Origin of the sequence: Streptomyces sp. TRM70350 (assembly GCF_019219825.1) — a bacterium.
GTDB lineage: Bacteria > Actinomycetota > Actinomycetes > Streptomycetales > Streptomycetaceae > Streptomyces.
On sequence record NZ_JAHUXH010000019.1, the window covers coordinates 1 to 115343 of the forward strand.

The window sequence follows — 115343 nt, forward strand, 5'->3', positions numbered from 1 at the left end:
CGCGTGCCGAAGCCGAGCTTCTGGACCTTCCGGACGGCGTTCCCGTCCTCAGTGTCCTGGTCGTGGCATGCGACGCTTCCGGGCAGGCGCTGCAAGTCTCTGACGTGCTGCTGCCTGCCGACCGGCAGGAACTCGAAGACACCTACCGCCTGAACTGAGCCTGATCCGCGGCCAGTTCCTCTCAATCGACGCCCGGTTCCACTTGACAAGTCAACCTGGCATCCCTAGCTTCGAACTTGCTAAGTCAACTTGTCAGGGGGTAGGTTGATCGACTCAGAAGGAGAAATCTGTGCGTGTGATCCGCGTTGACGCCTCGACCGCCACGATCCTGCTCACCGAAGCGCCGGCACCGAAGGTGCGCGACCGGCAGACCGCCGCTTTTGTCGGGGTAACGGCCGCCGCGAGGCATTCGTCTCAGCGTTTGTGCAGCTCAGCGTCGGCGAGTCCGATGCTATTCAGTGCAACAGGTGTTGCGCTATCACCGGTGAGGGTGAAGCGGCGACGAGCCGGTGGCGAGGGGGGTTCGGCCTGGGTCTCCTATCTCTGACCCACGGTGCGAAGCGTCCAGGCCCGGTACGCGTCTAAACTGCCGGTTCCCAGAGCAGAGAGGACGACCTGTCAGATGGCAGCGCCGGACGATACGACATCCCGTTCTCCGAGTGGTGGTCCTCAGCCTTCCGACCTGCCGCCGGAAGGCAGTGATGGGGGAAGACCCCTGCGTCGGCGCATCGCTGACAGATGGAACGGCCTCGGGCCCGCTGGCAAAGCGGGTGTGATCGTGATCGGCGGCGTGGCCGCTGCGGTGGTCGGAGGCTTCTTCGCCTTTTCCAACACCCGCGCGACCGCGGCCGCCGTGGTCGACGAGGAGGACACAGACCCACCCACCCGCTTCTGGACCAACCATGCAGGCGGCTACTACGTGTGCAGTCACATGGGGTGCAGCAAGAAGGTAAACCCGACCATCATCGGTCACGACTGCTGCGGCCGGTGCTCACGCGGCTCGGACTGTCTGAGAGCCGCACAACGCGATTACGACGGCCCCGGCGGCTTTGCTCACACCTACTTCGAGGTGCTCCTGCGCCCCGGCGTCTGCGACGTCTGCGGCGAACGGCCCGAAGCACACCCGTGGGTGTTCGACTTCCTCACCGGCCAGCGTCGCTAGGGCGCGTATCGAGTCGTGGTCAATGGGTGGTCCGGGTGAGATCTTTGATCCAGATCATCGAGACCGGCGAGGTAGCTGTCCGGGGTCTGGTCGTATCGGGTGGCGATGCCTCGCCAGGCCTTGAGCTTGTTGATCAGTCACTCAACGGTGTTCCTCGCACCCGTCGGCGGAGAACGTCGCCGCAGTGAAGAGGACCCTGCCGCCAGAGAACGCAGCATCGTTGAGGGCGACCATGCCCGCCGGAGAACGTCGTCACGACCTCTTAGTGAAGAAGACCCCGGGCCGCTGTCTGAGGCTGAGGCCCGCGTGAGCTACGCGTGCATACTCCGGGACGACGTCGCCCTCAGGCCGACTCAGACATTCATGTGAACCACGAAGAACGGCAAGCTCACTCCCAAGCGGCAATCCGCATAGGAGTGACCGAAAGCCAAAGATCCGGACTGGTCGGTAAAGACGCTCGCCAAGAAGCTCACGTTGAATACCTGACCAGCTGCCAGCGTGACCGTGGGTGCAATGTCTGAAGCAAAGAAGGACCCAAATCCGTTACCACTGGCTCCGGTTTGGGATGTGTGATTCCAGAGTTGAATCGTCCGCTCCCCTTGGGGGCCCAAGACCGCACCTGAGACAGGATCCTGAACTACGACTTTACATAGTCCGTACGTGTTCGCTGAGAACAGCGTCGCGTCGATGGACCACCACCATGTGTCGGACATAGGAGGCGCAATACGAGCGACTCCGTCGATCGTAGCTTTCAGGGCTACGCCCACACCCGCAGTCGCCCAACTTGCACCGCTGCCGTAGTACCCCACGACGGACGTTTCGAACGTGCCAGCATTCTTGTCCGCGATAGCTTCGCCAGCGTTGTGTACGGGATCGCGAATCTCCCAGTCATACGGCCGTCCAAAGACGTTGATTCCTTGTTTAACACCTTTGAATGCGTCCCTGACCTGAGCATCCCAGCTGCGAGTCGGGCTGACAGGGAGAGCATCCTCCTGCGCAGCACGTGCCTTCCCCCGCAGGTGTACTAGTTCTTGGGATGCGGCCTCGGCGTCAGCGTCCTGCTCCACGATCCGAAGGATCGGGGCGTACGCCCGTCGTTCGACCGCGGCGGCACGCGCGTTCGTCTCGGCGTGATCCTTCCAGGGCGCCTCAATGAGGCGGTCGATCTCTGCCTGGTGTACTGCGGTGAACGCTTCGCGGATTTCATCGGGCCGCTTCACAGTCGGACCCGATTCCTGAATTATGTGGTCCATATGAAAATTCTCACGGAACCAGCTATGTGGCGCAACTTGAGCGCCTTGGCTGGACGTTGCAGTCCGGGTACCCACGACGCTGCGGGCCCTTCCCAAGGCAGCGACTGGTGTTGAAGGCGCCCGCTTAAGAGGTCGTCTCATTTGGAGTGCTAGGGCCCCGGGGACCCGTGGGCTCGGTCCGCCGGCTGACCCGGGGCAGGGGCGACGTCGCCCTGGGCACAACAGCCACCAGTCGGTTACTTTTCTCCTGGGGGCAGAGGAACTCACGGGATGTCGCACAGTCGCGATGTCGTCACGAGCGTGCTTGGTTCAGAGCCCGAGTTAGTTCGCGGTTCGCGCCGCGGGCGGCATCGAGCTCGGCCTGGCGTTCTTCGAGCTGTCCGGTGAGTTCCACATTCGTCTGCTCCAACTGGACGATCTGGCGCTGGAGTTCTTCGATGTCCGCCGTCGCGCCGAGCCCGGATTCCTTCCAGGCTTGGTCACCAAGAAGTTCGGAGAGCCGGTCTTCGAGTTGCCGGACCCGGGCTGTGAGCCGGACGTTGCGGTCCTGCGCGTTGGCCAGGTCGGCCTGCAAGGACGCCCGAGTCACCTGGGCGCCGCTCTCCAGCCCGACGGCGGGTGCGGCTTCGGCGGCGTGGATCTGGGCCAGCAAGTCGCGGTGCCGGTAGAAGAACGTGCGGTCGACGCCGACCCGCCGTGCGACGGCTGAAACGCTGAGCGATTCGCCTTGCCTGATCGCCTCGTTGAGGGCCTTGACGACCCGTTCCCGGCGGCGGGCCGAGTCGGCCCGCCGTCCTTCGATCATCGGGGAGCTCCTGATCATGCACCTCGTAGTTCTTCGGGAGGCAGGCCGATGCGGGGCATGCCCAGCATCACGGAGCGGCTGGAGCGGACGACCTTGACAGCCTGCTTGATCTGGGCTTGTTCGTCCGGGGTCATGTCGTCGAGTTCTTCCTTGACCCTAGCGATGAGGCGCCGGACGCGGCGGATCTCTTCGTCCGAGGGCATTGCCTCCGAGCGTGCCCACTCGTCAGCGTCGAAGGTGCTGATGAGCCTTTCGCGACTTCGCAGCAGGTCGGAGAGATAGTTCTCCAGGTCGGGAAGGTAGGAGACGTCCGTGCGGAAGTGGCCGCAGCCCACGCAGCGAAAGCGCATGGGGCAGGCGTTTCCGCCCGCGGCCACGTTGCTCGGCTCGGTGCAGACTCCGTATGGCACGCTGGTCTCGCCGATGGACCGGCGGTCGCGCTCGGAGTCGAGGAGCGAGTGGACGTCCCGCCAGATCCGGTTGCCGTGTCGGTCGAACTGCATCGCGGTGACACGGTCGACGGCCTCGCGGCGTCGTTCGTCCCGAACGCGGTAATAGCGTTGAGTTGTGGTGAGTTGCCGGTGATCCATAAGCCGTTGCAGCACGTCAGGGTGGATGCCGGCGTCCGCGTGTCGCTGGGCGTATGAGTGCCGGTAGGCATAGGGAAAGATCTTGGCCTTGTCGAACGGCAGCAAACCTCGCCCCGCTGTCGTACGTCTCGTACGAGGGCTCGGTACGGCTCTACATCGTCCCGCACCTGGGCGCGAAGCGGCTCGACAAGCTGACCGTCCGGGACGTACGCGAGTGGCTCACCAAGCTGGCCGCCATCTGCCAGTGCTGCGCGCAGGGCAAGGACGCCAAGCGGCCGAAGTCACGGCAGCGCTGCTGTGCTGTCGGTGAGTGCTGTGTGGCCTACCCGTCCCGTCGCGTGGTCCAGGCGGCACGCGACGCACTGCGGGCGGCGCTCACCCACGCCGTGACCGAGGAGGAGATCAGCAAGAACGTGGCCTCCCTGGTCAAGGTCCCCAAACCTCGTCGCCGCCGTATCAAGCCCTGGTCCGTGGTCGAGGCGGGGCGCTTCCTCGCCGATTCCCTCACGCGAAGATCCGCTCTTCGCGGCCTGGGTGCTCGTGCTGTGCCTGGGACTGCGTCGTGGTGAGGTCCTCGGACTCACCTGGAAGTCAATCGACTTCGAAACGGGTGAACTGTATGTGGATCACCAGATCCAGCGAGCGGGCCGTCAGATCCTCCATCGGGAGACCAAGACGGAGGAGTCGGACGACTTCCTGCCTCTCCCTGAGTTCTGCCTCAAGGCGCTCCGTATGCGCCGGGCCCAGCAGACCGGCGATCGGAGGCGGCCGGGGAGCTCTGGCAGGACACCCGTGGCCTGATCTTCACCACCAAGTACGGGACTCCGATCGAGCCGGGCAACCTCACCCGCATGTTCGCCCTGCGGGCCCGCCGCGCCGGCCTCCGGGTCATCCCGCTGCGGAACACCCGGCACACGTGCAGCTCGCTCATGGTCGCCCTGAAGGTGCACCCGAAGGTGGCCCAGCGCATCCTCCGGCATTCGCAGATCGCCATGACGATGGAGGTCTACGCCGAGGCGAGTGAGGACGAGGTACGGGCCGCGCTCGGCAAGCTGTCGGACGCGATGGGCGGCACCCCTTCCGGCGGCTGACATCAGCCGTTGCTGTACTTCGCTGCTGTACTCCCCTAAAACGCCGAAGGCCCCGGATCACTCCGGGGCCTTCGACCTGTGCGCACTCGGCAGGATTCGAACCTGCAACCTTCTGATCCGTAGTCAGATGCTCTATCCGTTAAGCTACGAGTGCTTGTCTGTGTTCTGTTTTCCCGCCGCTCCCGTTCCTTCCGGCCCGCTCGCGGCGACAGGAAGAACATTACATGACTGCCGCCGTCATGTGAAATCCGTTAGCCGCACCCCTTGTGACCTGCGAAAACGCACCTCCAAGGGCCCTGCAACGACCGAAGCCCCGGTCCTCGGGACCAGGGCTTCGGTGAGGTGCGGAGGCGGAGGGATTTGAACCCTCGATGGGCTTTAAGGCCCAAACCGCATTAGCAGTGCGGCGCCATAGACCGGACTAGGCGACGCCTCCAACACAGCCGCTCGCGCAGGCGCGAGTGGTGCGTCCAGATGATGACACAGTCGAGCGTGCTGTCACCAATCGCCCCCCACGGTACTAGGCAGGCGGGCCGCAGGGCAAAGGGCTTCCCCGCCGGTCGGGGCGGGTGCCGGATGCCGGGGGCGCACGGGGCGCGCAACGTCCGGGGGCGTACGGCGTTAGTCAGGTCATGTTGCAGGTCATGAGTCTTACGCTGCCCCGGCTCGCCCTCGCCGCCGGCGCTTCCCTCGCCGCCCTCACCTCGCTGCCCGCCGCCCCGGCAGCTGCCGCCGCGCCCTCCCCCTCCCCCTACCCCTTCCTCGGTCAGCACCGGGGGCACCACCACAGCGACACCGATCACCTCACCGTCACCGTCCATGGGGTGAGCAGTGGTGCTGACGGGACATTCGAGGTGCGATGTCATCCGAGTGGCGGAAGTCACCCGGCCGCAGGCAGGGCGTGTCGGGCGCTGGAGAGGGAGACCCGGTGGGGGCGGGACGTCTTCGCGCCCGCGCCTCGGGACACCATGTGCACCATGCAGTACGGCGGTCCCGCCACCGCCCGCGTCACCGGCACGTGGGCCGGACGCCCCGTCGACTCCACGTTCGACCGCAGCAACGGCTGCGAGATCGCCCGCTGGGACCGGCTCGTACCATTGCTGCCGGATGCCCGCGCGTAAACCCTCGCGCCGCCTCCCGATGCAGGCCCGCTCCTGAGGCTTCGTCCGGCTCCTCCAGAGGGCCCGGCAGAGGGCCCGGCAGAGGGGGCAGCGCCGATACCGGCAGTGGCCCACACATCAGCCTTCACGCCAGTGCTCCCAGAAGCCGCGCCACGCCTTCGTACCGCTGTACCGCCGCCTCCACAAGCCATGCGCAAGTCCCACACCGCCGCTCCCAGAAACCCCCACCCCCGCCTCCCCACCACACGGCACACCACCGAAGCCGTAGCCGTAAAGGTCCGGCGCAGAGGGCGCGAACGGTGTGTGGCGGCGATGTGCGCGGGCGCGTGACGCGCATCCGCGCCGTGTCACTTCGTCGTGCGAGCTCTCTCGCATCCCGCGTCGCGAGCACAACCCCAGCCCTTAGACTCCCTCGCGTGACACGTCGCGGGCCGGTTGGCAAGATGGCCGGAGCGGTTGGCAAGGTGCGGTAACAGGAGGGAAGCGTCTCGTGAGCAGCAGGCCATCCCGAGGCGCTGCTCGCCTCGCAGCCATACTGGACGCGCTGCCCGACGCGTTGGTGCTGGTCAACGCCAATGGGACCGTCGTCAACGCGAACACCATCGCGCTGGAGGCCTTCGAGGCGCCCGGGACCGCGCTCGTGGGGCGCGGGCTGCTGGATCTGCTGCCGCAGTTCGACTCCAAGCTGATTCCGGGGTCCATGCGGCGGCCCGACCACATCGACCCGCGCGGCCGGACCAAGCCGACCCGGATGATCGCCCGGCGGACCGACGGGAGTGAGTTCCCCGTCGAGGTCACGAGTGCGAATCTCGAAAACGGGCAGCAGGCCTACGGCAGTTACGGCTACGCCAGCGACGAGCTGCTCATGCTCGTCGTGCGCGACCTCTCCGGCACCGTCGACACCGAGGCCGAGCTGGCCCGCTCGCAGCGGCAGACCGAGATGATCCTGCGCGCCGCGTCCGAGGGCGTCGTCGGCACCGACACCGACGGCCGGATCGTGCTCGTCAACCCGGCCGCCGCGCAGATCCTGGGCTACCGCGCCGGCGAACTCGGCGGCAAGGAGCTGCACACCCTCGTACTCCACTCGCGCGCCGACGGCTCCCCCTTCCCCTACGAGGAGTCCGCGCTCGCCGACACCCTGCGTTCCGGGCGCAAGCACCGGGTGCGCGGGCAGGTGCTGTGGTCCAAGGGCGGGGACAAGGTCTCCGTCGACCTCACGACCGCGCCCGTGCGGGACGGCGACCAGCTCGTCGGCGCCGTGATGACCTTCAGCGACCGACGGCCGTACGACGCCCTCGCCGAGGAGAAGGCCGCCGCCGAGCAGCGGCACGCCGAGGAACTGGAGCGGCTCTCCGAGGAGCACGCCTCCGACCTCACCGCCCTGCGCCAGCAGCACGTCACCGAGCTGGAGGAGCTGCGCGAGCGGCACGCCGAGGAGGTCGCGGCGAGCGAGGAGCGGTATGCCGCGCTCGCCGAGCGGGAGAAGGACCGGTACGAGGCCCTGGCCGGGCGGCACGAGCAGCTGTTGACGCTGCTCGGGCGCTCCCTGCGCGGACCCCTCGACGAACTGCGCCGCGATCTCTCGGCCCTCGCCGCGGACGACGCCGGGCAGCTGTGGCCCGAGGCCAACCAGGTCCTGCACCACCTCTCCGCCGGGTACTCCCGGATCACCCAGCTCATCGACAACGTCCTCGGCTACCAGCGGCTCGACGCGGGCACCGAGGAGATCACGCGGACGAAGGTGATGCTCGACGCGGTCGTCGCGGCCGGTGTCGACGGGGCCGTCGAACTCGTCGGCCCGGGGCGTGTGCAGTTCGCCGTGCACGCGCCGCCCATCGAGGCCGAGGTCGACCCGCAGCGCCTCGCCACCGCCCTCGCGCATCTCGTCGCCGATGTCGCGGGCGTCGACGCGACCGGCAACGCGCCCGCGTCGGCGGGCGGTTACCTGGACAACACGGTCGTGGTCGCGGCGGCGCAGCGCGGCGAGGTCGTACGGATCGAGGTGCGCGGGCCCTACGCCGGGGGCGACCCGGTGCACGAGCCGATCGTGCGCGGGATCGTGCGCGCCCACGGTGGCGTGCTGCAGACCCACGAAGTGCCAGGCATGAGCGGCAGTGCGTACGTCCTTGAGGTGCCGCTCGGCGGTGGGGCGGGGGCCGTTGCGGCTCCGGCCGCGCCGGAAGCCGCGCCGGAAGCCGCGCCCGAGGCCGTCGAGGAGGCCTCCGGCGGCGGGCGGCGGCGCGCGCGGCGGGGCGCCACGGACGCCTTCCTGGAGAGCGAGGTGCCGCAGGCCGAGGCCGCCGAGGCGGAGGCCGCCACTCCCACCGGGCGGCGTCGGCGCCGGGCCGCGCCCGAGGTCGCGGAGGCGACCGGTGAGGCCGGTGGGGGTACCGGGCGGCGGCGTGGGCGACCGGCCGAGGGCGCCGAGGTCGCCGTAGCGGGCGGTACGACGGACAGCGCGGCGGCGGACGGAGTCGCCGAGGGCGCTGTCGTCACGGCCGCCGAGCACGCCGCGGGGACCGCGGCGGCCGCGAACGGGCTGGGCGGGACGGTCCCGCCGCAGGGCGTGCCCGCGTCCGGTGGCGGACGGCGGGCCCGGCGTGCGGCGGGGGAACAGCATGCTCTGCCTGCGGCGTTGCCCGCGGCCGGGTCTCAGGCCCCGGCGGGTGCGGCGCCGGTGTCCCCTCCTGCGCCCGATGCGTCTGCATCGGTGGTTCCGGCCGGGGCCGGTGCCGAGGGGCAGCAGTCGACCGGGCGTCGGCGGCGGGCGCTCGCGGCGGCTCAGGAGCGGGCCGCCGCGCAGGAGGCGGGGCCTCGTACGGTGTTCGCGCTGCCGCCCGCCGAGGCGGACCGGGGGGCGGCTCAGGCGACGGCCGCCCCGCCCGCGCAGCCTCAGGGTCTGGGACCGGCGGGTGTCCAGGTGCCGGGGCAGGCTGTCCCGCAGGCCGGTCCGGCGCAGGCGCGCGTGCCGAACCAGGGCGCTCCCGGTGCCGCGCCCGCCGACGATCACGGTCGGCATGACGCCGTACCGCACGACCAGTCCGACGACCACACCCCGCCGCAGCCGCATCCGGCGAGCGCGCCGACGGGACGCCGCCGTCGGGTGGCCACCCCGCAGGCCGAGGGGAACGGGGCACCCGCGCAGGCGATTCCGGCCCAGGTGAATCCCGTACCGACGGCTCGGCCGCAGGCCCAGCCGCAGGTCCAGGCCGAGCCGCAGGTCCAGCCTCAGGTCCATGTCCAGCCTCAGCCCCAGTCGGTCCCCGGCGCCCCGGCGGCCCAGCCGCAGAACGTCCCCGCGCAGCAGCCGTCCGGGCAGGTCAGCGTGCCCCCGCAAGGCGTGGCACAGCCGGTCCCGGGCCAGCCCGCCCCCGGCCTGCCCGTCCCGCCGCAGCCACAGCCGCAGCCCGCCCAGGCCGCCGTGCCCCCACCGGCCCCGGCCCCGGGCCATCCCCTCCCCGCCGAGGCGGCCCCGGCGCACAGCACCACCCCGCCCCCGCAGCAGTGGCCCGCCAGCGCCGGTGCGGACGAGACGTCCGGCACCGGCACCCCGGTGCCTCAGCCCGGCACGGGCACCCCCGTGCCGCCGAACGCCACTGGCCCCGTACCGAACGCGCCAGGGACCCCCGTACCCCCCACTCCGGCCCCGGCCTCGGCTCCGGCTCCCGATCAGGCACCCCCCGCACCACAACCGCCCGCCCCTGGCACCCCGCTGCCGCCCGAGGCGGCGGTCGCGCCGACCAGCGCGGCCCAGGCGCGGATGGCGCAGCCGTTGCCCGCCGAGGCCGCCGGTGCCGCCCCGCCCGTGGACCCGAACTCCACGCAGGGTCGCGCGATCAGTGTCCGGACGCTGGGGCAGGGCGTGCCGTTCACGCGGCAGGCGGCGCAGGTTCAGCAGCCACCCGCCGGAGCCACACCACCACCCCACCAGCCACCCGCCGGAGCCACGCCCCCACCCCACCAGCCACCCGCCGCGACCACGCCCCCACCCCACCAGTCGTCGGCCGGAGCCACGCCTCCGCCGCATCAGTCGTCGGGCGGGGGCAGGCGCCGCAAGCTGGGTACGCCGCCGGAACCGGCCGCCGCGCGCCCGCACCCGCACCCGCAGGGCGAGCAGGCGCCCGCCGCCCAGCAGAAGCAGCCGTCGCTCGCCGGGCAGTCGCGGCTCGCCGGGCCCGCGAGTGAGGGCGCCGGACGGTCGTACGCCATAGGCGCACCGGACGAGAACGCCGCCGAGGGTCCCGAACCGCTGGACGGTCCCGGTGGGGCCGTCGAGGTCGCGGATCCGCCGCGGCCGCAGCCGATGGACGACGAGCTGCCGCCGGAGCCGCTCGACAACCCGCGTCGGCTGCTGGTGTGGCCCGCGCCGGACGTGTCGACGCAGCAGGCGCTCAGCGACCGCGGCTACCGGCCGGTGATCGTGCACTCGCGCGACGAGGTGGACGCGCAGATCGCCGCGTTCCCGGCGGCGCTGTTCGTGGACCCGCTGACCGGGCCGATCACCCGGACGGCGCTGCAGTCGCTGCGGCAGGCGGCCGTGGCGGCGGAGGTGCCGGTCATGGTGACGGCCGGGCTCGGGCAGGCGACGCGCGAGGCGGCGTACGGCGCCGATCCCGCCGTACTGCTGAAGGCGCTCGCCCCGCGGGACAGTGAGCAGCACCCGCCGCGCGTGCTGCTGATCGAGGAGCACGCGGAGATCGCGCTGGCGCTGACCGCGACGCTGGAGCGGCGCGGGATGCAGGTGGCGCGGGCGGCGAGCGACGCGGACGCGGTGACGCTGGCGGGGCAGTTCCGGCCGAACCTGGTGGTGATGGACCTGATGCAGGTGCATCGGCGCCAGGCCGGAATCGTGGACTGGCTGCGCGCGAACGGGCAGCTCAACCGCACCCCGCTCGTCGTCTACACGGCCGCCGTCGACCAGGCCGACCTGCCGCGGCTCGCCTCCGGGGAGACGGTGCTGTTCCTCGCGGAGCGGTCCACGAGTACGGAGGTACAGAGCCGGATCGTGGATCTGCTGGCCCGGATCGGGACCAACTGAGCGGGACGTGACGGTGCCGGTCAGCTGCGGCCGACGTCTTTCAGCGCGCGGACGACGGCCTGTTCGTCGCGGCCGTTCACGGCCTTTTCCAGGCTGTCGTCGGCCCTGCGGGAGAAGCGTTCGCCGCGTGCCACGTCCTGTTCGGTCAGGACCCGTCCGCACCACTCGCCCCGCCCGGCCGTGCGGTCGTCGAACGGGACGGCGGCGCCCTCCCCCAGGACGGCCCACCCGTCGGCCGTCCAGCGCACGGCGAGCAGATAGGTGTGGCCGGGCTCCAGGCGGGGTGCGTAGGCGGCGGTCCGCTTGACGCGGTCGCCGCTCGCGCGGTGGATGCGCCAGCCGGGGGCGGTCAGGTCGAAGCCCTCGTCGAGCGACCGGTCGGGACGCGGGGCGGACCAGAGGACGTCGTCCGTGCGGAAGCTGACCGTCCGGTCAGTCTGGTAGCGGTACGCGCCCTTCTTGAACTCGCGCCGGTTGGTCTCCTCCTCGCGGACCGGGGCGGCCACGACGACATGGTCGGCGTTCTCGACCCAGTCCCGCGCCGTCTGCGAGGGGTACGGATCGTCGGCCAGGCCGCAGCCCACCACGGTGTCCAGACCGCCGCTGCCGACCAGCAGGGCTCCGGCGACACCGGCGAGGGCCAGGAACAGCGCGACGGGACGGCGCGGGATGCGGCGGGCTGAATGCGTCAGGTCCATGACGTTCTAGACGATCAGTCAGCCGGTCCGGATGGCCGGGTGCCGTGCGTTGTTGATCACTTCGGCCGTGCTGTGTGACGGAACCTCAGCGCGCCGTCAGCCGCCGTGCCGCCTCCTTCACCGACGCCCGCAGCCGCTCCTGGTCGGCGCCCTCCGCGCCCACCAGGAGGCGCTTCATCTGCGGGACGACGGCCGCCCAGTTGGCCAGCGCGGTCAGCACGAAGAGCAGGTGGGAGGCCGGGATGGCGTCGGTGACGACACCCCGTTCCTGGCCGTCCCGCAGAGCGGCGACCTTGCGGGCGTAGTGCTCCCGGCGTTCGGGCTCGTCGGGCAGTTCGGCGGTGCCGTACTCCAGGCCCTCCCAGAAGAGCAGGCGGAGCACGCGGTCGGCCTGCTGCTGTTCGCCCCGCTCGGCGACACCGTCAACCGGCGCCGTCTGGTCACCGGCCTCACCCTGCTGACCACGGCCGCGCTGGCCGCCTCCGCCGCGGCGGGCGGCACGGGCACCCTCGCGGTCGCCGTGTTCGTCGCGTCCGCCGCGACCGTCATACCCCAGCTCCTCGTCCCGCTGGTCGCCGAACGCGCCCGCGCCGCACGCCGCGCCCGCCATGTCGCCGCCGTGATCTCGGGCCTGTTCGCGGGCATCGTCGCCGCGCGCGTGGTCGGCGGACTGGCCGGGCAGGCCGTCGGCTGGCGGGCGGTGTTCCTGGGCGCGTCCGCCCTGACCCTCGTCCTGGGCCTGGCCACGGCGCTGCTCCTGCCGTCGCAGCGGCGCCCGCGCACCGGCCGTCTGCTCTCCGGCATCCCCGCGCTGCCCGGTCTCGTCCGCCGCTCGCCCGGCCTGTGGCGCGCCTGCGTACGGCAGGCGGGGATGCTCGGGGCGTGGAGCGCGCTGTGGACGTCGCTGGCGCTGCCACTGACGGGGCCGTCGTACGGCCTCTCCCTCGCCACCGCCGGGCTGTTCGGCCTCTTCGGGCTGGCGGCCGGCGTGGTCGCTCCGCCGGCGGGCGGGCTGGTGGACCGTTTCGGCGCCGCACGCGTCGTACGCTCCGCCCATCTGCTGGCGGCCGTGTCCGTGCCGCTCTTCTGGCTGGGCGGCCAGGTGATGTGGGCCCTCTCCGTGGCCGCGATCGCCGTGCACGCCGCCCTGGTCGCCTCCCACGTCGCCGACCAGACCCTGGCTCTCACCACGACCTCGACCCCGGCCACCGCCAACACCGCGTACGTGGTCGCGGGCTTCGCGGGCGGCGCGGTCGCCTCCGCCCTCGCCGGGACCGCGTACGGCCACAGGGGCCGGGGTGGCGTGTGCGCGGCGGCGGGAGCGTGGCTCCTGCTGGGGCGGACGACCACGTCCGTACGGCGGTGAGGGCCGCCGCCGTACGGACGTACGCGTCGCTCAGAGCTGGGTGACGTCCAGCTCCCCCTGCGCGTACTGCCTGCGCAGCACCTTCTTGTCGAACTTGCCGACGCTCGTCTTCGGGACCGACTCGATGACCGTCCAGCGCTCCGGGAGCTGCCACTTGGCGATCCCGCCGTCGTCGGCCAGGAAGGCACGGAGGGTCTCGAAGTCGGCGCTGGCGCCGTCCTTCAGCACCACCGTGGCCAGGGGGCGCTCGCCCCACTTCTCGTCGGGCACGGCGACCACGGCGGCCTCCGCCACGTCCGGGTGGGACATCAGGGCGTTCTCCAGTTCCACCGAGGAGATCCACTCGCCGCCGGACTTGATGACGTCCTTGGCGCGGTCGGTGAGGGTGAGGTAGCCGTCGGGCGAGATCGTGCCGACGTCTCCCGTCTTCAGCCAGCCGTCCTCGCTGAACTTGTCGGCCGGTCGCAGGGGCTCGGCGTCCGTGCCGTTGTAGTAGGCGCCCGCGATCCAGGGGCCGCGGACCTCCAGCTCGCCGGCGGACTCGCCGTCCCAGGGCAGGCGCTCGCCGCCGGGACCGGTGAGGCGGGCCTCGACGCTCGCCGGGAAGCGGCCCTGGGTGAGCCGGTACGCCAGCTCCTCCTCCGTGCCGACCGCGTGGGCCGGCGGGCGGGCGACCGTGCCGAGCGGGGAGGTCTCGGTCATGCCCCAGGCGTGACAGACCCGCATGCCCAGCTCGTCGAACGCCTCCATCAGGGAGGGCGGGCAGGCCGAGCCGCCGATGGTGACCTGGGTGAGCGAGGAGACATCACGGGGCCGGGCGGCCAGCTCGGCGAGCAGGCCCTGCCAGATGGTGGGGACCGCGGCGGCGTGCGTCGGCTTCTCCCGCTCGATCATCTCGGCGAGCGGTGCGGGCTGCAGGAAGCGGTCGGGCATCAGCATGTTGACGCCGGTCATGAAGGTGGCGTGCGGCAGACCCCAGGCGTTGACGTGGAACTGGGGGACCACCACCAGGGACATGTCCTGGTCGGTCAGGCCCATCGACTGCGCCATGTTGACCTGCATGGAGTGCAGGTAGACCGAACGGTGGCTGTAGACCACGCCCTTGGGGTCGCCCGTGGTGCCGGAGGTGTAGCACATGGCGGCGGCCTGGCGTTCGTCCAGTTCCGGCCAGTCGTAGGTGGTCGGCTTGCCGGCGATCAGGTCCTCGTACTCGTGCACCTGGGCGGTGGCGTCGGCGAGGAGGGAGCGGTCGCCCGGGCCGGAGACGACGACGTGCTCGACCGTCTTCAGGTGCGGCAGCAGGGGGGCCAGCAGCGGGAGCAGGGAGCCGTTGGCGATCACCACCCGGTCGGCGGCGTGGTTGACGATCCAGGCCAGCTGCTCGGGAGGCAGGCGGAGGTTGAGGGTGTGCAGGACCGCGCCCATGGAGGGGATCGCGAAGTACGCCTCGACATGCTCGGCGTTGTTCCACATCAGGGTGCCGACCCGGTCGTCGGCCTGTACCCCGAGGTCGTCGCGCAGGGCGTGCGCCAGCTGGGCGGCGCGGGTGCCGATCTCGGCGTAGGAGCGGCGGTGCGGGTCGTCCTCGCCGGTCCAGGTGATCACCTGCGACGATCCGTGGATCGTGGACCCGTGGGCCAGGATCCTGGAGATCAGCAGCGGTACGTCCTGCATGGTGCTCAGCACGGCGTCCTCCCGGGGCGACATTGCCTACGCGGCGGTAAGGTGTGCGCTGATTCTGCGCACGTACCGCGCGGTATGTCACTAGATCCGGATGATCGATCACCGCACGTTGCCGGACACAACGGCGCGAGATCGAACAACGCCCAGCTCACGTCACCGGACCAGCCCGAGCTCGGGGTCCTCGCGGAGCTTGCCCAGCGCCCGGGACACCGCCGACTTCACCGTGCCGACCGACACGCCGAGCACCTCGGCGGTCTGGGCCTCGCTCAGGTCCTCGTAGTACCTGAGGACGACCATGGCCCGCTGCCGGGCCGGGAGTCTCATGATCGCCCGCCACATCGCGTCGTGCAGCGCCTGCCGCTCGGCCGGGTCGTCGCCGACGGGCAGCGGCTCCGGTTCGGGCAGCTCGTCGCAGGCGAACTCGTCCACCCGGCGCTTGCGCCACTGCGAGGTACGGGTGTTCAGCAGCGCGCGGCGGACATAGCCGTCCAGCGCGCGGTGGTCCTCGATGCGCTCCCAGGCGGCGTACGTCTTGGTGAGCGCGGTCTGCAGCAGGTCCTCGGCGTCGCTCGGGTTCGCGGTGAGCGACCGGGCGGTGCGCAACAGCACGGGCTGGCGGGCCCGGACGTACGACGCGAAGGACGGGTACGTGACGGTCTGCGTCCGGGGTACGGCCGCGTTCGAGGCGGTGGTGCAGACGGGTGTGGTCATGGCTCCAAGCTAGGTTCGCGGCCCCCTCCACCGGATCGCCCGCAGGTCCCGAAGAAGAGTCCCCCTCAGGGTGTAGAGGTGGGGCTGGCTGCACCTCCTGGAGGTGGACGAGGGAGGGAGTCCTACTGCGGGTGTGTCCCCTAAGGGGTGCTTGGGGGGCGGGTGGAGGGACGCTCGCCTCCCGGCCGTCGGGCGGTCAGGGGCCTCCTCAGCGGTGCGTCATCTCCCCGCCGTCAGCACCAGCCCCGACGTGGGCACGCCCGTCCCCGCCGTCACCAGCACCCGCTCCGCCCCCGGCACCTGGTTCACGGACGTGCCGCGCAGCTGTCGTACCGCCTCCGCGATCCCGTTCATGCCGTGCAGGTACGCCTCCCCGAGCTGGCCCCCGTGCGTGTTCAGCGGCAGCCGGTCCTCGGCGACGAAACGGGCCCCCTCGCCGCGCCCGCAGAACCCGTACTCCTCCAGTTGCATGACGACGAAGGGCGTGAAGTGGTCGTACAGGATCCCCACGTCGATGTCGGCCGGACCGCATCCCGCCGTCCGCCACAGCCGCCGCGCCACCACCGCCGCCTCCGGCAGCCCGGTCAGATCACCGGCGTAGAAGCTCGTCATCTGCTCCTGCGCCCGGCCCGCGCCCTGGGCGGCCGCCGCGATCACGGCCGGGGAGTGCGGCAGGTCCCGGGCGCGTTCGAGCGAGGTGACGACCAGGGCCTGGCCGCCGTCCGTCTCCTGGCAGCAGTCCAGCAGCCGCAGCGGCTCGGCGATCCAGCGGGAGGCGGCGTGGTCGGCGAGGGTGATCGGACGGCCGTGGAAGTACGCCGCCGGGTTGGCCGCGGCATACCGGCGGGCCGTGACGGCGACCGGCCCGAAGGCCTCCTCGGGGGTCAGCCCGTAGGTGTGCAGATACCGCTGGGCCGCCATCGCCACCCAGGACGCGGGCGTGAGCAGCCCGAACGGCATCACCCAGCCCAGCGCCACGCCCTCCGCCGACGGCTCCCGGTGCCGGACGCCGGAACCGAAGCGGCGGCCCGAACGTTCATTGAACGCGCGGTAGCAGACCACCACCTCCGCCGCCCCGGACGCCACCGCCAGCGCCGCCTGCTGCACGGTCGCGCACGCCGCGCCGCCGCCGTAGTGGACGCGGGAGAAGAAGGACAGCTCGCCGATGCCGCACGCCCGGGCGACGGTGATCTCCGGGCTGGTGTCCATGGTGAAGGTCACCATGCCGTCCACGTCGGCCGGCGTCAGCCCGGCGTCGTCGAGCGCCGCCCGCACGGCCTCCACGGCCAGGCGCAGTTCGCTGCGCCCGGAGTCCTTGGAGAAGTCGGTGGCGCCTATGCCCGCGATCGCCGCCTTCACGAGGTGCTCCCGGCGGGCAGCGTGAGGGTCACCGTGCCGGTGACGTGTCGGCCGATGCCGTTGTCGCCGGTCACTCGGACCACGGCCGTCGATCCGTCGATCGCCTCGACGCGGCCGGTCAGCACCATGGTGTCGCCCGGGTGGTTGGGCGCGCCGAGCCGGATGGCGACCTTGCGCAGGACGGCGGTGGGGCCGAAGTGGTCGGTGATGTAGCGGCCGACCAGGCCGTTGGTGGTCAGGATGTTCATGAAGATGTCCGGAGAGCCCTTCTGCCGGGCGAGTTCCGGGTCGTGGTGCACGTCCTGGTAGTCCCGCGAGGCGATCGCCCCGGCCACGATCAGCGTGCGGGTGATCTCGATCTCCAGCGGCGGCAGTTCGTCGCCCACGTTCACGACAGCCCTCCTCGGAACAGCCCTCCCCGGAACACGGGCAGCACCAACTCGTCGTCGTACCGCCGGAACTCCAGCCGTACCGGCATCCCGATCCGCACCTTGTCGTACGGCACCCCGACCACGTTGCTGACGATCCGCACGCCCTCCGCCAGTTCGATCAGGCCGACGGCGTAGGGAGGGCCGAAGGCCGGGAAGGGCGGATGGTGCATGACGACGTACGAATGGACCGTGCCGTCCCCGGCCGCGCGGACGGTGTCCCAGTCCAGGCCGCCGCACGCGTGGCAGCCGGGGAGCCAGGGGAAGCGCAGGGTGCGGCAGTCGGCGCAGCGCTGGATCAGCAGCTCGTGCCGCTGGACGCCCTCCCAGAAACCGGCGTTGTCGCGGTTGACGACCGGGCGGGGGCGGGCGTCGGCCGGGGCCTTCTTCCGGCGGGCGGGGGCGTACTTGAGGATGCGGAAGCGGTGGGTGCCGACGAGTTCGCCACCGGCGTGGACGCGGGTGCGGGTGGTGACGAAGTAGCCGGTGCCGAGCTTGGTGGTCTTCCGCGCCGAGACCGACTCGATCACGGTGTCGAAGGTGATCTCGTCACCGGGGCGCAGGGGGCGCAGATACTCCTGCTCGCAGTCGGTGGCGACGACCGAGGTGCAGCCGGCGTCGTCGAGGAGGCCGATGAGTTCGTCGTACGCCGGTGTCCGCGTCGTATGGCCCGCGAGTCCCCCCATGGTCCAGGCCTGGAGCATGGGGGGCGGGGCGATGGCATCGGGGCCGGTGTACGCCGGGTTGGTGTCGCCGAGGGCCTCGCACCAGTGGCGGATCATGGGCAGGTTGACGGGGTCCTTGCCGGTACCGGCGAGGGTGGCGGGGCGGCCCTCGTAAGCCTTGAGACGCGCGCCGAGGCCGTCGTCGCCTGTGCGGACCATGCCGTCCATGCCGTCCATGCCGTCCATGCCGTCCATGGCCGTCGTACCCCCTTCCCGTGGGCGATTTCTGACTGTCCGTCAGATGACGGGGGCTGTCAAGGCCGGGTACGTGCCGGTCGTCGGGGGCGTTGCGCGCGGGTCGTCGGGGCCGTTGCCCGCCAGTCGTCAGGACCGTCGCGTGCCGGTCATCAGGACCGCCGCGCGCGGGTCGCCGAGGCCATTGCCCCCAGTCGCCAGGACCGTCGCCCTCCGGCCGTAAGGACCGTCGCGTGCCGGTCATCAGGACCGTCGCGCGCGGGCCGTCAGGACCGTTGCCCGCCGGTCGCCAGGGACGTCGCGCGGGTCGTCAGGGACGTCGCGCGGGTCGTCAGGGACGTCGCGCGGGTCGTCAGGGACGTTGCCCGGCGACCGCCAGGACCGTCGCCCGCCGGTGAAAACGCCTGCGCGGCGGCGCCGAAGCACCGCCGCGCGGACTGACCTTGTTCACCCCACTGCACACTCACCCCACACACGAGTCGAGGGGACCGGCGCCGGTGCGCCGGCCCCTCGGATCACCACCAGGGATAGAAGTTGACCGCGAGGTTCCCGTTGCCTTGCTGAACGGCCGTGTACGCCGAGTCGTCGACCTGCGCGGTGTTGTTCTGGTTGGAGGCGCCGGAGCCGATCGCCTGCTGCTGGGTGGTGGACGAGTTGCCGTTGTTGTCGTCGCCGACACCGCTGCCGAGGATGCCCGCGAACGCGTTGGTGACGGAGGCGGTCGATCCGTTGTCCGCGAAGGAGCCGTTGTCCGCCGTCGCAATACCGGCGAAGAGGGCGGCTGCGAGCGGAAGGGCGGAGACCGCGGCGACAACGCGGGCGGCACGGATGCTTGCCATGTGTGGTTCCTCCAGTAGCAAATACGCCCGGCCGGATGGCCATGAGCGCGTGAAGTACGGCTATTGCCAGGGCAGTTGGCCGACCACCCCGGCGGTGTGAGCACGACGTCGCGCGATCAGAGTTGCCCACCGAATCCCCGGCGAACCACACCGGAAGGTGCGATTCGCCCTCAAGCGTGACGACAAGGCGATAAACCCCCTAGGCCACGTCGCCCCCTCGCCTCAGGGCACACAGGACGCCTCCACCCCAAGCGGCACAACAGCTGAAGCGTTCCGTCGGCCTTCCGGACAATCTCCCGACCCCGGCGCGCCGCGCACCCCCTCTTCCCTTTCTCCGAACACGCGTACGAAAATAAACCATGGCCACCATCGACCGGCAGGCCACGACGCTGGCCCTCGCACACGCCCTGTCAGCCGCCGAACGCGGCCTGGCCGTCATCCCCCTCTCCCGAACCAAGCTCCCGGCCCTCCGCTCCCCCCACCGCGCCGATCCGGCGGCCCCCGCCTGCCACGGTGAGTGCGGCCGTTTCGGACACGGGGTGTACGACGCCTCCACCGACTCCCGCCGGATCCGCGAACTCTTCGCCGCCGCCCCCTGGGCCACCGGCTACGGCATCGCCTGCGGTCTGCCCCCGCACCACCTCATCGGCATCGACCTGGACACCAAGTCGGGCACGGACTCCTCGGCCGCCCTGCGCGAACTGGCGCTGCGGCATCTGTTCACGATCCCGCCCACGGTCGTCGTACTGACCCCGTCCGGCGGCCGCCACCTGTGGCTGACCGGCCCGCCCGACGTGCCCGTCCCCAACTCGGCCGGCCGCCTCGTCCCCGGCATCGACGTCCGCGGCGCCGGGGGCTACCTCGTCGGGCCCGGTTCCCGCACCGAGCACGGCGTCTACGGCACGGCACCCGGCACGGCCCACCTGGTCCCGGCCCCCTGCCCACCGGCCCTGCTGCGCCTGCTGCTCCCGCCGCCGCGCACGCCGACCCCGCCGAACGCCGGAACCGGACACGGAGGTGGCCACGGCCAAGGCCTTGTCCAGTTCGTGCTCGCGGCGCACGAGGGCCAACGCAACACGCGGCTGTTCTGGGCAGCCTGCCGCGCCTACGAGAACGGCATCGGCCCCGCCCTCCTCGCCCCGCTGCTCGACGCGGCCCTCACCACGGGCCTGACGGAGCGCGAGGCCCGGGCCACGATCGCCTCGGCGGCGCGGTTGACGGGGCATCGGCCGTGAGGGCCGGGCAGCACCGACACGGCGATGGGGTGAAGGTCCCGGAAGACCTTCACCCCATCGCCAGGGAGAGGACGGATCACATGACGCCCTCGGCGACCGGAGCCTCCTCAGCCGGGGCCTCCTCGACCGGGGCCTCCTCGACCGGCGGCTGCTGCTGCTGCTCGGCGGGCTTTTCCTCGACCGGCGGCTGCTCCTCGGCAGGCCGCTCCTCGGCCGGGGCCTCTTCGACTGGCGGCTGCACCTGGGCCGGCTGCTCCTTGGGCTTGTTCTCCTCCGGAGCGGGCACCTCCTTCGGCTTGTTCTCCTCCTCCGGAGCGGGCACCTCCTTCGGCTTCTCCTCGCCCGGCTTGCCCTCGCCCGGCTTCCCCTCACCCGGCTTCTCACCCGGCTTCTCGCCCGGCTTCCCCTCACCCGGCTTGCCCTCGCCCGGCTTCCCCTCACCCGGCTTCCCCTCACCCGGCTTGTTCTCACCAGGCTTGCCCTCGCCAGGCTTGTTCTCACCCGGCTTGTTCTCACCCGGCTTGCCCTCGCCCGGCTTGTTCTCACCCGGCTTGTTCTCACCCGGCTTGCCCTCGCCCGGCTTGTTCTCACCAGGCTTGTTCTCACCCGGCTTGTTCTCACCCGGCTTGCCCTCGCCAGGCTTGTTCTCGCCAGGCTTCTTGTTCTGGTCCTTCTCCTCCAGCTTCTCCGCCTGCTTCTCGTCCTTGAACTGGTTGTTGTTGTTGATATTGATGTTGATAACCTTGATGTTGATTTTGTTCTGGACGAAGAAGTTGGCCTTGTTGTGGCTCTTGACGAAGTAGCGGGGCTTGCCGTGCTTGATCACGTAGTAGCAGTCGTGATCGTCGTCCCAGTAGAACTTGATGTTCTTGTACCAGCACGAATACTTCTCGTCCTTGAAGTGCTTCTTGTAGTACTTCTTGTCCCAGCAGTAGCGCTTCCCCTTACCCTTACCCTTCCCCTTGGCCTTGCCCTTCCCCTTGTCCTTCCCCTTGTGGTCCAGGGCCTTGGTCACCGTGGAGTCGGGCATCGCCGCCGCCGTCGCCGTACCGGCCGGCAGGATCACGGCCCCGCCGACGGCGACGGCCGACGCGGTAAGGGTCGCCAGGCCCAGCGCTCGCCTACTACGGACGCCGTCACGCTTACGGATGATGCGGTTCATGATTGTCTCCTCGTGAAGTGAAAGGCGCTTTTCTCACGCCCCGGTGCCTCGATCTCTTTGCGGTGTTTCCGGTGAGGCCCGCACTTCAAGTACGCCGGAATCGCGGAGCAGGGTCATGCTCCGAAGACTCGGGACTTGACGTAGGAGAAAAAGGTGCGTAAAAGAGGCCCGCGCCCCACACGGCGGCCGTGCCGCAAGGCGCGATTGGGCAGCCACGGCACCCGGACACGCGAACGGCCCCCGACCGAACACTCAGGTCAGGGGCCGTTCTCACTGCTCATCACGCGGTGGGTGTGGGATTTGAACCCACGGTGACATCGCTGCCACGACGGTTTTCAAGACCGTTCCCTTAGGCCGCTCGGGCAACCCACCTGGGCCCCGGCCCACCAGGGGCGGAGCGGATACAGCGTACCGGCCTCATGCGTTTCGCGGGGGCCGTGGTCCACCACAGGTCCAGATCTTGAAAGCGGAGACCGTTCCCGACATCCCCGGTGTCATCCCGCTGGCGCTGGTCGGCACCCTGCGCACAGTGCGCGCCTTTGCGCCGGTCCTGGGCGCCAACGGCGGCGGGCGGACCACCCGGAGTCAGCTGTCGCCCACGCGGGCGCCCAGGGTGACCTCGACGGTGTGGGTCCTGCCGTCGCGTTCGTAGGTGATCGTGACCTTGTCGCCGGGCTTGTGGGTCCAGATCTCGCCGATCAGGGTCGGGCCGCTGTCGATCACCGTGTCGTCGAGCTTGGTGATGACGTCCCCGGGCCTGAGACCGGCCTTGTCGGCGGGGCCGCCCGCCTCGACCGGGTCCGTGCCGCCCGCACCCTTGTCGGTGATCTTCGCGCCGTCGGAGGTGTCCTCCAGGGAGACGGACGCGCCGATCTTCGCGTACACCGGCTTGCCGGTCTTGATCAGCTCCTGGGCGACGTACTTCGCCTGGTTGATCGGGATGGCGAAGCCCAGGCCGATGGAGCCGGACTGGCCGGTGCCGAAGCCGCCGTTGCTGCTCGACTGGATCGCGGAGTTGATGCCGATGACATTGCCCTTGGCGTCCAGCAGCGGGCCACCGGAGTTGCCGGGGTTGATGGAGGCGTCGGTCTGCAGGGCGCTCAGGTACGACGCCTGGCTGCCGGTGCCGTCGCTGGAGGCCACCGGGCGGTCCTTGGCGCTGATGATGCCCGTCGTCACCGTGTTCGACAGGCCGAAGGGGGCGCCGATGGCGATCGTGGAGTCACCGACGGCCACCTTGTCGGAGTCGCCCAGGGTGAGCGGCTTCAGGCCCGAGGGGGCGTTCTTGAGCTTGATCACCGCCACGTCGTAGCCCTGCGCGTTGCCGACGACCTCGGCGTCGTACTTCTTGCCGTTCGGGAACGTGGCCGTCAGCCTCCCACCGTCGACCGCGTCCGCCACCACGTGGTTGTTGGTGATGATGTGGCCCTCGGTGTCGAAGACGAAACCCGTGCCCGTGCCGCCCTCGCCGCTGCTGCTCTCGGCCTCGATGGTGACCGTGCTCGGCAGCGCCTTGGCGGTCACCGCGGCGACCGTACCGGGATCGCGCTTGAGGTCGCCGCCGCTGTCGGGGGCGGAGACGGTGGTGGAACCGGTGTCCTCGTTCTTGGCCAGCGTGTAGCCGAGGCCGCCGCCCAGCCCACCCGCGACCAGCGCGGCCACCAGGACCGCGGCGAGCAGACCACCGCGCCGGCCACCGGGCTTCGGCACGGGCTGCGCGTACGAGGTTCCCCAGCCGGAGCCGTCACCCGCCCCGCCGGTGCCCTGCGCTGGGTACGCGTGCGTGGGCGGCGGCGGGGGCGACCAGCCGCCCTCGGGGGCGGTGTTCGGGGAGCCGCCCTGCGGGGCCGCCGAGGCGTACGCCGGTGCGCCGGCCGCGTGCGGCGGCTGCTCCGGTACGTCGGGAACGCCCGGAGGCGTGGCCGGCAGCGGTGTCGTCGGCGCGTCCTCGGCGGGGGCGTGTGCGGGCTGCTGCGGGGAGACTGCGGGAGTGTCCACCGGCACGGGAGGTGCAGACGGGGCCGGTGGTACCGCAGTGCCCTCGTTCTCGGTGCTCACAGCTTTACTCCTCGGTCCACTGCTGTTGGTCAGGCGCGACGCGGCTGCGCCTGTGCTCGCTTGTGATTTTTGTATGCCGTCAGCTTTTCCCACAGGACGTCAGGGCACCATAAGCGGTCGCTGTGGGTGTTCGACTCACCTTTATATGGGACCAGTCCGACTAAAGGCGCGCATTCCCACCGCCGCCGAACCGCCTCCGCTCCCACGGCTACCCCGTGCCGGTGGCACCATGACGCGGTGACCCACGCACGACAGCACCGGATCCAGGTCGTCGCCCACCGCGGCGCCTCGGAGGACGCCCCCGAGCACACCCTGGCCGCGTACCGGAAGGCGATCGAGGACGGGGCGGACGCGTTGGAGTGCGATGTCCGGCTGACGGCCGACGGGCATCTCGTGTGCGTCCACGACCGCCGCATCGACCGTACGTCCAACGGTCGCGGCGCGGTCTCCGCGCTGGAGCTGGCCGATCTCGCCGCCCTGGACTTCGGCTCCTGGAAGTACCGCGGGTCACTGCACCACCGGGACGAGGAGCCCGACTGGGTGCACCGCCCGGAGGACCCGGCGGAGACCTCCGTACTCACCCTGGAGCGGCTGCTCACCCTCGTCGCGGACGCCGGGCGGCGGGTGGAGCTGGCGATCGAGACCAAGCACCCCACGCGATGGGCCGGACAGGTGGAGGAGCGGCTGGTGGCGCTCCTGAAGCGGTTCGGGCTGGACGCCCCGCCCGCGCCGCAGGAGTCCGCGGTACGGGTGATGAGCTTCTCGGCGCGCTCCCTGCACCGGATCCGGGCAGCCTCGCCGACGCTGCCGACGGTCTATCTGATGCAGTTCGTCTCACCCCGGCTGCGCGACGGACGACTGCCCGCGGGTGTCCGGATCGCGGGCCCCTCGATCCGCATCGTGCGCAATCACCCGACGTACATCCAGCGGCTGAAGCGGGCCGGGCACCAGGTGCACGTGTGGACCGTGAACGAGCCCGCGGACGTCGATCTCTGCGTTGACCTGGGCGTCGACGCCATCATCACCAATCGCCCGCGCGCGGTGCTGGACCAGCTGGGTCGCTGACCCATGAAACGAACCTTGACCCATGAGCCCACCTGCACCATCCTCCAGTCTCGGCCACACCGTCGAAATCCAGCCACATGCCGACCGGTCCATTACAGGGAGTGCTCCGGCGCGTTCGGTCCGTGTTCGATCGTTGCGAATGCGTCGCCGGACCTGGATTGGCCGGTTTCCGGTACAGGCCAATGGGGCATCCACACCGTGGCGTGGGGCGAAGGAGGTCTCGGGGGTGGCGTTGGTGGTGGCACAGGAGGTGCCCACGTCGTCGAGCATGGCCGTACCCCATGGCCCTGCGGGCGTGGGGAAGGCGCGGCACCGGATGCGCGACCAGTTGCGCAGAGGTGGCGTGGCGGAATCGGTCATCGACGATGCCGTACTGATCCTTTCCGAACTTTTGAGCAACGCGTGCAAACACGGTCGGCCACTGGGCGACGCCCTGGCCGGGGACGGTGATGTCCGGGCCGCGTGGCGCGTGCACCCGGGCGGCAGGCTGGTCGTGGAGGTGACGGACGGCGGCGGACCGACCCGTCCGGCCCCGGCGACCCCCTCGGTCACCGCACACGGCGGCCGCGGGCTGAACATCATCACGGCGCTGGCCGACGACTGGGGCGTACGGGACGACAGCCAGGGCGAGGTCACGGTCTGGGTGGTGATCCACGGCGGAGTGCACGATTCCGGTGCGGGGCACCGGCGCGACGACTTCGCTACGCGTGTCACGGCCCCGCCGGTCTCGGCCATACCCGAGCTGGACTTCGCGGACGCGTTCGACGACCTGGACTGAGACCGGACCGCCGACCGGAACTGAGACTGTCCGCCGACCGGAACTGGGGCTGGCCGCCGACCCGTACTGAGACCGGACCGCCGACCGGAACTGAGACTGGCCGCCGACCGGAACTGGGGCTGGCCGCCGACCCGTACTGAGACCGGACCGCCGACCCGTACTGAGACCGGACGATCACGGCTGACCGCAGGTGACCGCGAAGGGCTCAAGGGTTACGTCCCTCTCCCGGGCTCGGGGCCCGCTCCGCCCAGGTTGTCCACAACGCCCCCGTCATCCACAGGTTCCCGTCCCCCCGCGCACAAACGGCTAGGCTCCCGCCGTACGAGACGAGCCGTAACCGGGAGACACCCACCATGGCCAAGAAGCGATCCCAGACGAAGGCCACGCGCCCGCAGCTCACGGATGGAGAGATCCCGGTGGTCGGCGCCCGCGAGCCCTGCCCCTGTGGCAGCGGACGCCGTTACAAGGCGTGCCACGGCCGGGCCGCCGCCCAGGCCGCGACCGAGCTGGTGCACCGCCCGTTCGAGGGGCTGCCCGGCGAGTGCGACTGGGTCGCCCTGCGCGAGCTGGTCCCGGCGGCCACCGCCGCGCTCACCCTCAAGGACGGCCTCCCCGAGGGAGTCCCCTCGGTCACGCTCGCCACGGTGCTGCCGATGGCCTGGCCCGCCCTGCGCCGCGACGACGGCTCCGTCCTGCTCGGCCTGCAGAACGACACCGCGTCCGGCGACATCAGCCGCGACCTCGCCGACACGCTGCTGCGCGCGTTGGAGGCGCAGCCCGGCACCCCGGTGAAGGGCCGCCGCGCCCCCGCCGACGGGCCCCGCCTGCAGGACGTGCTCGATCCCAAGGCCCCGTTCGAGCCCGCGGTGCACTCCGGCTTCGAGTTCTGGGTGCCGGACCCGGAGAACGCCACGCCGGACGTGACCGCCTCCCTGGAGCGGGCCAACGCCGCCGCCGTCCCGACGGTCAAGCTCCAGGGCGTCGACGCGGCGTACTGGTGCCAGACCCCGGAGAAGAACCACCTGCGCTGGGTCATGCCGCACCCGGAGGAGCAGCTTCTGGACGCTCTCGCGCGGCTGCACGCGGCGGGCCGGTCCAGCCTCGGCGAGGGCACCCGGCTCGTCGGCTCCTTCCGGGCGCACGGCCTGACCGTGCCGGTGTGGGACCTGCCGAGCGGTGTCACCGCCGACGACGTCGAGAAGCCGGCGGCCGAGTTCGCCGAGCGGCTGGCCGCCGCGCTGGCCACGGACGCGCCGCTCACCGCGGACGAGCGTCGCGCGCGCGGCGGCCTGACCAACCGGCAGGTGACCCTCAGCTGACGCCCCCGCGGCTCGACAGCTGACTGGTCGGTCAGTCGAACGGCTCACCGGATCGGGGGGCTCCAGTCGAACTCCCGCTGCCGACAAGCCAGTCGGTGTCCGAATAGCCGAGGAAAACGGGAGATCGAATTTGCGAACCGCCGATCTCTTGTTACCGTTCCAGTAGCCCGGTTGCTGGTGCATCCCCCGTCGCCAGCAACCGGGTCTTTCCATGTGCGGAGACGCTCACGCAACGCCGCCCGTCGGTCAACTTCCCGTGGCCGCGCCGGAGTTGCTCCCCGAGCGCAGCAGCGACGGGCCCTGTCCGCCGCGTGCCGCGAACTCCGCGACCGCCGAGTACGCCGCCGGCTCGCCCTTCGTCCGCTCCCGGGGCGTCTCACAACTGGCCGGTTCGTCCTCGGCGCCCACCGCGCACCGCATCTGCACCGTCCGCCCGTCCGGCCCCATCAGGCTCAGTACGGCGTCGAGGGCTTGGCCGGTCGCGTTGCGGTAGTAGGTGCGCGCCCACGACTCCTCGCCCTGCGTCAGCACACAGGTCTGCGCCTCGATGCCGTCGGGGGAGGTGATGTCGGGGCCGCAGCGGGTGGCGGTGGCCAGGCCGAGGCCGAGCAGGTCGGGGGAGCGGTCGGGGTCGGGCGCGGCGGCCTCGTCGCCGGGCGCCCCGGCCGCACCGTCGGCCACCTCGGCGTCCGGCACCTTGCCATCCCCCGACACCCGTACGGCCCCGGACTCGCGGTCATCACCCACGGGCCCCGCGGAAGCGATGGCCAATGGCAGCGCCACCGCACACGTCACAACGGCCGCGAGGGCGAGCAGGCGGAGATTCATGAGGGGACGATAACGACCAGGACCGGGCGCCCGGTTCCGCGCGCGCCGGACACCCTCAGAACTCGGGGGCGCTCACACCCGTACGAGTGAGGGCGTCGACCACGGCGTCCACGACGGCCTCCACATCGGGGACCCACGGAGCGGCCGAGCCGGGTAGCGGCGTGCGCTCCCAGCGGATCTGCCCCTGACCGGTCTCGGACGGCGGCAGCGCGAGATAGCCGCCCTCGCTGTGGAAGCGCAGGGAACCGGGGACGAAGTCCTTGGCGTAGAGCAGTTCGCCCAGCTGTTCCATGGAGTACGGCCGGACGAGCACGGCCCAGCGGGTGCGGGAGGCGAGGACCGGGCCGAGGCGCATCCCGGTGCGGTCCAGCGCGGCCAGGGCACGCGCGGCCGCGGGAGCCGGCAGGCTGACCGCGCAGGGTGCCTTGCCGCCGGTGGCCAGGATGATCGGCGCCGTGGGCCGGTTGGTCCACCACCAGCGCACCATGCGCTCGTCGGTGGTGGCCGTGAGCAGGCCGGGGTCGAAGGGGTGCGCGCCGGGCACCGTGCACTCCGGGTCGGGGCAGCCGCAGCGGGCCCGGCCCTGCGGGTCCGCCGTGACGCCCGGGAGTACGGGCCATTTCCATTCCGTCGCGAAGGTCAGGGCCGCGCTGATCACCTCAGGCCTCCCGTCGTTCCGCCTGGACAGGAGCCTGCGTCGCCTTCCGAGGATCTCGCGCATGAGCGCTCGTTCCTTTCCGTTGCACGCCTGGCAACACCGTGGTCCACATCACACCATGCGTTGATCACTTCACTGTGCGTACCTGTTGGCGCATCACACCCCGGCATCGAGCACGGGGAGCCCCTATGGGCCGAGCGTTGGCTGCGTCCGCGTCCATACTGTGTCCATCAAAAGCATGGGCGTGGCGTGGGGTGGCGAAGTGTGGCGTTTGCCGTCCCGCGTATTTCTCTTCGCCGCCGTCACGGGAGGATGGGCTCGGTCGTCGGTGGCTAAGACGCCCGGGTCCGTCACCAGGTTCCGGGTGCCCCCAACCACCCCTGGCCTTCACCGAGTACGTACCCATCACGACCGCTGTGACGCTCCGTCGAGCAAGCCCAGTCGACCGCAATAGGGCATTACCTGAAGCAGTTTTCAGCCAACTTCCGCTTTCCGCAAGAGATCCCGGCAGATCCGGTCCCGGAACCACGACAGACCCACGGACACCAGCAATCCCAGCAGGACAATGCTGGACATCTCCTCACGAGTGCGTGTACATGTGGAGACACTGCTAGCGGCGCAAAATGACATGGGGGTTTGCGATGCTTTTGAGCAAAACGCACCGGTCGGAAAGCCGGACGCCATGAACGCCCCGCACCCTCCGAAAGTGGCTGGAATCGATTCAACAGTTCCTGCGCCCGCACACACTGTCGCACCCTCCTCCCCGGCCCCCTCCGCCGTCACCACCGGCCCCGGCGCCCTCCTGCAGGACCGGCTCGCCGGCTGGGTCTCGGACCTCACCACACTGCACGAACTCACCGAACGCCTGGCGCGTACGGGCACCCTGGCCGACGCGCTCCAGGAACTGCTGCGCGCCGGAGCGGCCCTGGTGGGCGCCCGGCGGGGCCTCGTCGTACTGGAACCGGCCGACAGCCTCGGCCCGCGCAGCACCATCGGTCTGGGCCTCGCCCAGGCGGATCTCGGACACATCGAGACCGTGCCGCGCGGTTCGATGCCGTACGGCGATCTGCTGGACGCCCCGGTCGGACCGCCGGGCGGCGTCCGGGAGATCGTCCGGCCCGATCTGTTCGCCGAGGACGGCCTCGACCCCCGCCACCGCGAGGTCGCCCACCGCCTCGGCTATGCCGCCAGCTACGCACTCCCCCTGTCCACCGACGCCGCGGGCCGTCTCGGCGCCGCCGTGTGGCTCTACGACGAACCCGCCGAACCGGTCGAACGGCAACGGCATCTGGTCGGCCTGTACGCCCGTTACGCCGGCGAGCACCTCGCCCGGCTGCTCGAAGTCGAGCGCACGCGCGTGTGCATGGCGACCATCTCCGAGGAACTGCTCCCCTCCCGACTCCCCCGCGTCTCGGGCGTCCAGCTCGCCGCCCGGCACCGCACCGGCCCACGCGGCGGCGGCGACTGGTACGACGCGCTGCCGCTGCCGGACGCGGCCCTCGGTGTCGCCGTCGGGTCCGTCACCGGGTCGGGGCCCAGCGCGGTCGCCGCGATGGGACGACTGCGGGCCTCCCTGCGCGCGTACGCCGTGATGGAGGGCGAGGACCCGGTCGCCGTCCTGTCCGACCTGGAGCTGCTGCTCCGGCTGACCGAGCCCGCCCGTTCGGCCACCGCCCTGTTCGCCTACGTCGAGCCCGCCCTGCACAAGGTCACGCTGGCCGGGGCCGGGCACAGTCCGCCGCTGCTGATCGGGGAGCGGCGCACGGAGTTCGTGGAGACGTCGGTCTCGGCGCCGCTCGGGATGCTCGCCTGCTGGGAGGCGCCCAGCGTGGAGGTGCAGGCGGAGCCCGGAGAGACGGTTCTGCTGTACACCGACGGGCTGCTCCAGCGCACCGACGACCCCATGGACCGCGCGTTCGCCCGGCTGCACGCGGCGGCGGCCGGGGTGCCACGGGCCAAGCGCCGGGATCCGGACGCGCTCGTCGACCATGTGCTGCGGACCGTGCTGCCGGACGGGCTGGACTCGGCGGACAGCGAGGAGGACGTGGTGCTGCTGGCGGCACGTTTCGAGTGACGCGCGCCTTCCGGGCGGGCTCGGCAACAGGTCTTTCCGCCCTGGGCCCCCTGTCGTGCGACCGTACGATGGAGGAGGTCCAGTGCCGTATCAAGGAGGATGACCGTGGCCGAAGAGCTCCCGGAGACCCCGGTGGAGGCTTCTGAGGAAGAGCCCGTCAAGCAGCGCAAGAACGGCCTGTACCCGGGCGTGTCCGACGAGCTGGCCGAGAACATGAAGTCCGGCTGGGCCGACACCGAGCTGCGCGACCTGGAGCCGATCCCGCAGGCCGCCGAGACCGCCGCCCGCCGCGCCGCGCTCTCCGCGCGCTTCCCGGGCGAGCGCCTGGTCATCCCCGCGGGCAACCTGAAGACCCGCTCGAACGACACGGACTACCCCTTCCGCGCGTCGGTCGAGTACGCGTACCTCACCGGCAACCAGACCGAGGACGGCGTCCTGGTCCTGGAGCCGGTCGCCGACGGTCACCAGGCGACGATCTACCTGCTGCCGCGTTCCAACCGCGAGAACGGCGAGTTCTGGCTGGACGGCCACGGCGAGCTGTGGGTCGGCCGCCGGCACTCGCTCACCGAGGCGCAGCGGCTGTACGGCATCCCCGCGTCGGACGTCCGCGAGCTGGCCGACACGCTGCGCGAGGCGACCGGCCCGGTGCGGGTCGTACGCGGGTACGACGCCGGTATCGAGGCCGCTCTGACCGACAAGGTCACCGCAGAGCGGGACGAGGAGCTGCGGGTCTTCCTCTCGGAGATGCGGCTGGTCAAGGACGAGTTCGAGATCGGCGAACTGCAGAAGGCCGTCGACTCGACCGTGCGGGGCTTCGAGGACGTGGTGAAGGTCCTCGACAAGGCCGAGGCGACCTCGGAGCGGTACATCGAGGGCACGTTCTTCCTCCGCGCGCGGGTGGAGGGCAACGACGTCGGCTACGGCTCCATCTGCGCGGCCGGGCCGCACGCCTGCACGCTGCACTGGGTGCGCAACGACGGGCCGGTGCGATCGGGTGATCTGCTGCTGCTGGACGCGGGCGTGGAGACGCACACGTACTACACCGCGGACGTGACGCGGACGCTGCCGGTCAACGGGCGGTTCAGCGAGATCCAGCGGAAGATCTACGACGCGGTGTACGAGGCACAGGAGGCCGGGATCGCGGCGGTGAGGCCGGGGGCGAAGTACCGCGACTTCCACGACGCGGCGCAGCGGGTGCTCGCCGAGAAGCTGGTCGAGTGGGGGCTGGTCGAGGGGCCGGTCGAGCGGGTGCTGGAGCTGGGGCTGCAGCGGCGGTGGACGCTGCACGGGACCGGGCACATGCTCGGGATGGACGTACATGACTGTGCGGCGGCGCGGACCGAGACGTATGTGGACGGGGTCCTTGAGCCGGGGATGTGTCTGACCGTCGAGCCCGGGCTGTACTTCCAGGCCGATGACCTGACGGTGCCGGTGGAGTATCGGGGGATCGGCGTCCGGATCGAGGACGACATTCTGGTGACCGAGGGCGGGAACCGAAATCTGTCGGCGGGGCTTCCTCGGCGGGCGGACGAGGTCGAGGAGTGGATGGCCTCGCTCAAGGGGTGAGGTCGGGGATGGCCGGGCGCCTGAGGGGGTGTCCGGCCATCGTTGCGGTGTGCGGGTTGTGGGGGCTGGTCGCGCAGTTCCCCGCGCCCCTGATCGCATCAGGACGCCGTCATCAGCGGCGCGTCCTCTCTCCACTTGAGGATCTTGTCGAAGCTCACCACGGCCCCGTCCCGGCCGGGGTTGTTGCCGATGTGGACGTGGTCGGCGAGTTCCTCGATGAGGCACAGGCCGCGGCCGTGTTCGGCGTCGGTGCGGACGGGCTGCGGGCGCAGGTGGGGGCGGGTGAAGCCCGGGCCGGAGTCGGTGACCTCGATGCGGCACTTCTCGCCGTCGAGGTAGGCGGTGACCCGGTACACCCCCGAGGAGCGGCCGTGCGCGGTGTCCCCGCCGTGCTCAACGGCGTTCGCGCAGGCCTCGGTGAGGGCGACGGAGAGGTCGTACGAGACGTCGGGGTCGACGCCCGCCGTCTCCATCGTGCCGAGCAGCAGGCGCCGGGCGAGCGGCACGCTCGCGGCTTCGCGCCGCAGATGGAGTGACCACCAGATGCTCATGCTCCAGCCTCCTGGCCGCGGCTCGACATACCGTTACGTATTACCGCGCGTACGCGGATGTAAGCGCGGATTCAACGTGATGCCGCCCATACGGGGGATGTGCTGGAGGTGGCCGACGGTGTATGTGGGGCGTGAGTGTTCCAGACGGGTGACCGGCGGTAGCAGGCATGCCGGGCAGGCAGGTACAGAAGGGGATCTTCCGGATCGTACGGAATCTTGCGGACCTGCCGTAGGGCCGTCATGAGCCCAGTGCGATGATGAGCCCGCCATGTCTGCCCCCCACCCGCGCACAGTGCGCCCCGGAGCAGGGCTCCGGATTCCGCGGGCCGCGGTCTTCGCCGCGGTCTGCGTCGTGCTGTCCGGGGCCGGGCACGCCATCGCCTCCTGCGCCGCGGTTCCGCTGTGGACGCTGGGCGCGGGGTTCCTGGGCGTGCTCGCGGTGGCGGCGCCGTTCGCCGGGCGGGAGCGCTCGCTGCCGGGGATCGCGGCGCTGCTGGCGGTCGGGCAGACGGTGCTGCACACGCTGTTCGGGCTGGGGCAGCACGGTACGGCGGCAACGGATGCCGCCCAGAGCAACGCCGCGCTGGTCGAGCAGGCCGCGCGGCTGGTGTGCGGCACCACGGCGGCGGCGCTCAGTCCGGCGCAGGCCCAACGCATCCTCGTCGAGGCCCGGCTGTATCAGGGCGGCGGCTCGGGCGCGCACGCCGTGCATCACCCGGCGGACGCCCTGGCCACCGCCGCCGGCTCCCCCGCCGCGCTGCTGCCGTCCCTGCCCATGCTGCTCGGTCACGTCCTCGCGGCGGTCGTCGCGGGCTGGCTGCTGCGCCGCGGTGACCTCGCCCTGCTGCGGATCGCCGAGCTCTCGGCGCATTCGGTCACGGAGGGGGCGCTCGTACGATCCCTGCGCGCGGCGTTCGCGCTGGCGCGCGCCCTGCATGCCGGGCTCCCGGGGGCGCCCGACGCCCGCCCGCGCCTGCGGTGCGCTCCCGCGCACCCGGTCCCTGAACCTCGCACCACCGCACTCCAGCACACCGTGATCCGGCGCGGACCGCCTGCCGCCGTGCTCGTTCTCGCCGCCTGACGCGACGCGCGCCGCCACTTCCTTCCGTGGGCCGCCGCCGTCGCGCGGCACGCGCGCGTACGTCTCGTTCTCCGCGGGGCCCTCAACGGGCACCCCCACGCGCGCGTACCCCTCTTCGCCAACGGAATCTCACTCGAAGTGGAGTGCTCATCGCCATGAAGGCTTCCCGACTCGCCGCCGCCGGTGCCGTCGCCGTCTCGGCCGTCGTCGTCCTGTCCACCCCCTGCTTCGCGCACGTCACCGTGCAGCCCGAGGGCGCGGCCGCCAAGGGCGGCTACGCCGTCGTCGACTTCAAGGTCCCCAACGAGCGCGACAACGCATCGACCACCAAGCTGGAGGTCAGCTTCCCGACCGAGCACCCGCTGTCGTCGGTGATGCCGGAGCCGGTGCCCGGCTGGAAGGTCGACGTCACCAAGTCCAAGCTGGACAAGCCGATCGAGTCGCACGGGCGGCAGATCACCGAGGCGGTCAGCAAGGTCACCTGGACCGCCGACGGCAAGGGCATCGAGCCGGGCTACTTCCAGAAGTTCCCGGTCTCCGTGGGCGCGCTGCCCGAGGACGCCGACGAACTCGTCTTCAAGGCGATCCAGACGTACTCCAACGACGAGGTCGTCCGCTGGATCGAGGTGCCGCAGGAGGGCCAGGAGGAGCCGGACAACCCGGCGCCCGTGCTGGAGCTGTCCGCCGCCGAGGACGACCACCACGGCTCCTCCGGGTCCGAGGCCTCCGAGGAGCCCTCCGACGACGCCTCGGCCGCCGCCGCCCACACCACGACCGAGGCCGCCGAGTCGGCCGACAGCACCGACACCACCGCCCGTGTCCTCGGCATCGTCGGCATCGTCGTCGGCGCGGCCGGTGTGGCGTACGGCGTCCTGGCCGGCCGTCGGCGCGACACCACCGCCTGACGCCTCCCGCTCCGACGGTGTGCGCCGGGGCGCACGGCACATGTCCTACGACCCGTAAGGCATCGCCGCACCCCCCGGCGCGCGCCGGAGATCTCACATCTGGGACATTTTTCTATGCGCAACAAGACGTTCGCGGCGGCCGCGCTGCTCGCCGCCGCCACCCTGACCCTGTCCGCCTGCGGCGCCGGTGACGACGCCGGTTCGCCCGTCGCCGTGGTCTCCGAGGACGCCGGCGCCCGCAAGGCCGCCACCGTCCTCGACCAGCCGTTCGAGAAACCGGATCTGGTGCTGACGGACACGAAGGGCGAGACGTACGACCTCCGCAAGGAGACCGCGGGCAAGCCGACGCTGATCTACTTCGGCTACACCAACTGCCCCGACGTGTGCCCGCTGACGATGAACAACATCGCCGTCGCCAAGACCAAGCTGCCCAAGGCGGAGCAGGACGCGCTGCGGATCGTGTTCGTCACCACCGACCCGGACCGGGACACCCCGGCGGCGCTCGGCAAGTGGCTCAAGGGCATCGATCCCCAAGTCATCGGCCTGACCGGCGACTTCGACACCATCCAGGCCGCCGCCCGCACACTCGGCATCACCATCGAGCCGCCGCACAAGGAGAAGGGCAAGATCGTCTCCACGCACGGCACCCAGGTCGTCGCCTTCTCGCCGAAGACCGACGCGGGATACGTCCTCTACGGCGAGGACACCACCGTCGACGACTACATCAAGGACCTCCCCAAGCTCGTCAAGGGGGAGAAACCGTGAGGCGTACGGCTGTGACGGCGGCCGTGCTGACCGGGGCGCTGGCGCTCGCGGGGTGCGGTTCGGACTCGGCGGCGGACTCCAAGGAGGACTCGAAGGCGGAAATCTCCGTCAGCGCCGCCTACATGCCGCAGCCCGTCTCGGACTCCATGGCGGCGGGCTTTCTGACCATCGCCAACAAGGGCGGCACGGCGGACGAGTTGACGTCCGTGACCAGCGACATCGGCGAGGTGACCGTGCACCAGACGGTGGACTCGGCGATGCGGGAGGTCAAGGAGCTCCCGGTGCCCGCGCACGGTGAACTCGTACTGAAGAGCGGCGGAGACCATCTGATGTTCGAGAAGCTGAAGCGCAAGCCGAAGCAGGGCGAGACGGTCTCCGTCGAACTGCACTTCGCCGAGTCCGGCCCCGTCACGGTGGAGATGCCGGTGAAGTCCGCGACGTTCACCCCGGATTCCGGGCACTGAGGGAGGGACCACCTTGACACCGACCATCGCTCCCCGCGTCCGGAGCCTGGTGCTGCTGCTCCTGGCCGCCGCCGGGCTGCTCCTCGGCGGCGCCGGGTCCGCCTCCGCGCATGCCGCGCTGACCGGCAGCGCCCCCCAGCAGGGGGCGGTGGTCGACAAGGCCCCGGCGCAGGTCTCGCTCACCTTCTCCGAGGCCGTCTCGCTCTCCGACGACTCACTCCAGGTGCTCGACCCCAAGGGCAAGCGGGCCGACACCGGCGAGGCGAGCAACGTCAGCGGGACGACGTACGCCGTGAAACTGCACTCCGGCCTGCCCGACGGCACCTACACGGTGGCCTATCACGTCGTGTCCGCCGACAGCCATCCCGTCTCCGGCGCCTACACCTTCTCCATCGGCGCGCCCTCGTCGACCTCCGTCTCGGTGACGGAGCAGACGGCCGGGGGCGGGGTCGTCGGGTCGCTGTACGGATTCGGGCGGTACATGTCGTACGCCGGGTTCATCGTGCTGGCCGGTGGGGCCGCCTTCGTCCTGGCCTGCTGGCCGCGCGGCGCGGGCGTGCGGGCCGTGCAGCGGCTCGTCGTCTCGGGGTGGGTGGCCCTCACGGCGGCGACGCTGGGGCTGCTGTTGCTGCGCGGCTCGTACACGCGGTCCGGGGCGCTCGGCGATGTCTTCGACCTGGATCTGCTGGGGCAGGTGCTGCAGACCAAGACAGGGGCGGCGCTGGTGTCGCGGCTGCTGCTGCTCGCGGCGGCGGCCCTGTTCGTCGCGGTGCTCTTCGGGGCGTACGAGAAGCGGGACGACGACGAGAAGCGGGATCTGACGTTCGGGCTGGCGCTCGGCGGGGGTGTCGTGGCCGCCGGGATCGCCGCGACCTGGGCGATGGCCGAGCATGCGTCCACCGGGCTGCAGCCGGGGATCGCGATGCCGGTCGATGTCATCCATGTGCTGGCGGTGGCGGCCTGGCTCGGGGGGCTGTGCGCCCTGCTGGTGTCGCTGTACTGGGCGCCGGCGGAGACTCCGCTGCAGGCGAGCGCGGTACGGCGGTTCTCCCGGGTCGCCTTCGGCAGCGTGGTCGCGCTGGTCGTGACCGGCCTCTACCAGTCGTGGCGGCAGGTCGGCTCCTGGTCGGCGCTCACCGGGACGCGCTTCGGGCAGTTGCTGCTGGTCAAGGTGGCGCTGGTGGTGCTGCTGGTCGGCGTCGCGTGGATTTCGCGGCGGTGGACCGGGCGGCTGGCGGACACCGTGGTCGCCGGTGGGGCGGGGAAGCGGCGGGAGCGGGCCGAGACCGCGGCGCGGTCCACTTCCAGTGGCGGCTCCAAGGGAGCCGGGGCGGGGTCCCGGGGAGCCGGGGCCGGTTCGCGGGAAGCCGGGGCCGGTTCCGGTCATTCCGAGCGGGCCGCCCAGCTCGCCCGGCAGCGGGCCGCCGCGGAAGCGGCCCGGCAGAAACGGGAGCGGGACGCCGATCCGAACCGTTACGGGCTGCGCCGCTCGGTGCTGGCCGAGGCGGGCGTCGCGGTGGTCCTGCTCGCGGTGACGACCGCTCTGACGTCCACCGAGCCGGGGCGCACGGTGGAGGAGGCCCAGGCGGCCGCCGCGGCCTCGTCGTCCGCCGCGTCCTCGGCCGCCGGGGTGATCACCCTGGACATGGCCTTCGACACGGGCGGCACGGACGGCAAGGGCGTCGTCCGGGTCGACATCGACCCCGCGCGCGTCGGCGGCAACGAGATGCACGTCTACGTACAGCGCCCCAACGGACGTGCCTTCGACATCCCGGAGGTGAAGATCGCCTTCACCCTGGAGTCCAAGAACATCGGGCCGTTGCCCGTCATCCCCGACCACATCACCACCGGGCACTGGTCGGCGAGCGGAGTGCAGATCCCCATGGCGGGCGAGTGGAAGATCGCCGTGACCGTGCGGACCTCCGACATCGACCAGGTGACCGTCTCCAAGAACGCGCAGATCGGCTGAACATCACCATGGCTGAGCAGATGGCCGACCACACGGCTGACCCGTCCCGTCCGGGAACTCCTACCGCCAGGACGCCCGAGGCGCCTCCCATGGGAGCCGTTCCAGCGAACGCGCGCCCCAGGGAGGGCGTCTCGCGGCGGACGTTGCTCGGTACCGCCGGTGCCGCCGGGCTGGTCCTGGGTGCGGCGGGCGGTGCAGCCGGGTACGCCGCCGCGCCCGCGCAGGCGACGCCGCTCACCTCGCTGGGCGCCGACCAGGTGATGTTTCACGGGAAACATCAGCCCGGAATCACCACGCCGATGCAGGCGCGCGGCCACCTGATCGCCTTCGACCTGGCCGCCGGCGCGGGCCGCAAGGAGGCGGCCGCACTGCTGCGCCGCTGGTCGCAGACTGCCCGGCGGCTGATGGCGGGCGAGCCCGCGCGGGACGGCGACACGGATGTGGCGCGGGACGCCGGACCGTCCTCGCTGACGATCACCTTCGGGTTCGGGCACAGCTTCTTCGGCCGTACGGGCCTGGAGAAGCAGCGCCCGGTCGCCCTCGACCCGCTGCCCGCCTTCTCCTCCGACCAGCTCGACAAGGCGCGCAGCGACGGCGACCTGTGGGTGCAGATCGGCGCGAACGACGCGCTGGTCGCCTTTCACGCCCTGCGCGCGATCCAGAAGGACGCGGGCAGCGCGGCCCGGGTCCGCTGGCAGATGAACGGCTTCAACCGGTCGCCGGGGGCCACGGCCCACCCCATGACGGCTCGCAATCTGATGGGCCAGATCGACGGGACGCGCAATCCCAAGCCGAAGGAGCCCGACTTCGACCGGCGGATCTTCGTGCCGGAGTCCGGTGCGGCCGACCCGGCCTGGATGGCGGGCGGCTCCTACGCCGTCGTACGCCGCATCCGCATGCTCCTCGACGACTGGGAGCAGCTCTCGCTCAAGGAGCAGGAGGACGTCATCGGGCGGCGCAAGTCCGACGGGGCACCCCTGTCGGGCGGGACCGAGACGACCGAGATGGACCTGGAGAAGACGGACGCCGAGGGCAACCTGGTGGTGCCGATCAACGCGCACGCGCGGATCAGCCGACCCGACCAGAACGGGGGTGCGGCGATGCTGCGCCGCCCGTTCTCGTACCACGACGGCTTCGACGGGGACGGAGTGCCGGATGCGGGGCTGTTGTTCATCTGCTGGCAGGCCGATCCGCTGCGGGGGTTCGTGACCGTGCAGCGGAAGCTGGACCGGGGGGACGCGTTGTCGCGGTTCATCCGGCATGAGGCGAGCGGGCTGTTCGCCGTGCCGGGTGGGGCGGCGGACGGAGAGTATGTGGGGCAGGCCTTGCTGGAGGGGTGAATAGGGGTGGTCCTTGCACGGATCACCCTCTGGAGGGGGCGCGTTCACTCACGGGAGGGGCTCTCATGAGACGAGTGAGCCGGGCGCTCGGGGGCCCATTAGGGTGAGGACATGCCAGCGAGCTATGCGTATCTCGGCCCCGAGGGCACCTTCACCGAAGTCGCTCTGCGTACGCTGCCGGAGGCGGCGACCCGCGAGCTGATCCCGTACGTGTCCGTGCAGTCCGCGCTGGACGCGGTGCGCGCGGGTGAGGCCGAGGCCGCGTTCGTGCCGATCGAGAACTCCGTCGAGGGCGGCATCACGACCACCCTCGACGAGCTGGTCGCGGGCGAGCCGCTGATGATCTACCGCGAGGTGCTGCTGTCGATCACCTTCGCACTGCTGGTCAGGCCGGGCACCAAGCTGTCGGACATCAAGACCGTCTCCGCGCATCCGGCGGCCCAGCCGCAGGTGCGCAACTGGCTGAAGACATACCTCCCGGACGCGATCTGGGAGTCGGCCGCCTCGAACGCGGATGCCGCACGCCTGGTCCAGGAGGGTCAGTACGACGCCGCCTTCGCGGGCGAGTTCGCGGCCTCCCGGTACGGCCTTGTGGCCCTGGAGACCGGGATCCACGACGCGGAGAACGCGCAGACCCGGTTCGTGCTGGTCGGCCGGCCCGCCCGGCCCGCCGCGCCGACCGGGGCGGACAAGACGTCCGTCGTGCTGTGGCAGCGCGACGACCACCCCGGTGGCCTGCGCGATCTGCTGGGCGAGTTCGCCACGCGGGGCATCAACCTGATGCTGCTCCAGTCGCGGCCCACCGGTGCCGGTATCGGCAACTACTGCTTCTGCATCGACGCCGAGGGGCACATCTCCGACCGCCGGGTCGCCGAGGCGCTGATGGGACTCAAGCGGATCTGCCTGCAGGTGCGTTTCCTCGGCTCGTACCCCCGCGCGGACGTGAAGCCGGCGGATGTGCAACCTCCGCTGCCCGGGACGTCGGACGACGAGTTCACCTCGGCGGCGGACTGGGTGGCTCGGTGCCAGGACGGCCGGTTCTAGCCAGTCACCGGCTGGCCCTACCTGCATATTTTCGTTATCCACAGGCGTTATCCACAGGTCCGCTTCTCGACCTGGGGACAAGTCGACAGCAGAGCGCGACCTTGTCGACATATCGCCCTGCAGAGCCTCGCGGCGTCCACCAGCGCGCAGGTCACCCTTCGTCCACTCTTTTCCTGCGGGCAACTCTTTGGAGCGATGTATTTCCACTCGAAGGTGGGCGTAAGGGAGCTTTGCCCTGGGAATCCAAAGATCCATCGACGGACGTCGGATTGATCAATTCCGAATCCACAGATCTTCCGCACACCCTGTGGATAACTCTTCTGACGGTGTGGATTCCTGTGGACAAGTGAGGCCCCAAGTCCCGTTCGCCACAAGGAAATCCAGTCAACCCACCACCTTCGACTGCCCCGATCAAGGGATCGGGGAGATCATTATTGACGAGGATGCACAACAGCTGGCAATTTCCGCATAGCGGTACGTAAGCCGCAGCTCGGAATAGCGAGTCGTGGCCCCTCACCCCGCACCGGTAGCCTTGAGCGCGTGATTGACCTTCGCCTGCTCCGTGAGGACCCCGACCGTGTGCGCGCCTCCCAGCGCGCCCGTGGAGAGGACGTCGCGCTCGTCGACGCTCTCCTGTCTGCCGACGAGCGGCGCAGGTCGTCCGGCGTCCGCTTCGACGAGCTGCGCGCCGAGCAGAAGGGGCTCGGCAAGCTGATCCCCAAGGCCACGGGGGACGAGAAGGCCGAGCTGCTGAAGAAGGCGAGCCAGCTCGCCGCCGACGTCAAGGCCGCCGACGCCGAGCGCGACGCGGCCGACGCCGAGACCCAGGAGCTGCTCCTCAAGCTCGGCAACCTCGTCCACCCCGACGTCCCCGTGGGCGGCGAGGAGGACTTCGTCACCCTGGAGACCCACGGCACGATCCGCGACTTCGGCGCCGAGGGCTTCGAGCCCAAGGACCACCTGGAGCTCGGCCAGATTCTCGGCGCGATCGACGTCGAACGCGGCGCCAAGGTCTCCGGGTCCCGGTTCTACTTCCTCACGGGTGTCGGCGCGCTGCTGGAGCTGGCCCTGGTGAACGCCGCGATGGCGCAGGCCACGGCGGCCGGCTTCACCCCGATGCTCACCCCGGCACTGGTCCGCCCGCAGTCGATGGCCGGCACCGGCTTCCTCGGCCAGGCCGCCCAGGACATCTACCACCTCCCCAACGACGACCTCTACCTGGTCGGCACGTCCGAGGTGCCGCTCGCGGCGTACCACATGGACGAGATCCTCGACACCGACCGGCTTCCGCTGCGCTACGCGGGCTTCTCGCCCTGCTTCCGCCGCGAGGCCGGCTCGCACGGCAAGGACACGCGGGGCATCTTCCGCGTGCACCAGTTCGACAAGGTCGAGATGTTCTCCTACGTGGCTCCCGAGGACTCACAGGCCGAGCACCAGCGCCTGCTGGAGTGGGAGAAGCAGTGGCTGACCTCGCTGGAGCTGCCGTTCCGTGTGATCGACGTGGCCTCCGGTGACCTGGGCTCCTCGGCCTCGCGCAAGTTCGACTGCGAGGCGTGGATCCCGACGCAGGGCAAGTACCGCGAGCTGACCTCGACCTCGGACTGCACCGAGTTCCAGTCCCGCCGCCTGTCGATCCGCGTCCGTGAGGGGAAGACCGTACGGCCGCTGGCGACGCTGAACGGCACCCTGTGCGCCGTACCGCGCACGATCGTCGCGATCCTTGAGAACCACCAGCAGGCCGACGGCTCCGTGCGCGTGCCCGAGGTGCTGCGTCCGTATCTGGGCGGCCGGGAGGTCCTGGAGCCGCTGGCCAAGTGAGCGACACGGCTCCCGCCGCCGGGTTCCCCTACCGGCTGATCGCCACCGACCTCGACGGCACGCTCCTGCGCTCCGACGAGTCGGTCTCGCGACGCACCCGGGATGCGCTCGCCGCGGCCACCGCGGCGGGCGCCGCGCACATCATCGTCACCGGGCGCGGGGCCCCTTGGACCCGGCACATCCTCGACGACCTCGGCTACACCGGCCTCGCCGTCTGTGGCCAGGGCGCACAGGTGTACGACGTCGGCGAGCACCGTCTGCTGACGTCGGTGACCCTGGACCGGCAGCTGGCGGGGGTGGCCCTGGCCAAGATCGAGGCGGAGGTCGGCCCGCTGTATCTGGCGGCGAGCCGGGACGGCCTGGACGGCGAGGTGCTGGTCGGACCGGGCTATGCGCTTCAGGGCGGGCTGCCCGCGACACCCTTCACGGAGGCGTCGGATCTCTGGTCGGCACCGCTGAACAAGATCTACATCCAGCACCCGACCCTGACCGACGACGAGCTCGCGGAGGTGGCCCAGCGGGCCGCGGGCGGTTTCGTCACCGTCACCATGGCGGGCCAGGGCATCGTCGAACTCCTCCCCCTCGGTCTGTCCAAGGCGACGGGGCTGTCGCTGGCGGCCCGGCGGCTGGGGGTGAAGGCCACGGACACCATCGCCTTCGGCGACATGCCCAACGACATCCCGATGTTCGCCTGGGCGGCCCGGGGCGTGGCGATGGCCAACGCCCATGAGGAGCTGCGGGCGGTGGCGGAGGAGGTGACCGCGTCCAACGAGGAGGACGGGATCGCGGTGGTGGTGGAGCGGTTGCTGGGCTGACCCGGCCGACTGCGTACCGCACTCCTGAAGTCGACCCACCCCTGAAGTCGACTCCCGAAGTCGCTCCAGTCCCGAAGTCGACCCAGTGCCAGTGACAACGTCGCGCGGAGGATGCACGGATCGAACGTGCGCGGGCTTTCCAGCCCGACCACGGCTTAGCAAGCCGGTGCCTTACCACTCGGCCAATCCTCCGGGTGGGCGGCCCACGCGAGAGCGACATCGCGTGCTCGAAGCGGCCGCCCCGGGCAGCTCCCCGTGCGGGGCGGGCTCGACGGAGCGGTGGCGACTACTCCGGAGTCCGCCGCGGGCTGCCCTGACGGGAGCTGGACGTACTGCCGTGCATGGACATCGTCCGGCTCCTCTCCCAGACCGTGGCGCCGAACTCACCGTCCGGCGATGTGGACACAACCACTATGTCGTGACGGTGAGTTGGGCGCCACCGAATAAAAGGCCGGGAAGGCTGCGTACGTCCGCTACCGGCGGCGCCACTTGCGGCGGCGCGCCTTGCTGAAGAACCATCCCGCCGGCGGCTCGTCGGAGCGCCACGGCTGTGGTTCTGGTTCCTCGCGGCGCCAGCGGGCGGCCAGCATGCGGGCGCGGGCGGACGGTTCCGACGTATCCGCCGCGCGTATGAAGTCGTCGTCCAGGACCAGGTCGTCCCAGGCGTCGTCCCCGGGCTGTTCGCGGTCCTCGTGGTGCGGCATCCCGCCTGCCATACCCGCCCTCCAGTTCATGCAGTGCATCCCCTTTGCCCAGTGTGCCTGGACAGAGGTGAAGCCCCCGTCAGGTCCGGGCCCTGTCAGGGGCCCGGACCTTTACTCCTCGCCGGCCAGCGTCAACGACCGCAGCTTCTGCCCGGCGTACCAGGTGGCGAGGACGGTGACCACGACCAGCAGCACCGTCGCCGTCGGCAGCCCGACGTCCGAGGTCACCAGGTCACCGTTGCCGACCCGGTGGGCGACCGCCAGCGACCACTGCTGAACGCTGAGCGTGCGCGCTCCGGACACCAGGGAGCCGAACAGGGCCTCCCAGACCAGCGCGTAGACCAGGCCGAACACCACCGCGTGCCGGGAGACCGTGCCGAGCAGCAGGAACAGCGCGGCGTAGGCGATGGAGGCGACCAGCGCGGCCACCGTGTAGGCGACGGCGATCTGCTGGCTGTTGCCGTTCAGGATGAACCCGGCGATCAGCGTGGGCACCGCCGAGAACACCATGGTCACCGCGATCGCCACGATCAGCTTGGTGAAGATGATCGTCGGTCGCTTCACCGGCTTGGACAGCAGATACACCACCGAGCCGTCGTCGATCTCCGGGCCGATCGCGCCCGTGCCCGCGATGACGCCGATGATCGGCACCATCGTGGCGAGCGCGAGCCCGCCGAGCAGGTCGGCGGCGGTCTGGTCGTCGGCGCCGGCGAGGCCGCGCACGGCCACGGAGATCGCGATCAGCAGCAGCGGCAGCGCGCCGAGGATGAGGGCCCGGCGCCGGCCGAGCAGGGCCCGGTAGGTGAGCCGGGCGACTGTGGGGTCGTACATCTTTGGCCTCCTACGCCGCGACCAGATACGAGAACACGGACTCGAGGGACTCGTCGGACGGCGAGACCGTCAGCAGACGGATGCCGTGGTCCCGGGCCACCCGCGGCAGCAGGGCGGTGAAGCGGCCGAAGTCGACGGCCTGGATGCGCAACGCGCCCTCGGTGAGGTCGACCTCGATGCCGGACGTCGACGGGTCGGCGATCAGCGCGGCCGCGAGCGCGCGATCGTCGCTGGAACGCACCAGGTAGCGGTGCGGTCGGTCGGTCATCAGGCGGCGGATCTTGCGGAAGTCACCGCTGGCCGCGTGCCGTCCGGCGACCACGACCTCGATGTGCCAGGCGAGTTGCTCGACCTCTTCGAGGATGTGCGAGGAGAACAGGACCGTGCGGCCCTCGTCGCCCATCCGCCGCAGCAGGTCCATGAGTTGCATGCGCTGGCGCGGGTCCATGCCGTTGAAGGGCTCGTCCAGCAGGAGCAGCGACGGGTCGTGGACCAGCGCGGACGCCATCTTCACGCGCTGCCGCATGCCCTTGGAGTACGTGGCGATCTTGCGGTCCTGCGCGTACTCCATCTCGACCGTCGCGAGGGCCTTCTGGGCGGCCTTGGCGCCGAGGCCGTGCAACTCGGCGTTGGCGACGACGAATTCGCGGCCCGTGAGGAAGTCGTACATCGCCTCGCGCTCGGGGACGATGCCGATGTGCCGGTAGATCTTCTCGTTGCGCCACACCTGCTGTCCGTCGAGGGTGACGGTGCCGGTGGAGGGGGCCAGGAAGCCGCCCATCATGTTGATCAGGGTGGACTTTCCGGCGCCGTTGGGGCCGAGCAGGCCGGTGACGCCGGGGCCGATGGTCATGGTGATGTCGTTGACGGCGACCACGTTGCCGAACCAGCGGGAGACGTGGTCGAGGGAGAGCGTGGTCACAGTCCCACCTTCTTGTAGCGGCGCATCAGCAGGCCGTAGCTCGCGGCGACGAGGCCCAGGGCGACGATGACGTACACGACGCCCTCGGCGTTCGTGGGGCCGACCCCGCCGGGGAACGTCGACTCCGCACCGAGGAAGGCGGACTGCACTCCGTCGATGAGGGTGATGGGCGAGAAGAGGCCGATCCAGGCGATGGAGTCCGAGGTGCCCTGCACGTCCGCGATGGCCTGCAGGGTGGACACCGCGCCGTAGGAGATGGTCAGCACGGCGATCACGGCCGCGATGCCGAAGCCGCGGCGCGGCGTGACCGACGCGATGACCAGGCCGATGCCGGCGAAGAGCAGTGAGAGCAGTGCCACGGAGACAAGTCCCTGTGCGAATCCCTTGGTCTGGTCGGCGAAGTCGAGCTTGGCCAGCAGCGCGCCCACATAGAGCACGAGCAGCGGGGCGGCGGTGAGGATGAACATCGCCGAGGCCAGCGCCGCGTACTTCGCGCGCACGTAGTCCGCGGTCTCGATGGGCCGCGAGAAGTACAGCGGCACCGTCTTGAAGCGCAGGTCGCGCGAGACGGCCTGGGGCGCCTGCGAGGCGACGTACAGGCTGATCACGGCCTGCATGATGATCGCGTAGCGCGTGTAGTCGACCGGCAGGTCGTTGGCCTTGGTGGCGACCGCGACGGCGACCATGATGGCCGCGGGCACGCACATCACCACGAACAGCAGCATCGGCAGCACCTTGGACTTCACCGAGCGGCCGAGGCCGTAGGAGCCGCGCAGGGACTGCGAGTAGAGGGAGCGGCGGGCGTAGGCGCGGCCCAGGCGCGGGCCGTCGTACGTGCGGTAGCCGATGTTGTGGATACGGGTCTGGTCACCCGGCGCCGTGGGTACGGGCTGCTCAACCGCCATGGCGGACCGCCTCCTTCCGCTCCTCGTCGGTGTCTGTGTCCATCTCGGTGTCGGTCGTGAAGACCTCCGCGATCTGGTGCCGGCGCTGCTCCATGCGCACCAGGCCGAGACCGAGGTCGGCGACCGTGTCGCGGACCAGGTCGTAGGTCTCCTCGCCCTGCGCGGTGAGCAGCAGGACATGGCCGGCGCCGGGCAGTCCGCTGCCGGCGGCGACGGTCACTCCGCGCGCCTGGAGCGCGTCGCGCACCGCGCGGGTGCCGTCCGGGTGCTCGTCGGTGTCGGTGACCTCGATGGCGAGGGTCGTCGTGGTCTGGGTGAAGTCCCTGGTGGAGCTGGAGCGCAGGAGCTTGCCGCCGTCGACCACGACCACGTGGTCGCAGGTGCGCTCCAACTCGCCCAGCAGGTGGGAGGTGACCAGCACGGAGATGCCGAAGTCGGTGTAGATCCGGCGGATCAGGCCGAGCATCTCGTCCCTGCCGACCGGGTCGAGGCCGTTGGTCGGCTCGTCCAGGAAGACCAGCTGCGGGTCGTGGACAAGGGCCTGCGCCAGCTTGACGCGCTGCTTCATGCCGGTCGAGTAGCCGCCGATGGGGCGGTAGCGCTCCTCGTACAGGCCGACGTGGCGCAGGGTGTCCGCGGTGCGCTCGCGCGCGGCGGCGGACGGCAGGCCGGACATGCGCGCCATGTGGACGACGAACTCGGTGGCCGAGACGTCGGGCGGCAGACAGTCGTGCTCCGGCATGTACCCGACGCGCTCGCGGATGGCGGCGCCCTTGGTGGCGACATCGAGTCCGAGCACTTCGGCGCGGCCCTCGGTGGCGGGGGACAGACCCAGCAGGATCTTGATCAGTGTGGACTTGCCGGCTCCATTGGCTCCGACGAGTCCGGTCACACCGGGCCCGACGTCCACGGAGAGCCGGTCAAGCGCGGTCACCCGGGGGAACCGCTTGCTCAGGCTTTCGGTCGCGATCACAGTCACGTCTTCGACGGTAGTGATCCTCGCCACGCAAGTCGTCAGACCGCAGAGCCGTCTTCACGTCACCCTTGAGTATTACGGGACCCTGAGGGTCACCCTGAGGACCGAAGGTTGTCCACATCCGTGCGGTTGTCCACAGGCCCGCGCACGCCTATTGACGCGGCCTCTAACAACTGTCACATTCGCCGATGTCAAGTTACGAGCACGTACCGCAACCGGTGGGACGGGATGCCATGGCGACGGCAGTGACCAGTGAACGCTCGGCGGAGCTGCGTGGGTTCCGCAAGGTGCAGCGCCTCGCCTACGAGTGCGCGGAGGCCGTGGCCGCCCAGCTGAAGCCGGGTGTGACCGAGCGTGAGGCGGCGCGGATGCAGCGCGAGTGGCTGCGCGAGCGGGGTGTGCGGGACTGGTTCCACCTGCCGTTCGCCTGGTTCGGCGACCGCACGGCGTTCGTCGGCTTCCGCGTCCCGCTGCAGTTCTTCCCCACCAACCGGCGCCTCGAGCCGGGGATGCCGTTCATCCTCGACATGGCACCGGTGTTCGAGGGCCACACCGCGGACATCGGCTACTCGGGCTCGCTCGGCATCAATCCCGTGCAGAACAAGCTGATGGCCGACCTGGAGGCGCACCGCGAGCTGATCCTGCGCGAGGTGCGCGAGCGGCGCTCCCTGCGGGAGATCTACGAGGACGTGGACCGCCTCATGACCCGTCAGGGCTACGCCAACCGGCACCGCGCGTACCCCTTCGGGGTGATCGCCCACAAGGTGGACCGGGTGCGGGAGCGTCGCTGGTCCCCCCGGTTGTTCGGGTTCGGCACGCAGTCCCTGAAGGGCCTCGCGAGCGACGCGCTGCACGGCCACCGCGAGGGCTGGTCCCCGCTCTGGTCGCCGTACCGCTTCTCGGACCACCCGCCGCAGCCGGGCCTGTGGGCGGTGGAACCGCACCTCGGGTTCCGGGGCACGGGCGCGAAGTTCGAGGAGATCCTCGTCGTCACCGACTCCAGGGACCCCGAGGAGAGCGCCTTCTGGCTGGACGACGATCTGCCGCACATGCGGCGCTGGGCGGAGGAGAAGTGACGATGCCGACGGGTGCGCGGGAGCGCTGGGTGCGCACGGGCGGGGTCGAGCTCTGCGTGACCGAGCTGGGGGATGCGGAGCAGCCGACGGTCGTCCTGGTGCACGGCTATCCGGACAGCAAGGAGGTGTGGTCCGAGGTCGCGGACCGCCTCGCCGCACGCTTCCACGTCGTGTTGTACGACGTCCGGGGCCACGGCCGGTCGACGGCACCGCAGCCGCTGCGCGGCGGGTTCACGCTGGAGAAGCTGACGGACGACTTCCTGGCCGTCGTGGACGCGGTGAGTCCGGACCGTCCGGTGCATCTGGTGGGGCACGACTGGGGGTCGGTGCAGGCCTGGGAGTTCGTCACCGTCCGGCGCACCGAGGGCCGGATCGCGTCGTTCACCTCGATGTCCGGGCCGTCCCTGGACCACTTCGGCCACTGGATCAAGCACCGGCTCAAGCGCCCCACCCCACGGCGGGTCGGTCAACTCCTCGGCCAGGGCGCCAAGTCCTGGTACGTGTACCTGCTGCACACGCCCGTCCTGCCGGAACTGGCCTGGCGCGGCCCCCTCGGCACACTCTGGCCGCGCATCCTGAAGCGCATCGAGAAGGCGCCCGTCGACGCCTACCCGACCGCGTCGCTGCCCACGGACGCGGCGCACGGGGCGTGGCTGTACCGGGACAACGTACGGCGCCGGCTGCGCAGGCCACGCCCGGACGCGTACGCGCACGCGCCCGTGCAGCTCATCACGCCCCTTGGGGACGCGTTTCTGTCCGAGCGGCTCTACGACGACCTGGAGCGTTGGGCTCCGCAACTGACCCGGCGGACGCTCCCCGCCAGGCACTGGATCCCGCGGACGCGTCCGGACCAGCTGGCCGCCTGGATCGAGGAGTTCGTGCTCGCGAACGAAGGAGGCAGGCCGGTGATCGAGGCGACAGGCCGGTACGCGGACCGTTTCGGCGGGCAGCTCGTGCTCGTCACGGGGGCGGGCAGCGGCATCGGCAGGGCAACGGCGTTCGCGTTCGCGGAGGCCGGCGCGCGGGTGATCGCCGTCGACCGGGACGCGGAGGGGGCGTCCCGGACCGCCGAGATGTCCCGCCTGATCGGCGCGCCGGAGGCCTGGGCCGAGACGGTCGACGTCTCCGACGAGCAGGCCATGGAGAAGCTCGCGGAGAAGGTCGCGACCGAGTACGGCGTCGTGGACGTACTGGTGAACAACGCCGGTATCGGCCTGGCCGGGTCCTTCCTGGACACCACCCCGGAGGACTGGCGCAAGGTCCTCGACGTCAACCTGTGGGGCGTGGTCCACGGCTGTCGGCTCTTCGGCCGTCAGATGGCCGAGCGCGGGCAGGGCGGCCACATCGTCAACACCGCGTCGGCGGCGGCGTTCCAGCCCTCCCGGACGCTGCCCGCCTACAGCACCTCCAAGGCCGCCGTGCTGATGCTGAGCGAGTGCCTGCGCGCGGAACTCGCCGGGCAGGGCATCGGTGTCACGGCGATATGCCCCGGCTTCGTCAACACCAACATCACGTCGACGGCACGGTTCGCGGGCGTGGACGCGGCGGAGGAGAAGCGACGCCAGCAGCGATCCGCACGCCTGTACGGGCTGCGGAACTATCCGCCGGAGAAGGTCGCCGCCGCGATCCTGCGGGCGGTCGTGCGCAACGAGGCGGTGGTGCCGGTGACTCCTGAGGCGCGCGGTGCCTACCTGCTCTCGCGGTTCATGCCGGGCGCGCTGCGCAGGATCGCCCGGGTGGAACCGCGGCTGTGAGCGGGGGCGTGATCCGGCGGTTGTCCACAGCCCCACCAATTCCCCTGTGGATAACTACGGTTAGTTGTGGATCAAACCTCCAGAGCAAAACCAAGTGCGTGATCCATGTCTCAGCGGCTGAGCCGTCACGTACGGGGACTGTTTCACGGGAAACACTGGAGGCCGCTTAGGCTCGGATCCATGAGTCTGCGTCTGAGCACTGTGATCCTCCCGTACCGCCGCTGGCACGAGGGCGGCCGTTCGGCCTGGCAGCGCGCGGAGCAGCTCGGTTTCCACACCGCGTACACCTACGACCATCTGTCCTGGCGCAGCTTCCGGGACGGCCCGTGGTTCGGTGCCGTACCGACGCTGACCGCCGCCGCGGCCGTCACCGACCGGATGCGACTGGGCACCCTGGTGACCTCGCCGAACTTCCGGCATCCGGTGACCCTCGCCAAGGAACTGATCTCCCTCGACGACATCTCCGGTGGCCGGATCACGCTCGGCATCGGCGCGGGCGGCACCGGCTTCGACGCCACCGCCCTGGGCCAGGAGGCCTGGACCCCGAAGGAGCGTGCCGACCGCTTCGCCGAGTTCGTGCCGCTGCTGGACCGGCTGCTCACCGAGGACGCGGTGTCGTACAACGGCGACTACTACGCGGCGCACGAGGCGCGCAACATCCCCGGCTGTGTGCAGCGCCCCCGACTGCCGTTCGCGGTGGCCGCCACCGGCCCGCGCGGACTGAACCTCGCCGCCCGCCACGGGCAGGCGTGGGTGACGACCGGCGATCCCAAGCTGCACGAGGACGGCACGCCCGAGCAGTCGGTTCAGGCCATTCGGCGGCAGACCGAGAGGCTCGCCGACGCATGTGCAGGGATCGGCCGGGACGCCTCCGGCATGGACAAGGTCCTGCTCACCGGGTTCACCCCGGACCGCAACCGGCCGCTGGAATCCCTCGACGCGTTCGTGGACTTCGCGGGGCGGCACCGGGACCTGGGCTTCACGGAGATCGTGATCCACTGGCCCATCCCGGACTCGGACTTCGCCGCCGAGGTGAAGGTCTTCGAGCAGATCGCGATGGAGGCGCCGGCCCAGCTGAGCTGAGCCGAGCGGCCGTAGCCCAGCCGGGGCACACCCGAACCGGCCCGCCCGCACCGAGCTCACTGGGCGCACGGGCACAGGTGGGGGCGGTATCCACAACCTGTGCGGACTCCCGCACGGCCGTGCAGGCATATGCGCGAGAATGGCCCGGTGACCTCAGCGACTCGACAGCCCGAGACCCCGGCCGCCGCAGTTCCACCCCGGCTGATCGCCACCGACCTCGACGGCACGCTGCTCCGCGACGACAAGTCGGTGTCCCCACGCACGATCGCCGCCCTCGCGGCCGCCGAGGAGGCGGGCATCGAGGTGTTCTTCGTCACCGGCCGCCCGGCCCGCTGGATGGACGTCGTCAGCGACCACGTCCACGGTCACGGCCTCGCGATCTGCGGCAACGGCGCCGCCGTGGTCGACCTGCACGGCGGCCCCGGCGCCCACCGGTTCGTGAAGGTGCGGGAGCTGGCACGGCAGAACGCGCTGGACGCCGTACGACTGCTGCGGGACGCGGCGCCCGGCACGGTGTACGCGGTGGAGCAGACGTACGGCTTCCACCAGGAGCCGGACTATCCGAAGCTGCACATGGAGATCCCGGACGCCCTCGCGCCGGCCGAACAGTTGCTGGCGGCGGACGCGCCGGGGGCGGGCGAGCCCGTGCTCAAGATCCTCGCCTACCACCCCGAGATCGACCCGGACGCCTTCCTCACCCTGGCCCGCCTCGCCATCGGCGAGCGCGCCAACGTCACCCGGTCCAGCCCCAGCGCCCTGCTGGAAATCAGCGGCCCCGGCGTCTCCAAGGCCAGCACGCTCGCCCTGTGCTGCGCCGAGCGCGGTATCTCCCACGAGGAGGTCGTCGCCTTCGGTGACATGCCCAACGACGTCGAGATGCTCACCTGGGCGGGCCAGTCGTACGCCATGGGCAACGCCCACCCCGACGTGATCGCCGCGGCGTCGGGCCGGACGGTCGCCAACAACGACGACGGGGTGGCGATCGTGATCGAGCGGATGCTGGCGGAGCGGGTCTGATCGTCTGCGTGCGAGCCGTTGGCCATCGGCGTCACAGGTGGACCCCTCGTGCCGCCAGCCACGGCACCGGATCCACCCCCGACCCCAACTCCGGAGTGACCCGTACCTCGAAGTGCAGGTGCGGGCCGGTCGAGTTGCCGGTCGTGCCGGACTGACCGATCCACTGCCCCGGCACCACACGATCCCCCTGGTCGACGGCGACCGAGGCGAGGTGGGCGTACTGCGTGTAGTAGCCGCCGGGGTGCTCGATCACGATCTGAATGCCGAAGGCGCCGCCGCAGGACACCTTCACGACCCGGCCGCCGCCGACCGCCCGCACCGGCGTACCGATCGGCACCGCGAAGTCCTGCCCGGTGTGCCGGTTCGCCCACATCTTCCCGCCGCTGCCGAACCGCGCGGACAGCTGGTATTTCTCGACCGGCGACACCCACGGGCGGGTGACGGACACGTGCGGCTGATCGAGGCGGACGGCACCCCGGCAGGTGCCCGACGCGGCGGAGGAGTCGGCCTCCGCCTGCAACCTCTCGCGGGCCTTCTCAAGTTTGCGCTCGATGTCCTGCTTCAGCGCCGCGAGCTCGGCGTTCCGCTGCTCCAGCGCCTCCCACTGCGCCGCGGCCTTCCCCTCGTCCGCCGCGAGCCTGGCCTCCGCACGACGGCTCTTGCTGATCGCGGTGTTCACGGCGACGTCCGCCTTCGACACCGCGTGCTGCCTACGCAGCAGTTCCTCGGGCTGGTCGGCGAGGAGCACGCGCGCGGTGAGGGGGATGTCCCCGCCACTGCGGTACTGGGCGCGCGCGATCCGGCCCAGGTCCTCGTGCAGGGCGGCGAGTTGCCGCCGTTCGCGGTCGAGGAGGTGGTCCAGCTGCTGAGCGCGCGCCCGATACGCCTCGGCCTGCCGCCGTCCCTCCTCGTACTGCCGTGTCGCCACGGCCGCCTCCTCGTACAGCCGCGCCACCTCGGCGCTGACACCGGGATCGGGGCCGCCCCGGGCCGGGCTCCTCCCGGGCGTCTCGGTGGGCCGGGCCGCGAGCACGGCGAGCGCGCACAGCAGCGCCGGAACGAACCAGCGAAGGCGGCGGGATGAGCGCATGTCAGCGATCCTGGCCCGCACGGCCGTCCGCGGTCCTGTCGAGGCGTACGCATGGGGGACCGCCGCCCACGGATGGAGCAGAGCACTACGGCCGAACAGGGGGCGGCTGGGGAACGGGCGACGAAGCTGCGGGCATGCTCCGATCCCCTTTATCCCGATGTGCCATGGAAACCCGAACCCCGACCGGACCCCGGCCATCCCACACCCGCCAACACCGGCTACCCCACCCCCACCAGCAGCTCCGCCTCCGCCTCCCGCTCGGCCATGGCTCGCAACGGCCCGTCCACCACGGCCAGCTCCGCGTACGGCCCGCGCTGTACCACACGCCCCTCGTCCAGCACGATCACCTCGTCCACGGCCTCCAGCCCGGCCAGCCGGTGCGTGATGAGCAGGGTCGTACGGCCCTCGGTGGCGGCGAGCAGATCCGCGGTGAGCGCGTCGGCCGTCGGCAGGTCGAGGTGCTCGGCGGGCTCGTCGAGGACGAGGACGGGGAAGTCGGCCAGCAGCGCACGGGCCAGCGCCAGTCGCTGCCGCTGTCCACCGGACAGCCGCGCCCCATGCTCGCCGACCAGCGTGTCGAGCCCCTCGGGCAGGCCGTCGGCCCAGTCGAGCAGCCGGGCTCGCTTCAGGGCGGCGCGCAGTTCGTCGTCGGTGGCGTCCTTCCTGGCGAGCAGCAGGTTCTCCCGCACCGAACTGTCGAAGAGGTGCGCGTCCTGCGCGCACAGCCCGACCAGCCGCCGTACGTCGTCGCCGTCCAGGGCGTACGCGTCCACGCCGCCCAGCGTGTAGGAGCCGGCGTCCGCGTCCAGGAAGCGCAGCAGCACCCGCGCGAGCGTCGTCTTGCCGGACCCGGACGCGCCGACCACGGCGACCCGGCGCCCCTTGTCGAGCGTCAGGTCGAGCCCGGCGAGCGCGTCCCGGTCCTGCCCGGCGTGCCGGGCCGTCAGGCTCTTGACGGTGATCGGGAACGGCGACGCGGGCGCCTGCCGCGGCCGCTCGGGTTCGCGGACGGGCTCGGAGGCGTCCAGCACCTCGTACACCCGCTCGGCGCTCTTGCGCACCCGCTGCCGGAACTGCACGGCGATCGGCATCCCCAGCACGGCCTCGAAGGCGGCCAGCGGTGTGAGCACGACGACGGCCATCGCCACGCCGTTCAGCCGCCCGGCGGCGACCGCCTGGGCGCCCACGAGCGCGGCGGCCGTGACGGTCAGGCCGGAGATCAGCGCGGTGAGCCCGTCGCCGATCGCGGTGGCGGTCGCGGCGCGCGAGGCGATCCGGGTGAGCGCGGAGTCGGCCCGCCGGGTCTCGTCGGTTCGTGCGGGCAGGGCGCCGGCGACGGTGAGTTCCGCGGTGCCGGTGAGCAGGTCGGCCACGCGTGTCGCGAGCATCCCTCGGGCGGGGGCGAGCCTGCGTTCCGCGCGCCGCGCCACGGCGGCGGTGGCCAGCGGGACGCCGGCGCCCGCCGCGAGCAGTCCGACGGCGAGCACCGCTCCCGCCTCGGGCAGCAGCCAGCCGGTGAAGCCGACGGCGGCCGTGGAAACGGCGACCGCGGCACCGGCGGGCAGCAGCCACCTGAGCCAGTAGTCCTGCAGGGCGTCCACATCGGCGACGAGCCGCGACAGCAGGTCGCCCCGGCGGGCGTGGCGCAGCCCGGCGGGCGCCAGCCGTTCCAGTCGGCGGTAGACGGCCACCCGGGTGTCGGCCAGCATGCGCAGCACCGCGTCGTGGGACATGAGCCGCTCGGCGTACCGGAACACGGCCCGCCCGATCCCGAAGGCGCGCGTGGCGGTCACGGCCACCATCAGATACAGCACGGGCGGCTGCTGCGAGGCCCGCGAGATGAGCCAGCCGGAGGTGGCCATGAGTCCGACGGCGCTGCCGAGGGCCAGGCTGCCGAGCAGCAGGGCCAGCCCGAGCCGTCCGCGCCGGGCACCGGACAGGGCACGGACGCGGGCGAGGACGCCACCGTCGGTGCGTGTCGCGGGTGCGGCCTCGTGCGTGTCCCGAAGGGCTTCGGGGGCCGGGAGCGTCTGGATCGTCCCTCGAAGGGTCTCGGAGGCCGGGGCCGCCTCGATCGTCCCTCGAAGGGACTCGGAGGCCGGGGCCGCCTCGATCGTCCCTCGAAGGGACTCGGACGCCGGGGCCGCCTCGATCGTCCCTCGAAGGGACTCGGACGCCGGGGCCGCCTCGATCGTCTCCCGGGCGGCCGCGAAGGCCGGGCCCATCTCGGTCGGACGGACTGCCTTCAGCGACGCCTCGGCGGCCGGGCGAGCGGGGGAGACAGCCTCGGCGGTCGCGCGAGCGGGGCAGACAGCCTCGTCGAGCCGCGCCGCCCGTTCAACCCCGCCCAGCCGCACCACCCGGTCCGCCACGCCCAGCAGCGCCGGTCGGTGCACGACCAGCAGCACGGTCCGCCCGGCCGCCAGCCGCCGTACCGCCGCCACGACTTCGGCCTCGGTCTGCCCGTCGAGCGCGGCCGTCGGCTCGTCGAGCAGCAGTACGGGCCGGTCCGCGAGGAAGGCCCGGGCCAGCGCGAGCCGCTGCCGCTGCCCGGCGGACAATCCGGCGCCGTCCTCGCCGAGCACGGTGTCGACGCCCTGCGGGAGGGCGTCCACGAACGCGAGCGCTCCCGCGTCCGCCAACGCCCGGCGTACGGCGGCGGCGTCCGCGTCGGGGCGGGCCAGCCGTACGTTCTCGGCGATCGTCCCGGCGTACAGGTGCGGCCACTGCGGCACCCAGGCGATCCGCGCCCGCCACTGCTCCAGGTCGACCTCGGTGAGGTCCACTCCCCCGATCCGCACCCGCCCCTCGGTCGGCCGCACGAACCCCAGCAGCGCGTTCAGCAGCGTCGACTTGCCCACACCGCTCGGCCCGACGAGCGCGACCGTCTCCCCGGGCTCGACGTCGAAAGTCACGTCGGACACGGCGTCCGTGGCCCGTCCCGGGTACCGGACGGTCACGCCCTCGAAGGACAGCGCACCCGCCGACGGGGTCCGGGTCCCCGACTCCGGCGCCGGCGTCTCCAGGACCGAGAAGATCTCCTCGGCCGCGGCGAGCCCCTCGGCCGCCGCGTGGTACTGCGCGCCCACCTGCCGCAGCGGCAGATACGCCTCGGGCGCGAGGATCAGGATGACCAGGCCGATGTAGAGGTCCATCTCGCCGTGCACGAGCCGCATGCCGATGGTCACGGCGACCAGCGCGACCGAGATCGTGGCGAGCAGCTCCAGCGCGAACGACGACAGGAACGCGATCCGCAGCGTGCGCATCGTGGCCTGCCGGTACTCGTCGGTGATCCGCTTGATCGACTCGGCCTGCGCCTTGGCCCGCCCGAACACCTTCAGGGTCGGCAGCCCGGCGACCACGTCCAGAAAGTGCCCGGACAACCGGGACACCAGCCGCCACTGACGGTCCATCCGGGACTGGGTGGCCCAGCCGATCAGCACCATGAAGATCGGGATGAGCGGCAGGGTGCCGACGATGATGGCGGCGGAAACCCAGTCCTCGGTGACGATCCGCGCCAGCACGGCCACCGGTACGACCACCGCGAGGCCCAGCTGCGGCAGATAGCGCGAGAAGTAGTCGTCGAGGGCGTCGACTCCGCGCGTGGCGAGAGCGACCAGCGATCCGGTGCGCTGCCCGCTCAGCCACCCGGGACCGAGCTGCGCGGAGCGCTCCAGCAGCCGTCCCCGAAGCTCGGACTTCACCGCGGCACTGGCCCGGTGCGCGGCGAGTTCGGTGAGCCAGGAGACCAGCGCCCGACCGCAGGCGACGGCCACCAGCAGCACGAGAGGAGTGCGGAGTTCCGCGACGGACATCCCGTGCTGGAACGCGCCGACAACCGTCTCGGCGATGAGCATGGCCTGGGCGACGACCAGCCCGGCGCCGACGGCACCCAGACCGACGACCGCCACCAGGAAGAGCCGGGTGGCGCGGGCGTGGCGCAGGAGACGCGGATCAATGGGTTTCACGTGAAACATGCCCTTCAGTCCCGTGGGGTGTGTTTCACGTGAAACACACCCCGGCCGGACTCAATGTGCGGGTTCGGCGATGTGCTGCGTACCGATCCGCTTGCGGAACACCCAGTAGGTCCACGACTGGTAGAGCAGGACGATCGGTGTGGCGATCGCAGCGCACCAGGTCATGATCTTCAGGGTGTACGGGCTCGACGAGGCGTTGGTGACCGTCAGACTCCATCCCTCATCGAGCGAGGACGGCATGACGTTCGGAAACAGCGACAGGAAGAGCATCGCGACGGCGGCGACGATGGTGACGCCGGAGAGCGCGAACGACCAGCCCTCGCGCCCGGCCTGGTTCGCCACCAGCGCGACGACCAGCGCGGCCACCGCGACCACCATGGCGACCAGGCTCTTGCCGTTCCCGCTCTCGACCTGCGTCCACAGCAGGAAGAGCACCGCCAGCCCGGCCGTCACAAGACCGACCTGGAAGGCCAGCTTGCGGGCCCGCTCCCGGATGTCCCCGACCGTCTTGAGTGCTGTGAACACCGCACCGTGGAAGGTGAACAGCGTCAGCGTCACCAGACCGCCGAGCAGCGCGTACGGGTTGAACAGGTCCCAGAGGGTGCCGACGTACTCGAAGTTCCGGTCGATCTTCACGCCCCCGACGATGTTGCCGAAGGCCACACCCCACAGGAAGGCCGGGATCAGCGAGCACCAGAAGATCGCGTGCTCCCAGTTGCGCTGCCAGTTCTCCTCGGGCCGCTTGGCCCGGTACTCGAAGGCGACGCCCCGGACGATCAGGCAGATCAGGATGAGCAGCAGCGGCAGGTAGAAGCCCGAGAAGAGTGTCGCGTACCACTCGGGGAAGGCGGCGAACGTCGCGCCGCCGGCGGACAGCAGCCACACCTCGTTGCCGTCCCACACCGGACCGATCGTGTTGATCAGCACGCGCTTCTCGGGCCGGTTACGGGCCAGCAGCTTGGTGAGGACACCGACCCCGAAGTCGAAGCCCTCCAGGAAGAAGTAGCCGGTCCACAGGACGGCGATCAGGACGAACCAGACGTCGTGCAGTTCCATGACTGTGCAGCTCCCTCGGCCTAGTACGAGAAGGCCATCGGCTTGTCGGCGTCACGGGCGTCGCCGCCGATCTTCGTGGGCGGGTTCAGGTCGGCCTCGGTGAGCTCGGGCGGGCCGGCCTTGACGTACTTCACGAGCAGCTTGACCTCGATCACGGCGAGGATGGCGTAGAGCGTCGTGAAGGCGATCATCGAGGTGAGGATCTCGCCCTGGGAGACACCGGGGGAGACCGCGTCGCGGGTCTGGAACAGGCCGTAGACGACCCACGGCTGACGGCCCATCTCGGTGAAGATCCAGCCCCAGGAGTTGGCGATCAGCGGGAAGGCCATCGTCCAGACCGCCACCAGCCAGTACAGGCGGGTGAGTCGCGGGCGGAGCGGCGTCGTCAGCAGCACCAGATGCGGGACCTCCTCCTCCCCGGTTCGGTACGCGGCCGGCAGCAGGAACTTCTTCCGCGTGAGCCACAGCCCGAGCAGGCCGATGGAGAGCGACGCCATGCCGAAGCCGATCATCCAGCGGAAGCTCCAGTAGGCGACGGGGACGATGGGCTTGTAGTCACCGGGGCCGAACTTCTCCTGGAGGGCCTTGTTGGTGTCGTTGATGCCCGGCACGTACGACTCGAAGTCGCTGTGGGCCAGGAAGGAGAGCAGGCCGGGTATCTCCAGGGCCACCTTGTTGTGCCCCTTGTCGACGTCCCCGTACGCGAACACCGAGAAGGGCGCCGGCTTCTCGCCGTCCCACAGGGCCTCGGCCGCGGCCATCTTCATCGGCTGCTGCTCGTACATGACCTTGCCGAGGGTGTCTCCGCTGACCGCGGTGAGCAGGCCGCCGACCGCCACCGTGACCAGGCCGAGCCGGAGGGACGTCCGCATGACCGGGATGTGCTTCTTGCGCATCAGGTGGAAGGCGGCGATGCCCACCATGAAGGCGCCACCGGTCAGGAAAGCCGCGGAGAAGCTGTGGAAGACCTGGTTGAGCGTGGTGTTCTGGGTGAGCACGACCCAGAAGTCGGTGAGCTCGGCCCGTCCCTTCTCCTCGTTGATCCGGTAGCCGACCGGGTGCTGCATCCACGAGTTCGCCGCGAGGATGAAGTACGCCGACAGCAGCGTGCCGATCGAGACCATCCATATGCAGGCCAGGTGGATCTTTTTCGGCAGCTTGTCCCAGCCGAAGATCCACAGGCCGATGAAGGTGGACTCGAAGAAGAAGGCGATGAGGGCTTCGAAGGCGAGGGGCGCGCCGAAGACGTCACCGACGAAGCGCGAGTAGGCGGACCAGTTCATGCCGAACTGGAACTCCTGCACGATGCCGGTGACGACACCCATGGCGATGTTGATCAGGAAGAGCTTGCCCCAGAACTTGGTCGCCCTGAGGTACTTCTCCTTCTCGGTGCGCACCCAGGCGGTCTGCAGGCCGGCCGTGAGGGCGGCGAGCGAGATCGTCAGGGGGACGAACAGGAAGTGGTAGACGGTGGTGATGCCGAACTGCCATCGCGCCAGAGTCTCCGGCGCCAAAGCCAATTCCACGTCGTCTCTCCTTACATCGCCGTGGACACTGCGGCAGTTTGCCCCTTTTGCCCTACACATCCCAGGCAACGGGCGAGCTTGTGAACGCGTTCACATTCACAAGCCATTATGACGCACGGATTCTCGATATCCGAAGGGGGGTCCCCTTACCCCCCGTCAACCCCTTGGCAGCAACTTCAACGTATTGTTGAATGCCCGGCATGCAGACACAGCCGACACAGATCCGGATCTCCTGGCCCTCGGGGCACCTCACCGCGACCCTCGACGACACCCCGACGACGCGAGCCCTCGCCAAGGCACTGCCGCTCGCCTCCACCGCACGCACTTGGGGCGAGGAGGTCTACTTCGACACGGGCGTCGCCGTTTCACGTGAAACGGACGCTCGGCAGGTCGTCGAGCCCGGCACGGTGGTCTTCTGGACCGACGGCGACGCCCTCGCACTCCCCTACGGGCCCACGCCCATCTCCCGAGGCGACGAGTGCCGCCTCGCCAGCCCCTGCAACATCCTCGGCCGTATCGACGGCGATCCCCGCATCCTGGCGACGGTCCACGACGGCGACCCGATCCGGGTGGAGGTCATGGACGCCTGAGCGAGGGGACGATCTCCCAGGGTCTGGGCGACCGCCCCCTCGACTGTGCCGCCGCGGTCGCCGCCTCACCCTGCCTCAGAGCTCCTTCCGGTCCTCAGAGTTCCCGGACCTCAGAGCTCCTTCCTGACCTCGGAGTTCCCGGACCTCAAGTCCCTTCAGGACTTCAGAGCTCCCTTCGGAACCCCTCCGCCACCTTCAGGAAGATGTCGTTCCCCTCGGCCTCCCCGACCGTCACGCGCACACCCTCGCCCGGGAACGGCCGCACGACCACACCCGCCTGCTCGCACGCCGCCGCGAAGGCGACCGTGCGCTCGCCCAGCGGCAGCCACACAAAGTTGGCCTGGGTCTCGGGGACCGTCCAGCCCTTGTCACGCAGTCCGTCGACCACGCGATTGCGCTCACACACCAGCGACCCGACCCGGCCGAGCAACTCGTCCTCGGCGCGCAGCGAGGCGATCGCCGCCTCCTGCGCCAGCCGACTCACCCCGAACGGCACCGCCGTCTTGCGCAGCGCGGCCGCCACCGGTTCATGCGCGATGGCGAACCCGACGCGCAGACCAGCCAGGCCGTACGCCTTCGAAAACGTCCGCAGAACACAGACGTTGGCCCGCTCGCGGTACAGCTCGACGCCGTCCGGCACCTCGGGGTCGCGGATGAACTCGCGGTACGCCTCGTCGAGCACGACCAGCACATCGCCCGGCACCCGGTCCAGGAAGCGCTCCAGCTCGGCCCGCCGTACGGCCGTGCCGGTGGGGTTGTTGGGGTTGCAGACGAAGATCAGCCGCGTCCGGTCCGTGATCGCGTCCGCCATCGCGTCCAGGTCGTGCACGGCCCCCGGCGTCAGCGGCACCTGCACGGACGTGGCACCGCTGATCTGCGTGATGATCGGGTACGCCTCGAAGGAGCGCCAGGCGTAGATCACCTCGTCGCCGGGCCCGCTGGTGGACTGCACCAGCTGCTGGGCGACACCGACCGAGCCGGTGCCGGTGGCCAGGTGGGACGCGGGGACGCCGAAACGGTTGGACAGCTCGTTCACCAGGTCCGTGCAGAACATGTCCGGGTAGCGGTTGAAGGACGAGGCGGCGGCCGTCACGCTCTCCATCACGCCGGGCAGCGGCGGATAGGGGTTCTCGTTGGAGGACAGCTTGTATGCCACCGGCCCGTCGGCCGCGGCCGGCCGACCCGGCTTGTAGGTGGGAATTCCCTCCAGCTCGGCGCGCAGCTTGGGGCTCGTCTCGCTCACCGCAGTCCTCCTCGCGACCACCGGCGGCCCCTGACCGCCGCCGGCTTCCAATGCTTCTCACCTTATGAGGATTCGGGGCGACTGCGTATGGGTGAGGAAGGGTGGGATCAGACCTCATCAGTCCCACTGGCATCAGCGGCAACACCGTATGAAGGCGTACGAATCGGGGGGCGCGCCGTACATATATCTACGCGCCGGTGGCTCACGCCGTAGCGCGCATCGCCCGGTCAGGTGAGTTGAGACCTCTTCGAAACATCGGTGTGTTGGCAGGCCCGTACGCGCCGACAAGTCACGTACTGCAACAGGAAGGCCCAACCTCCTTGATATCCAAGGCATTTAGCGTCTCATGACCTTGCAGAAACGTGCCTGTCAACGGGTGCATATGCGTCCGCACTACCCCACCGCATGAGCCCTACTATCGGCTCGCCATGACAGCAGCAGGGAAGCACCAGGTGAGCCGCGCGGAAACCTCTCGTCGAGGCAGTCGGCCGGGCCGGGCGGGCATCAGAGACGTGGCCGCCGCCGCCGGAGTCTCCATCACGACCGTCTCCGACGCCCTCAACGGCAAGGGCCGGCTCCCGGACGCCACCCGACGCCATGTCCGCGAGGTCGCCGACCGGCTGGGCTACCGCCCCTCGGCCGCGGCCCGAACTCTCCGTACCGGCAAGTCCGGGCTGATCGGTCTGACCGTGACGACGTACGGGGATGAACCTTTCACCTTCACGGAGTTCGCGTACTTCGCCGAGATGGCCCGCGCCGCCACCTCGGCCGCGCTCGCCCGCGGCTACGCCCTCGTCATCCTGCCCGCGACCTCCCGCCACGACGTGTGGTCGAACGTCGCCCTCGATGGCACCGTTGTCATCGACCCCTCCGACCACGATCCGGTCGTCAACGAACTGGTCAGGCAGGGTTTACCGGTCGTCTCCGACGGCCGCCCGGCCGGCACGCTCCCGGTCACGGCCTGGGTCGACAACGATCACGAGGCCGCGGTGCTCGGCATCCTCGACCACCTCGCCGAGGCCGGCGCCCGCCGGATCGGCCTGCTGACCGGGACCACGACCGACACCTACACACACCTGTCCACCACGGCGTACCTGCACTGGTGCGAACGCGTCGGCCAGGACCCGGTCTACGAGGCGTACCCGGCGCACGATCCCTGCGCGGGCGCCGTCGCCGCCGACCGGCTGCTCGCCCGGCCCGACCGGCCGGACGCCGTCTACGGCCTGTTCGACCCGAACGGCACCGACCTGCTCGCCGCCGCCCGTCGCTACGGACTGCGCGTACCGGACGATCTGCTGCTGGTCTGCTGCAGCGAGTCCACCGTGTACGCCAACACCGAGCCGCCCATCACCACGCTCTCCCTGAAGCCGCGCCGGATCGGCACGGCCGCGGTCCAGCTGCTCATCGACGCCATCGAGGGCGTCGAGTCGGACCGGCCGGTCGAGCAGGTCATACCGACCGAGCTGATCGTGCGCACCTCGTCGCAGCGGCGCTCGCCACGCACCACGGTCAGCCCACCGCGGACGCCCGGCTAGGGCCGGTCGTTCGCATCAGGTCGGCTGAGGGAAACTGCGCCATTCAGCCGACCCGAGCGGGGGCGATGTCGGCTGGGGGTCCCCTGCTCGAAGAGCTGGGGGGAGCCCGTGCCAGGCCCCGCGACACCGGCATGATCCCAACGACCGGCGGGGCTGAAGCACGCCACAGGGGTGGCGCGGCGCGGTCGACGGACCGGTGAAAGCCCGACCCAATCGGGGCGAAAGCCGCGGTGAACCGGAGTCCAGTTCCGATTCACCACCCCTGGGTCATCACATGGCGCGATCCGCATTCCTATGATGGGCCCACGACACCGCGGGCCGCTGCGACCAGGCAGTCCGATGCGGTGCAGATGCGGCGCGATGGTGGAGGGGTCGATGACTCAGGGGGCCGGTCAGGGACCCGAGGTGGAGCGGACGGCGACGCTGCGCGACTTCCGGGTGCCCGCTTACGTCCACGAGACCGGCCCGTACGTCCACAGCGCGCACCCCGGCGAGGTCGCAAGCCCCGTCGCCGAGCCGGTGGACTACCCGGAGGAGTACACGCCCACGGAGCGCGACCTGCCCGTCATCAACCGGGGTGACACGGTTCAGGTGAGCGTCGATCCGCTGGCCGTCCCGGCCGCACAGCCGCAGTCCACCACCGGCCCCGGGCCCCTGTACGTCGTGGGCGACGTGCACGGCTATCTCGACGAGCTGGTGGCCGCGCTGCAGGAGAAGGGCCTCATCGACGCCGCAGGCCAGTGGTGCGCAGGGACCGCACGGCTGTGGTTCCTGGGCGACTTCACCGACCGCGGTCCGGACGGCATCGGCGTCATCGACCTCGTGATGCGGCTGTCCGCCGAGGCCGCCGCGGCCGGCGGCTACTGCAAGGCCCTGATGGGCAATCACGAACTGCTGCTGCTCGGCGCCAAGCGGTTCGGCGACACACCCGTCAACTCCGGCGCGGGCACCGCCACCTTCCAGGCGGCCTGGCTGCTCAACGGCGGGCAGAAGACCGACATGGACCGGCTCCAGGACCACCATCTGCAGTGGATGGCCCGCCTCGACGCGCTCGTCGAGATCGACGGCCATCTGCTCGTCCACTCCGACACCACCGCCTATCTCGACTACGGCGACTCCATCGAGGCCGTCAACGACAACGTCCGCGAGGCCCTCACCCGCAACGACGCGGACGAGGTCTGGGACCTGTTCCGCAAGTTCACCAAGCGCTTCTCCTTCCGCGACGAGGGCGGCGCCGACGCCGTACGCTCACTGCTCGATACGTACGGCGGCACCCGCATCGTTCACGGCCACAGCCCCATTCCCTATCTGCTCGGCGAGGTCGGCTCCGAGGACGGCGAGGACGGCACCGGCCCGGCGGTCGAGGGACCGCACGTCTACGCCGACGGCCTCGCCATCGCCATGGACGGCGGGGTGACCATGGCCGGAAAGCTGCTGGTCCAACAACTTCCCCTGGGTATCTGAGCGTTCCCGGGGCAGGCGTACCCCGACGGCGGACCGGCGCACGACGGCGCGGGCCAAGGGCCAATTTCTTCAAATCCCCTGTCACGGCGCACCGTCACCGCTCTACCATCGCCTTATCCGTAGCAGGCTCCCCTCCGTTTCTGCCCGACGGCTCGTCAGCGTGCGAGCCCCAAGCCCTACGGAGCATCGGGGGATGCACATGAACAGCGTTCCGCAGCACCTGTTGAGCGAGGACCGCCAGGAATACGAGCGGCTCCTCGATGAGGTGCTGCGCTCCGCACACCACCGACCGGAACTGGCCGCTGTGGGACAGCGGCTCAACCCCGAACAGCTGCGCACCATGGCGCTCAACGCCACCGCACTCATCACGGCGGCCGCGGCGACCGAGTACCAGCACTACGTGAAGGTCCGCGAGGAACTGCGCCGCCCGGCGCCGTCCACCCCGTCGACCGCCCGCGAATCCGGCTCCACCGAGCCGGGCACGGGCGCCGTGGGGCTCGCCACCACCATGGGAGAGGCCGCCGCCGAGACCGTCGGCGCGGGCGCCGTCGCCATCATCGCGGTCCTGGCCCCCGTCCTGGCCGGAACGGCCGCGGCCATCTTCCTGCTCGTCGGCTACACCCTGAAGATGCTCGACCCCCAGCCGGGCATCGCCCAGACCATGATCACCACCGGGTGGGTGTTCGGCGCCGTGGCCGCGGTCGCGATCCTGCTCGCCGCCGTCGGGCTGCTGCTCACCGCACTGCGCAACCGGCCCTCGCGCGAAGCCGGACCGTACGGCGAACTCAGCGGCGAGGTGGCCAGGGCCAGGGAGGTCTGGCGCCAGGCCCTGCTGGAGAACGGCATCCTGCCGTTCCTCCGGGAGGCGCTCACCGCCCCAGGTCCGACCGCACTGCACCGTACGGCTCCGACGATCCCGACCAGTCGCATCCCGCACCTGGGCTACGACCGCCCGGGCTTCACCAGCCCCGGTGACGGCCCGTCGGGTGCGCGCCCGAGCTTCACCAGCCCGGACTACAGCAGCCCGGACTTCGGAGGCCCGGACCACAAGCCGGAATGACCTGCGGCTTGCGCCCCCGTCCGGGGTGCGCAAGCCGTCGATCCGGTGGTGTCGGTGCGCTGCCGTGTGCGGGCTGGTCCGGGACGACGACGGTCGCGCGGCCGTGGCGACGCGGCCTTCGCGACCCCGTCGGGTTGTTTCGGCTCAGTCCGCGATCGGCAGGTCGCGAGGTCGGTGACCTGGAGGTTGCCCCGCGGGGCGGTCAGGACCAGGTCCCTGTCGGTGCCGAGCGATCAACCACCTTCTGAGCCCTCGGTTGCGCCGAGCGCTTTACTGTCCCTCCGACAGACGCGATGCCGCGGCGTTCCTACGTCGACGCATCACCGTGACGAGAGCAGCCCCCAGCGTTGTCGTGCCCGCGGCCAGGCCGACCAGCGTCCAGGTGTGGTCGCGACCGGTGGCCGCGAGGCTCGGCGAGGACGGCGAGGCGACGCCTGCGGCTCGCTGGATGAGACGGGTGAGTTCTTCGGGGTGTGAGACAGGTGCGGCGTGCGAGGACGGCACCTCGACGGAGACGGCGTTGGCCCTCTTGGCCATCCAGCGCTGCGCCGCGGCCGGAATGTTCTTGTCGTCACTCGCGATCAGGTCGAACGACGGGATGGTTTTCCATGCCTCGCCGGTTGCTTTGTCCGTGAGGGCGGTGTCGACCACCGGACGCTGGGTGGCGGCCATGACGGCGGCCTTCGACGACGGGACGTCGGCGGCGAACTGTTTGTGGAACATGTCCTGCTTGATATACAGGTCCGATCCGGTGCCGCCGCCGGGGAGCGGGCAGGGCACCCTGCTCAGGGCCTGTCCCAAGGTGCTGCCGGGGAACTTCGCGGCGAGTTCGCCCGCGCTCTCACCCTTCGCGGGGAGGAAGCCGGCAGCGAACACCAGCGCCTTCACGTTGGGGTTGCCGAGGGCCGCCTCGTTGATGACCGAACCGCCGTAGGAGTGACCGACGAGGACGATCGGGCCCTTGATGCTGCGCAGCACGCTCGCGATGTAGGAACCGTCGTGCTGCAGTCCCCTGAGTGGGTTGGCCGGAGCGATGACCGGAAGCCCGGCGGCGCGCAGGCGCTCGGCCACCCCGCTCCAGGCGGACGTGTCGGCGAACGCGCCGTGCACGAGGACAACGGTGGGCTTGTCGCCGGTCCGGGGTGCCGTGCCGTCAGCGAAGGCTGGTGACACCGCCGTACCGCACGTCGCGGTGAACGCCGCGAGCAAGCCCATGCCGCGTATGAGACCGCCAGGGATCGTGGAAAGGGATGCGCTCATCTCCGTGCCTTCCGTTGACATCTCCGGCTTTCGATCGTCGGAGTGCCATGGCGAACGGGCACTTCGGGAAGTGCAATCAGGTGACAGAGGGGCTGCCGGGTTTCTCAAGCCGTTCCAGGGCCTCGGTCGTTGCGGTGAAGGCCGAGCGCACCGTCAGGCCGGGCAGGTGCGGGTGTCCACTCTGCGCGTTCCGTGGTCAGGGCTCAGGCAGCCGTACGGCTGTCGGTTGCGCGTCCGCCGCGCTTGTCACGGCGTGGTGCGCCGGGGGCGCGGTCTTCCGCAGCCGGGTGCCGCGGCGTACCCCTGGTCTTGTGCTTGACGTCCTGCCGAGGTGCTGGGACGCGGCCTGGCCGGCGTACCGGCCTGGCCGAAGAGGCCCACATGGTGGCCTGTGCCCGGAAGGTCGCCACAAGGGACGACGAGGCCCGTCCCAGCCGCGATGATGGAGCACGCGATACCGGCCACCGTCTCCCGCCGACGAGGGCACGAAGCCTGCCACGTGGACCGCTGCAGGGCCTGACGGATGCGATCACCACCTGGGCGGGAGAAGCTGTTGTGATATCGCGCCTACCGCTGCCGCGCCTGTTCATCCGAAGCATCTGAGGCCGCCCCCGTACCGGGGCCCAGCCGGGCACGCTTCCTCGGCGTTCTTCCCGCTCATCAGCCATCCCGAGATCGCAAGGAGATCGTCATGACCGTCCGGTCCGGCGGCACCCTCGTTCTGGAACCCGCCGCGCAGCAGATCGCCGACGCCACCTCGCAACCGCCGTTCCTGTACGAGATCGGTCCGGAGAAGGCCCGCAAGGTCCTCGACGACATCCAGGCGGAACCGATCGAGAAGCTCCCCGTCGACTCGGAGTGGATCACCGTTCCCGCGCAGGTCGGTGACGTCCGCGTCCGCATCGTCCGCCCGCAGGACGCCGCGTCTGCCCTCCCCGTCGTGCTCTACATGCACGGCGGAGGCTGGATCCTCGGCAACGCCGACACCCACGACCGGCTGGTGCGCGAACTGGCGAACGGGGCCCGGGCCGCGATCGTGTTCGTCGAGTACGCCCGCTCGCCCGAGGCGCACTACCCCGTGGCGATCGAGCAGGGCTACGCCGTCGCACAGTGGGTCATGCGCGAAGGCGCCGAGCACGGTCTCGACCCGGCCCGCATGGCGGTGGCGGGCGACTCGGTCGGCGGCAACATGACCGCCGCACTGACACTGATGGCCAAGGAACGCGGCGACGTTCGCTTCGTCCAGCAGTCCATGTACTACCCGGTCACCAATGCCGACATGGACACCAAGTCCTACTCCGACTTCGCCACGGGCTACTTCCTCACCGCCAAGGCCATGGAGTGGTTCTGGGACGCCTACGCGCCGGACCGGGCGCAGCGCAACGAGATCACCGCCTCTCCCCTGAAGGCGGACCTCGACCAGCTCTCCGGGCTGCCGCCCGCCTTCGTCATCGTCGACGAGGCCGACGTCCTGCGCGACGAGGGCGAGGCCTACGCCGCCAAGCTCCGCGCCGCGGGCGTTGACGTCACCACCGTCCGCTACGACGGCATCACGCACGACTTCATGATGCTCAACCCGCTCAGCGACACCCACGCCACGCGCGCGGCCGTCGCCCAGGCCATCGCCGTCCTCAGCGACGCCCTGGGAACGAGCGAGGAAGCGTAGACGCGCCGAAGTCGGCTTTGGGGTGACCGGGCGACGGACTGCCCGGGCACGATAGCCACTTGCGAGGACGACGGCCGGACACGGGGGGCGAGGGCCGACTCGCGCAGGCCACCGGGGATCCCGTCGTCGTAAGCCCCGGCCGGTCGCCCCAAGATCGCGGATCACGGCGGCACTGCACGAGGCGGGCGGCTTCGGGGCGTTCAGGATCCCGGCCATGTGACACTGGGGATCCACCTTCGAGCGTCGCACTGAGCGGCGAAGCGGAAAAACCGCAGTTGGTGGATCTTCCCAGATCGGCGCGGGCACGGACACCGACTTACGCGTCGGTGACCGCGTGACGGCGGTCGTCATCCCCATCGGCCCCTCCGAGGCGGCTTACGCGCAGTACATCGTCCTGGACCCGAGGCAGGTCGGAGGAGCTCCGGCCGGAAGCAGCGATGCCGAAGCACCAACGCTGCCGATCAGCGGACGGCCTCCGCGTGGTGGCCGATGCCGCGCCCGCCGACGACTAAGGGGTCCTTGCACTATGAGCGTCCGATCAGGTCGCGTGGTCTGGTGCCGTGCATCGCAAGGCGCCGGAGCGCCCTGGTAGCGGAGCTACCTGGGCGTTTCGGCAACGCGGCGAGGTGCGGCACCAGACCACGCGACCCGGGCGGGCATAGTGCAAGGACCCCTAAGTGGGGGCAGACCTTCGGGTCTGCCCCCTCGCTATGTCAGTCGGCGATCGGCAGATACACCCGGTTCCCGCTCGCCGCGAACTCCCTCGACTTCTGGAGCATCCCCTCGGCGATCTCCTCGGGCGAGGCCCCCTCAGCCGCCGCACCGCCGAACCGCTCTGTGATGCTTTTACTGATCTTCATCGAACAGAACTTCGGCCCGCACATCGAGCAGAAGTGCGCCGTCTTGGCGGGCTCGGCCGGGAGGGTCTCGTCGTGGAACTCACGTGCCGTGTCCGGGTCGAGAGCGAGGTTGAACTGGTCCTCCCACCGGAACTCGAAGCGGGCGTCGGACAGCGCGTCGTCCCATTCCTGCGCACCGGGGTGCCCCTTGGCGAGGTCGGCTGCGTGGGCAGCGATCTTGTAGGTGATGACGCCGGTCTTGACGTCGTCACGGTTGGGCAGGCCCAGGTGCTCCTTGGGCGTGACGTAGCAGAGCATGGCCGTGCCCCACCAAGCGATCATCGCGGCACCGATGCCGGAGGTGATGTGGTCGTACGCCGGCGCGACGTCCGTCGTCAGCGGGCCGAGCGTATAGAACGGAGCTTCATCGCAGATCTCCTGCTGAAGGTCGATGTTCTCCTTGATCTTGTGCATCGGGACATGCCCCGGGCCCTCGATCATGGTCTGAACGTTGAAACGCTTCGCGATCCGGTTGAGTTCCCCGAGCGTCTTCAACTCCGCGAACTGTGCCTCGTCGTTGGCGTCCGCGATCGAGCCCGGCCTGAGGCCGTCGCCCAGCGAGTACGTGACGTCGTAGGCGGCGAGGATCTCGCAGAGTTCCTCGAAGTTCTCGTACAGGAACGATTCCTTGTGGTGCGCCAGGCACCACGCCGCCATGATCGAGCCGCCGCGCGAGACGATCCCTGTCTTGCGGTTCGCCGTCAGCGGTACGTACGCCAGGCGGACGCCCGCGTGGACCGTCATGTAGTCCACACCCTGCTCGGCCTGCTCGATGACCGTGTCCTTGTAGATCTCCCAGGTCAGCTCCTCGGCCTTGCCGTCGACCTTCTCCAGCGCCTGGTAGAGCGGCACCGTGCCGATGGGGACGGGGGAGTTGCGCAGCACCCACTCGCGGGTGGTGTGGATGTTGCGGCCAGTGGACAGGTCCATGACCGTGTCGGCGCCCCAGCGGGTCGCCCAGGTCATCTTCTCGACCTCCTCCTCGATGGAGGACGTCACCGCCGAGTTGCCGATGTTGGCGTTGACCTTCACCAGGAACCGCTTGCCGATGATCATCGGCTCGATCTCCGGGTGGTTGACGTTCGCGGGCAGTACGGCCCGGCCCGCCGCGATCTCCTCGCGTACGACCTCGGGCGCGACGTTCTCCCGGATGGCCACGTACTCCATCTCGGGCGTGATCTCGCCCCGGCGTGCGTACGCGAGTTGGGTGACCGCGCTGCCGTCGCGGCTGCGGCGCGGCTGGCGCGGGCGGCCGGGGAAGACCGCGTCGAGGTTGCGCAGCCCGCCGCGCGGCGAGGTGTGCTTGATCCCGTCGTCCTCGGGACGGACGGGACGGCCCGCGTACTCCTCCGTGTCGCCGCGGGCGATGATCCAGTTCTCCCGCAGTGGCGGCAGGCCGCGGCGGACGTCGGTGTCGACGAGTGGGTCGGTGTACGGGCCTGAGGTGTCGTACAGCGTGACCGACTGCCCGTTGGTGAGGTGCACCTGGCGGACCGGCACGCGCAGGTCGGGGCGTGAGCCCTCGACGTACGCCTTGTGCCAGCCGATGGACTTCCCGGCCTCACCGTTGCTCGCGTCGTTGGTCGCGTTCTGGGTGGAGGCAGGCGTGCGTGCGTCCTTGTTGGCCATAAGACCTATCTCCCTACGCCGGCATTACCCGGTAACAGGTTCGGCGGTCGACGCAGCGGTTTCCGTCTGCCGGAGTTTCATGGGAAACATCACTCTCAGCGAGTCACGTTCCACGTGAAACATTGCGAAGACGGAGGTCAGCGCCCTCTCAGCCCGGTGCTCCGAGCTCCCGCGTGTACAAAGGTGACCCCACGCTAGCGTCAATTCGGGCGCGGTGAACAGAGGGCCCCGGTCGTTCTTGCGATGATCGGTCGGTGACCACGAATCAGCAGCCCCCGTTCCCGCCGCACGAACCGCCGCGCGGAACCGGCTCCGGCATGGGGTCGGGAAGCGGCTCAGGCATGGGTGGGGGTGATGCTTCAGGCATGGGGGCGGGCATGGGTCGGGGTGACGCTCCTGGCAGGAGAGTAGGCATGGGCCCGGGTGACACTGCTGGCATGGAAGCAGGCATGAGCCGGGGCGACGCTGCAGGCATGGGGCCGGGTGGCGGACCCGGGCTCGGCGGCGGTCCTGAGCATGGTCCTGGCAACGGTCCCGGCGGCCGCCCCTACGGCTCTGTGGGCGGATACCGCGACGGTCGGGGGCAAGGGCTGGGCCCCGTCGCCGAGGGCGGACAGGGGCGCGGCTCGGGGCCGGGTGGCTGGCACGAGCACGGGGCTGGTACCGGAGGTGTTCCCGGACAGGGCTCCGGTCTCGGCGACGGACCGGGGCACGGCCCCGGCCCGGGCGGTGGGCAGGACCACGGTTCCGGCCCGGGTGACGGCCACAGGAACTCCGGGCCCGGCGGCGGCCGCGGACACGGTCCTGGCCATGGCAGCGGCCAAGGACACGGCCATGGTCCCGGTGACGGGCCAGGACACAGCGCCAGCGGCGGGCACGGGCACGGCGGTGGGCACGGGGACCGCGGCGGATACGGGCACGGCCACTCGCACAGTCACGCCCACGGACCCGCGACGCCCGTCTCCATGCACCTGCGCAAGGTCATCGCGGCGGTGCTCATCCCCTTCGCCGCCGCCGTCGTGGTCGGTCTCGCCGTGCTGTGGCCCGGCGGCGCCCCGCCGCACGAGCGCACCGGCGTCGGCTTCGACCGGCAGACCCAGCAGGCCACGGTCACCAAGATCGAGGAGTTGCCCTGCGACTCGGTCAACGCCTCGGCGGACACACCGACCGGCGACACCTCCACCGCCGAGGGATCCTCCGCCCAGCAGCAGGCCAACGGCACCTGCAAGCGGGCCACGATCCGGATCGACACCGGCCAGGACACGGGCCGTACGTTCACCGAGATCGTGCAGCCCGACCAGTCACGCCAGTTGCACCAGGGCGAGAAGGTCGTGGTCGCCTACGAACCCTCCGCGCCCAGGGACCTGCAGTACTCGGTCACCGACGTGAACCGCCGACTCCCGATGTCCCTGCTCGCGGGCCTCTTCGCACTGGCCGTCGTGGCCGTCGGACGGCTGCGCGGCGTCATGGCGCTGGTCGCGCTGGCCATCAGCTTCCTGGTGCTGAACTTCTTCATCCTGCCCGCGATTCTGCAGGGCTCGAACCCGCTGGTCGTGGCGGTGGTCGGGGCGAGCGCCATCATGCTGATCGCCCTGTATCTGTGCCACGGGCTGTCGGCCCGAACATCCGTGGCAGTGCTCGGCACGCTGATCTCGCTGCTGCTGATCGGCATCCTCGGCTCCCTGTTCATCGGCTGGGCCGCGCTCACGGGCAACACCGACGACAACACCGGCCTCATCCACGGCCTGTACCCGTCGATCGACATGAGCGGTCTGCTGCTGGCCGGCGTCATCATCGGCTCGCTCGGTGTCCTCGACGACGTGACGGTCACGCAGACCTCGGCGGTCTGGGAGCTGCACGACGCCAACCCGGCGATGGGCTGGCGCGGGCTGTACCGGGCCGGCATCCGCATCGGCCGTGACCACATCGCCTCCGTCGTCAACACCCTCGTCCTCGCCTACGCGGGCGCCGCACTCCCACTGCTGCTGCTCTTCTCCATCGCCCAGAGCAGCGTGGGCACGGTCGCCAACAGCGAGCTGGTCGCGGAGGAGATCGTGCGCACGCTGGTCGGCTCGATCGGCCTGGTGGCCTCGGTGCCGGTCACCACGGCCCTCGCGGCGCTGGTGGTGTCGGCCGACCGGCCGGGCAAGGGGCTCGCAGCCTCGGCCGCCGACGGTGGCGGCGCCGAAGCTCCGGTACCGGCCCGCAGCGGGAGGGGGCGACGGCGCAAGCGCTGAGCACCGGCAGCCTGCGCAGACGTAGCCACACCAACCCCACCGACCCCAGGCGAAGCGTTACGCCACCCATCTCGTCGCACGCCTCACCCCGCGCTCTGCTCCTCCGCCAGAATCCGGTCCAGCGCCTCGTCGAGATGTGCGTCGAAGTCGGCGAGAGACCCCTCCTGGCCCAGCGGCACGAGCTTGTCCGTGCGGTCGAGGAAGGCCACCAGCGGGGCCGTGGAGGAGCGGAACAACGCCTGGTCGCTGCCGACCTGGAGCCGGATCAGGACATCGCCCAGCGACTCCGGTTCGACCGGCGAGACGCGCACATCGCCCTCCCCGCACGGCCGCCCGACCCCGTCGATCAGCAGCTCCCGCCCGAAGGCCCAGGTCACCGGGGCGTCCCCCGGCAGATGGAAGGTCAGCCGCACGGCGTAGGGATCACACGTCTCGTAGCGCAGCTCCACAGGGATGCGGAAGGAGAGCTCCTCGGACACGAGAAAGCTCATCATGACCTCTGCCTGTACGGACTCGCGCATCGCCTACCCCGTCACTTGCCTTCGATTGGCCGGGAATGAACCTCTGGTACCTGGTGGCATCTTGCTGAACGTACACACCAGATCACAAGGAGTGAGTTTTCAGATACTGATAGAGATCGCGAGTGACCCGAGCGCACGGCCCACCTCGCTCTGCAACTGCCGAGCTGCGGGGAGCAGTCGGTCCACTTGATGACTGGGAAGGGAGATGGCCATCGTCCCCGCGGTGTCACCCACAGTGATCGGGATGGCCGCGCACACCGTTCCCAGCGCGTACTCCTGGCGCTCGGTCACCGGTTCCATCCGGCTCGTTCGTTCGAGTCGCTGCAGCAGGGTGCGGCTGTCGCGGACGGTGTACGGGGTGATCGACTGCACGGGATAGCGGTCGAGGTGGTCCCGGCGGGTGCTCTCGTCCAGCTGGGACAGCAGACACTGTCCGATGGCGTGCGCGTGGCCGGTCTCGCGGAAGTCGGCCCACTCCTCCACCGCCGGGTTGCCGGGGGTGTCGGAGACGCCCATGACCTCGATCTCGCCGTCGCGGTAGATCGCGTAGTACACGGGCACGCCGATGGAATCCCGCCAGCGTGCGAGGGCCTCGTTGACCGTGCTGCGACGTTTCTGCCGGGCTCCGCTGCTGCTCAGCCGCTCGGCCGCCTCGCCGAGGAAGAACAGCCCTTTCTCCCGGCGCAGATAGTTCTCGTGCACCAGGGTGCGCAGCAGGTGGTACGTCGTGGGAAGCGCGAGGCCGGTCTCACGAGCCAGTTGCTTGGCGGGGGCGCCGTGCTCGTGCTCGGCGACGGCCTCCAGCAGACGCATGGCGCGCTGCACGGACCCGATGAGGGTGGCGTTGTGCTGGGGCGTGGGGGGTGCGTAGGGGTCTGCGGGTGCGGTGTCTGCCGTGGCCAAGGGTCACTCCCGAAGCGCGAAGGGGGCAGCCCGTGCAGGGTGAACACGGGAGTGGGTGTACGGGTGTGTACGCCGCTCGCGGGGTTGTCCCCGCGTCGGGTTCCGGACTCTATTGGCCTGCCACCGCTCGCAGACCGTCCGCCCCGAAACTTCCCTCCCCCGAGGGAACCGGTCATTCCCGTTACCGGTTCCCGTCACCCACACCTGTCACCAGTCGCCACGCGACGAGGAGTTCGTCGTGAACTTCCGTACGACGTAGATGAGTCCGCCGACCAAGGCCACGAAGACCAGCAGCTTGAACAGCAGGCCGATCACAAAGCCCACGACGCTGGCTATCACGCCGCCGAACACGACCAGGGCGATGACCGGCACCGCGATCCACTTCACCCACCACGGCAGACCCGCGAAGATCTCTCGCATCGCCCTTGTCCTTCTCTCTCTGCGCCCGTCGGCCGCACGGCTCCCTGTGAGCCCTCCGGTCGCGTCGGGTCCTGGTGATGTCCTGCCTCGATGCTAGGGCCGGCGAGGTGTCCGACGGGGGCGTCGCAGCCCTTGTCCTCCCCTGACCGATCCCCTAGGGAATCCGGGGACACGCACGTCGGAAACCCCGAGTCGGCGGGTCAGTTCTCGGGCGGCGAGAACACCACGAGCACCCGCAGGTCCTCGCTGATGTGGTGGAACTTGTGGGGCACCCCGGCCGGGACGTACACCACGCTGCCGCGGGCCACCTCGGTGGTCTCCATCCCGACAGTGATCGCGGCGCGGCCGCTGACGACGAAGTACACCTCGTCCTGGTTGTGCGGTTTCTGCGGGTCGTGCTCGCCCGCGTTGAGCGCGTACAGACCAACCGACATGTTCCGCTCCCGCAGAAACTGAAGGTAGGCCCCCTCGTTGGCGGCGCGCTCCGCCTCCAGTTCGTCCAGCCGGAATGCCTTCATCGCCTCGTCGCCCTCGCGCCCGTATTCGTATCCGATCTCGTCTGCCACGATCAGACACATGATGAATTTCGTAGTCAAGACGATCGCCAACGCGGGCGCCCTCGCGGTCGCCGTGTGGCTGCTCGACAAGATCACTCTGACCGGGGACAGCACCGGGAAGAAGGTCGGCACGCTGCTCGTGGTCGCACTGATCTTCGGCCTGGTGAACTTCCTGGTCAAGCCGATCGTGCAGCTGCTGAGCCTGCCGCTGCTGATCCTCACGCTGGGCCTGTTCACCCTGGTCGTCAACGCGCTGATGCTGCTGCTGACCTCGTGGCTCGCCGACCAGCTCGACCTCAGCTTCCATGTCGAGGGCTTCTGGACGGCCGTCCTGGGCGGCCTGATCATCTCGATCGTCTCCTGGGCGCTCAACGTCGTCCTCCCGGACCGGGACTGAGCGCCGTGACGTACCGCGTCTGCTTCGTCTGCACCGGCAACATCTGCCGCTCCCCGATGGCCGAATCCGTCTTCCGCGCGCGGGTGGCGGAGGCGGGGCTGGACGGCCTCGTCGGGGTCGACAGCGCCGGCACGGGCGGCTGGCACGAGGGCGACCCGGCCGACCCGCGCACCGTGGCCGTACTCCAGCAGCACGAGTACGACACTGAGCACATCGCACGGCAGTTCCAGCCGTCGTGGTTCTCCCGGCTCGATCTCGTCATCGCACTCGACTCCGGGCACCTGAAGGCACTGCGCCGCCTCGCCCCCACCGAGCAGGAGGCGGCGAAGGTGCGCCTGCTGCGTTCCTACGATCCCGCCGCGGGCGACGACCTCGACGTCCCGGACCCTTACTACGGGGGCCGGGAAGGCTTCGAGGAGTGCCTTGAGATGGTGGAGGCGGCGAGCGCGGGACTGCTCGCCGCGGTACGCGAGCACGTGGAAGGACGGGCGGCATGAGCGATTCCGCAGGTGGTGCGTGCGCGGAGGGGGGCGTCGGCGAGGGCACGCGCGCGGTGCGGGCGGGGCTGCCCGAGCCGGTGAAGTACGAGCCGACCCTGCCCGGTCCGGTGTTCGCCGCCCACTACCATCTGCCGGGCGACCCCACGGGACCGTACACCTACGGCCGTGACGAGAACCCGACCTGGACGCATCTGGAGCGGGCCATCGGCGAGCTGGAGGCACCCGGGCGGGACGGCGTCGAGACGCTGGTGTTCGCCTCCGGGATGGCCGCCATCTCGTCGGTGCTCTTCTCGCAGCTGCGCACGGGAGACGCGGTCGTGCTGCCCAGCGACGGCTACCAGGCGCTGCCGCTGGCGCGCGCGCAGCTGGAGGCGTACGGCATCGAGGTGCGCACCGCTCCGACCGGCGGCGACGCCCAGCTCGACGTCCTCGACGGCGCGAAGCTGCTGTGGATCGAGAGCCCGTCGAACCCCGGGCTGGACGTGTGCGACATCCGGCGGCTCGCCGAGGCGGCACACGCGCGCGGGGCCCTGGTCGCCGTCGACAACACGCTCGCCACACCGCTCGGGCAGCGCCCGCTGCAGCTCGGCGCCGACTTCTCGGTCGCCAGCGGCACCAAGCAGCTCACCGGGCACGGGGACATCCTCCTGGGCTACGTCGTCGGCCGCGACGCCGAGGCCATGGCCGCCGTACGCCGCTGGCGCAAGATCGTCGGGGCGATCCCGGGCCCGATGGAGGCATGGCTCGCCCATCGGTCGATCGCCACACTCCAGCTGCGCGTCGAGCGGCAGAACGCCGGCGCCCTGGCGGTGGCCGAGGCGCTGCGCGACTGGCACGAGGATCTCGGGGTGCGCTACCCGGGTCTGACGAGCGACCCGTCGTACAAGATCGCCTCGCAGCAGATGCACGGCCATGGGTGCGTGGTGTCGTTCACGCTGCCCACGCGCGCGCGTGCGGACCGTTTCCTCGACGCGCTGCGGCTCGTGGACGACGCCACGAGCTTCGGCGGGGTGCGCTCCACCGCCGAGCGGCGCGGGCGCTGGGGAGGGGACGCGGTGCCGGAGGGCTTCGTCCGGCTGTCGGTCGGTGCCGAGGATCCCAAGGACCTGGTGGCGGATGTGCTGCGCGCGCTGGACGAGTCGGCGCGGTGACCGCTGCCCCGGACGCCCGGTGGGGGTCCGGCTACGTAAGACGGACGGTCCGAGCCTCCCCCCTCGTGGCTCGGACCGTCCTCGGTTCTGCGCGCGAAGAACCGCGCGAACAAGGCTAGTTGACTCTCTGTCAGTGTCCAATCACTGTAGCGACAGAGACCTATCGACTTATTTATAGTTGGGCCCTGCCTCAGGGGTGGGAGCAGTGCACGGGAAGGGGTGGGGCGCGCCATGGATCTGGCCTTGCTGCGCACGTTCGTCACCGTGCACCGGGCCGGCTCCTTCACCCGCGCCGCCGCCCTGCTGGGCCTCTCCCAGCCCGCCGTCACCTCGCAGATCCGCACGCTCGAACGGCAGCTGGGCCGTCCCCTGTTCCTGCGGCAGGCGCGCGGGGTGACGCCGACGACCATCGGCGACGAACTCGCGCACAAGGCCGCCCCGCATCTGGACGCGCTGGTGGAGATCGCCGAGAGCGGGCTCGACGACGAGTCCTCCTTGCGTACATTGCATCTGGCCGGGCCTCCGGAGTTCACGGCCGAGCGGGCGCTGCCCGCGCTCGTGGAACTGACCGGGGAGGACGGCCAGGGGTTCGCCCTGCGCGCCTCCTTCGGCAACGCGGAGGAGACGCTGGAGGGGCTGGCCGCCGGACATCATGATCTGGCCATCAGCACGGCCCGCCCACGCGGCGCCCTGCTCACCGCGACTCCACTCTGCGACGAGGAGCACGTCCTGATCGCCGCCCCGCGCTGGAGGGAGGAGATCGACGCCGGGACACTGCGCCACAAGGGCGCGCCCGCCCTGGAGAACCTTCCCGTCGTCGAGGTGCACGAGTCGCTGCCGTTCGTCGCCCGCTACTGGGCCTCCGTCTTCGACTCCCGTCCGGCCGCGTCCGGCACCGTCATCGTCCCCGACCTACGCGCCGTCCTGGCCTGCACGGCCGCGGGCGCGGGGCTCGCGGTGCTGCCCCGCTATCTGTGCGCGCCCGCCCTGGAGCGCGGTGACGTGGTCGCCCTGCACGAACCAGCAGTGCCGCCGCTGCGGACGTACTTCCTGGTGGTGCGGACCGGAACGCTCGCCATGCCGCATATCGCGCGGGCGCACGAGTGGCTGCAACGGGCGGCCGCTGACTGGTGCTGAAGCGGCATTGGTGGCTCCAGCGATCGGCCGTGGGCGGGTGTTTGATCCGGACGCCCGGCAGGTGTTGATCCAGGCGCCCGGGGGCTTCACTCCCCGGGCCCGACGGGTCACGATTCGCAATGTTTCACGTGGAACATGTCGGGCCACATTTCTCCCATGACCGTCCGACCCGTGGTCAAGCGCACCGCCCGTGCCGTTCTCCTGGACGGTGACGACCTGATCCTGATCAAGCGCACCAAGCCCGGTGTCGATCCCTACTGGGTCACTCCCGGTGGCGGGGTCGACCCCGGTGACCCCACCGTCGTCCACGCCCTGCACCGCGAGGTGTACGAGGAGCTGGGCGCCAAGATCACCGATGTCGTGCCGTGCTTTGTGGACACCGTCGAGCACATCGGCGAGGACGGCGGCGCGACCGGCGTGAAGGTGCAGCACTTCTTCGTCTGCCGGCTCGAATCCATGGATCCGTCCCTGCGGCACGGTCCCGAGGTCGACGAGCCCACAGGCGAGTACGAGATCGTACGCGTGCCGTTCACCCGCGTCGGGATCGCCTCCGTGCATCTCGTACCGCTGTCGCTGCGGCACTACCTCGACGGGAACATCGAGGGCGTACGGGCCATGCACGCGCCCGATCTTGGGTGAGCTGGTCGGCGTTCAGCTTCCGGCGGCGACGAGTTCCTCCACGGAGTCGTGCCGTATGCGCTCGGACGGGATGCCGACGTCCCGCAGGGCGTCCACGCCGCTGCGGATCATGCCGGGCGGGCCCGAGAGATAGGCGTCGTACTCGTTCCAGGGGCCGTACTCCCTTATGGCGTCGGGGAGCTGGATGTGTGCCTGCTGGTCGATGATCGCGCGCACGGAGAGCCAGGGGTGCGTCTGCTGGAGCCTGAGCATCGTGTCGATGTCGTACAGGTCGTGGTCGGTGCGGGCGCCGTAGAAGACCTCGACCGGTCGCCGTTCGCCGTGCTCGGCGACGTCCTCGATCAGGGCCTTGATCGGCGCGATGCCCGTGCCGCCGCCCAGGCAGAGCAGGCCACTGTCGGTGGTGTGGTCCACGGTCATCGAACCGGCGGGCGGGCCGAGGCGGATGACGTCGCCGGGCCGGGCGCGGTGCACCAGGGCGTTGGAGACCCAGCCCGCCGGGACCGCCTTCACATGGAAGCTGAGCAGTCCGTCGGAGCGGGGAGCGGAGGCGAAGGAGTAGTGCCGCCATATGCGCGGCCACCACGGTGTCTCCAGGCTCGTGTACTGCCCGGCGAGGAAGGGGTAGGGCTGGTCCGGGCGGACGGTGATGACCGCGACGTCCGGGGTCCTCAGGTCGTGCGAGACGACCTCCGCGTACCACCAGGCCGGGGAGCGCAGTTCGTCCGCGGCCGCCGCGTCAATCATGACCTGCGAAATCGTCGTGTACGCCCGTACCCAGGCCGCCTCCGTCTCGTCGTCCCAGACGGACTCGGCGTACCGGCTCAGTGCCCCGATCAGACACTCGCCGACGGCCGGATAGTGCTCGGGCCGCGTGCCGTACTTGCGGTGGCCGCGGCCCAGGTTCTTCAGATAGGGGACGAGTACGTCGGTGTTGTCGATGTGCTCCGCGGCGGTGAGCAACGCCTTGAGCAGGCGGTCCCGTTGGGCATCCATCGCGGCGGGGAACAGGGGGCGCAGGTCGGGGTGGCGGACGAAGAGCAGGGCGTAGAAGTACGAGGTGACCTTGGCGGCGACGGGGGCGACCGTGGCCATGGTGCGCCGGATGAGGACGGCGTCCGGTGAGGCGTCCTCTTGGGGGGCGGAGGCGGTGGAGGACGGTTCGGCGTGCGGGGCCGGGCTGGAGGGGGCGGCTTGCGCGGCGGTGCCGGTTGGTGTGGCGTGCGGGTGCGCGGCGGGGCTCGGCGCCTCCCGGTGCGGGTGCGGAGCGGGGCTGGGTGCCTCAGGGTGCGGGTGCGCGGCGGGGCCGGGGGGCTCCGAGTGCAGGTGCGCGGCGGGGCCGGGGGGCTCCGAGTGCAGGTGCGCGGCGGGGCCGGGGGGCTCCGAGTGCAGGTGCGCGGCGGGGCTCGGCGCCTCCCGGTGCGGGTGCGGGGCGGGGCTCGGCGCCTCCCGGTGCGGGTGCGGGGCGGACTTGGGCGCCTGCGGCTGTGGGTGCGGATCGCGGCTCGACGGCTCGGTGTGCGGGGCCGTCGTGGCGTCGGATGGCCCGACGTGTGGGGCCGCCGGGGCGGTCGACGGCTCGGCGTGCAGGGCCGCCGGGGCGGCGGACGCTTCGGCGTGCGGGGCCGGAGCGGCGGAGGGCTTCCCACCAGTCGTGAACAGGGACGGCTCGGCGTGGTCTGCCGGGGCGTGACGCTGGGTGGGCACGCGGTGCGGGGCGGGCGGGGCCTCGGTGAGGGCTGCCGCGCGCTGGTCGGAGGGCAGCGATTCGGTGCGGGTCGGGGGCGGCGTGGGCATGGATACGGCCGCCCCGGTTATTCGCGCGGGATCCGCCACGACGTCGGTGGCGGCGGGACCGGCACCGTGGGCGGGTGACGTGGCGAAGGCTTCCGACGGTGTTGCCTGCGGGGCCTGCGGCGGCCCAAGCGGCCCCGGCTCGTCCGCTCGCACGTGCGGCTCCGGGGGGCGGGGCCCGGCCACCGCATACGGTGCGGTGGCCCCAGGCGTCTCTTCCTCCCGCCCCCACAGCGCCCCCGTGTCCCGTACCTGCGGCGTCCGCTCAGCCGCGCCACCCGCGCCACCCTCGCCCGGGGCGCCGAGCGGCGGGCGGGCTTGGCCGTCGGCGGCCGAGGCCGTCGTATGCGGCCGGGAGAGGGTCTCGGTGACGTAGGGCCGGGCAAGCGGCTCGTCGACCTCGAGATGGCCGTACGGCTCCGTGTGCTGCGAGGTGGCGTCCGGTACGGCCTCGTCGGTCGGCGCGCCCGCGTCGGTGCCTGGCGTGCCCCGGCCCACCGGGCGCATTCCGGCCAGGCGGCGACCGTCCACGGCCTCCCGCTCGGTCCCCTGAGTCGGCACCGGCTTCTTGCGCGGCGTGAACCAGCCGCCACCGCCGTCCGAAGGGCCGTTGTCGGCCGACGTGGTGGTCGCAGCGTCCATGGTGTGCCTCGCCTCGAACATCTTTCGGTCGGTCTGCGCACTTCCTCGGTCGGAAGATGCCTGCTTCCTCCGCAGCCGGCTGCTGTTCCCGTTCGGCGTCGCGGCCAACGCAGCCATAGTCAACCCTTGTTCCCATCGCGTACGGACAAGTAGGACGAGAGTGTGACATTGGCCGCAGTGTTCTCACCGAGCATTCCACTTCACCTGGACGCCCGGCCGCTTAACCGAGAATGCGGGTCTTCGATCTCTCCGTCCCGTTAGGCTGCATTGCCCTGCTCACGGCCCCCACGGGAAACACGCTCCGCACCCCGTACGGGAACCGGAGTCGACCATACCGGCCACCGCCCCGCACACAAGTACCCCCTTCCACGACCACGCATTTGACTATGGGGCGATCCAGCGATTCCCCACAACTACGGGGCGTTCCGCACCAGTTCATAGGCATCCCACAGATCCCTCTCTGCGTACGAGTGGGCCGCGAGGCCGGTGTCAGATGTCAATCCGCAGTGAATCGCCGTCACATACGCCTCGGTAAGGCCCGCCCACAGTGCGTGCACCCGTTGCTCGCCGTTCGCCGATGTTTCACGTGAAACATCCCGCGCTTGTCCATGCGCCCCGCCCTGCCCTACGAGTTGGCCAAAAGGGCGTACGTCTCTGCCGAAACAGGTGGACGTCAAGGGCACCCGTCAGACAGCCTGACCTGCGTGCCTACTCCTTCCCTCGCTGCTCTGCCGATCCGCCGTCTGACCCGTCGCGATCTCAAGGTCTGCGCCGACTTGTCCGAGGACCGGGGGTGGCCGCGCGAGGAACACAAATGGAGCTTCCTCCTCACCGCCGGGAAGGGATACGGCATCGACGACCCTCAGGGAGGGCTCGTGGCCGCCTGCGCGGTCACCGAGTACGGGCCGCAGGAACGCCCGGAGCTCGGAGCCGTGGGGATGGTGCTGGTCGCCGAGCGGCACGCACGCCAGGGCGTCGGGCGCCGGTTGATGCAGCACGTGGTGGCGACGATGGGCACCACGCCACTGACACTGCACGCGACACCGAATGGTCGCCCGCTCTACGAGGAACTCGGCTTCAAGGTCACCGGCCGCGCAGAAATGCTGCGCGGCTTCTTCATGCCCGGCGGACCCGAGCCGAGGGTGGCCACCCGCCCTGCGACAGGCGAGGACCTCACCAAGATCCTCCGCATCGACGCCGAGGTGTTCGGCGCCGACCGCACGCATATCATCACGCGCCTGCCCGCCTTCGCCGACCAGGTGCGGGTCGCCGAGGAAGACGGCCGGATCATCGGCTACGCGGCTGCCTGGCCCAACATGAACACGCATGTCGTCGGCCCACTGATCGCCCGGGACACGGAGACGGCCAAGGCGCTGATCACCTCGCTCGCCGCCCACACCGACCGTCCGCTGCGCACCGACATCGACGTCCGGCACGAGGAACTGTTGGCGTGGGCAAAGGATCGCGGCCTGGCCTCGATCACGTTCAACGCGGTGATGACGTACGGGGTGGCGCAACTCCCGGGTGACTGGAGCCGTCGCTTCGCCCCGCTGACGGTGGCAGCGGGCTGAGGTCAGGGCAGGGAGAACACCGGTCCCCTGGGGAACCGGCGTCCTGTCGTCGGCAAACGGAGCTGCGTCAGGCGAGCGCCTCCGCGGCGGCCGTGGCGAAGGCATGGTCCTGCTCCGGCGTGCCGCCGCCCACTCCGATGGCCCCGATCAGCCGCCCGCCACGGTGGATCGGCAGTCCGCCCGCGATGAACAGCAACGGCCGGTCGAGCGCGGTCTGCAGGGAGTGGAACGGCCCGTCGGGCTTGACCGCGTCGACCAGGTCGGCGGTCGGCGCGTTCAACTGGAGGGCGGTGTACGCCTTGCGGGTGCTGGTCTCGCCGGAGATCAGCACGGCCCGGTCGTCGCGCCGGAAGGCGAGCGGGTGCCCGCCGGCGTCCAGGACGGTGACGCTGACGGTCGCTCCGGCCGCCTCGGCGGCCCGACGGGCCGCGGTGACGAGAACCTCGGCGTCCTGGATGGTCAGGGGCGCGACGGCGGTGGTGGTGCTCATTGCGGTGTCTCTCCTTGCGTGTGCTGCTGGTGAGGTGTTCGGCCGGGCGGCGCGGGGACGGCCCTGGCCCCAGGTGGGCCCGGCTCGGTCCAGTGGTGAGTGGGCGGTGCGGGACGTACGGCGGGCGTACGGTCCCGCCGCGTCCGGCGCGGTCAGTGGTGGACGGCGGCCCGCTCCTCAGCGGGGCCTCCGACCGCGACGACGGCGCTCGGCGTGCTCTCCCGACGCTCCAGCGCGGCCGAGAGGACGGCGAGGAGCAGAGCGGCCGCGGCGAGGACGGCGCCGACCCAGTTGGGGGCGGTGTAGCCGAGTCCGGCCGCGATGACGAGGCCGCCGAGCCAGGCGGCGAGGGCGTTGCCCAGGTTGAAGGCGCCGATGTTCACCGCGGAGGCGAGGGTCGGCGCGCCGTGCGCCTGGTCGAGGACGCGCTTCTGCAGCGGCGGGACGGTCGCGAAGCCCAGGGCGCCGATCAGCGCGATGCTGACGGCCGAGAGGATCTTGTCGTGCGCTGTGAGCGTGAAGAGCGCGAGCACGACCGCGAGGGCGCCCAGGGAGACGTACAGCATCGGCATCAGGGCGCGGTCGGCGAACTTGCCGCCGACGAGGTTGCCGCCGACCATGCCGAGGCCGAAGAGGACCAGCAGCCAGGTGACGGAGCCGTCGGCGAAGCCGGCGACGTGGGTCATCATCGGCGCGATGTAGGTGATGGCCGCGAACACGCCGCCGAAGCCGAGGACGGTCATCGCCATGGCGAGCAGTACCTGAACGTTCTTGAAGGCGGCCACTTCGTGCCGCAGGTGGACGCCCTCGGACTTGGGCATCTCGGGGACGAGCCTGGCGATGCCGGCCAGGCCGACGACACCCAGCGCGGCGACGATGGCGAAGGTGACGCGCCAGCCCAGGGACTGTCCGACGAGCGTGCCGAGCGGGACGCCGACGACATTGGCGACGGTCAGGCCGGTGAACATCATCGCGATGGCTCCGGCCTTCTTGTCCGGGGCGACCAGCTCGGCGGCGACCACCGAGCCGATGCCGAAGAAGGCACCGTGGGCGAGTGAGGCGACCACACGGCCGATGAGCATCACGGCGAAGGCGGGGGCAAGGGCGGAGAGCAGGTTGCCGACGATGAACAGACCCATGAGCATCATCAGCATCCGCTTGCGGGAGACCTTGGTGCCGAGCACGGTCAACAGCGGGGCGCCGAACATCACGCCGAGCGCGTAGCCGGTCACCAGGAAGCCGGCCGTCGGGATGGAGACCCCGAAGTCGTTCGCGACCTCGGGCAGCAAGCCCATGATCACGAACTCGGTCGTGCCGATGCCGAAGGCCCCGATCGCGAGGGCCAGAAGCGCGAGAGGCATGGAGGGTTGCACCTTCCCAGACGATTACAGGAGCGCTTTGCGAGCGTCGACAATTATTGCATACGCGGGCTACATGCAACAGCTGGCTATTGCGTGGTTGCTCTATCCTGGATTCAGCCGCTCCGGGACGGAGGAAACGCCAATGACAGCGACGGACCCCGCGCTCACCGCCCTCGCCCAGGGCTGGTGCGCCCTCTCCCTGCTGCACGGCAGGATCGAGGCGCGCATCGAGCGCACCCTGCAGGCAAAGCACGGCCTGAGCGTGCGCGAGTACTCCCTGCTCGACGTGCTCAGCCGGCAGCACGACGGCGACGGCGGGCATCTGCAGATGAAGCAGGTCGCCGACGCGGTCGTCCTCAGCCAGAGCGCCACTACTCGGCTGGTCACCCGGCTTGAGGACCGCGGTCTGCTGGAGCGCTATCTGTGCCCCACCGACCGCCGTGGCATCTACACCAACGTGACCGAGGCAGGTCTGAAGCTGCTGGAGGAGGCGCGGCCGACCAATGACGCCGCTCTGCGCGAGGCGCTCGACGAGGCGGCCAAGAACCCCGAGCTTGCCCCGCTGGTCCGGGTCGTGGAGTCGGTGAGCGTGCCCGCATAGGGTGCGGGCATGGGAGATCTTGAGATACGGGCCGCGGTCACGGACGACCTCCCCGCGATCGTCGGCATGCTCGCCGACGACCCGCTGGGCGCGCAGCGCGAGTCACCGGACGACCCGACCCCGTACCGGACCGCGCTGGAGCGCCTCGGCACCGACCCGAACCAGCACCTCGTCGTCGCCGTTCGCGAAGGCCGCGTCGTCGGCACGCTTCAGCTCACGATCATTCCCGGGCTCTCCCGGCGGGGCGCCACCAGATCGATCATCGAGGGTGTCCGCATCCACGCCGACGAGCGTGGAAGCGGGCTGGGCACTCAGCTGATCGAGTGGGCGATCGAGGAGTCCCGCAGGCAGGGCTGCCAGTTGGTGCAACTGACGTCCGACAACTCCCGTGTGGATGCCCACCGCTTCTATGAGCGGCTCGGCTTCACGGCGTCCCACGTGGGTTTCAAGCTCCAGCTCTGAGTTGAGAAGTCAGCGGGCCCTGCGCAACAGCGAGCGGGCCCTGCGCAACGAAGGGCCATGTTTCACGTGAAACATGGCCCTTGCTCCGCGCTTTGAGACGGCGTTGCTCGCGCCTTGAGCGCGGATCCCTAACCGATCCCCCGCCATCCCTCCGGGTCCACTCCACCCGGCACGTCCGCTGCCTTGTCGTACGGCTGACGTGTGAACACGAACGACCCTAGGTCCAGGTGACTCACGGACCCGTCCGCCCGCCGAACGGGCCGCAGCAGCTCCCCGGCGTAGTAGCCCTCCAACCCGGTCCAGGTGCCGTCCCCGTTGGCCCGGAAGCGCGCGCCACGCCCCTTGCCGGACAGCGGCTCCAGCGACACCCCGCCTCCTCCGGTCAAGCGCAGGCCGAAAGCGTACGTCCCCCAGTACCACTGGCCCACCAACTCCAACACGGTCCAATCGGCTTCAGGCAGCGGGCGCCACGGTTCGGGGATGCGCGGCTCGGCCTCGGCCACGATGCGTACGAGGTCGGCACCCACCGTCGACAGCAGTGGACCGGAGGTGCAGTTGGCCAGCACCACCGCCGCCACGTCGTCCGCCACGCTCAGAGTGAGATTCGCCAGGAATCCCGGCAGCGAGCCGGAGTGGCCCACGAGCAGCCGGCCGTCCCGGTGCTGGATCTGCAACCCGAGTCCGTACGTCACTCCGTCGGCGATGTCCACGGCCTCGGCCGGCGCCGCGGGGGCCCGCATCTCCCGTACGGTCTCCGCACTCAGCACCCGCTCATCGCCCCGCGCCAGAAACACGGCGAACCTCGCCAAGTCCCCGGTGGTCGACCAGAGCTGACCGGCAGGAGCCATCCGCCCGAGATCCTCAGTGGGCTCCGGCATCAGCACATCAGCCCACGGATGCACCGCCCAGCCACCGGCGTGCGGCGCCGACGGCCGCGCACTCGTCCGGTCGAGGCCCAGGGGTTCGAGCACTTCGCGCCGTAGCACGTCCTCCCAGGGGGCACCGCGCAGCCTCTCGACGAGCGCACCCAGCAGCGTGTAGCCGGGGTTCGAGTAGTGGAAACGCCGCCCGGGCGGATGCAGGAAGGGATGCTCACCGAGCACATCGGCCAGCTCCGGGCGCAGCGAGCCCGGGCTGCGCTCCCACCAGGGCGCGGGAGACTCGGCGGCCAGCCCGCTGGTGTGCGCCAGCAGTTCGGCGATGGTGGCCTCGCCGGCACTCGTACCCGGCAGATGCTTCTCCAGCCGGTCGCCAAGGTCGAGAAGGCCCTCGTCGCGCAACCGCAGCACCAGAACCGCGGTGAAGGTCTTGGTGATCGAACCGATCCGGTACTGCACGTGCTCGTCCGGCAGCTGCCCATCCACCGATGTCCGCGCCCCGTGCCACACGGCCCGCCCGTCCCGCACGACAGCCGCCACCATCGACGGGGCACGCCCCTCGGACTGAGCCACGGCAAGCCGGTGCAGCAACGCCCGGCGCGTGCCGGGAAGCAAGCCTTCCTGAGATGTAGTCATGCCCCCAGTCCATCGGGCCGGACCACAGACGTCGAGCCCATTTCTCCTCGCGCGGCAGATGTGCGGCAGACGCGCGGCATCCCGAGGAGACCTGCGGATGCCCGGCCAGGAGAGCTACGCCTTACGTGCGTCCGCGATCTTGTCCAGCTCGCGCATGGCCTCGGCGTGCGCGCTCATCCGTCGGCTCACCGTGCCGATGGTCAAGAGCGCCACACCTGCCGACGACACCGGCACGGACAGCCCGAGCACGGCCAGGGCCTCGGGCCAGTCGCGCTCGTTCTCGCAGTAATCACCCTTGGAGAGCCCCTCGTTGGCCGTACCGCCCTCCGTCAGCAACCGTGACTCGCACTCCTCGGGGTACTGGTCGTCAGGCTTCCGATCGACCTCATAAGGGGCGAGCAGCAGTACGCCGCACCATGTCCACAGAACCCCGGCCACTACCAACAGGCAGATCCCCCAGGCGCGTATCCGACTGGCCTTGTCGCGGAAGTCCAGGTCGTACTCACGTGATCGCATGGCCGCCGAATCTAGCAGCGGCTTCCCGCACGGCCGGAGGTCAGGTCTGAGCCATGTCCACGAAACGCGAGTAGTGGCCCTGGAAGGCTACCGTGATGGTCGCGGTGGGGCCGTTTCGGTGCTTGGCCACGATCAGGTCCGCCTCACCCGCGCGGGGCGACTCCTTCTCGTAGGCGTCCTCGCGGTGCAGCAGGATGACCATGTCGGCGTCCTGCTCGATAGAGCCGGATTCTCGCAGGTCGGAGACCATCGGCTTCTTGTCGGTGCGCTGCTCGGGGCCACGGTTCAGCTGGGAGAGCGCGATGACCGGGACCTCCAGCTCCTTGGCCAGGAGCTTGAGGTTTCGGGACATGTCCGAGACCTCCTGCTGACGGCTCTCGGCGCGCTTGGAACCGCCGGACTGCATCAGCTGGAGATAGTCGATGACGACCAGCCGGAGGTCGTTGCGCTGCTTGAGGCGGCGGCACTTGGCGCGGATCTCCATCATCGACAGGTTCGGGGAGTCGTCGATGTAGAGCGGAGCCGCGGAGACATCCGGCATCCGGCGGGCCAGCCGCGTCCAGTCCTCGTCGGTCATCGTGCCGGAGCGCATGTGGTGCAGCGCGACACGGGCCTCGGCGGACAGCAGACGCATCGCGATCTCGTTGCGCCCCATCTCAAGCGAGAAGATGACACTCGGCAGGTTGTGCTTGATCGACGCGGCTCGGGCGAAGTCCAGCGCGAGCGTCGACTTGCCCATCGCGGGACGCGCGGCAATGACGATCATCTGGCCCGGATGCAAACCGTTGGTGAGCGAGTCGAAGTCGGTGAAACCCGTCGGCACACCGGTCATCTCACCGGTGCGTGAACCGATCGCCTCGATCTCGTCGAGCGCGCCCTCCATGATGTCGCCGAGCGGCAGATAGTCCTCGCTGGTGCGCTGCTCGGTGACCGCGTAGATCTCGGCCTGGGCCCGGTTGACGATCTCGTCGACGTCGTCGTCGGCCGCGTATCCCATCTGCGTGATACGGGTGCCTGCCTCCACGAGGCGGCGCAGCACGGCCCGCTCGTGGACGATCTCCGCGTAGTACTCGGCATTCGCCGCCGTCGGCACCGTCTGGACGAGCGTGTGCAGATACGATGCGCCGCCGACCTTGTTGATCTCGCCGCGCTTGGTGAGCTCGGCGGCGATCGTGATCGGGTCGGCCGGCTCGCCCTTGGCGTAGACGTCGAGGATCGCCTGGTAGATCGTCTCGTGCGCCGGCTTGTAGAAGTCGTGTCCCTTGAGGATCTCCACAACGTCGGCGATGGCGTCCTTGGACAGCAGCATGCCGCCCAGCACGGACTGTTCGGCGTTGAGGTCCTGCGGCGGAACCCGCTCGAAGGACGAACCCCCGCCATCCCAGGCGCTGTTGTCCCGGCCCCGCTCATGCTGCTCTTCGCGACCCCGGCCGCCATCCCCACGGCGGCGGGAGGGCAGACGATCGCTGGGACCGCTGTCGGCCCACGGGTCGTCCAAGGGCTCGGAAATACTCACCGAGCCACCTCCTCCCGTCCGCCGAGCGGACCTCGCCGTGCCCCTCATTTCTACGGCACGGCACTGACAACTAAGAGGCCCAGCTCCGGTTCTGACGCGTCGGTTTTGTGACGGTTCCACAGCCGGCGGAGGGAGCGGGCGCCGGACAACGTTAGGCCCCCGGGCACCGTCAGCCAATCTGGTTATCCACAGGCCATGTGGACGACCGCCCCGATGCTGTGGAGAACTCCGCAAAACCTGTGCACGACCCGGTGGACAGGCCTGTGAACAAGCCCGCACCGCCGCCTCAAAACTGCGCCTGACCTGCACCTTTCCCATCCACCGGCTGTGCAGAAGAAAAACTTCCCCAGTCGGCTCAAGATCGCGTCGAACAGTGCACGACAGTACACACGACGACAGGTTTAGTAAGGGGCACAATGACATTGCGTCTCTTACCTGTGGAAGATTAGATTGGTGCTCATGACACAGGCTCCCGCGCCCCCCAGGGCCACCCGGCGACAACACGATCGAGAGATCGTCTCGCTGGCCGTCCCGGCCTTCGGCGCACTGGTCGCCGAGCCCCTCTTCGTCCTGGCCGACAGCGCGATCGTCGGCCACCTGGGCACGGCCCAACTCGCCGGACTCGGCATCGCCTCAGCACTCCTCACGACCGCCGTCAGCATCTTCGTCTTCCTCGCCTACGCCACCACGGCAGCCGTGGCCCGGCGAGTCGGCGCCGGAGAACTCCCGGCGGCGATCCGTCAGGGCATGGACGGCATCTGGCTGGCCCTGCTGCTCGGCGCCGGCGTCATCGCCGTCGTCCTGCCCACGGCACCGTTCCTCGTGGAACTCTTCGGCGCCTCGGACACCGCGGCTCCCTACGCGACCACATACCTGCGGATCTCATCCCTCGGCATCCCCGCCATGCTCGTCGTCCTCGCCGCCACCGGCGTCCTGCGCGGTCTGCAGGACACCAGGACGCCGCTCTACGTCGCCGTCGCGGGCTTCGTCGCCAACGGCGTCCTCAACGCTGTCCTTGTCTACGGCGCCGGCCTCGGCATCGCCGGCTCTGCCTGGGGCACCGTGATCGCCCAGTGCGGCATGGCCGCCGTCTACCTGGTGGTCGTCGTCCGCGGAGCCCGCAGGCACGGCGCCTCGCTGCGCCCGGACGCCACGGGTATCAGGGCCTCCGCACAGGCCGGAGCGCCCCTGCTCGTGCGCACCCTCTCGCTGCGGGCCATCCTGATGATCGCGACAGCCGTCGCCGCCCGCCTCGGCGACGCCGACATCGCGGCCCACCAGATCATCCTCTCCCTGTGGAGCCTGCTCGCCTTCGCGCTCGATGCCATCGCGATCGCCGGGCAGGCCATCATCGGACGCTATCTCGGCGCCGACGACACCCAGGGAGCCCGGGATGTCTGCCGCCGCATGGTGCAGTGGGGCATCGCGGTCGGCCTCCTACTCGGCGTCCTGGTCGTCGTGGCCCGCCCGGCCTTCCTCCCGTTGTTCACCACCGACTCCGCCGTGAAGGACACCGCTCTCCCCGCCCTGCTGGTGGTCGCGCTCTCCCAGCCGATCTGCGGCGTGGTCTTCGTCCTGGACGGCGTCCTGATGGGAGCGGGCGACGGCCCGTACCTTGCCTGGGCGATGCTCCTCACCCTGGCAGTCTTCACTCCTGTGGCGCTCCTCGTGCCCACCGTCGGCGGCGGGCTCACCGCGCTCTGGGCGACCATGACCCTGATGATGACGGTCCGCATGTTCACCCTGTGGCTGCGCACACGCTCGGGCCGCTGGCTCGTCACGGGCGCGACGCGCTGAGTAAGCCGTCGGGCAAGAAGCAGGACGGGAGGGTGCGTCACGCTCATGTTTCACGTGAAACGGCGCCCGATTGACGATGTTTCACGTGAAACACCCACCGCCGTCCGCTCGCCATAGGAGACACCGAATAAGAGACACCGAACCCAACACACGAGTGGGGCCGCACCCCGAAGGATGCGGCCCCACTCACTGCTTCAGCGAGCGCCGCGCTTACGCAGCGACGACCTCGATGTTGACCTTGGCGGCAACTTCTGGGTGCAGACGCACGAACGTCTCGTGGGCGCCCAGCGTCTTGATCGGCGCGCCGAGCTCGATGCGGCGCTTGTCGACCTCGGGGCCACCGGCAGCCTTGATCGCCGAGGCGATGTCGGCCGGGGTGACGGAACCGAAGAGACGACCGGCGTCGCCGGAGCGGACGGCCAGGCGGACCTTGACGCCCTCCAGCTGAGACTTGACCTGGTTGGCCTGCTCGATGGTCTGGATCTCGTGGATCTTGCGAGCACGACGGATCTGCTCGACGTCCTTCTCGCCACCCTTGGTCCAGCGGATAGCGAACTTCCGCGGGATCAGGTAGTTGCGAGCGTAACCGTCCTTGACGTCGACGACGTCGCCCGCGGCACCGAGGCCGGAGACCTCGTGGGTGAGGATGATCTTCATGAGTCGGTCACCCTTCCCTTATCGCGCGGTGGAGGTGTAGGGCAGCAGCGCCATCTCACGGCTGTTCTTGACGGCCGTGGCGACGTCACGCTGGTGCTGCGTGCAGTTGCCGGTCACGCGGCGGGCACGGATCTTGCCGCGGTCGGAAATGAACTTCCGCAGCATGTTCGTGTCCTTGTAGTCCACGTACGTGACCTTGTCCTTGCAGAAAGCGCAGACCTTCTTCTTCGGCTTGCGCACAGGCGGCTTCGCCATGGTGTGTCTCCTGTGTGATCAAGAAGTGTGGGTACGGCCCACCCTCGGCCCTGAGGCCTAGAAGGGAGGCTCGTCCGAGTAGCCGCCACCGCTGCCGCCGGAGCCACCGCCCCAGCCACCGCCACCCTGGCCGCCACCGGCCGGAGCGCCGGTCGCCCACGGGTCGTCGGCCGGAGCGCCGCCGCCCTGCTGGCCGCCACCGGGGCCACCGCCCCAGCCACCGCCACCCTGGCCGCCACCGCCGCCGTAACCGCCCTGGCCACCTCGACCGGTGGTCTTGGTGACCTTGGCCGTGGCGTTGCGCAGGCTGGGGCCGACTTCCTCGACGTCCAGCTCGAAGACCGTGCGCTTGACACCCTCACGGTCCTCGTAGGACCGCTGCTTCAGCCGGCCCTGCACGATGACGCGCATGCCTCGCTGGAGCGACTCGGCGACGTTCTCCGCCGCCTGGCGCCATACCGAGCAGGTCAGGAAGAGGCTCTCGCCGTCCTTCCACTCATTGGTCTGGCGGTCGAAGGTGCGGGGCGTGGACGCGACACGGAACTTCGCGACCGCCGCACCGGAGGGGGTGAAGCGCAGCTCGGGGTCGTCGACAAGATTGCCGATGACCGTGATGACGGTCTCGCCTGCCATGGGGGAACCTCTCGGCGGGTTTGCTGCTGGCTGCTTGTGGTGCTACTCGAATCCCGGGATCAGCTGAGCGGAAGCTCAGTGGGTCTCGGGGCGGAGGACCTTGGTCCGGAGGACCGACTCGTTCAGGTTCATCTGGCGGTCGAGCTCCTTGACGACCGCAGGCTCGGCCTGCAGGTCGATGACCGAGTAGATGCCCTCGGGCTTCTTCTTGATCTCGTACGCGAGACGACGACGGCCCCAGGTGTCGACCTTCTCGACCTTTCCGCCACCGTCACGGACGACAGAAAGGAAGTTCTCGATCAGCGGGGAGACAGAGCGCTCCTCGAGATCGGGGTCGAGGATGACCATCACCTCGTAGTGACGCATGTGGAACCCACCTCCTTTGGACTCAGCGGCCACGGTCGTTCCGTGGCAGGAGGGTTGTGATGCGTACGCAACGGTATCGGCCGCCACTGACAATTGGGGGTCCGATCGGGACGTCCCGCCGCGGCCTGGGCAGACACCGGTGCAGACGGTACAGCCTACCCGCACACCGGCTTCCGGTTGAAATCCGGCCGTGGTGGCCGTCAATCTGTACACATCGGGTGTGTATGGCGCTATCATGCGCCGCCTTCCGCAGGAGGTGCCCCATGGCACAGGCATTGCGACCCAACACCGCCGGATCCCTCTTCGCCACGGACGGCAGGCGCCATCCCGTCCAGGACGCACTGCTCGCGGTGACCCTGGTACTCGGAGTGGTCTCCTTCGTGACGGCGATGTTCGACGGCCTTCACCTGATCAGCTCCTGGACCGGCCTGGTGGGAATCGTCACCGGGGCGTACGGCCAGTGGATCTCGGAGACGACCCGCGAACGCTTCGGACTGGTGCTGGGCCTCGGCGCCTCGGCCATCGGTTTCTTCCTGGGCATGGCCCACGGAGGCCTCTTCGGCGGGCTGTTCTGACCCGCCCGACCACCCAGTTCTGACACCGCGCTGAGCCCCTCGGGGCACAGCGCTCACCGCCGCGGCCGCGACAGGCCGGGGCGAAGGTTGCGCACGCCCAGTCTGGGCGCTCGTGGGGCGCAGTAGGCTTCGGCGCGAGAGCCGGAGCCCCTGAACCCATGGGGACACACCAGCCCGAGGAGCGCCCCGAATGAGCCTGACCCTGAGGACCATCAGTCGAGAGCAGCATCTGGCCTATATCCAGAGCCTGCCGTCGGCGAGTCACATGCAGGTTCCGGCCTGGGCGGACGTCAAGGCGGAATGGCGTGCGGAGAACCTCGGCTGGTTCGACGAGCGGACCGGCGAGCTGGTCGGCGTGGGCCTGGTCCTCTACCGCCAGCTGCCCAAGATCAAGCGCTACCTCGCCTATCTCCCCGAGGGCCCGGTCATCAACTGGTTCGCGCCGAATCTCGACGACTGGATCCAGCCGATGCTGGCCCACCTCAAGCAGCAGGGTGCCTTCTCCGTGAAGATGGGCCCGCCGGTGATCATCCGGCGCTGGGAGGCCGCGTCCATCAAGAAGGGCATCCAGGACCCGGACGTCAAGCGCCTGCGGGACATCGAGGCCGACTTCATCGAGCCGCGCGCCTTCGAGGTCGCCGACAAGCTCCGCCGTATGGGCTGGCAGCAGGGCGAGGACGGGGGTGCCGGCTTCGGCGACGTACAGCCCCGCTATGTCTTCCAGGTTCCGTTGGCCAACCGCTCCCTGGAAGAGGTCCACAAGGACTTCAACCAGCTGTGGCGCCGCAACATCAAGAAGGCCGAGAAGGCCGGCGTCGAGGTCGTCCAGGGCGGTTACCACGACCTTGAGGAGTGGCAGCGGCTGTACGAGATCACGGCCGTGCGCGACCACTTCCGGCCCCGCCCGCTGGCGTACTTCGAGCGCATGTGGACGGCCCTCAACAGCGAGGACCCCAACCGCATGCGGCTGTACTTCGCCCGTCACAACGGCGTGAACCTGTCCGCGGCGACGATGCTGATCGTCGGCGGGCACGTCTGGTACTCCTACGGTGCCTCGGACAACATCGGCCGTGAGGTCCGGCCCTCGAACGCGATGCAGTGGCGGATGCTGCGCGACGCCTACGCGCTCGGCGCCACCGTCTACGACCTGCGCGGCATCTCCGACTCGCTGGACGAGTCCGACCACCTCTTCGGACTGATCCAGTTCAAGGTCGGCACGGGCGGGCAGGCCGCCGAGTACCTCGGCGAGTGGGACTTCCCGCTGAACAAGCTGCTCCACAAGGCGCTCGACATCTACATGTCGCGCCGCTGAGCCCCTGGCATTTGCTTCGATAGCTTCCACACCTCTGATACACCGCAGCCACGAGAAAGGTTCCAGGTCCGGCCATGGCGCTCACGCTCTACGTCGACACCGCGCGCTGGCGGGCGCACCACAAGCACGTGCAGGAGCAGTTCCCAGGGCTCGTCCCGGTCTGCAAGGGCAACGGCTACGGCTTCGGACACGAGCGCCTCGCCGAGGAGGCCACACGGCTGGGCTCGGACATCCTCGCCGTGGGCACGACGTACGAGGCCGCGCGCATCAAGGACTGGTTCGGCGGTGACCTGCTGGTGCTGACGCCGTACCGGCGCGGCGAGGAGCCCGTACCGCTGCCCGACCGCGTCATCCGCTCGGTGTCGTCGGTCGACGGCGTGTACGGCCTCGTGGGTGCCCGCGTGGTCATCGAGGTGATGTCCTCGATGAAGCGGCACGGCATCAGCGAGCAGGACCTGCCGCAGCTGCACGCCGCCATCGAGAACGTCCGGCTGGAGGGCTTCGCCATCCACCTGCCGCTGGACCGCACCGACGGGTCGGACGCCGTCGAGGAGGTCATCGGCTGGATGGACCGTCTGCGCGCGGCCCGGCTGCCGCTGCACACGATGTTCGTCAGCCACCTCAAGGCCGACGAACTCGCCCGGCTGCAGCAGCAGTTCCCGCAGACCCGCTTCCGCGCCCGCATCGGCACCCGGCTGTGGCTGGGGGACCACGACGCCACCGAGTACCGCGGCGCGGTCCTGGACGTCACACGCGTCTCCAAGGGCGACCGCTTCGGCTACCGGCAGCAGAAGGCGGCCTCAGACGGCTTCCTGGTGGTCGTGGCGGGCGGTACGTCGCACGGGGTGGGCCTGGAGGCCCCCAAGGCCCTGCACGGCGTCATGCCGCGCGCCAAGGGCGTCGCGCGCGCCGGCCTGGCCACGGTGAACCGGAACCTTTCGCCGTTCGTCTGGGGCGGCAAGCAGCGCTGGTTCGCCGAGCCGCCGCACATGCAGGTGTCCATCCTGTTCGTCCCGGCGGACGCCTCGGAGCCGAAGGTCGGTGACGAGTTGGTGGCCCATCTGCGGCATACCACCACGCAGTTCGACCGCCTCGTCGACCGCTGACGGCGGCGCCGTCCACGACAGCCGGAAGGCCGTACACGAATCTCCGTGTACGGCCTCTCTCATGGCGCGGCTCCGGGCCTACGACGCCCCGAAGGGCGTTCGCTCAAAGCGAACTGTCGGCCGACTTCCCGCTGCCCCACTCCACCTGAGGTGCGTCGAACTGGGCGGCATGCCGCGGCGGATGGGCGGCGGAGCCGAGGACGAACACGTCCTCCGCCCGGTCGAGCACACCTCCCGAGGGGTCGTCCTCGCCGCCCTGGCGCACCACGTCCCGGTCCGGCATGAGGATGTCGCGCACGACGACAGCGCACAGGTACAGGGTGCCGAGCAGGTGCACGCCGATCGCCCAGTGATAGCCGTCGGTCGGCAGCCCCTTGTGGGCGTCTCCGCTGGTCGTGTACGCCAGGTACATCCAGATCCCCAGGAAGTACGCCACCTCGCACGCCTGCCAGATCAGGAAGTCCCGCCACCTCGGCCGGGCCAGCGCGGCCAGCGGGACCAGCCACAGGACGTACTGCGGCGAGTAGACCTTGTTGGTGAGGATGAACGCCGCGACGATCAGGAAGGCCAGTTGGGCGAAGCGCGGACGGCGCGGCGCGGTGAAGGTGAGTGCCGCGATGCCGACGCTGCACAGCAGCATCAACAGTGTTGCGAGGGTGTTGACCGTCTCGGTGCTGAACGGGTCAGTGGAGTTCTGGACCAGGATCAGCCAGAAGGAACCGAAGTCGACACCCCGCTCTTGGCTGAACGTGTAGAACTTCGACCAGCCGTCGAAGGCGAAGAGCATCACCGGCAGGTTCACGACCAGCCAGGCGACGACCGCGCCCGCCAGCGCCTTGCCGAAGTCCCGCCACTTGCCCGCACGCCAGCACAGCACGAACAGCGGCCCGAGCAGAAAGAGGGGATAGAGCTTGGCGGCCGTGGCGAGCCCCAGCAGCACGCCGAAGGCCAGGGAACTGCCCCGTGACCACATCAGCATCGCCGCGGCCGTCAGAGCGACCGCCAGCAGGTCCCAGTTGATGGTGGCGGTCAGCGCGAAAGCGGGCGCCAGGGCGACCAGCAGACCATCCCAGGGACGCCGGGCGTGCGTACGGGTTACGCAGACGGCGATGACGGCCGCGCAGACCATCAGCATCCCGGCGTTGACCATCCAGTACCACTGCTGCTGGTCCTGCATGCTGCCGGTGCCGGGTGTGAGCCAGGTGGCAACCTCCATGAACACACCGGTCAGCACCGGGTACTCGAGGTACTCCATGTCGCCCGGGAGCCTGTCGAAGTACGGCACGAGCCCGTCGGCGAAGCCACGCCCGCTGTAGAGGTGCGGGATGTCCGAGTAGCACGCGTGCGTGTACTGCGAACTGGCGCCGAAGAACCAGGCGCCGTTGTAGCAGGGCGCTTTCTGGACCAGTCCGAGGGCGAACATACCGACCGCCACCAGCGCGATCACCCGCACGGGAGTCCACCAGGACCTCCCGAGGAGGGCGCGTCGCCCGAGGGGACCGCCGATCAGCTCACTGCCGGCCGCGGCGACCTCGTCCTCCCTGGTCGGCCGCACCAGGTCCGGCTCGTGGACGCTCGCTTGCGTCGATTCTGCACTGGGCATGGGCCACATCCTGCCGTACATGTCTAGGAGTACGCCGAGGGCCGCCGTACCTGAGCGGTGCGGCGGCCCTTGTTTCACGTGAAACACCCATCTCGGTTTCACGTGAAACACCCTCGACGGGCGATACGGCGGCTACCCGGTCGGGCCTCCGAAGAGGCCACCTCCGTTGCCGTTACCGTTGCCGTTGCCGTTCTCGTCACCGGTATCCGTAGGTTCGGGTGATGAGGTCACGCCACCGTCGGTGCCGCCGGTGTCCGTACCGCCGGTCTCCGTGCCACCGGTGTCCTGGCAGGTCCAGTCGAAGGCATCACAGGTGTCGCTCACCGAGGGCGAGGGAGTGACCTCGGACTCAGTGGGCGTCGGGGTCGGCGACGGGCTTTCCTCCTCCTCGGTCTCGGTGACTGTGGGAGTCGGCGTCGGCGTCGGCAGCTCGTTGACCACCTCGCCGATGGGCTCTGGTTCCGGGAACTTCTTCGCCGGCTCGCCCTTCAGGGCCTGCTCCATGTAGTCGTGCCAGATCTCCGCCGGGAACGAGGCACCGTGAATCGACTTCTGGTCGCCTGTTCCGTACATCTCCAGAAACGTGCGGTTCTTGATGTTCTCGTCGTCGGGATACCGGAACATGCTGATCGCGGTCGACAGCTGGGGGGTGTAGCCGACGAACCAGGCCGACTTGTTGCCATCGGTGGTACCGGTCTTACCGGCCACCTCCCGGCCCGTCAGCTGGGCGTTGGTACCCGTACCCTCCTCGACCACGGTCTTCAGAACGTCGGTGACGTTGTCGGCGACCTTCGCGCTGAAGGCTTCCTTGTCCTGCACCTCGTGCTCGTAGAGCGTGCCGTCCTTGTCCGTGACCTTCTGCACGGAGTACGGGTCACGCTGCTTGCCGCTGGCCGCGAAGGTGGCGTACGAGCCCGCCATGCGGATCGCGCTGGGGTCGGAGATGCCGAGGGAGAACGACGGGTACTCAATACCGGCCAGGCTGCTCTCCAGCACACCTGCGTCGACGGCCGCCTCCTTGACCTTGTCCAGGCCGACGTCCATGCCGAGCTGCACGTAGGCCGAGTTCACCGAGAACTGCATCGCCTCACGGAGGTCGATCTGGTAGTTCGGTGGGTCGCCGTACGTCTCGTCACCGTCGTTGACCTGCAGCCACTCCTCGCCCTTGTCGTTGTGCCAGACCGACCCGTCGTAGTTCTTGATCTTGAGCTTGTTCTTGCCGTTGTACAGACTCTTCGGGGAGACGACGGTGCGCTCGTCCTGGGCCTGTGTGGGACCGAGGTCGGGATCGCGGACGCCCCACTTCATGGCCGCCGCGAGCACGAAGGGCTTGAACGTCGATCCGACCTGGGCGCCGGTTTCGTTGGCGTTGTTGGTGAAGTGCTTGGTCGCGTCCTCACCGCCGTAGATGGCCACGATGGCACCGGTCGCCGGATCCACGGAAGCGCCGCCGAACTGGACGTGCGTGTCCGTCTCGGGGCGTTTCTTGGGGTCGATGTTGGCCTTCTGGACCTTCGTGACGGCCTTTTCGAGCTCATCGACCTTCTTCTTGTCGAAGGTGGTGTAGATCGAGAGGCCGCCTTCCCGCAGCTTGCGCTCGGTCACGCCGGTCGTCTCGCTGTTGTTGACCAGGTAGCCGTTGGCGAGGTCCACGAGGTAACCGATCTGGCCGCTCAGCGCCCTGTTCGCCCGCGGGTTCTCGACCTTGGGCAGCCCGGTGTACTTGGCTCGCTCCGTGGCGCTCAGATGACCGTACTCGACCATCTTGTCCAGCGTGTCCTGCATCTGGGTCAGGGCCCGCCTCTTGTTGGCGTCCGGCGTGGCGGCGGGGTCGATGGACGTCGCGCCGGCCGGGTCGTAGTACGTGGCGCCCTTGAGCATGGCCGCCAGGAAGGCGCACTCGCCCGCGTTCAGGTCGATGGCGTCCTTGTTGAAGTACGCGCGCGCGGCCGCCTGGATACCGAAGGCGCTCCGGCCGTAGTACGCGGTGTTGAGATAGCCCTCCATGATCTTGTCCTTGGGGACGGAGGCGCCCACCTTGATGGAGACGAAGAGCTCCTTGAACTTACGGGTGAGGGTCTGCGACTGGTCGTCCAGCATGGCGTTCTTGACGTACTGCTGGGTGATGGTCGAACCACCCTGCGTCTCGCCGCCCCGAGCCATGTTGAACACCGCGCGGGCGATGCCCTTCGGGTCGATGCCGCTGTCCGTCTTGAAGGTCTTGTTCTCCTGGGAGATGACCGCGTACTGCATGTTCTTGGGGATCTGCGACAGATTGATGATCTGCCGGTTCGTCTCCCCGCCCGTGGACACCATCTCGGTGCGGTCGGACCAGTAGTAGACGTTGTTCTGCGCCTTGGCGGCCTTCGCCACGTCCGGGACGCCCACCATGGCGTATCCGATGCCCGCGACGGCGACCATGCTCCCGAAGAAGCCGAGACACAGGCCGGAGACGAGCTTCCAGGAGGGGGCCCAGCGGCGCCAGCCGTACTTGCCCGCGCGCGGATAGTCGATGATCCGCTTCCTGTCGGAGGCCGCCACGCGGCCCCGCCCCGGTCCCGCTGCGCCGGCGCGCCGGCTGCCCCGGCCGGGGTCGGCCGCTCTGCGACGACCGCCACCACTTCTCTGTGCCGCGCGCCGGGCCTCGGCGCGGCCGCCGGACGGCCGCCCCTCTCCTCCCGGCCCATAGGAACCCGACCCGTACGCGTCGGAAGGAGACCCGGTGGCGCCTCGCGGTGCCGCACGGCGGCCGGAGGACGAACCGGACTGGCCGCGTCGGGCCGCGGCACGTCCGCCTCCCTGCGGCTGCGGCGGTTTGCGACGGTGCTCGCTCATCGAACGACTACTCCTAGGGCAGGCGCACCCTGGCGCGCCTGGAAACGGCGGCTGGTTTCCGGTCCCCCCGAAGTACGGATGTGGTCGGTTCTGCATTCATCCGTACTGCACCGGGGACGAGGACGCCCCCAGAGGCAACTCGGTTCCCGGTGGTGTGCATGCCGCACAGACTACGCAGCACCAAAACGCACCTAGTCCTGAAGTTCACCCCAAAACAGGCAAGTCGCTTCCTGCGAATCAGTGATGTGACGCCGTTCACGATTCCCCCTCTTGTCGCATTCCAGGGACCGTTCTATCGTCTTGATGTATCGAGTCGATACATCAGCGCGACATAAAGACCGTGACGGCCCTACCGCGGCAGAGAGGAGGCGACGATGAGCCGGCGCTCCGGGATCCTCGAGTTCGCCGTACTCGGCCTGCTCCGCGAATCTCCGATGCACGGCTACGAGCTGCGCAAACGACTCAATACGTCACTGGGTGTGTTCCGTGCGTTCAGCTACGGGACGCTTTACCCCTGCCTCAAGACGCTGGTCGCCAACGGCTGGTTGATCGAGGAGCCGGGGACCACGTCCGAGGACGCCCTCGCCGCTCCACTCACCGGCCGTCGCGCCAAGATCGTCTACAGGTTGACGGCGGAAGGTAAGGAGCACTTCGAACAGCTACTCTCGCAGACCGGCCCGGACGCGTACGAAGACGAGACCTTCGCCGCCCGGTTCGCCTTCTTCGGTCAGACCTCCCGTGACGTACGCATGCGCGTGCTGGAGGGCCGCCGCAGCCGACTGGAGGAGCGCCTTGAGAAGATGCGCGCCTCCCTGGCCCGCACCCGGGAGCGCCTCGACGACTACACCCTCGAGCTCCAGCGCCACGGAATGGAGTCCGTGGAGCGCGAAGTGCGCTGGCTGAACGAGCTCATCGAGAGCGAGCGGGCCGGGCGGGACCTTCGCGGTTCCGCCACCGGGGGGTCCGCTCAGCAGGACACCACATCTGGAGCGTCGGGCGACCTGCCCCGGCCCGGGGACACCTCTCGGCCGGATTCGTCCGACGACACCGCCACGTGAGGTCCCCGTCAGGGCCTCACCGAGTACACACAGGGAGCAACCGGAATGGGTTCGGTTCGCGTAGCCATCGTCGGCGTGGGCAACTGCGCCGCGTCGCTGGTGCAGGGAGTCGAGTACTACAAGGACGCCGACCCGGCGTCCAAGGTCCCCGGCCTGATGCACGTCCAGTTCGGCGACTACCACGTCCGTGACGTGGAGTTCGTCGCCGCGTTCGATGTCGACGCGAAGAAGGTCGGTCTCGACCTCGCGGACGCCATCGGCGCCTCCGAGAACAACACCATCAAGATCTGCGACGTACCGCGCACCGGCGTGACCGTCCAGCGCGGCCACACCCTCGACGGCCTCGGCAAGTACTACCGCGCCACCATCGAGGAGTCCGCCGAGGAGCCGGTCGACGTCGTCCAGGTCCTCAAGGACAAGCAGGTCGACGTCCTGGTCTGCTACCTGCCCGTCGGCTCCGAGGACGCGGCGAAGTACTACGCCCAGTGCGCCATCGACGCCAAGGTCGCCTTCGTCAACGCCCTCCCGGTGTTCATCGCCGGCACCAAGGAGTGGGCGGACAAGTTCACCGAGGCGGGCGTCCCGATCGTCGGTGACGACATCAAGTCCCAGGTCGGCGCCACCATCACGCACCGCGTCATGGCGAAGCTGTTCGAGGACCGCGGCGTCATCCTGGACCGCACGATGCAGCTCAACGTCGGCGGCAACATGGACTTCAAGAACATGCTCGAGCGTGAGCGCCTGGAGTCCAAGAAGATCTCCAAGACGCAGGCCGTCACCTCGCAGATCCCCGACCGGGAGCTCGGCGAGAAGAACGTCCACATCGGCCCGTCCGACTACGTGGCCTGGCTCGACGACCGCAAGTGGGCGTACGTCCGCCTGGAGGGCCGCGCCTTCGGTGACGTCCCGCTGAACCTTGAGTACAAGCTTGAGGTCTGGGACTCCCCGAACTCGGCCGGCGTCATCATCGACGCCCTGCGCGCAGCGAAGATCGCCAAGGACCGCGGCATCGGCGGCCCGATCCTCTCCGCGTCGAGCTACTTCATGAAGTCCCCGCCGGTTCAGTACTTCGACGACGTGGCCCGCGAGAACGTCGAGAAGTTCATCAAGGGTGAGGTCGAGCGCTGAGAGCTCATCTCCTGCTGGGCTGAGGGTTCCCGAGGCAGCGCGCCCGGGGACCCTCCCCGTATGTGAGGCTGTGCCCATGGCCGTCGTACGTGATCTACGCGTCCTGCTCCGCTTCCGGAACTTCCGACGCCTGCTCGCCGTGCGGCTGCTCTCCCAGGGCGCCGACGGCGTGTACCAGGTCGGGCTCGCCACCTACGTCGTCTTCTCCCCGGAGCGCCAGACCTCACCCGCCGCGATCGCCTCGGCCATGGCGGTCCTGCTGCTCCCGTACTCCCTGGTGGGCCCGTTCGCCGGCGCCCTACTGGACCGCTGGCGCCGCCGCCAGGTCTTTCTGTACGGCAACCTGCTGCGGGCCCTGCTGGCGTCGGCGACGGCCATCCTGATGATCACGCAGGTCCCGGACTGGCTGTTCTACGTCTCCGCCCTGTGCGTCACCGCCGTCAACCGCTTCGTCCTCGCGGGCCTGTCCGCCGCGCTGCCCCGCGTGGTCGACGAGGACCGCCTGGTGATGGCCAACTCCGTCTCCCCGACGGCCGGAACCCTCGCCGCGACCGCCGGTGGCGGCCTCGCCTTCGTCGTACGGCTGCTGATCGCGGACTCCGATGCCACGGTAGTGCTGGTGGGCGCCGCACTGTACCTCTGCTCGGCGCTGGCCTCGCTGAGCATCGGACGGGAAGTGCTGGGTCCGGACCGCGAGTTGGTGCAGCTACGGCTGAGGGCGGCGCTCTCCGGCACCGCCCGCGATCTCATGGCCGGCCTTCGTCATCTCGCCGAGCCCGCCCGGCGCGAGGCCGCCTGGGCGCTCGCGTCGATGACGCTGATGCGGTTCTGCTATGGCGCCCTGACGGTCATGCTGCTGATGCTCTGCCGATACGCCCTCACCACCAACCCCGACGACGGACTCGCCCTGCTGGGGCTGGCGGTGGGCGTCTCGGGCGCCGGCTTCTTCGCGGCGGCGGTGGTGACCCCGTGGGCCGCCGGCCGGTTCGGCCCCGGCCGTTGGATCGCCATCTGCGCAGCGTCCGCCGCCGTCCTGGAGCCCGCCCTCGGCCTCCCCTTCGCCACCGTGCCCATCCTGGTCGCGACCTTCGTCCTCGGCCTGACCACCCAGGGCGCGAAGATCTCCACGGACACGATCGTGCAGTTCTCGGTCGATGACGGCTTCCGGGGCCGGGTCTTCTCCGTCTACGACGTCCTGTTCAACGTCGCCTTCGTCGCCGCCGCCGGAGTGGCCGCCCTGATGCTGCCCCCGGACGGACGCTCGGTCCCCCTGGTCCTGGTGGTGGCAGTGATCTACGCAGCGGTTGCAACGGCTATGGCCGGCTTTGAACGCCGCTGAGTGTCACATCAGCAGCGAGGGGCGATGTTTCACGTGAAACATCGCCCCTCTTCGCATCCCCGGAGACCTTGTGACGGGCCCATGTTTCACGTGAAACATGGGCCCGTTTCATGGCCTCAGCTCTGCTCGGCCCACCACTCCTTGAGCGCCGCGACCGCCTGGTCGTGCTCCATCGGGCCGTTCTCCAGGCGGAGCTCCAGCAAGTGCTTGTAGGCGCGACCGACGGCAGGGCCCGGCTTGATGCCCAGAATCTCCATGATCTGGTTGCCGTCGAGGTCGGGGCGGATGGCGTCCAGTTCCTCCTGCTCCTGGAGCTGGGCGATCCGCTCCTCCAGGCCGTCGTACGCCCGCGACAGCGCCGCCGCCTTGCGTTTGTTCCGCGTGGTGCAGTCCGAGCGGGTCAGCTTGTGGAGGCGGTCGAGCAGGTGCCCCGCGTCCCGGACATAGCGGCGGACGGCAGAGTCGGTCCACTCGCCGGTGCCGTAGCCATGGAAACGAAGGTGAAGCTCGACCAGACGCGAGACGTCCTTCACGAGTTCGTTGGAGTACTTGAGCGCCGTCATCCGCTTCTTGGTCATCTTCGCGCCGACCACCTCGTGGTGGTGGAACGAAACCCGCCCGTCCTTCTCGAAGCGACGCGTCCGCGGCTTGCCGATGTCGTGCAGCAGCGCGGCCAGGCGGAGAGTCAGGTCGGGGCCCTCCTCCTCCAAGGCCATCGCCTGCTCCAGGACGATCAGCGTGTGTTCGTAGACGTCCTTGTGACGATGGTGCTCGTCACTCTCCAACCGCAGAGCGGGCAGCTCTGGCAGCACATGATCGGCGAGCCCGGTATCGACCAGCAGCGTCAGGCCCTTGCGCGGGTGCCGGGACAGGATCAGCTTGTTCAGCTCCTCCCGGATCCGCTCGGCCGAGACGATCTCCAGGCGCCCGGCCATCTCCTTCATCGCGGTGACGACCTCGGGTGCCACCTCGAAGTCGAGCTGGGCGGCGAAGCGCGCGGCCCGCATCATCCGCAGCGGGTCGTCCGAGAAGGACTCCTCGGGAGTGCCCGGCGTACGCAGCACCCGCGCCGCCAGATCATCGAGCCCGCCGTGCGGGTCGATGAACTTGTTCTCCGGCAACGCGACGGCCATGGCATTCACGGTGAAGTCGCGGCGGAGGAGGTCCTCCTCGATGGAGTCGCCGTACGACACCTCCGGCTTGCGCGAGGTCCGGTCGTAGGCCTCCGACCGGTAGGTCGTCACCTCGATCTGGAAGCCGTCCTTCTGGGCACCGACCGTGCCGAAGGCGATCCCGACATCCCACACGGAATCCGCCCACGGCCGGATGATCTTCAGCACGTCCTCGGGACGGGCGTCGGTCGTGAAATCCAGATCGTTGCCGAGCCGGCCGAGCAGCACATCCCGGACCGAGCCGCCGACCAGGGCGAGTGAGAACCCGGCCTCCTGGAAGCGGCGGGCAAGGTCGTCGGCGACAGGCGCGACCCGCAGCGGCTCACTCGGAGCGTGGGGCGGCACCTGGCTCAGGGCACTGGTGTCATCGTTGGCGTTGGGCACAACAGAACAGGGTACGTGGCCCGGACGACCGCGAGCGCCTCGATTAAGGGCGTGCGAACATCGCCGGCGATACGGCACAAGGCCACCCCTCGCGGCGTACGGAAGCGTTCCTCTTTATAGGCGCACATTCGGGACAGCGGCCCCGCCTCCCCCGATCTTGTGGAGCAGTCCGCGGCACTTCCCCTCAGCGCGCCTCGTTACCATGCGTGGACGCACATTCCGACGACCACTGACGACGACGAGGGACGGGCGAGCGCGTGGCCGAGGCGGCAGACTTCCGTGGGACGAGTCCCTCACCTGCCCGCCGGTGGCTGAGGCGCACCGGAGCGCTACTGGCCGGGGCACCGCTGCTGGCAGGGCTGTTCCAGCTGCCGGCCGCCCCCGCCGCGGACGCGGCCGGGCGCACCTCCGCACAGCAGGCCTCCGGCTCCCGCACGGTAGCCGTCGCCATCGACTCGCTCAGCCCCAGCGCCCCCACCGAGGGCGACACCCTGACCGTCTCCGGCACAGTGACCAACAACGGCAAGCAGGCGGTCACCGACGCCCATGTGGACCTGCGCATGGGCCCCGAGATGAACACCCGGTCCTCGATCGACAGCGCCGCAAAGCGCACCGGCTACTCCCCGGGCGCGGACGGCACGGAGATCGACGACACATACCGCCAGGAGTTCGCCAAGCTCACGCCGGGCATCGCGCAGCGCTTCAGCATCTCCGTACCGGTCGACGAGCTGGACCTCGGCGAGAGCGGCGTCTACCAGCTCGGCGTCGCCCTCTCGGGCGAGACCAGCGCGCAGCCCTGGGAGCAGGTGCTGGGCATCCAGCGGACGTTCCTGCCCTGGCAGCCGGAAGTGGCGGACACGGCGACGAAGACGACGGTCCTGTGGCCGCTCATCTCCACCGCGCACATGACGGCGGAGACGGGCTCGAACGAGCAGCAGACACCGGTCTTCCTCGACGACGACCTGGCCAAGGAGATCTCTCCGGGCGGCCGCCTGGAGCAGCTCGTGTCGCTGGGCAAGAACCTCGACGTCACCTGGGTCGTCGACCCGGACCTCCTCGCCTCCGTCGACGCCATGGCCCGCGGCTACCGCGTGCGGGGCGACGGCGACACCACCACGGGGGGCACGCACCAGGCGGTCGCCAAGCAGTGGCTGGCCGCGCTGCAGAAGGCGGTGGTGGACAAGGAGGTCGTCGCCCTGCCTTACGGCGACCCGGATCTGGCCTCCCTGGCCCACAACGGCACGAACGTCACCGGCTCGCTGAGTCGCCTCAAGGAGGCCACGGACGTCGTCGCCAACACCGTGGAGCCGATCCTCCACGTGAAGCCGAGCACCGACTTCGCCTGGCCCGTCGACGGCGCAGTGGACCCGTCGATCGTCAAGGTCGCCACCTCGGCGGGCGCCGACAAGGTGATCGCCCGCAGCGACAGCCTGGAGGAGACCGGCGGACTGTCGTACACCCCGACAGCGGCCCGTCCCATCGGCGGCGGCACCACGGCGGTGGTCGCGGACGCCCGGCTGTCGACGGCCTTCCAGGGCGATCTGACGAAGGCGTCCGCCACGACGCTGTCCGTGCAGCGCTTCCTCGCCCAGAGCCTCGCCCTCAACCTCCAGACGAACCAGCAGCGCAGCATCGTCGTCGCCCCGCAGCGCATGCCGACCGCGAGCCAGGCCCGGGCCATGGCCGAGGCGATCACGGCACTGCAGAGCGGCGGCTGGAGCGAGTCCCAGGACCTCAGCGCGGCCGCCAAGGCCAAGCCGGACCCCGCGGCCACCAGAAAGGTGCCGGTGGCCTCCGAGTACCCCTCGTCGCTGCGCAAGCAGGAACTGCCGCGCTCGGCCTTCGAGCAGATCGCGCGGACGCAGGCCAAGCTGGACGGCTTCCGGGTGATCCTCACCGACCAGTCTCGTGTGGTGACCCCCTTCGGGCGGGCCATAAACCGTGAGATGTCCACGTCGTGGCGCGGCCGGGCCACCGAGGCGCAGCACTACCGCGACGGCGTGGAGGACTACCTCGACGGCCTCGCCGCGGGGGTCACGCTGATCGACAAGTCGGAGACCAAGCTCTCCGGCCGCAGCGCCACGATCCCGGTGACCGTCCAGAACAACCTGGTGCAGGACGTCGACCACCTGGTCCTGCGGCTCACCTCGACCAGCCCGACCCGGTTGGAGATCGGCGGCAAGGCCTACGCCGAGCAGCCCGTCACCGTCTCGGGCGGACACAGCCAGTCGGTGAAGTTCGCCACGTCCGCCAACGCCAACGGCCGGGTGACCGTGAAGGCCCAGCTGTTCACGGAGGACGGCAAGCCCTACGGCCTGCCCGTCTACTTCGACGTGAAGGTCACCGAGATCACCGCCACGGTGATGCTGGTCATCGGCGGCGGCGTCCTGCTGCTCGTCCTCGCCGGTTTCCGGATGTACACCCAGCGCAAGCGGGCGGCCGCCCGGGAGGCCGAGGAGGACGGTCCGGACCCGGCCGACGACCCCGCCGAGGGTTCGCAGAACCCCCAGGGCCCCGCGGACCGTCTCAAGGAGGAGTCGGGTCCCCGGCCCGAGGCAGGCGACCCGGAGCAGCCGAGTGACCCTGCGCCGGACACCCCAGCGGAAAGCGCAGACCCGTCCGCGACGGGTGAGAGAGTTGACCGTTGAGATGTCGTGGCCGGTGGGCCCGGGACGATGAGGTGGGGTAACCATGAACGCGCCGTACGACGGTGACCGCGGCCAGGCTGCGGGCGGCTCGGGCGACCCCGAGGGCCCGCAGCCCGAGCACGGCCAGGTGCCGCCGCAGCATCCCGCGGACATGTACCTCCAGGACGCCTACGAGCAGGACCCCTACCGGGCGCAGGACCTCGCCGCCCAGGACCCGGTGACCGAGGCGCTCTACGACCGCGCCGCGCACCCGCCGCCGCCCCCGGGCACGTATCCGTCGCCGCAGCAGCTGTACGCCCAGCCGCCGCAGTCGCCGTACGCGCCCGACCCGCGCGTGTGGGCCCGGACGCCGGCGCCCGAACCGGCGGGCCCCACGCAGCATCTGCCGTACGGCGACGATCCGCGCACGACCCAGTACGTGGGCGTCGACGACCTGGTCACCCAGGCCGCGGACCAGCGGCACGAACCCGACGCCTTCGCGCACCTGTTCCGGGACCAGCAACAGACCGGCGTCCGCCCGCCGACGGACTACCCGGGCGTGCCGGGGCCGGCCACCGCGCCGGGCACCGGTCAGGCTCCGGCGGGACCGTACGGAGGGACGCACGCTGCGGAGGGGCAGTACGGCGGTGCCCAGGCGCCCGCCGAGCAGTACCAGGCGCCCGTTTCGCGGCCCGCCGCCGAGCCCCCTCCGGCCCCCGCCGCCCCGGCCAAGGGCGGACGGGCCGGGGGCCTGCTGAAGTCGAGCGCCGTGATGGCGGCGGGCACGATGGTGTCCCGCCTCACCGGGTTCATCCGGTCGGCGATGATCGTCTCGGCGCTGGGCCTCGCCCTGCTGGGCGATTCCTTCCAGGTCGCATACCAGCTGCCGACGATGATCTACATCCTGACCGTCGGCGGCGGCCTCAACTCGGTCTTCGTACCGCAGCTCGTCCGTTCCATGAAGGAGGACGACGACGGCGGCGAGGCTTACGCCAACCGGCTGCTGACCCTGGTCATGGTGATCCTCGGTGCGCTCACCGTGCTCGCCATGTTCGCCGCGCCCCTCCTGGTCCGCGCTCTGTCGACCTCCGTCGCCACGAATCCCGCGGCCAACGACACCGCGGTCACCTTCACCCGCTACTTCCTGCCCTCGATCTTCTTCATGGGCGTCCACGTGGTGATGGGTCAGATCCTCAACGCCCGGGGCCGTTTCGGGGCGATGATGTGGACCCCGGTCCTGAACAACATCGTCATCATCGTCACGCTCGGCATGTTCATCTGGGTGTACGGCAGCGCCGCCGACTCCAAGATGACGGTCGAGAACATTCCCCCGGAGGGCGAGCGGCTCCTCGGCATCGGCATCCTGCTCGGACTCGTCGTCCAGGCGCTCGCGATGATCCCGTATCTGCGCGAGACCGGGTTCAGACTCCGCCTGCGCTTCGACTGGAAGGGCCACGGCCTCGGCAAGGCGGCGATGCTCGCCAAGTGGACCATCCTGTTCGTCCTCGCCAACCAGGCGGGCGCGCTGGTCGTCACCCAGCTCGCCACGGCAGCGGTCTCGGACAAGGGCATCGCCGGTACCGGTTTCAGCGCCTACGCCAACGCCCAGCTCATCTGGGGCCTCCCGCAGGCCATCATCACCGTCTCCCTGATGGCCGCCCTGCTGCCGCGCATCTCGCGCTCGGCCGCCGAGGACGACGCGGGCGCCGTCCGCGACGACATCTCCCAGGGCCTGCGCACCACGGCCGTCGCGATCGTGCCCATCGCCTTCGGCTTCCTCGCGCTCGGCGTCCCGATGTGCACGCTGATCTTCGGCTCCTCGGGCACCACTTCGGCTACGAACATGGGCTACATGCTGATGGCCTTCGGCCTCGGCCTGATCCCCTACTCCGTGCAGTACGTCGTCCTGCGCGCGTTCTACGCCTACGAAGACACCCGCACCCCCTTCTACAACACGGTCATCGTCGCCGCGGTCAACGCGGGGGCGTCGGGCCTGTGTTACGTCCTGCTCCCCGCCCGCTGGGCCGTCGTCGGCATGGCCGCCTCCTACGGCCTCGCCTATGTGATCGGCGTCGGCGTCGCCTGGCGCCGGCTGCGCAAGCGGCTCGGCGGCGACCTGGACGGGACCCGCGTCATGCGGACGTACGCCCGCCTGAGCATCGCCTCGGTGCCGGCGGCGCTGCTGAGCGGCGCGGCCTGCTACTACATCACCCAGGCGCTCGGTCAGGGCGTCGCCGCTTCCCTCGCCGCGCTGGTGGCCGGCGGAGCCGCCCTGCTGGGCATCTTCTACGTCGCCGCCCGCCGTATGCGCATCGAGGAGCTGAACTCGCTCGTCGGTATGGTCCGAGGGCGTCTGGGCCGCTGAATCGGGGGGTACGCGCACAACCATCGTCCGCCACCGCGTGTCGTGCATAGCGGCGGACTGTGGGCACAATTGGTTTCGGCGTCGGACGGCGCGCAACGGAGTTCGGCCGGCGCGCTATGGATGGGGAGGCAGGAACGACGGTGGCGGAACGGAGCACGGCTGCCGTCGACGTGGCAGACAACAGCGGCGATGAGCCGCTGACCGCCAAGGCGGATCAGGCGGACCAGTCCACGGCCGACGGGGTGGCCAAGAACCCGGAGCGGGACACGGAACACGACGAGGCACAGGGGAGTGGCGGGACCGAGGATCCCGGAGCGAAGGCCTCACCGCCCGAACTGCACAGCGGTCACAAGCTCGCCAGACGCTACCGCCTTGAGGACTGCGTCACCCGTCTGGACGGTTTCAGCAGTTGGCGTGCGGTGGACGAGAAGCTGCGCCGCGCCGTCGGCGTACACGTCCTGCCCGCGGACCACACCCGGGCCCGTTCCGTGCTGGCCGCGGCCCGCTCCTCCGCGCTGCTCGGCGATCCACGCTTCGTCCAGGTCCTGGACGCCGTCGAGGAGAACGACCTCGTGTACGTCGTGCACGAATGGCTGCCGGACGCCACGGAACTCACCACGCTCCTGTCCGCCGGGCCGCTGGAGCCGCACGACGCCTACCAGATGGTCAGTCAGGTCTCCGCCGCCATGGCCGCAGCCCACCGCGAGGGCCTCGCCCATCTCCGGCTGAACCCCAACGCCGTCCTGCGCACGTCCACCGGACAGTGGCGCATCCGCGGCCTCGCCGTGAACGCCGCCCTGCGCGGTATCAGTTCCGACACCCCCCAGCGCACCGACACCGAGGCGATCGGCGCCCTGCTGTACGCCTCGCTCACCCAGCGCTGGCCGTACGAGAGCGACGCCTACGGTCTGTCCGGGCTGCCCAAGGACGTCGGCCTCATTCCGCCGGACCAGGTGCGCGCCGGCGTGCATCGCGGCCTGTCGGAGCTCGCCATGCGCGCGCTCGCCAACGACGGCGCGACCGCCTCCCGGCACGAGTCCCCCTGCACGACGCCGGAGGAGCTGGTGAAGGCGATCGGCGCGATGCCTCGCATCCGCCCGCCGGAGCCCGCGTTCACCGCGCCGCCGGACTACCAGCGCACGACGTACCAGCAGGGCACGTACGGCCGCCCCGCCCCGCACCCCGGCGCCACCCAGCCGGTGTCGTCCCCACCGCCCCCGCTGCAGAGCCGTACCGGCAAGGCCCTGAAGTGGGCCGTCTCCGCGCTGCTCATCGCCGCGCTGGGGCTGGGCAGCTGGCAACTGGCGGACGCGCTGATGGAGCGCGGCACCCAGTCGGACGACCCGAACAAGTCGCAGACGACGGACGGGAACGACAAGAGCGCCGGGGAGAACAAGCCCGCGGCCAAGCCGCTCACCATCGAAGGGGCTCAGGAGTACGTCGCGAGCGGCGAGGCGCAGGCTCCCGAAGACGTCGACCTCACCTATGACGGCGACAGCTCGACGTTCTGGCGCACCAAGCGCTACAACGACGGACCGGAGCTGGCTCCCTACAAGCCCGGCGTGGGAATCGTCTACGACCTCGGCTCTTCCCAGCAGATCTCGGCCGCGTCGATAGGGCTTCGGTACCCGGGCGACCACACGACGGTTCACCTCTACGCGACCGACTCGCTGACCCCTTCCACCGGGGTCGACGGGATGCAGGAGATCGGAACCGCCACCACGAGCGGCACCTCTCTGACGGTGAAGGCGTCGAAGTCGGTGAAGACGCAGTACGTGCTGTTGTGGGTCACGGCAGTGCCCAACGCACCCACCGACGGCTACAGCAGCGCGGGTTACAAGCAGGCCGTCACCGACGTGAAGTTCACGGGCTGACGTCTCACCGAAGGGGGAGGGGGTCCGATGGCAGAAGGCGCCGGGTACGACATGGCGAGCGATCAGGATCTGCTCGCCCGCCATGTGGAAGGCGACCCCGATGCCTTCGGTGAGATCGTGCGGCGGCACCGCGACCGGCTCTGGGCGGTCGCCCTGCGGACGCTGGGCGACCGCGAGGAGGCCGCTGACGCGGTCCAGGACGCTCTCGTCTCCGCCTACCGGGCCGCCCACACCTTTCGCGGCCAGTCGGCCGTCACGACCTGGCTGCACCGGATCACGGTGAACGCCTGCCTCGACCGCGCCCGTAAGGCTGCCTCCCGCAAGACGTCCCCCGTCGACGACACCGAGCGGCTGGAGCAGCTGCTGGAGCCGCACGAGTCGGCCTCGGCTCCGGCCGAACGCAACGATCTGCACCGCCAGCTCCTCGAAGCGCTCGGCACCCTCCCACCCGAGCAGCGTGCGGCCCTCGTCCTGGTGGACATGCAGGGTTACCCGGTCGCCGAGGCCGCCCGCGTCCTCGACGTCCCGACCGGGACGGTGAAGAGCCGCTGCGCCCGTGGCAGAGCCAGGCTCCTGCCGCTGCTCACCCATCTGCAAACGGAAGACTCCGGCGACGACGAAGAGTCGGCCGCTGGACGGAACCGGACGCAGGGGACATCCGTCCCACCGGCAGCGGGACCGCATGACGCGGGCCCACGGAATGCAGGGCCAAGCGATTCAGCTGCTGTGAAGGGCGGAGGTGGGCGAGCGTGACTTCCACGACGGACACGGCCGGGCACCCGGACGTCACGGAGATCTCCGACCTCACCGAAGGCCTGCTCCCCCCGTCCCGGACCGCGGACGTACGACGCCATCTGGACGAGTGCGAGCTCTGCGCGGACGTCTTTTCCTCGCTGGAGGAGATCCGCGCCATGCTCGGCACGCTGCCAGGTCCGGCACGCATGCCCGCCGACGTCGCCGGACGGATCGACGCCGCTCTCGCCGCGGAAGCGCTGCTCCATGCCACGGCGCCCGACGCGGTGAGCACCCCGGCCCACGCCGAAGCGGCCCGCGCGGACGACGGCGCGCATGTTTCACGTGAAACATCGAACCCGGCGGACCGTCCCTCGGGTCATGCCCGCCCCTCCACCACCGGCCCGGGCCGCAAGGAGCGCAAGCGCGGCGGACGCCGCAGGGTGGCGGTCCTGGGGGCCGTCCTCTCCGTCGGCGCCCTCGGGCTGGCTTCCCTCCTGGTGTCCTCAATGGAGGGCGACCAGGGCACCACCGCCCGGGAGCGGCAGTCCGCGGCCGCGGACACCTTCTCCGAAGGGAAGCTGGAGCAGCAGGTCGCAGACCTCCTCGCACAGAGCGAAAAGTCCGGTGGGCCCTCGCGTACCCCCCGTGAATTCGGTGAGCAGTCCACCTCCGGCAGCGACGGTCCCCGCATCCTCACCAGGCCCACGGTCCAGGTGCCCCAGTGCGTGCAGAAGGGCATCGCACGCGATGACGACGCCCTGGCGACCGAGCCCGGCACCTATCAGGGGACGACGGCCCTCCTGGTAGTCATGCCCGACACCTCGGACCCCTCACGGGTCACGGCATACGTCGTGGATGCCACCTGCGTGAAGGAGTCGCCTTCCGCCTCGTCCGAGGTTCTGCTGAAGCACTCCTACAAGCAGCCTTGAGAGCACTCTGCGAGGGCTCACCGTGTACCCCGACACAGCGGGAATGCGCGCCCCTTAGGATCCGTTGGGTGGGGTGAGAGTTCTGAGAGGGGCTCCCACCGGTCAAGACGACGCAGTCCAGAGACGAGGAATCAAGCCGTGAGCGACGTCCGTAACGTGATCATCATCGGCTCCGGGCCCGCCGGCTACACGGCGGCGCTCTACACCGCGCGCGCGTCGCTGAAGCCACTGGTGTTCGAGGGTGCCGTCACCGCCGGTGGCGCCCTGATGAACACCACGGACGTGGAGAACTTCCCGGGCTTCCAGGACGGCATCATGGGCCCCGAGCTCATGGACAACATGCGCGCCCAGGCGGAGCGCTTCGGTGCCGAGCTCGTTCCGGACGACGTCGTCAACGTCGACCTGACCGGTGAGATCAAGACCGTCACCGACACCGCCGGCACGGTGCACCGCGCGAAGGCCGTGATCATCGCGACCGGTTCGCAGCACCGCAAGCTCGGCCTGCCGAACGAGGACGCCCTCTCGGGCCGTGGTGTCTCCTGGTGCGCCACGTGCGACGGCTTCTTCTTCAAGGACCAGGACATCGCCGTGATCGGCGGCGGCGACACCGCGATGGAGGAGGCCACCTTCCTCTCGCGCTTCGCCAAGTCCGTGACGGTCGTCCACCGCCGCGACACCCTGCGCGCCTCCAAGGCCATGCAGGATCGCGCCTTCGCCGACCCGAAGATCACGTTCGTCTGGGACAGCGAGGTCGCCGAGATCCAGGGCGACAGCAAGCTCTCCGGTCTGAAGCTGCGCAACGTCAAGACCGGCGAGCTCTCGGACCTGCCGGTGACCGGTCT

The 115343-nt window shown here is 70.1% G+C and carries 95 protein-coding genes, 4 tRNA genes and 3 pseudogenes (1 of these 102 running past the window's edge); 52 read left to right on the forward strand and 50 right to left on the reverse strand.

All coding sequences use genetic code 11. From position 1 onward, the window contains the following. A partial coding sequence (locus KWI83_RS24965) for a UTRA domain-containing protein (RefSeq protein WP_218516157.1) occupies positions 1 to 158 on the forward strand: 158 nt, incomplete at its 5' end. Positions 159 to 772: 614 nt separating this feature from the next. Further along, entirely contained in the window at positions 773 to 1162 is a 390-nt protein-coding gene (locus tag KWI83_RS24970) for a hypothetical protein (RefSeq protein WP_218516632.1), read from the forward strand. Positions 1163 to 1181: 19 nt separating this feature from the next. Here the strand turns inward: KWI83_RS24970 and KWI83_RS40400 are convergent. From KWI83_RS40400 to KWI83_RS24985, 4 genes and pseudogenes are all read right to left on the reverse strand, one after another. Further along, positions 1182 to 1365: pseudogene (locus KWI83_RS40400) on the reverse strand (hypothetical protein); the annotation flags it as partial. A gap of 150 nt (positions 1366 to 1515) precedes the next feature. Beyond that, positions 1516 to 2415, reverse strand: coding sequence for a hypothetical protein (locus KWI83_RS24975; RefSeq protein WP_218516633.1), 900 nt, complete (start codon positions 2413 to 2415; stop codon positions 1516 to 1518). Positions 2416 to 2707: 292 nt separating this feature from the next. Then, positions 2708 to 3220 carry a DUF6262 family protein gene (locus KWI83_RS24980; RefSeq protein WP_218516634.1) on the reverse strand — a complete coding sequence of 171 codons (513 nt, stop codon included), beginning with the start codon at positions 3218 to 3220 and terminating at the stop codon, positions 2708 to 2710. A 14-nt stretch (positions 3221 to 3234) separates the two neighbouring features. Then, entirely contained in the window at positions 3235 to 3915 is a 681-nt protein-coding gene (locus tag KWI83_RS24985; RefSeq protein WP_218516635.1) for a tyrosine-type recombinase/integrase, read from the reverse strand. Between KWI83_RS24985 and KWI83_RS40060 the strand changes: the two are divergent. Beyond that, positions 3915 to 4901: pseudogene (locus KWI83_RS40060) on the forward strand (tyrosine-type recombinase/integrase); the annotation flags it as partial. The gene KWI83_RS24985 and the pseudogene KWI83_RS40060 overlap by 1 nt on opposite strands. 81 nt (positions 4902 to 4982) lie before the next feature. Here KWI83_RS40060 and KWI83_RS24995 read toward each other — a convergent pair. Both KWI83_RS24995 and KWI83_RS25000 read right to left on the reverse strand, forming a co-directional pair. After that, positions 4983 to 5055: transfer RNA gene (locus KWI83_RS24995), tRNA-Arg, on the reverse strand. Between the two features lie 191 nt (positions 5056 to 5246). Beyond that, positions 5247 to 5337: transfer RNA gene (locus tag KWI83_RS25000), tRNA-Ser, on the reverse strand. Positions 5338 to 5545: 208 nt separating this feature from the next. On the opposite strand from KWI83_RS25000, the gene KWI83_RS25005 reads away from it, so the two are divergent. Both KWI83_RS25005 and KWI83_RS25010 read left to right on the forward strand, forming a co-directional pair. Beyond that, a complete protein-coding gene (locus KWI83_RS25005; protein WP_308122167.1) occupies positions 5546 to 6022 on the forward strand; it encodes an SSI family serine proteinase inhibitor in 477 nt (158 codons plus the stop codon). A 490-nt stretch (positions 6023 to 6512) separates the two neighbouring features. Then, positions 6513 to 11060: a PAS domain-containing protein gene (locus tag KWI83_RS25010; RefSeq protein ID WP_218516637.1), complete on the forward strand. Its 4548-nt coding sequence runs from the start codon at positions 6513 to 6515 to the stop codon at positions 11058 to 11060. Between the two features lie 20 nt (positions 11061 to 11080). Here the strand turns inward: KWI83_RS25010 and KWI83_RS25015 are convergent, their stop codons facing one another. Together KWI83_RS25015 and KWI83_RS25020 are read right to left on the reverse strand one after the other, a co-directional pair. Then, positions 11081 to 11758, reverse strand: coding sequence for a hypothetical protein (locus KWI83_RS25015; protein WP_256362775.1), 678 nt, complete (start codon positions 11756 to 11758; stop codon positions 11081 to 11083). 85 nt (positions 11759 to 11843) lie between these two features. Continuing rightward, positions 11844 to 12140: pseudogene (locus KWI83_RS25020) on the reverse strand (TetR/AcrR family transcriptional regulator); the annotation flags it as partial. Between KWI83_RS25020 and KWI83_RS25025 the strand changes: the two are divergent. Continuing rightward, entirely contained in the window at positions 12063 to 13124 is a 1062-nt protein-coding gene (locus KWI83_RS25025; protein ID WP_308122169.1) for an MFS transporter, read from the forward strand. The pseudogene KWI83_RS25020 and the gene KWI83_RS25025 overlap by 78 nt on opposite strands. Positions 13125 to 13154: 30 nt before the next feature. On the opposite strand, the gene KWI83_RS25030 is transcribed toward KWI83_RS25025, so the two are convergent. From KWI83_RS25030 to KWI83_RS25055, 6 genes are all read right to left on the reverse strand, one after another. Continuing rightward, positions 13155 to 14831 carry a long-chain fatty acid--CoA ligase gene (locus KWI83_RS25030; protein ID WP_218516638.1) on the reverse strand — a complete coding sequence of 559 codons (1677 nt, stop codon included), beginning with the start codon at positions 14829 to 14831 and terminating at the stop codon, positions 13155 to 13157. Between the two features lie 129 nt (positions 14832 to 14960). Continuing rightward, positions 14961 to 15518, reverse strand: coding sequence for a SigE family RNA polymerase sigma factor (locus tag KWI83_RS25035; RefSeq protein WP_218516639.1), 558 nt, complete (start codon positions 15516 to 15518; stop codon positions 14961 to 14963). 219 nt (positions 15519 to 15737) lie between these two features. Further along, on the reverse strand, positions 15738 to 16877 hold the full coding sequence (locus KWI83_RS25040) for a lipid-transfer protein (protein WP_218516640.1): 1140 nt from the start codon (positions 16875 to 16877) through the stop codon (positions 15738 to 15740). Further along, complete coding sequence (locus tag KWI83_RS25045) at positions 16874 to 17269, reverse strand: MaoC family dehydratase (RefSeq protein ID WP_218516641.1); 396 nt, start codon at positions 17267 to 17269, stop codon at positions 16874 to 16876. Before KWI83_RS25045 ends, KWI83_RS25040 begins: the two co-directional genes overlap by 4 nt. Continuing rightward, positions 17266 to 18216 carry a bifunctional MaoC family dehydratase N-terminal/OB-fold nucleic acid binding domain-containing protein gene (locus KWI83_RS25050; RefSeq protein ID WP_256362789.1) on the reverse strand — a complete coding sequence of 317 codons (951 nt, stop codon included), beginning with the start codon at positions 18214 to 18216 and terminating at the stop codon, positions 17266 to 17268. The genes KWI83_RS25045 and KWI83_RS25050 overlap by 4 nt, the downstream gene beginning before the upstream one ends. 524 nt (positions 18217 to 18740) lie before the next feature. Next, entirely contained in the window at positions 18741 to 19064 is a 324-nt protein-coding gene (locus tag KWI83_RS25055) for a hypothetical protein (RefSeq protein ID WP_218516642.1), read from the reverse strand. Positions 19065 to 19423: 359 nt separating this feature from the next. Here KWI83_RS25055 and KWI83_RS25060 point away from each other — a divergent pair, with 359 nt between their 5' ends. Further along, complete coding sequence (locus KWI83_RS25060) at positions 19424 to 20299, forward strand: bifunctional DNA primase/polymerase (protein WP_218516643.1); 876 nt, start codon at positions 19424 to 19426, stop codon at positions 20297 to 20299. Between the two features lie 76 nt (positions 20300 to 20375). Here the strand turns inward: KWI83_RS25060 and KWI83_RS39040 are convergent, their stop codons facing one another. From KWI83_RS39040 to KWI83_RS25080, 3 genes are all read right to left on the reverse strand, one after another. After that, positions 20376 to 21461: a hypothetical protein gene (locus tag KWI83_RS39040; protein ID WP_256362776.1), complete on the reverse strand. Its 1086-nt coding sequence runs from the start codon at positions 21459 to 21461 to the stop codon at positions 20376 to 20378. Positions 21462 to 21746: 285 nt separating this feature from the next. Further along, positions 21747 to 21833: transfer RNA gene (locus KWI83_RS25075), tRNA-Ser, on the reverse strand. Positions 21834 to 22046: 213 nt separating this feature from the next. After that, the gene (locus tag KWI83_RS25080) at positions 22047 to 23519 is read right to left on the reverse strand and encodes a S1C family serine protease (protein WP_218516644.1); all 1473 of its coding nucleotides are present in this window, start codon (positions 23517 to 23519) and stop codon (positions 22047 to 22049) included. 237 nt (positions 23520 to 23756) lie between these two features. Here KWI83_RS25080 and KWI83_RS25085 point away from each other — a divergent pair, with 237 nt between their 5' ends. The 3 genes from KWI83_RS25085 to KWI83_RS25095 all read left to right on the forward strand — a co-directional run bounded on the left by KWI83_RS25085 (position 23757) and on the right by KWI83_RS25095 (position 26681). Further along, the gene (locus KWI83_RS25085) at positions 23757 to 24584 is read left to right on the forward strand and encodes a glycerophosphodiester phosphodiesterase (protein ID WP_218516645.1); all 828 of its coding nucleotides are present in this window, start codon (positions 23757 to 23759) and stop codon (positions 24582 to 24584) included. A 139-nt stretch (positions 24585 to 24723) separates the two neighbouring features. Beyond that, complete coding sequence (locus KWI83_RS25090; protein ID WP_218516646.1) at positions 24724 to 25362, forward strand: ATP-binding protein; 639 nt, start codon at positions 24724 to 24726, stop codon at positions 25360 to 25362. Positions 25363 to 25715: 353 nt separating this feature from the next. Further along, positions 25716 to 26681, forward strand: a complete 966-nt coding sequence (locus KWI83_RS25095) for a DUF5926 family protein (RefSeq protein ID WP_218516647.1) — start codon at positions 25716 to 25718, stop codon at positions 26679 to 26681. A gap of 246 nt (positions 26682 to 26927) precedes the next feature. Here the strand turns inward: KWI83_RS25095 and KWI83_RS25100 are convergent, their stop codons facing one another. Both KWI83_RS25100 and KWI83_RS25105 read right to left on the reverse strand, forming a co-directional pair. Next, a complete protein-coding gene (locus KWI83_RS25100) occupies positions 26928 to 27509 on the reverse strand; it encodes a hypothetical protein (protein WP_218516648.1) in 582 nt (193 codons plus the stop codon). 55 nt (positions 27510 to 27564) lie between these two features. Then, positions 27565 to 28230 carry a bifunctional DNA primase/polymerase gene (locus tag KWI83_RS25105; protein ID WP_218516649.1) on the reverse strand — a complete coding sequence of 222 codons (666 nt, stop codon included), beginning with the start codon at positions 28228 to 28230 and terminating at the stop codon, positions 27565 to 27567. 502 nt (positions 28231 to 28732) lie between these two features. Here KWI83_RS25105 and KWI83_RS25110 point away from each other — a divergent pair. Together KWI83_RS25110 and KWI83_RS25115 are read left to right on the forward strand one after the other, a co-directional pair. Further along, entirely contained in the window at positions 28733 to 30241 is a 1509-nt protein-coding gene (locus KWI83_RS25110) for a PP2C family protein-serine/threonine phosphatase (RefSeq protein WP_218516650.1), read from the forward strand. Positions 30242 to 30340: 99 nt separating this feature from the next. Beyond that, positions 30341 to 31807 (forward strand): aminopeptidase P family protein, encoded by a 1467-nt coding sequence (locus tag KWI83_RS25115; protein ID WP_218516651.1) that lies wholly within the window; start codon positions 30341 to 30343, stop codon positions 31805 to 31807. Between the two features lie 98 nt (positions 31808 to 31905). Here the strand turns inward: KWI83_RS25115 and KWI83_RS25120 are convergent, their stop codons facing one another. Further along, positions 31906 to 32358 carry an ATP-binding protein gene (locus tag KWI83_RS25120; protein ID WP_218516652.1) on the reverse strand — a complete coding sequence of 151 codons (453 nt, stop codon included), beginning with the start codon at positions 32356 to 32358 and terminating at the stop codon, positions 31906 to 31908. Positions 32359 to 32626: 268 nt separating this feature from the next. Between KWI83_RS25120 and KWI83_RS25125 the strand changes: the two genes are divergently transcribed. The 9 genes from KWI83_RS25125 to KWI83_RS25165 all read left to right on the forward strand — a co-directional run bounded on the left by KWI83_RS25125 (position 32627) and on the right by KWI83_RS25165 (position 42559). Further along, a complete protein-coding gene (locus KWI83_RS25125; protein ID WP_218516653.1) occupies positions 32627 to 33439 on the forward strand; it encodes a hypothetical protein in 813 nt (270 codons plus the stop codon). A 155-nt stretch (positions 33440 to 33594) separates the two neighbouring features. Continuing rightward, a complete protein-coding gene (locus tag KWI83_RS25130) occupies positions 33595 to 34344 on the forward strand; it encodes a YcnI family protein (RefSeq protein WP_218516654.1) in 750 nt (249 codons plus the stop codon). A 114-nt stretch (positions 34345 to 34458) separates the two neighbouring features. Further along, positions 34459 to 35109 carry an SCO family protein gene (locus tag KWI83_RS25135; RefSeq protein WP_218516655.1) on the forward strand — a complete coding sequence of 217 codons (651 nt, stop codon included), beginning with the start codon at positions 34459 to 34461 and terminating at the stop codon, positions 35107 to 35109. Beyond that, positions 35106 to 35573 carry a copper chaperone PCu(A)C gene (locus KWI83_RS25140; RefSeq protein WP_218516656.1) on the forward strand — a complete coding sequence of 156 codons (468 nt, stop codon included), beginning with the start codon at positions 35106 to 35108 and terminating at the stop codon, positions 35571 to 35573. The genes KWI83_RS25135 and KWI83_RS25140 overlap by 4 nt, the downstream gene beginning before the upstream one ends. Before the next feature lie 13 nt (positions 35574 to 35586). Beyond that, positions 35587 to 37542 carry a copper resistance CopC/CopD family protein gene (locus KWI83_RS25145; RefSeq protein WP_218516657.1) on the forward strand — a complete coding sequence of 652 codons (1956 nt, stop codon included), beginning with the start codon at positions 35587 to 35589 and terminating at the stop codon, positions 37540 to 37542. Positions 37543 to 37631: 89 nt separating this feature from the next. Beyond that, positions 37632 to 38882 carry an iron uptake transporter deferrochelatase/peroxidase subunit gene (gene efeB / locus KWI83_RS25150; protein WP_256362777.1) on the forward strand — a complete coding sequence of 417 codons (1251 nt, stop codon included), beginning with the start codon at positions 37632 to 37634 and terminating at the stop codon, positions 38880 to 38882. 111 nt (positions 38883 to 38993) lie between these two features. Beyond that, a complete protein-coding gene (gene pheA, locus KWI83_RS25155) occupies positions 38994 to 39926 on the forward strand; it encodes a prephenate dehydratase (RefSeq protein WP_218516658.1) in 933 nt (310 codons plus the stop codon). A gap of 540 nt (positions 39927 to 40466) precedes the next feature. Beyond that, complete coding sequence (serS, locus tag KWI83_RS25160; protein WP_218516659.1) at positions 40467 to 41744, forward strand: serine--tRNA ligase; 1278 nt, start codon at positions 40467 to 40469, stop codon at positions 41742 to 41744. Next, positions 41741 to 42559 (forward strand): HAD family hydrolase, encoded by an 819-nt coding sequence (locus KWI83_RS25165; RefSeq protein ID WP_218516660.1) that lies wholly within the window; start codon positions 41741 to 41743, stop codon positions 42557 to 42559. The genes serS and KWI83_RS25165 overlap by 4 nt, the downstream gene beginning before the upstream one ends. A 105-nt stretch (positions 42560 to 42664) precedes the next feature. On the opposite strand, the gene KWI83_RS25170 is transcribed toward KWI83_RS25165, so the two are convergent. The 6 genes from KWI83_RS25170 to KWI83_RS25195 all read right to left on the reverse strand — a co-directional run bounded on the left by KWI83_RS25170 (position 42665) and on the right by KWI83_RS25195 (position 46894). Then, positions 42665 to 42751: transfer RNA gene (locus KWI83_RS25170), tRNA-Ser, on the reverse strand. 281 nt (positions 42752 to 43032) lie between these two features. Beyond that, the gene (locus KWI83_RS25175) at positions 43033 to 43275 is read right to left on the reverse strand and encodes a hypothetical protein (RefSeq protein ID WP_218516661.1); all 243 of its coding nucleotides are present in this window, start codon (positions 43273 to 43275) and stop codon (positions 43033 to 43035) included. 99 nt (positions 43276 to 43374) lie between these two features. Beyond that, on the reverse strand, positions 43375 to 44094 hold the full coding sequence (locus tag KWI83_RS25180; protein ID WP_218516662.1) for an ABC transporter permease subunit: 720 nt from the start codon (positions 44092 to 44094) through the stop codon (positions 43375 to 43377). A 10-nt stretch (positions 44095 to 44104) separates the two neighbouring features. Then, positions 44105 to 45016: an ABC transporter ATP-binding protein gene (locus tag KWI83_RS25185; protein ID WP_218516663.1), complete on the reverse strand. Its 912-nt coding sequence runs from the start codon at positions 45014 to 45016 to the stop codon at positions 44105 to 44107. Next, positions 45013 to 45921, reverse strand: a complete 909-nt coding sequence (locus KWI83_RS25190; RefSeq protein ID WP_218516664.1) for an ABC transporter permease — start codon at positions 45919 to 45921, stop codon at positions 45013 to 45015. The genes KWI83_RS25185 and KWI83_RS25190 overlap by 4 nt, the downstream gene beginning before the upstream one ends. Next, a complete protein-coding gene (locus KWI83_RS25195; RefSeq protein WP_218516735.1) occupies positions 45911 to 46894 on the reverse strand; it encodes an ABC transporter ATP-binding protein in 984 nt (327 codons plus the stop codon). The genes KWI83_RS25190 and KWI83_RS25195 overlap by 11 nt, the downstream gene beginning before the upstream one ends. A gap of 236 nt (positions 46895 to 47130) precedes the next feature. Between KWI83_RS25195 and KWI83_RS25200 the strand changes: the two genes are divergently transcribed. From KWI83_RS25200 to KWI83_RS25215, 4 genes are all read left to right on the forward strand, one after another. Continuing rightward, positions 47131 to 47973 (forward strand): M24 family metallopeptidase, encoded by an 843-nt coding sequence (locus KWI83_RS25200; RefSeq protein WP_218516665.1) that lies wholly within the window; start codon positions 47131 to 47133, stop codon positions 47971 to 47973. Positions 47974 to 47975: 2 nt separating this feature from the next. Beyond that, on the forward strand, positions 47976 to 49727 hold the full coding sequence (locus KWI83_RS25205; protein WP_256362778.1) for an SDR family oxidoreductase: 1752 nt from the start codon (positions 47976 to 47978) through the stop codon (positions 49725 to 49727). A gap of 180 nt (positions 49728 to 49907) precedes the next feature. Next, the gene (locus KWI83_RS25210) at positions 49908 to 50810 is read left to right on the forward strand and encodes an LLM class flavin-dependent oxidoreductase (RefSeq protein WP_218516667.1); all 903 of its coding nucleotides are present in this window, start codon (positions 49908 to 49910) and stop codon (positions 50808 to 50810) included. A 129-nt stretch (positions 50811 to 50939) separates the two neighbouring features. Further along, positions 50940 to 51827 carry an HAD family hydrolase gene (locus tag KWI83_RS25215; protein WP_218516668.1) on the forward strand — a complete coding sequence of 296 codons (888 nt, stop codon included), beginning with the start codon at positions 50940 to 50942 and terminating at the stop codon, positions 51825 to 51827. A gap of 31 nt (positions 51828 to 51858) precedes the next feature. On the opposite strand, the gene KWI83_RS25220 is transcribed toward KWI83_RS25215, so the two are convergent. The 4 genes from KWI83_RS25220 to KWI83_RS25235 all read right to left on the reverse strand — a co-directional run bounded on the left by KWI83_RS25220 (position 51859) and on the right by KWI83_RS25235 (position 59476). Further along, positions 51859 to 52917, reverse strand: coding sequence for a M23 family metallopeptidase (locus KWI83_RS25220; RefSeq protein WP_218516669.1), 1059 nt, complete (start codon positions 52915 to 52917; stop codon positions 51859 to 51861). 218 nt (positions 52918 to 53135) lie between these two features. After that, the gene (cydD, locus tag KWI83_RS25225; RefSeq protein ID WP_218516670.1) at positions 53136 to 56885 is read right to left on the reverse strand and encodes a thiol reductant ABC exporter subunit CydD; all 3750 of its coding nucleotides are present in this window, start codon (positions 56883 to 56885) and stop codon (positions 53136 to 53138) included. Between the two features lie 60 nt (positions 56886 to 56945). After that, complete coding sequence (cydB, locus tag KWI83_RS25230; protein ID WP_218516671.1) at positions 56946 to 57950, reverse strand: cytochrome d ubiquinol oxidase subunit II; 1005 nt, start codon at positions 57948 to 57950, stop codon at positions 56946 to 56948. 20 nt (positions 57951 to 57970) lie between these two features. Beyond that, complete coding sequence (locus KWI83_RS25235) at positions 57971 to 59476, reverse strand: cytochrome ubiquinol oxidase subunit I (RefSeq protein ID WP_218516672.1); 1506 nt, start codon at positions 59474 to 59476, stop codon at positions 57971 to 57973. Between the two features lie 200 nt (positions 59477 to 59676). Between KWI83_RS25235 and KWI83_RS25240 the strand changes: the two genes are divergently transcribed. Next, entirely contained in the window at positions 59677 to 60066 is a 390-nt protein-coding gene (locus tag KWI83_RS25240) for a cyclophilin-like fold protein (protein WP_218516673.1), read from the forward strand. A gap of 163 nt (positions 60067 to 60229) precedes the next feature. Here KWI83_RS25240 and hisC read toward each other — a convergent pair whose 3' ends face one another. Continuing rightward, the gene (hisC, locus tag KWI83_RS25245) at positions 60230 to 61309 is read right to left on the reverse strand and encodes a histidinol-phosphate transaminase (RefSeq protein ID WP_218516674.1); all 1080 of its coding nucleotides are present in this window, start codon (positions 61307 to 61309) and stop codon (positions 60230 to 60232) included. A 428-nt stretch (positions 61310 to 61737) separates the two neighbouring features. Between hisC and KWI83_RS25250 the strand changes: the two genes are divergently transcribed. From KWI83_RS25250 to KWI83_RS25260, 3 genes are all read left to right on the forward strand, one after another. Beyond that, a complete protein-coding gene (locus tag KWI83_RS25250) occupies positions 61738 to 62844 on the forward strand; it encodes a LacI family DNA-binding transcriptional regulator (RefSeq protein WP_218516675.1) in 1107 nt (368 codons plus the stop codon). A gap of 360 nt (positions 62845 to 63204) precedes the next feature. Further along, on the forward strand, positions 63205 to 64308 hold the full coding sequence (locus KWI83_RS25255) for a metallophosphoesterase (protein ID WP_256362781.1): 1104 nt from the start codon (positions 63205 to 63207) through the stop codon (positions 64306 to 64308). A gap of 193 nt (positions 64309 to 64501) precedes the next feature. Next, complete coding sequence (locus tag KWI83_RS25260; protein WP_218516677.1) at positions 64502 to 65368, forward strand: hypothetical protein; 867 nt, start codon at positions 64502 to 64504, stop codon at positions 65366 to 65368. A 270-nt stretch (positions 65369 to 65638) separates the two neighbouring features. On the opposite strand, the gene KWI83_RS25265 is transcribed toward KWI83_RS25260, so the two are convergent. Beyond that, the gene (locus tag KWI83_RS25265) at positions 65639 to 66583 is read right to left on the reverse strand and encodes an alpha/beta fold hydrolase (RefSeq protein ID WP_218516678.1); all 945 of its coding nucleotides are present in this window, start codon (positions 66581 to 66583) and stop codon (positions 65639 to 65641) included. A 736-nt stretch (positions 66584 to 67319) separates the two neighbouring features. On the opposite strand from KWI83_RS25265, the gene KWI83_RS25270 reads away from it, so the two are divergent. Further along, entirely contained in the window at positions 67320 to 68294 is a 975-nt protein-coding gene (locus KWI83_RS25270) for an alpha/beta hydrolase (RefSeq protein WP_218516679.1), read from the forward strand. A gap of 713 nt (positions 68295 to 69007) precedes the next feature. On the opposite strand, the gene thiC is transcribed toward KWI83_RS25270, so the two are convergent. Beyond that, a complete protein-coding gene (thiC, locus tag KWI83_RS25275; RefSeq protein WP_256362782.1) occupies positions 69008 to 70822 on the reverse strand; it encodes a phosphomethylpyrimidine synthase ThiC in 1815 nt (604 codons plus the stop codon). 590 nt (positions 70823 to 71412) lie between these two features. On the opposite strand from thiC, the gene KWI83_RS25280 reads away from it, so the two are divergent. Continuing rightward, positions 71413 to 73059, forward strand: coding sequence for a YibE/F family protein (locus KWI83_RS25280; protein WP_218516737.1), 1647 nt, complete (start codon positions 71413 to 71415; stop codon positions 73057 to 73059). An 83-nt stretch (positions 73060 to 73142) separates the two neighbouring features. Here the strand turns inward: KWI83_RS25280 and KWI83_RS25285 are convergent, their stop codons facing one another. The 4 genes from KWI83_RS25285 to KWI83_RS25300 all read right to left on the reverse strand — a co-directional run bounded on the left by KWI83_RS25285 (position 73143) and on the right by KWI83_RS25300 (position 75421). After that, entirely contained in the window at positions 73143 to 73580 is a 438-nt protein-coding gene (locus KWI83_RS25285) for an SsgA family sporulation/cell division regulator (protein WP_218516680.1), read from the reverse strand. A gap of 99 nt (positions 73581 to 73679) precedes the next feature. After that, entirely contained in the window at positions 73680 to 74405 is a 726-nt protein-coding gene (locus KWI83_RS25290; RefSeq protein WP_308122179.1) for a helix-turn-helix domain-containing protein, read from the reverse strand. Positions 74406 to 74690: 285 nt separating this feature from the next. Then, on the reverse strand, positions 74691 to 74903 hold the full coding sequence (locus tag KWI83_RS25295) for a DUF5326 family protein (RefSeq protein WP_196461551.1): 213 nt from the start codon (positions 74901 to 74903) through the stop codon (positions 74691 to 74693). A gap of 200 nt (positions 74904 to 75103) precedes the next feature. Next, positions 75104 to 75421 (reverse strand): cupin domain-containing protein, encoded by a 318-nt coding sequence (locus KWI83_RS25300; RefSeq protein ID WP_218516739.1) that lies wholly within the window; start codon positions 75419 to 75421, stop codon positions 75104 to 75106. A 58-nt stretch (positions 75422 to 75479) separates the two neighbouring features. Between KWI83_RS25300 and KWI83_RS25305 the strand changes: the two genes are divergently transcribed. The 5 genes from KWI83_RS25305 to KWI83_RS25325 all read left to right on the forward strand — a co-directional run bounded on the left by KWI83_RS25305 (position 75480) and on the right by KWI83_RS25325 (position 79284). Continuing rightward, positions 75480 to 75857, forward strand: a complete 378-nt coding sequence (locus KWI83_RS25305; RefSeq protein ID WP_218516681.1) for a phage holin family protein — start codon at positions 75480 to 75482, stop codon at positions 75855 to 75857. A 5-nt stretch (positions 75858 to 75862) separates the two neighbouring features. Next, a complete protein-coding gene (locus tag KWI83_RS25310) occupies positions 75863 to 76354 on the forward strand; it encodes a low molecular weight protein-tyrosine-phosphatase (protein ID WP_218516682.1) in 492 nt (163 codons plus the stop codon). Further along, positions 76351 to 77508, forward strand: a complete 1158-nt coding sequence (locus tag KWI83_RS25315) for a cystathionine gamma-lyase (protein ID WP_218516683.1) — start codon at positions 76351 to 76353, stop codon at positions 77506 to 77508. The genes KWI83_RS25310 and KWI83_RS25315 overlap by 4 nt, the downstream gene beginning before the upstream one ends. A 231-nt stretch (positions 77509 to 77739) precedes the next feature. Continuing rightward, the gene (locus tag KWI83_RS25320) at positions 77740 to 78645 is read left to right on the forward strand and encodes a LysR family transcriptional regulator (protein ID WP_218516684.1); all 906 of its coding nucleotides are present in this window, start codon (positions 77740 to 77742) and stop codon (positions 78643 to 78645) included. A gap of 156 nt (positions 78646 to 78801) precedes the next feature. Next, entirely contained in the window at positions 78802 to 79284 is a 483-nt protein-coding gene (locus KWI83_RS25325) for an NUDIX domain-containing protein (RefSeq protein WP_171118419.1), read from the forward strand. A 12-nt stretch (positions 79285 to 79296) separates the two neighbouring features. Here the strand turns inward: KWI83_RS25325 and KWI83_RS25330 are convergent, their stop codons facing one another. Further along, positions 79297 to 80643, reverse strand: a complete 1347-nt coding sequence (locus tag KWI83_RS25330; protein ID WP_374106376.1) for a globin domain-containing protein — start codon at positions 80641 to 80643, stop codon at positions 79297 to 79299. A gap of 1781 nt (positions 80644 to 82424) precedes the next feature. Between KWI83_RS25330 and KWI83_RS25335 the strand changes: the two genes are divergently transcribed. Next, positions 82425 to 83291 (forward strand): GNAT family N-acetyltransferase, encoded by an 867-nt coding sequence (locus KWI83_RS25335; protein WP_218516685.1) that lies wholly within the window; start codon positions 82425 to 82427, stop codon positions 83289 to 83291. Positions 83292 to 83358: 67 nt separating this feature from the next. On the opposite strand, the gene KWI83_RS25340 is transcribed toward KWI83_RS25335, so the two are convergent. Both KWI83_RS25340 and KWI83_RS25345 read right to left on the reverse strand, forming a co-directional pair. Then, positions 83359 to 83781 (reverse strand): heme-binding protein, encoded by a 423-nt coding sequence (locus KWI83_RS25340; RefSeq protein ID WP_218516686.1) that lies wholly within the window; start codon positions 83779 to 83781, stop codon positions 83359 to 83361. Positions 83782 to 83933: 152 nt separating this feature from the next. Then, positions 83934 to 85142: an MFS transporter gene (locus tag KWI83_RS25345; protein WP_218516687.1), complete on the reverse strand. Its 1209-nt coding sequence runs from the start codon at positions 85140 to 85142 to the stop codon at positions 83934 to 83936. Positions 85143 to 85284: 142 nt separating this feature from the next. Here KWI83_RS25345 and KWI83_RS25350 point away from each other — a divergent pair, with 142 nt between their 5' ends. Then, complete coding sequence (locus KWI83_RS25350) at positions 85285 to 85743, forward strand: MarR family winged helix-turn-helix transcriptional regulator (protein ID WP_218516688.1); 459 nt, start codon at positions 85285 to 85287, stop codon at positions 85741 to 85743. Between the two features lie 9 nt (positions 85744 to 85752). Then, on the forward strand, positions 85753 to 86205 hold the full coding sequence (locus KWI83_RS25355) for a GNAT family N-acetyltransferase (RefSeq protein ID WP_218516689.1): 453 nt from the start codon (positions 85753 to 85755) through the stop codon (positions 86203 to 86205). Between the two features lie 128 nt (positions 86206 to 86333). Here the strand turns inward: KWI83_RS25355 and KWI83_RS25360 are convergent, their stop codons facing one another. The 3 genes from KWI83_RS25360 to dnaB form a co-directional block, all read right to left on the reverse strand. After that, positions 86334 to 87719 carry a serine hydrolase gene (locus KWI83_RS25360; RefSeq protein WP_218516690.1) on the reverse strand — a complete coding sequence of 462 codons (1386 nt, stop codon included), beginning with the start codon at positions 87717 to 87719 and terminating at the stop codon, positions 86334 to 86336. A gap of 114 nt (positions 87720 to 87833) precedes the next feature. Further along, positions 87834 to 88235 carry a hypothetical protein gene (locus KWI83_RS25365; RefSeq protein ID WP_218516691.1) on the reverse strand — a complete coding sequence of 134 codons (402 nt, stop codon included), beginning with the start codon at positions 88233 to 88235 and terminating at the stop codon, positions 87834 to 87836. Between the two features lie 40 nt (positions 88236 to 88275). After that, on the reverse strand, positions 88276 to 89751 hold the full coding sequence (gene dnaB / locus KWI83_RS25370) for a replicative DNA helicase (RefSeq protein ID WP_218516692.1): 1476 nt from the start codon (positions 89749 to 89751) through the stop codon (positions 88276 to 88278). A gap of 459 nt (positions 89752 to 90210) precedes the next feature. Between dnaB and KWI83_RS25375 the strand changes: the two genes are divergently transcribed. After that, on the forward strand, positions 90211 to 91548 hold the full coding sequence (locus KWI83_RS25375; protein WP_218516693.1) for an MATE family efflux transporter: 1338 nt from the start codon (positions 90211 to 90213) through the stop codon (positions 91546 to 91548). A gap of 210 nt (positions 91549 to 91758) precedes the next feature. Here the strand turns inward: KWI83_RS25375 and rplI are convergent, their stop codons facing one another. The 4 genes from rplI to rpsF form a co-directional block, all read right to left on the reverse strand. Next, positions 91759 to 92205 carry a 50S ribosomal protein L9 gene (rplI, locus tag KWI83_RS25380; protein WP_218516694.1) on the reverse strand — a complete coding sequence of 149 codons (447 nt, stop codon included), beginning with the start codon at positions 92203 to 92205 and terminating at the stop codon, positions 91759 to 91761. An 18-nt stretch (positions 92206 to 92223) separates the two neighbouring features. Next, the gene (rpsR, locus tag KWI83_RS25385) at positions 92224 to 92460 is read right to left on the reverse strand and encodes a 30S ribosomal protein S18 (protein ID WP_003949403.1); all 237 of its coding nucleotides are present in this window, start codon (positions 92458 to 92460) and stop codon (positions 92224 to 92226) included. Positions 92461 to 92517: 57 nt separating this feature from the next. After that, complete coding sequence (locus KWI83_RS25390; RefSeq protein WP_218516695.1) at positions 92518 to 93093, reverse strand: single-stranded DNA-binding protein; 576 nt, start codon at positions 93091 to 93093, stop codon at positions 92518 to 92520. A gap of 75 nt (positions 93094 to 93168) precedes the next feature. Further along, positions 93169 to 93459: a 30S ribosomal protein S6 gene (gene rpsF, locus KWI83_RS25395; RefSeq protein WP_009189556.1), complete on the reverse strand. Its 291-nt coding sequence runs from the start codon at positions 93457 to 93459 to the stop codon at positions 93169 to 93171. Positions 93460 to 93722: 263 nt separating this feature from the next. Here rpsF and KWI83_RS25400 point away from each other — a divergent pair, with 263 nt between their 5' ends. The 3 genes from KWI83_RS25400 (at position 93723) to KWI83_RS25410 (ending at position 96452) form a co-directional block, all read left to right on the forward strand. Then, entirely contained in the window at positions 93723 to 94034 is a 312-nt protein-coding gene (locus tag KWI83_RS25400; protein ID WP_218516696.1) for a hypothetical protein, read from the forward strand. A 190-nt stretch (positions 94035 to 94224) separates the two neighbouring features. After that, positions 94225 to 95346, forward strand: coding sequence for a peptidoglycan bridge formation glycyltransferase FemX (gene femX, locus KWI83_RS25405; protein WP_218516697.1), 1122 nt, complete (start codon positions 94225 to 94227; stop codon positions 95344 to 95346). A gap of 74 nt (positions 95347 to 95420) precedes the next feature. Continuing rightward, complete coding sequence (locus KWI83_RS25410) at positions 95421 to 96452, forward strand: alanine racemase (RefSeq protein WP_218516698.1); 1032 nt, start codon at positions 95421 to 95423, stop codon at positions 96450 to 96452. A 103-nt stretch (positions 96453 to 96555) separates the two neighbouring features. Here the strand turns inward: KWI83_RS25410 and KWI83_RS25415 are convergent, their stop codons facing one another. Together KWI83_RS25415 and KWI83_RS25420 are read right to left on the reverse strand one after the other, a co-directional pair. After that, positions 96556 to 98064 carry a glycosyltransferase family 87 protein gene (locus tag KWI83_RS25415; protein WP_218516740.1) on the reverse strand — a complete coding sequence of 503 codons (1509 nt, stop codon included), beginning with the start codon at positions 98062 to 98064 and terminating at the stop codon, positions 96556 to 96558. A gap of 123 nt (positions 98065 to 98187) precedes the next feature. Next, positions 98188 to 100890 carry a transglycosylase domain-containing protein gene (locus KWI83_RS25420; RefSeq protein WP_218516699.1) on the reverse strand — a complete coding sequence of 901 codons (2703 nt, stop codon included), beginning with the start codon at positions 100888 to 100890 and terminating at the stop codon, positions 98188 to 98190. Positions 100891 to 101264: 374 nt separating this feature from the next. Here KWI83_RS25420 and KWI83_RS25425 point away from each other — a divergent pair, with 374 nt between their 5' ends. The 3 genes from KWI83_RS25425 to KWI83_RS25435 all read left to right on the forward strand — a co-directional run bounded on the left by KWI83_RS25425 (position 101265) and on the right by KWI83_RS25435 (position 104415). After that, positions 101265 to 101948, forward strand: coding sequence for a PadR family transcriptional regulator (locus KWI83_RS25425; RefSeq protein ID WP_218516700.1), 684 nt, complete (start codon positions 101265 to 101267; stop codon positions 101946 to 101948). A 45-nt stretch (positions 101949 to 101993) separates the two neighbouring features. After that, entirely contained in the window at positions 101994 to 103076 is a 1083-nt protein-coding gene (locus KWI83_RS25430; RefSeq protein WP_218516701.1) for an inositol-3-phosphate synthase, read from the forward strand. 76 nt (positions 103077 to 103152) lie between these two features. Beyond that, complete coding sequence (locus KWI83_RS25435; RefSeq protein WP_218516702.1) at positions 103153 to 104415, forward strand: MFS transporter; 1263 nt, start codon at positions 103153 to 103155, stop codon at positions 104413 to 104415. Positions 104416 to 104531: 116 nt separating this feature from the next. Here KWI83_RS25435 and KWI83_RS25440 read toward each other — a convergent pair whose 3' ends face one another. After that, positions 104532 to 105971 carry a CCA tRNA nucleotidyltransferase gene (locus KWI83_RS25440; protein WP_218516703.1) on the reverse strand — a complete coding sequence of 480 codons (1440 nt, stop codon included), beginning with the start codon at positions 105969 to 105971 and terminating at the stop codon, positions 104532 to 104534. Positions 105972 to 106228: 257 nt separating this feature from the next. On the opposite strand from KWI83_RS25440, the gene KWI83_RS25445 reads away from it, so the two are divergent. The 6 genes from KWI83_RS25445 to trxB all read left to right on the forward strand — a co-directional run. After that, positions 106229 to 108619 (forward strand): DUF6049 family protein, encoded by a 2391-nt coding sequence (locus tag KWI83_RS25445; protein ID WP_218516704.1) that lies wholly within the window; start codon positions 106229 to 106231, stop codon positions 108617 to 108619. 43 nt (positions 108620 to 108662) lie between these two features. After that, the gene (murJ, locus tag KWI83_RS25450; RefSeq protein ID WP_218516705.1) at positions 108663 to 110963 is read left to right on the forward strand and encodes a murein biosynthesis integral membrane protein MurJ; all 2301 of its coding nucleotides are present in this window, start codon (positions 108663 to 108665) and stop codon (positions 110961 to 110963) included. Between the two features lie 140 nt (positions 110964 to 111103). Then, a complete protein-coding gene (locus KWI83_RS25455; protein WP_218516706.1) occupies positions 111104 to 112837 on the forward strand; it encodes a protein kinase family protein in 1734 nt (577 codons plus the stop codon). A gap of 27 nt (positions 112838 to 112864) precedes the next feature. Beyond that, a complete protein-coding gene (sigM, locus tag KWI83_RS25460; RefSeq protein ID WP_218516707.1) occupies positions 112865 to 113590 on the forward strand; it encodes an RNA polymerase sigma factor SigM in 726 nt (241 codons plus the stop codon). After that, entirely contained in the window at positions 113587 to 114501 is a 915-nt protein-coding gene (locus KWI83_RS25465) for an anti-sigma factor (RefSeq protein WP_218516708.1), read from the forward strand. Before sigM ends, KWI83_RS25465 begins: the two co-directional genes overlap by 4 nt. A gap of 138 nt (positions 114502 to 114639) precedes the next feature. Continuing rightward, positions 114640 to 115343: the 5' portion of a thioredoxin-disulfide reductase gene (trxB, locus tag KWI83_RS25470; protein WP_218516709.1), read on the forward strand. Its footprint extends 268 nt past the window's final position; only the first 704 of its 972 coding nucleotides appear in the window; its start codon is at positions 114640 to 114642; its stop codon lies off the right edge, out of view.

What these genes read in the sequence shown, in the direction of transcription:
- KWI83_RS25390 (WP_218516695.1), bottom strand. Translation starts at nt 93,093, where the DNA reads ATGGCAGGCGAGACCGTCATCACGGTCATCGGCAATCTTGTCGACGAC.
- KWI83_RS25430 (WP_218516701.1), top strand. Translation starts at nt 101,994, where the DNA reads ATGGGTTCGGTTCGCGTAGCCATCGTCGGCGTGGGCAACTGCGCCGCG.
- KWI83_RS25365 (WP_218516691.1), bottom strand. Translation starts at nt 88,235, where the DNA reads ATGCGATCACGTGAGTACGACCTGGACTTCCGCGACAAGGCCAGTCGG.
- KWI83_RS25035 (WP_218516639.1), bottom strand. Translation starts at nt 15,518, where the DNA reads ATGACCACACCCGTCTGCACCACCGCCTCGAACGCGGCCGTACCCCGG.
- KWI83_RS25295 (WP_196461551.1), bottom strand. Translation starts at nt 74,903, where the DNA reads ATGCGAGAGATCTTCGCGGGTCTGCCGTGGTGGGTGAAGTGGATCGCG.
- femX (WP_218516697.1), top strand. Translation starts at nt 94,225, where the DNA reads ATGAGCCTGACCCTGAGGACCATCAGTCGAGAGCAGCATCTGGCCTAT.
- KWI83_RS25005 (WP_308122167.1), top strand. Translation starts at nt 5,546, where the DNA reads ATGAGTCTTACGCTGCCCCGGCTCGCCCTCGCCGCCGGCGCTTCCCTC.
- KWI83_RS25220 (WP_218516669.1), bottom strand. Translation starts at nt 52,917, where the DNA reads ATGCGCTCATCCCGCCGCCTTCGCTGGTTCGTTCCGGCGCTGCTGTGC.
- KWI83_RS25210 (WP_218516667.1), top strand. Translation starts at nt 49,908, where the DNA reads ATGAGTCTGCGTCTGAGCACTGTGATCCTCCCGTACCGCCGCTGGCAC.
- KWI83_RS25420 (WP_218516699.1), bottom strand. Translation starts at nt 100,890, where the DNA reads ATGAGCGAGCACCGTCGCAAACCGCCGCAGCCGCAGGGAGGCGGACGT.
- KWI83_RS25270 (WP_218516679.1), top strand. Translation starts at nt 67,320, where the DNA reads ATGACCGTCCGGTCCGGCGGCACCCTCGTTCTGGAACCCGCCGCGCAG.
- KWI83_RS25130 (WP_218516654.1), top strand. Translation starts at nt 33,595, where the DNA reads ATGAAGGCTTCCCGACTCGCCGCCGCCGGTGCCGTCGCCGTCTCGGCC.
- KWI83_RS25350 (WP_218516688.1), top strand. Translation starts at nt 85,285, where the DNA reads ATGACAGCGACGGACCCCGCGCTCACCGCCCTCGCCCAGGGCTGGTGC.
- KWI83_RS25265 (WP_218516678.1), bottom strand. Translation starts at nt 66,583, where the DNA reads ATGGGCTTGCTCGCGGCGTTCACCGCGACGTGCGGTACGGCGGTGTCA.
- KWI83_RS25050 (WP_256362789.1), bottom strand. Translation starts at nt 18,216, where the DNA reads ATGGACGGCATGGACGGCATGGACGGCATGGTCCGCACAGGCGACGAC.
- KWI83_RS25315 (WP_218516683.1), top strand. Translation starts at nt 76,351, where the DNA reads ATGAGCGATTCCGCAGGTGGTGCGTGCGCGGAGGGGGGCGTCGGCGAG.
- KWI83_RS25255 (WP_256362781.1), top strand. Translation starts at nt 63,205, where the DNA reads ATGGTGGAGGGGTCGATGACTCAGGGGGCCGGTCAGGGACCCGAGGTG.
- KWI83_RS39040 (WP_256362776.1), bottom strand. Translation starts at nt 21,461, where the DNA reads ATGAACCGCATCATCCGTAAGCGTGACGGCGTCCGTAGTAGGCGAGCG.
- rpsR (WP_003949403.1), bottom strand. Translation starts at nt 92,460, where the DNA reads ATGGCGAAGCCGCCTGTGCGCAAGCCGAAGAAGAAGGTCTGCGCTTTC.
- KWI83_RS25360 (WP_218516690.1), bottom strand. Translation starts at nt 87,719, where the DNA reads ATGACTACATCTCAGGAAGGCTTGCTTCCCGGCACGCGCCGGGCGTTG.
- KWI83_RS25055 (WP_218516642.1), bottom strand. Translation starts at nt 19,064, where the DNA reads ATGGCAAGCATCCGTGCCGCCCGCGTTGTCGCCGCGGTCTCCGCCCTT.
- KWI83_RS25200 (WP_218516665.1), top strand. Translation starts at nt 47,131, where the DNA reads ATGGCGACGGCAGTGACCAGTGAACGCTCGGCGGAGCTGCGTGGGTTC.
- KWI83_RS25260 (WP_218516677.1), top strand. Translation starts at nt 64,502, where the DNA reads ATGCACATGAACAGCGTTCCGCAGCACCTGTTGAGCGAGGACCGCCAG.
- KWI83_RS25175 (WP_218516661.1), bottom strand. Translation starts at nt 43,275, where the DNA reads ATGGCAGGCGGGATGCCGCACCACGAGGACCGCGAACAGCCCGGGGAC.
- KWI83_RS25115 (WP_218516651.1), top strand. Translation starts at nt 30,341, where the DNA reads ATGACCGTGGCCGAAGAGCTCCCGGAGACCCCGGTGGAGGCTTCTGAG.
- KWI83_RS25355 (WP_218516689.1), top strand. Translation starts at nt 85,753, where the DNA reads ATGGGAGATCTTGAGATACGGGCCGCGGTCACGGACGACCTCCCCGCG.
- KWI83_RS25285 (WP_218516680.1), bottom strand. Translation starts at nt 73,580, where the DNA reads ATGCGCGAGTCCGTACAGGCAGAGGTCATGATGAGCTTTCTCGTGTCC.
- murJ (WP_218516705.1), top strand. Translation starts at nt 108,663, where the DNA reads ATGAACGCGCCGTACGACGGTGACCGCGGCCAGGCTGCGGGCGGCTCG.
- rpsF (WP_009189556.1), bottom strand. Translation starts at nt 93,459, where the DNA reads ATGCGTCACTACGAGGTGATGGTCATCCTCGACCCCGATCTCGAGGAG.
- KWI83_RS25110 (WP_218516650.1), top strand. Translation starts at nt 28,733, where the DNA reads ATGCTGGACATCTCCTCACGAGTGCGTGTACATGTGGAGACACTGCTA.
- KWI83_RS25030 (WP_218516638.1), bottom strand. Translation starts at nt 14,831, where the DNA reads ATGTCGCCCCGGGAGGACGCCGTGCTGAGCACCATGCAGGACGTACCG.
- KWI83_RS25095 (WP_218516647.1), top strand. Translation starts at nt 25,716, where the DNA reads ATGGCCAAGAAGCGATCCCAGACGAAGGCCACGCGCCCGCAGCTCACG.
- KWI83_RS25180 (WP_218516662.1), bottom strand. Translation starts at nt 44,094, where the DNA reads ATGTACGACCCCACAGTCGCCCGGCTCACCTACCGGGCCCTGCTCGGC.
- KWI83_RS25215 (WP_218516668.1), top strand. Translation starts at nt 50,940, where the DNA reads ATGCGCGAGAATGGCCCGGTGACCTCAGCGACTCGACAGCCCGAGACC.
- KWI83_RS25340 (WP_218516686.1), bottom strand. Translation starts at nt 83,781, where the DNA reads ATGAGCACCACCACCGCCGTCGCGCCCCTGACCATCCAGGACGCCGAG.
- KWI83_RS25425 (WP_218516700.1), top strand. Translation starts at nt 101,265, where the DNA reads ATGAGCCGGCGCTCCGGGATCCTCGAGTTCGCCGTACTCGGCCTGCTC.
- KWI83_RS24975 (WP_218516633.1), bottom strand. Translation starts at nt 2,415, where the DNA reads ATGGACCACATAATTCAGGAATCGGGTCCGACTGTGAAGCGGCCCGAT.
- KWI83_RS24980 (WP_218516634.1), bottom strand. Translation starts at nt 3,220, where the DNA reads ATGATCGAAGGACGGCGGGCCGACTCGGCCCGCCGCCGGGAACGGGTC.
- KWI83_RS25125 (WP_218516653.1), top strand. Translation starts at nt 32,627, where the DNA reads ATGTCTGCCCCCCACCCGCGCACAGTGCGCCCCGGAGCAGGGCTCCGG.
- KWI83_RS25120 (WP_218516652.1), bottom strand. Translation starts at nt 32,358, where the DNA reads ATGAGCATCTGGTGGTCACTCCATCTGCGGCGCGAAGCCGCGAGCGTG.
- KWI83_RS25325 (WP_171118419.1), top strand. Translation starts at nt 78,802, where the DNA reads ATGACCGTCCGACCCGTGGTCAAGCGCACCGCCCGTGCCGTTCTCCTG.
- KWI83_RS25100 (WP_218516648.1), bottom strand. Translation starts at nt 27,509, where the DNA reads ATGAATCTCCGCCTGCTCGCCCTCGCGGCCGTTGTGACGTGTGCGGTG.
- sigM (WP_218516707.1), top strand. Translation starts at nt 112,865, where the DNA reads ATGGCAGAAGGCGCCGGGTACGACATGGCGAGCGATCAGGATCTGCTC.
- efeB (WP_256362777.1), top strand. Translation starts at nt 37,632, where the DNA reads ATGGGAGCCGTTCCAGCGAACGCGCGCCCCAGGGAGGGCGTCTCGCGG.
- KWI83_RS25060 (WP_218516643.1), top strand. Translation starts at nt 19,424, where the DNA reads ATGGCCACCATCGACCGGCAGGCCACGACGCTGGCCCTCGCACACGCC.
- KWI83_RS25015 (WP_256362775.1), bottom strand. Translation starts at nt 11,758, where the DNA reads ATGGACCTGACGCATTCAGCCCGCCGCATCCCGCGCCGTCCCGTCGCG.
- KWI83_RS25105 (WP_218516649.1), bottom strand. Translation starts at nt 28,230, where the DNA reads ATGCGCGAGATCCTCGGAAGGCGACGCAGGCTCCTGTCCAGGCGGAAC.
- KWI83_RS25300 (WP_218516739.1), bottom strand. Translation starts at nt 75,421, where the DNA reads ATGAAGGCATTCCGGCTGGACGAACTGGAGGCGGAGCGCGCCGCCAAC.
- pheA (WP_218516658.1), top strand. Translation starts at nt 38,994, where the DNA reads ATGCCAGCGAGCTATGCGTATCTCGGCCCCGAGGGCACCTTCACCGAA.
- KWI83_RS25435 (WP_218516702.1), top strand. Translation starts at nt 103,153, where the DNA reads ATGGCCGTCGTACGTGATCTACGCGTCCTGCTCCGCTTCCGGAACTTC.
- cydB (WP_218516671.1), bottom strand. Translation starts at nt 57,950, where the DNA reads ATGGAACTGCACGACGTCTGGTTCGTCCTGATCGCCGTCCTGTGGACC.
- KWI83_RS25400 (WP_218516696.1), top strand. Translation starts at nt 93,723, where the DNA reads ATGGCACAGGCATTGCGACCCAACACCGCCGGATCCCTCTTCGCCACG.
- KWI83_RS25090 (WP_218516646.1), top strand. Translation starts at nt 24,724, where the DNA reads ATGCGTCGCCGGACCTGGATTGGCCGGTTTCCGGTACAGGCCAATGGG.
- KWI83_RS25320 (WP_218516684.1), top strand. Translation starts at nt 77,740, where the DNA reads ATGGATCTGGCCTTGCTGCGCACGTTCGTCACCGTGCACCGGGCCGGC.
- KWI83_RS25240 (WP_218516673.1), top strand. Translation starts at nt 59,677, where the DNA reads ATGCAGACACAGCCGACACAGATCCGGATCTCCTGGCCCTCGGGGCAC.
- KWI83_RS25375 (WP_218516693.1), top strand. Translation starts at nt 90,211, where the DNA reads ATGACACAGGCTCCCGCGCCCCCCAGGGCCACCCGGCGACAACACGAT.
- KWI83_RS25135 (WP_218516655.1), top strand. Translation starts at nt 34,459, where the DNA reads ATGCGCAACAAGACGTTCGCGGCGGCCGCGCTGCTCGCCGCCGCCACC.
- KWI83_RS25345 (WP_218516687.1), bottom strand. Translation starts at nt 85,142, where the DNA reads ATGCCTCTCGCGCTTCTGGCCCTCGCGATCGGGGCCTTCGGCATCGGC.
- KWI83_RS25190 (WP_218516664.1), bottom strand. Translation starts at nt 45,921, where the DNA reads ATGGCGGTTGAGCAGCCCGTACCCACGGCGCCGGGTGACCAGACCCGT.
- rplI (WP_218516694.1), bottom strand. Translation starts at nt 92,205, where the DNA reads ATGAAGATCATCCTCACCCACGAGGTCTCCGGCCTCGGTGCCGCGGGC.
- KWI83_RS25305 (WP_218516681.1), top strand. Translation starts at nt 75,480, where the DNA reads ATGATGAATTTCGTAGTCAAGACGATCGCCAACGCGGGCGCCCTCGCG.
- KWI83_RS25205 (WP_256362778.1), top strand. Translation starts at nt 47,976, where the DNA reads ATGCCGACGGGTGCGCGGGAGCGCTGGGTGCGCACGGGCGGGGTCGAG.
- KWI83_RS25250 (WP_218516675.1), top strand. Translation starts at nt 61,738, where the DNA reads ATGACAGCAGCAGGGAAGCACCAGGTGAGCCGCGCGGAAACCTCTCGT.
- thiC (WP_256362782.1), bottom strand. Translation starts at nt 70,822, where the DNA reads ATGGCCAACAAGGACGCACGCACGCCTGCCTCCACCCAGAACGCGACC.
- KWI83_RS25415 (WP_218516740.1), bottom strand. Translation starts at nt 98,064, where the DNA reads ATGTGGCCCATGCCCAGTGCAGAATCGACGCAAGCGAGCGTCCACGAG.
- KWI83_RS25410 (WP_218516698.1), top strand. Translation starts at nt 95,421, where the DNA reads ATGGCGCTCACGCTCTACGTCGACACCGCGCGCTGGCGGGCGCACCAC.